Annotated in this window: 86 protein-coding genes and 2 pseudogenes (1 of these 88 running past the window's edge); 6 read left to right on the top strand and 82 right to left on the bottom strand. The window is 43.5% G+C overall.

Annotation, left to right across the window (positions count from 1 at the left end; translation table 11 throughout):
- Window positions 1-216 precede the first annotated feature (216 nt).
- The 4 genes and pseudogenes from AC58P7_RS18315 to AC58P7_RS18330 all read right to left on the bottom strand — a co-directional run bounded on the left by AC58P7_RS18315 (window position 217) and on the right by AC58P7_RS18330 (window position 5,966).
- Complete coding sequence (locus tag AC58P7_RS18315; protein ID WP_497345305.1) at window positions 217-1,860, bottom strand: ABC transporter substrate-binding protein; 1,644 nt, start codon at window positions 1,858-1,860, stop codon at window positions 217-219.
- A 201-nt stretch (window positions 1,861-2,061) separates the two neighbouring features.
- A pseudogene (locus tag AC58P7_RS18320) lies at window positions 2,062-2,893 on the bottom strand (alpha/beta fold hydrolase).
- A 4-nt stretch (window positions 2,894-2,897) separates the two neighbouring features.
- On the bottom strand, window positions 2,898-4,325 hold the full coding sequence (locus tag AC58P7_RS18325) for a M20 family metallopeptidase (RefSeq protein WP_497345307.1): 1,428 nt from the start codon (window positions 4,323-4,325) through the stop codon (window positions 2,898-2,900).
- A gap of 204 nt (window positions 4,326-4,529) precedes the next feature.
- On the bottom strand, window positions 4,530-5,966 hold the full coding sequence (locus AC58P7_RS18330) for an amidohydrolase (RefSeq protein ID WP_497345309.1): 1,437 nt from the start codon (window positions 5,964-5,966) through the stop codon (window positions 4,530-4,532).
- Window positions 5,967-6,306: 340 nt separating this feature from the next.
- Here AC58P7_RS18330 and AC58P7_RS18335 point away from each other — a divergent pair, with 340 nt between their 5' ends.
- Window positions 6,307-7,062, top strand: a complete 756-nt coding sequence (locus AC58P7_RS18335; RefSeq protein ID WP_497345311.1) for a response regulator transcription factor — start codon at window positions 6,307-6,309, stop codon at window positions 7,060-7,062.
- 12 nt (window positions 7,063-7,074) lie between these two features.
- Window positions 7,075-8,850 carry a cache domain-containing sensor histidine kinase gene (locus tag AC58P7_RS18340; protein WP_497345313.1) on the top strand — a complete coding sequence of 592 codons (1,776 nt, stop codon included), beginning with the start codon at window positions 7,075-7,077 and terminating at the stop codon, window positions 8,848-8,850.
- 99 nt (window positions 8,851-8,949) lie between these two features.
- Here AC58P7_RS18340 and AC58P7_RS18345 read toward each other — a convergent pair whose 3' ends face one another.
- The 27 genes from AC58P7_RS18345 to AC58P7_RS18475 all read right to left on the bottom strand — a co-directional run bounded on the left by AC58P7_RS18345 (window position 8,950) and on the right by AC58P7_RS18475 (window position 39,258).
- On the bottom strand, window positions 8,950-9,861 hold the full coding sequence (locus tag AC58P7_RS18345) for a DMT family transporter (RefSeq protein WP_497345315.1): 912 nt from the start codon (window positions 9,859-9,861) through the stop codon (window positions 8,950-8,952).
- Between the two features lie 33 nt (window positions 9,862-9,894).
- Entirely contained in the window at window positions 9,895-10,308 is a 414-nt protein-coding gene (locus AC58P7_RS18350) for a GNAT family N-acetyltransferase (RefSeq protein WP_497345317.1), read from the bottom strand.
- A 26-nt stretch (window positions 10,309-10,334) separates the two neighbouring features.
- A complete protein-coding gene (locus AC58P7_RS18355) occupies window positions 10,335-10,985 on the bottom strand; it encodes a nitroreductase family protein (RefSeq protein WP_497345319.1) in 651 nt (216 codons plus the stop codon).
- Between the two features lie 23 nt (window positions 10,986-11,008).
- Window positions 11,009-11,248 (bottom strand): hypothetical protein, encoded by a 240-nt coding sequence (locus AC58P7_RS18360; RefSeq protein WP_497345321.1) that lies wholly within the window; start codon window positions 11,246-11,248, stop codon window positions 11,009-11,011.
- A 37-nt stretch (window positions 11,249-11,285) separates the two neighbouring features.
- Window positions 11,286-11,447 carry a hypothetical protein gene (locus AC58P7_RS18365; protein WP_497345323.1) on the bottom strand — a complete coding sequence of 54 codons (162 nt, stop codon included), beginning with the start codon at window positions 11,445-11,447 and terminating at the stop codon, window positions 11,286-11,288.
- Between the two features lie 15 nt (window positions 11,448-11,462).
- Complete coding sequence (locus AC58P7_RS18370; RefSeq protein ID WP_497345325.1) at window positions 11,463-11,807, bottom strand: hypothetical protein; 345 nt, start codon at window positions 11,805-11,807, stop codon at window positions 11,463-11,465.
- A gap of 48 nt (window positions 11,808-11,855) precedes the next feature.
- A complete protein-coding gene (locus AC58P7_RS18375; RefSeq protein WP_497345327.1) occupies window positions 11,856-11,993 on the bottom strand; it encodes a hypothetical protein in 138 nt (45 codons plus the stop codon).
- A 536-nt stretch (window positions 11,994-12,529) separates the two neighbouring features.
- Window positions 12,530-13,720 (bottom strand): CaiB/BaiF CoA transferase family protein, encoded by a 1,191-nt coding sequence (locus AC58P7_RS18380; RefSeq protein WP_497345329.1) that lies wholly within the window; start codon window positions 13,718-13,720, stop codon window positions 12,530-12,532.
- Window positions 13,721-13,739: 19 nt separating this feature from the next.
- A complete protein-coding gene (locus AC58P7_RS18385; RefSeq protein ID WP_497345331.1) occupies window positions 13,740-15,068 on the bottom strand; it encodes a CaiB/BaiF CoA transferase family protein in 1,329 nt (442 codons plus the stop codon).
- Window positions 15,058-15,522, bottom strand: a complete 465-nt coding sequence (locus AC58P7_RS18390; protein ID WP_497345333.1) for a Zn-ribbon domain-containing OB-fold protein — start codon at window positions 15,520-15,522, stop codon at window positions 15,058-15,060. Before AC58P7_RS18390 ends, AC58P7_RS18385 begins: the two co-directional genes overlap by 11 nt.
- 21 nt (window positions 15,523-15,543) lie before the next feature.
- On the bottom strand, window positions 15,544-16,722 hold the full coding sequence (locus AC58P7_RS18395; RefSeq protein ID WP_497345335.1) for a thiolase family protein: 1,179 nt from the start codon (window positions 16,720-16,722) through the stop codon (window positions 15,544-15,546).
- Between the two features lie 170 nt (window positions 16,723-16,892).
- Entirely contained in the window at window positions 16,893-17,522 is a 630-nt protein-coding gene (locus AC58P7_RS18400) for a Crp/Fnr family transcriptional regulator (protein ID WP_497345337.1), read from the bottom strand.
- Window positions 17,523-17,643: 121 nt separating this feature from the next.
- On the bottom strand, window positions 17,644-18,207 hold the full coding sequence (locus AC58P7_RS18405; protein WP_497345338.1) for a hypothetical protein: 564 nt from the start codon (window positions 18,205-18,207) through the stop codon (window positions 17,644-17,646).
- Between the two features lie 243 nt (window positions 18,208-18,450).
- A complete protein-coding gene (locus AC58P7_RS18410; RefSeq protein WP_497345340.1) occupies window positions 18,451-19,551 on the bottom strand; it encodes a Gfo/Idh/MocA family protein in 1,101 nt (366 codons plus the stop codon).
- A 44-nt stretch (window positions 19,552-19,595) separates the two neighbouring features.
- Window positions 19,596-20,453: a sugar phosphate isomerase/epimerase family protein gene (locus tag AC58P7_RS18415; protein ID WP_497345342.1), complete on the bottom strand. Its 858-nt coding sequence runs from the start codon at window positions 20,451-20,453 to the stop codon at window positions 19,596-19,598.
- A complete protein-coding gene (locus AC58P7_RS18420; RefSeq protein ID WP_497345344.1) occupies window positions 20,450-21,955 on the bottom strand; it encodes an MDR family MFS transporter in 1,506 nt (501 codons plus the stop codon). The genes AC58P7_RS18415 and AC58P7_RS18420 overlap by 4 nt, the downstream gene beginning before the upstream one ends.
- 20 nt (window positions 21,956-21,975) lie before the next feature.
- The gene (locus tag AC58P7_RS18425) at window positions 21,976-23,520 is read right to left on the bottom strand and encodes an ABC transporter substrate-binding protein (protein WP_497345346.1); all 1,545 of its coding nucleotides are present in this window, start codon (window positions 23,518-23,520) and stop codon (window positions 21,976-21,978) included.
- A gap of 59 nt (window positions 23,521-23,579) precedes the next feature.
- Complete coding sequence (locus tag AC58P7_RS18430) at window positions 23,580-24,470, bottom strand: carbohydrate ABC transporter permease (protein ID WP_497345348.1); 891 nt, start codon at window positions 24,468-24,470, stop codon at window positions 23,580-23,582.
- A gap of 16 nt (window positions 24,471-24,486) precedes the next feature.
- Complete coding sequence (locus tag AC58P7_RS18435) at window positions 24,487-25,392, bottom strand: ABC transporter permease (RefSeq protein WP_497345501.1); 906 nt, start codon at window positions 25,390-25,392, stop codon at window positions 24,487-24,489.
- A gap of 248 nt (window positions 25,393-25,640) precedes the next feature.
- Entirely contained in the window at window positions 25,641-27,248 is a 1,608-nt protein-coding gene (locus AC58P7_RS18440) for a response regulator transcription factor (RefSeq protein ID WP_497345350.1), read from the bottom strand.
- A complete protein-coding gene (locus AC58P7_RS18445) occupies window positions 27,220-28,995 on the bottom strand; it encodes a sensor histidine kinase (protein ID WP_497345352.1) in 1,776 nt (591 codons plus the stop codon). The genes AC58P7_RS18440 and AC58P7_RS18445 overlap by 29 nt, the downstream gene beginning before the upstream one ends.
- Before the next feature lie 38 nt (window positions 28,996-29,033).
- Window positions 29,034-29,687, bottom strand: coding sequence for a TetR/AcrR family transcriptional regulator (locus AC58P7_RS18450; protein ID WP_497345354.1), 654 nt, complete (start codon window positions 29,685-29,687; stop codon window positions 29,034-29,036).
- Between the two features lie 229 nt (window positions 29,688-29,916).
- Window positions 29,917-31,977 carry an alpha-glucuronidase family glycosyl hydrolase gene (locus AC58P7_RS18455; protein ID WP_497345356.1) on the bottom strand — a complete coding sequence of 687 codons (2,061 nt, stop codon included), beginning with the start codon at window positions 31,975-31,977 and terminating at the stop codon, window positions 29,917-29,919.
- Between the two features lie 78 nt (window positions 31,978-32,055).
- Window positions 32,056-35,481, bottom strand: a complete 3,426-nt coding sequence (locus tag AC58P7_RS18460; RefSeq protein WP_497345358.1) for a glycoside hydrolase family 2 TIM barrel-domain containing protein — start codon at window positions 35,479-35,481, stop codon at window positions 32,056-32,058.
- A gap of 198 nt (window positions 35,482-35,679) precedes the next feature.
- A complete protein-coding gene (locus AC58P7_RS18465) occupies window positions 35,680-37,338 on the bottom strand; it encodes an ABC transporter substrate-binding protein (RefSeq protein ID WP_497345360.1) in 1,659 nt (552 codons plus the stop codon).
- A gap of 102 nt (window positions 37,339-37,440) precedes the next feature.
- The gene (locus AC58P7_RS18470) at window positions 37,441-38,313 is read right to left on the bottom strand and encodes a carbohydrate ABC transporter permease (protein ID WP_497345362.1); all 873 of its coding nucleotides are present in this window, start codon (window positions 38,311-38,313) and stop codon (window positions 37,441-37,443) included.
- Window positions 38,314-38,328: 15 nt separating this feature from the next.
- A complete protein-coding gene (locus AC58P7_RS18475; RefSeq protein WP_497345364.1) occupies window positions 38,329-39,258 on the bottom strand; it encodes an ABC transporter permease in 930 nt (309 codons plus the stop codon).
- Window positions 39,259-39,626: 368 nt separating this feature from the next.
- On the opposite strand from AC58P7_RS18475, the gene AC58P7_RS18480 reads away from it, so the two are divergent.
- On the top strand, window positions 39,627-40,448 hold the full coding sequence (locus tag AC58P7_RS18480) for a helix-turn-helix transcriptional regulator (protein ID WP_497345366.1): 822 nt from the start codon (window positions 39,627-39,629) through the stop codon (window positions 40,446-40,448).
- Window positions 40,449-40,602: 154 nt separating this feature from the next.
- Here the strand turns inward: AC58P7_RS18480 and AC58P7_RS18485 are convergent, their stop codons facing one another.
- From AC58P7_RS18485 to AC58P7_RS18535, 11 genes are all read right to left on the bottom strand, one after another.
- Window positions 40,603-42,144, bottom strand: coding sequence for a response regulator transcription factor (locus tag AC58P7_RS18485; RefSeq protein ID WP_497345368.1), 1,542 nt, complete (start codon window positions 42,142-42,144; stop codon window positions 40,603-40,605).
- On the bottom strand, window positions 42,137-43,960 hold the full coding sequence (locus AC58P7_RS18490; RefSeq protein WP_497345370.1) for a sensor histidine kinase: 1,824 nt from the start codon (window positions 43,958-43,960) through the stop codon (window positions 42,137-42,139). Before AC58P7_RS18490 ends, AC58P7_RS18485 begins: the two co-directional genes overlap by 8 nt.
- 25 nt (window positions 43,961-43,985) lie before the next feature.
- Window positions 43,986-45,506, bottom strand: coding sequence for a response regulator (locus AC58P7_RS18495; RefSeq protein ID WP_497345372.1), 1,521 nt, complete (start codon window positions 45,504-45,506; stop codon window positions 43,986-43,988).
- A 128-nt stretch (window positions 45,507-45,634) separates the two neighbouring features.
- Window positions 45,635-46,546: a carbohydrate ABC transporter permease gene (locus AC58P7_RS18500; protein WP_497345374.1), complete on the bottom strand. Its 912-nt coding sequence runs from the start codon at window positions 46,544-46,546 to the stop codon at window positions 45,635-45,637.
- Between the two features lie 13 nt (window positions 46,547-46,559).
- On the bottom strand, window positions 46,560-47,540 hold the full coding sequence (locus AC58P7_RS18505; protein ID WP_497345376.1) for an ABC transporter permease: 981 nt from the start codon (window positions 47,538-47,540) through the stop codon (window positions 46,560-46,562).
- A 66-nt stretch (window positions 47,541-47,606) separates the two neighbouring features.
- Window positions 47,607-49,298 (bottom strand): type 2 periplasmic-binding domain-containing protein, encoded by a 1,692-nt coding sequence (locus tag AC58P7_RS18510; RefSeq protein ID WP_497345378.1) that lies wholly within the window; start codon window positions 49,296-49,298, stop codon window positions 47,607-47,609.
- 397 nt (window positions 49,299-49,695) lie between these two features.
- Window positions 49,696-53,142, bottom strand: coding sequence for an endo-1,4-beta-xylanase (locus AC58P7_RS18515; protein ID WP_497345380.1), 3,447 nt, complete (start codon window positions 53,140-53,142; stop codon window positions 49,696-49,698).
- 388 nt (window positions 53,143-53,530) lie between these two features.
- Window positions 53,531-54,493: a galactofuranose ABC transporter, permease protein YjfF gene (yjfF, locus tag AC58P7_RS18520; protein ID WP_497345381.1), complete on the bottom strand. Its 963-nt coding sequence runs from the start codon at window positions 54,491-54,493 to the stop codon at window positions 53,531-53,533.
- A complete protein-coding gene (locus tag AC58P7_RS18525; RefSeq protein ID WP_497345383.1) occupies window positions 54,486-55,517 on the bottom strand; it encodes an ABC transporter permease in 1,032 nt (343 codons plus the stop codon). The genes yjfF and AC58P7_RS18525 overlap by 8 nt, the downstream gene beginning before the upstream one ends.
- Window positions 55,518-55,521: 4 nt before the next feature.
- The gene (locus AC58P7_RS18530; RefSeq protein ID WP_497345385.1) at window positions 55,522-57,030 is read right to left on the bottom strand and encodes a sugar ABC transporter ATP-binding protein; all 1,509 of its coding nucleotides are present in this window, start codon (window positions 57,028-57,030) and stop codon (window positions 55,522-55,524) included.
- Window positions 57,031-57,132: 102 nt separating this feature from the next.
- On the bottom strand, window positions 57,133-58,173 hold the full coding sequence (locus AC58P7_RS18535) for an ABC transporter substrate-binding protein (protein ID WP_497345387.1): 1,041 nt from the start codon (window positions 58,171-58,173) through the stop codon (window positions 57,133-57,135).
- 411 nt (window positions 58,174-58,584) lie between these two features.
- On the opposite strand from AC58P7_RS18535, the gene AC58P7_RS18540 reads away from it, so the two are divergent.
- The 3 genes from AC58P7_RS18540 to AC58P7_RS18550 are packed head-to-tail and all read left to right on the top strand — an operon-like array spanning window position 58,585 to window position 62,856.
- Window positions 58,585-60,237 carry a sensor histidine kinase gene (locus AC58P7_RS18540; protein ID WP_497345389.1) on the top strand — a complete coding sequence of 551 codons (1,653 nt, stop codon included), beginning with the start codon at window positions 58,585-58,587 and terminating at the stop codon, window positions 60,235-60,237.
- 5 nt (window positions 60,238-60,242) lie between these two features.
- A complete protein-coding gene (locus tag AC58P7_RS18545) occupies window positions 60,243-61,889 on the top strand; it encodes a helix-turn-helix domain-containing protein (RefSeq protein ID WP_497345391.1) in 1,647 nt (548 codons plus the stop codon).
- Window positions 61,890-61,944: 55 nt separating this feature from the next.
- Window positions 61,945-62,856, top strand: a complete 912-nt coding sequence (locus tag AC58P7_RS18550) for a sugar ABC transporter substrate-binding protein (protein ID WP_497345393.1) — start codon at window positions 61,945-61,947, stop codon at window positions 62,854-62,856.
- 146 nt (window positions 62,857-63,002) lie between these two features.
- Here AC58P7_RS18550 and AC58P7_RS18555 read toward each other — a convergent pair whose 3' ends face one another.
- The 40 genes and pseudogenes from AC58P7_RS18555 to AC58P7_RS18750 all read right to left on the bottom strand — a co-directional run.
- Window positions 63,003-64,220 (bottom strand): response regulator transcription factor, encoded by a 1,218-nt coding sequence (locus AC58P7_RS18555; protein ID WP_497345395.1) that lies wholly within the window; start codon window positions 64,218-64,220, stop codon window positions 63,003-63,005.
- The gene (locus AC58P7_RS18560) at window positions 64,217-66,079 is read right to left on the bottom strand and encodes a cache domain-containing sensor histidine kinase (RefSeq protein ID WP_497345397.1); all 1,863 of its coding nucleotides are present in this window, start codon (window positions 66,077-66,079) and stop codon (window positions 64,217-64,219) included. The genes AC58P7_RS18555 and AC58P7_RS18560 overlap by 4 nt, the downstream gene beginning before the upstream one ends.
- Window positions 66,080-66,110: 31 nt before the next feature.
- The gene (locus AC58P7_RS18565; RefSeq protein ID WP_497345399.1) at window positions 66,111-67,127 is read right to left on the bottom strand and encodes a substrate-binding domain-containing protein; all 1,017 of its coding nucleotides are present in this window, start codon (window positions 67,125-67,127) and stop codon (window positions 66,111-66,113) included.
- A gap of 38 nt (window positions 67,128-67,165) precedes the next feature.
- The gene (locus tag AC58P7_RS18570) at window positions 67,166-68,845 is read right to left on the bottom strand and encodes a methyl-accepting chemotaxis protein (protein ID WP_497345401.1); all 1,680 of its coding nucleotides are present in this window, start codon (window positions 68,843-68,845) and stop codon (window positions 67,166-67,168) included.
- A 90-nt stretch (window positions 68,846-68,935) separates the two neighbouring features.
- Window positions 68,936-70,099: a multiple monosaccharide ABC transporter permease gene (gene mmsB, locus AC58P7_RS18575; protein ID WP_497345403.1), complete on the bottom strand. Its 1,164-nt coding sequence runs from the start codon at window positions 70,097-70,099 to the stop codon at window positions 68,936-68,938.
- Window positions 70,083-71,633, bottom strand: coding sequence for a multiple monosaccharide ABC transporter ATP-binding protein (mmsA, locus tag AC58P7_RS18580; RefSeq protein WP_497345405.1), 1,551 nt, complete (start codon window positions 71,631-71,633; stop codon window positions 70,083-70,085). Before mmsA ends, mmsB begins: the two co-directional genes overlap by 17 nt.
- Window positions 71,634-71,723: 90 nt before the next feature.
- Entirely contained in the window at window positions 71,724-72,857 is a 1,134-nt protein-coding gene (chvE, locus tag AC58P7_RS18585) for a multiple monosaccharide ABC transporter substrate-binding protein (RefSeq protein WP_497345407.1), read from the bottom strand.
- A 201-nt stretch (window positions 72,858-73,058) separates the two neighbouring features.
- The gene (locus AC58P7_RS18590) at window positions 73,059-75,164 is read right to left on the bottom strand and encodes a glycoside hydrolase family 36 protein (protein ID WP_497345409.1); all 2,106 of its coding nucleotides are present in this window, start codon (window positions 75,162-75,164) and stop codon (window positions 73,059-73,061) included.
- A gap of 8 nt (window positions 75,165-75,172) precedes the next feature.
- Entirely contained in the window at window positions 75,173-76,018 is an 846-nt protein-coding gene (locus AC58P7_RS18595; protein WP_497345411.1) for a carbohydrate ABC transporter permease, read from the bottom strand.
- A gap of 26 nt (window positions 76,019-76,044) precedes the next feature.
- Window positions 76,045-76,980, bottom strand: a complete 936-nt coding sequence (locus tag AC58P7_RS18600) for a carbohydrate ABC transporter permease (protein WP_497345413.1) — start codon at window positions 76,978-76,980, stop codon at window positions 76,045-76,047.
- 99 nt (window positions 76,981-77,079) lie between these two features.
- The gene (locus tag AC58P7_RS18605; RefSeq protein ID WP_497345415.1) at window positions 77,080-78,450 is read right to left on the bottom strand and encodes an ABC transporter substrate-binding protein; all 1,371 of its coding nucleotides are present in this window, start codon (window positions 78,448-78,450) and stop codon (window positions 77,080-77,082) included.
- Window positions 78,451-78,523: 73 nt separating this feature from the next.
- Window positions 78,524-80,134 carry a response regulator gene (locus tag AC58P7_RS18610; RefSeq protein WP_497345417.1) on the bottom strand — a complete coding sequence of 537 codons (1,611 nt, stop codon included), beginning with the start codon at window positions 80,132-80,134 and terminating at the stop codon, window positions 78,524-78,526.
- Window positions 80,131-81,882, bottom strand: coding sequence for a sensor histidine kinase (locus AC58P7_RS18615; RefSeq protein WP_497345419.1), 1,752 nt, complete (start codon window positions 81,880-81,882; stop codon window positions 80,131-80,133). Before AC58P7_RS18615 ends, AC58P7_RS18610 begins: the two co-directional genes overlap by 4 nt.
- A 67-nt stretch (window positions 81,883-81,949) precedes the next feature.
- A complete protein-coding gene (locus AC58P7_RS18620; RefSeq protein WP_497345421.1) occupies window positions 81,950-82,240 on the bottom strand; it encodes a hypothetical protein in 291 nt (96 codons plus the stop codon).
- Between the two features lie 88 nt (window positions 82,241-82,328).
- On the bottom strand, window positions 82,329-84,509 hold the full coding sequence (locus tag AC58P7_RS18625) for a carbohydrate-binding protein (protein ID WP_497345423.1): 2,181 nt from the start codon (window positions 84,507-84,509) through the stop codon (window positions 82,329-82,331).
- A 219-nt stretch (window positions 84,510-84,728) separates the two neighbouring features.
- Window positions 84,729-86,747: a carbohydrate-binding protein gene (locus AC58P7_RS18630; RefSeq protein ID WP_497345425.1), complete on the bottom strand. Its 2,019-nt coding sequence runs from the start codon at window positions 86,745-86,747 to the stop codon at window positions 84,729-84,731.
- Window positions 86,748-87,089: 342 nt separating this feature from the next.
- Window positions 87,090-88,634, bottom strand: coding sequence for a response regulator (locus AC58P7_RS18635; RefSeq protein WP_497345427.1), 1,545 nt, complete (start codon window positions 88,632-88,634; stop codon window positions 87,090-87,092).
- Window positions 88,631-90,352: a sensor histidine kinase gene (locus AC58P7_RS18640; RefSeq protein WP_497345429.1), complete on the bottom strand. Its 1,722-nt coding sequence runs from the start codon at window positions 90,350-90,352 to the stop codon at window positions 88,631-88,633. Before AC58P7_RS18640 ends, AC58P7_RS18635 begins: the two co-directional genes overlap by 4 nt.
- A gap of 254 nt (window positions 90,353-90,606) precedes the next feature.
- A complete protein-coding gene (locus AC58P7_RS18645; RefSeq protein WP_497345430.1) occupies window positions 90,607-92,565 on the bottom strand; it encodes a glycoside hydrolase family 127 protein in 1,959 nt (652 codons plus the stop codon).
- A gap of 31 nt (window positions 92,566-92,596) precedes the next feature.
- The gene (locus tag AC58P7_RS18650) at window positions 92,597-93,445 is read right to left on the bottom strand and encodes a carbohydrate ABC transporter permease (RefSeq protein WP_497345432.1); all 849 of its coding nucleotides are present in this window, start codon (window positions 93,443-93,445) and stop codon (window positions 92,597-92,599) included.
- Between the two features lies 1 nt (window position 93,446).
- Window positions 93,447-94,328 carry a carbohydrate ABC transporter permease gene (locus AC58P7_RS18655; protein ID WP_497345434.1) on the bottom strand — a complete coding sequence of 294 codons (882 nt, stop codon included), beginning with the start codon at window positions 94,326-94,328 and terminating at the stop codon, window positions 93,447-93,449.
- A 74-nt stretch (window positions 94,329-94,402) separates the two neighbouring features.
- Window positions 94,403-95,689, bottom strand: coding sequence for an ABC transporter substrate-binding protein (locus tag AC58P7_RS18660; protein ID WP_497345435.1), 1,287 nt, complete (start codon window positions 95,687-95,689; stop codon window positions 94,403-94,405).
- Between the two features lie 217 nt (window positions 95,690-95,906).
- A pseudogene (locus tag AC58P7_RS18665) lies at window positions 95,907-96,023 on the bottom strand (sigma factor-like helix-turn-helix DNA-binding protein); the annotation flags it as partial.
- A gap of 227 nt (window positions 96,024-96,250) precedes the next feature.
- A complete protein-coding gene (locus AC58P7_RS18670) occupies window positions 96,251-97,729 on the bottom strand; it encodes a protein adenylyltransferase SelO (protein WP_497345437.1) in 1,479 nt (492 codons plus the stop codon).
- Window positions 97,730-97,761: 32 nt separating this feature from the next.
- On the bottom strand, window positions 97,762-99,789 hold the full coding sequence (locus AC58P7_RS18675) for an ABC transporter ATP-binding protein (protein WP_497345439.1): 2,028 nt from the start codon (window positions 99,787-99,789) through the stop codon (window positions 97,762-97,764).
- Window positions 99,790-99,806: 17 nt separating this feature from the next.
- Window positions 99,807-100,700 carry an ABC transporter permease gene (locus tag AC58P7_RS18680; RefSeq protein WP_497345441.1) on the bottom strand — a complete coding sequence of 298 codons (894 nt, stop codon included), beginning with the start codon at window positions 100,698-100,700 and terminating at the stop codon, window positions 99,807-99,809.
- 39 nt (window positions 100,701-100,739) lie between these two features.
- On the bottom strand, window positions 100,740-101,666 hold the full coding sequence (locus AC58P7_RS18685) for an ABC transporter permease (RefSeq protein ID WP_497345443.1): 927 nt from the start codon (window positions 101,664-101,666) through the stop codon (window positions 100,740-100,742).
- A gap of 21 nt (window positions 101,667-101,687) precedes the next feature.
- Window positions 101,688-103,340 (bottom strand): ABC transporter substrate-binding protein, encoded by a 1,653-nt coding sequence (locus tag AC58P7_RS18690; protein ID WP_497345445.1) that lies wholly within the window; start codon window positions 103,338-103,340, stop codon window positions 101,688-101,690.
- 33 nt (window positions 103,341-103,373) lie between these two features.
- Window positions 103,374-104,708 carry an LLM class flavin-dependent oxidoreductase gene (locus AC58P7_RS18695; protein WP_497345447.1) on the bottom strand — a complete coding sequence of 445 codons (1,335 nt, stop codon included), beginning with the start codon at window positions 104,706-104,708 and terminating at the stop codon, window positions 103,374-103,376.
- Between the two features lie 135 nt (window positions 104,709-104,843).
- On the bottom strand, window positions 104,844-105,737 hold the full coding sequence (locus AC58P7_RS18700; protein WP_497345449.1) for a LysR family transcriptional regulator: 894 nt from the start codon (window positions 105,735-105,737) through the stop codon (window positions 104,844-104,846).
- 33 nt (window positions 105,738-105,770) lie between these two features.
- A complete protein-coding gene (locus tag AC58P7_RS18705; RefSeq protein ID WP_497345451.1) occupies window positions 105,771-106,064 on the bottom strand; it encodes an HPr family phosphocarrier protein in 294 nt (97 codons plus the stop codon).
- Window positions 106,065-106,323: 259 nt separating this feature from the next.
- Window positions 106,324-106,944, bottom strand: coding sequence for a thioredoxin family protein (locus tag AC58P7_RS18710; protein WP_497345453.1), 621 nt, complete (start codon window positions 106,942-106,944; stop codon window positions 106,324-106,326).
- A 25-nt stretch (window positions 106,945-106,969) separates the two neighbouring features.
- Window positions 106,970-108,028 (bottom strand): LLM class flavin-dependent oxidoreductase, encoded by a 1,059-nt coding sequence (locus tag AC58P7_RS18715; RefSeq protein WP_497345455.1) that lies wholly within the window; start codon window positions 108,026-108,028, stop codon window positions 106,970-106,972.
- A 28-nt stretch (window positions 108,029-108,056) separates the two neighbouring features.
- Window positions 108,057-108,272 carry a hypothetical protein gene (locus AC58P7_RS18720; protein ID WP_497345457.1) on the bottom strand — a complete coding sequence of 72 codons (216 nt, stop codon included), beginning with the start codon at window positions 108,270-108,272 and terminating at the stop codon, window positions 108,057-108,059.
- A 19-nt stretch (window positions 108,273-108,291) separates the two neighbouring features.
- The gene (locus AC58P7_RS18725) at window positions 108,292-108,462 is read right to left on the bottom strand and encodes a hypothetical protein (protein ID WP_497345459.1); all 171 of its coding nucleotides are present in this window, start codon (window positions 108,460-108,462) and stop codon (window positions 108,292-108,294) included.
- A 351-nt stretch (window positions 108,463-108,813) separates the two neighbouring features.
- Window positions 108,814-109,704: a diguanylate cyclase gene (locus tag AC58P7_RS18730; protein ID WP_497345460.1), complete on the bottom strand. Its 891-nt coding sequence runs from the start codon at window positions 109,702-109,704 to the stop codon at window positions 108,814-108,816.
- 5 nt (window positions 109,705-109,709) lie between these two features.
- A complete protein-coding gene (locus tag AC58P7_RS18735; protein WP_497345462.1) occupies window positions 109,710-110,156 on the bottom strand; it encodes a response regulator in 447 nt (148 codons plus the stop codon).
- Window positions 110,153-111,961 carry a sensor histidine kinase gene (locus AC58P7_RS18740; RefSeq protein ID WP_497345464.1) on the bottom strand — a complete coding sequence of 603 codons (1,809 nt, stop codon included), beginning with the start codon at window positions 111,959-111,961 and terminating at the stop codon, window positions 110,153-110,155. The genes AC58P7_RS18735 and AC58P7_RS18740 overlap by 4 nt, the downstream gene beginning before the upstream one ends.
- Window positions 111,962-111,974: 13 nt before the next feature.
- Window positions 111,975-113,261, bottom strand: a complete 1,287-nt coding sequence (locus tag AC58P7_RS18745; protein WP_497345466.1) for an ABC transporter substrate-binding protein — start codon at window positions 113,259-113,261, stop codon at window positions 111,975-111,977.
- Between the two features lie 16 nt (window positions 113,262-113,277).
- Window positions 113,278-115,343, bottom strand: partial view of a galactose-binding domain-containing protein gene (locus tag AC58P7_RS18750; protein WP_497345468.1) — the 3' portion only. Its footprint extends 1,801 nt past the window's final position; the window shows 2,066 of its 3,867 coding nt (coding positions 1,802-3,867); its start codon lies off the right edge, out of view; it ends in the stop codon at window positions 113,278-113,280.

A 115,343-nucleotide genomic window follows, 5' to 3' on the forward strand; every position in this document is an offset into this window, starting at 1 on the left:
CTTTAACGAGCAAAGTAGACAACCCCTTTGGTGAAAATTAACCACATAATTAACTTCGCTAAAGGTGCAGGAAAATCCTGTTATATGATCTTGCCGTCGTAGAAAAAAAAGCCCGGTATCACAAATGGATAGCCCGGACTTTTTATCATTATTTGTGAAATTTCAGTGAATTCCATTCAACTCATGATGCCGCAAAGCGTGATGTATGTTTGAGTGTTAGTTCTCGATATCCCAATCCTGCACGTTTATTAACGTTCCGATATCCTTCGGTTCTCCTACCTTCACCTTTTTGGAGACAACTTTCAGACGAAAATCGGCATACAGTGTCATTTGAGGTAAATCTTTCTCCATCAACTCCTGCACCTTGTCGTAAATCTGGTGTCGCTTGGACGAATCCGTCTCTTTTATGCCCTGCTGTAAAAGTGTATCCATTTCCTGACTGCTATAAGCGGAGTAGTTGTTACCGGCGCCGGTTTTGAAAAAGAAAGATACGTCCGGATCCAGTCCAAAGGAATATCCTAGCATCAGAAGATCAAATTCCCCTTTCCTCCCCTTTTGACCTACTGTAGCGAGATCAAACTTGTTGACCTGCGCTTTGACGCCAACAGCCTTCAGATTTTCCGCAATGATGTCCGCACTTTGTTCTCGCGTTTTGTTGCCTATTGGAACAACCAGATTTAGCGTTTTATTGAAATCCCAACCTGCTTCCTGCAGCAGCTGCTGAGCTTTCTTCGAATCGTATGGATACGGCTTCAAGCTCTTGTTAAAGTAAGGGTGAACGGAAGTATAAGGAGTATCGACGATTTCAGCCTCGCCCTTCAGCAAGTTGGTCACTATCATTTCCCGGTTTATTGCATAGGCGATGGCTTGCCTCACTTTGGCATCAGGAATTGTTTTCGTATTAAAAGTCATTGTCTGATAGTCAAGAGGTTTGCCTTGAATCGTTCTAACACTAGACATGTTCTTCACTTTTTCAAAATCCTGCACGGCGATTGTGCCGATACCTGTGAAATTCATTTGAATCTCGCCACTTTGAAGTTGCGCAACAATGTTGGCCGATGGCATAATTTTGAAAAATAGCTTGCTGATCTTCGGCGCACCTTTGAAGTAATCTTTATTGGCTTCCAACTCGATGTACTGATTCTTCTCATATGAAGTAAATTTGAACGCTCCGTTCGACACGGACGGTTTTTGCACGAACGTATTCTCTCTGAATTTCTCAGGATCGACGTCTTTCAGCACGTGCTTTGGCATTGTCTTTAAGTTTTGTCCTATTTTATCTTTGAACAAATTTATGTCTATCGGCGACTTTGTGGTAAATTCGACAGTATAATCGTCGATTTTTTTGACTCCCTCCAGATCTTTCGCACCTTCTGGCAACTTGCCCCTATCGTCAAAGCCTTTGAGCATCGAGAAATAAGATGAAAAAGATGAAAGCACTTTCGGATTGCTCATCAATTGAATAGTGAACAATGTGTCGTCTGCCGTAACGGGCTGCCCGTCTGTCCATTTAGCCTTTGGATTCAGCTTGACTACGAAAGTCATATTATCTTTCGTTTCAATGCTGTCGGCCAGCATCGGCACAAAATTCATCGATTCATCAAGCATCACAAGCGGCGAGAACAAAACCTGGGTAATGAAATGCTCCGTATTGCCCGTCAGGTCGATCGGATTGAACATCAATGGAGCGTTCGTAATCCCGATATTGATCGATTTATTGTTTGCCACAGGAGCGGCGCTGCTTTTCTCGCTTTCCTTCGGTTTTTCACTCGTCTGGTTGCTGCTACAAGCTGCCAAGGTCATCATACTTATGATTAAAAGTAAAAATAATACATTTTTCCCCTTTTTTTGTGTCCCCATAACGATCCCCTTTTTTCATAATTTTTTGTTTACGATTTGGCACGCTCAAGGATCTATAAACCCTTTGCCACTTGCACCATCATCTGACCGACAGCCATAATAACGACAGATAAAATTTGATTGACAAAAATAATTCTGAAGGTGTTTCTATTCGGATTTGAAGTCTTCAGCCCCCTTCATACTTAAGATGGATTCAAGTATTCATGATTCAAATAATCTAGAAGGACTATGACACATATTTGTCAACGATCTGTCGAGCCAATTATTTACTAATGCCTCGAATATAACAGGTTGCTCAATCTGCAGGTTATGACCTGCCATGTCCAGTACGGAAAAGGTTCCCCTAGGAAAATTATTAATCAATCGCCAAGTATCCTTAAATCCAACAATGTGATCCTGCCGACCATTAATAACTAACGCCGGGTGCTCAAATGGCAGAGAGCCAGCATCGACATCGAATGTAAACCCATAACCGTTTTGGCGAATCCGACTCAAAAACTCACGATTAGCTTTTCTCGAAGGGATCAAAATATCTTCAAGAAACCTCTCCCACTCTCGTTCACCTTGTAAGACAGCCATTGAACCAAATTCAGCAGCGTCTTCTGATGACAACCGTGACGTTAGAGTAGGATCTTTCTTCAAAATTTGCTGCTCTGGGAGGCACCTTTCAGCGTAATTCGCTAACAACCATTGGAGCAAGCAACAACATACCACGAACAAGATTTCTACGAATATAAGCGATACCACGAGCAAGATATCCGCCATATGAATACCCACAAACCAAGTACGGTTCATTTGGAATAATCTGGCCCACACATTCAAGGACTGCATTTAATATATCATCCGAATTTTGGATCGTTTCCAACGGATTTGAATCACCCATCCCAGGCAAATCGATATATATCCTTTTCCATCCACTCCGTTTCTCAAATACTGGCTCTAGGCAGTTTAACATCACCTGATGATCCAATAACCAACCATGCAGTATAACAACCGGGTATCCTTCTCCGATCACCTTATAATTGATTGACATGGAATTACGATCTTCTTATCGGCCCGGGTTTCATACCGTCAGGGATCGGGCATTTATATACTCTGCCTTCCAGCCTCTCCCGATGCTCCGCTTTTGTACGTTCTAGCAATTCGGGCTGCAAAAGCAGTTCCAAGGCTGTCGCTCCAATCACTTTACCAGCATGCAGCATACCCTTGTGACCAATTGACATCCCCCCTTGGCTTACGACCTGCCAAGTATGAAATGGCGTCCCCAAAGCCACACAGGTCGTTTCGCACTGCACCGTCGGCACTTTCCAGCTGATATCACCCACATCCGTCGAACCCATCAGAATGTCATTCTTCAACTCATATCGTTCCAATCGGTCAGACAGGTTTTTACCCAACAATCCCCTCGGCACTTGGTAGCTTTTCTCCACCTCGGAAAGCGTAGAACGAATATCGCTAGCAAACTTGTCTTCCGCTTCATCAAATATAGGAATACCCACTTCGTTAAACTTGTCGTACATCAGTTGTTCCAGCGTTCTATTCACGATAAGTTCGGACGAGCCGGAATCAAACTGAATTTCCAGTTCGGTTTCTGTCATGAGCGCAGCGCCTCGTGCGACATTGCATACTCGCTCGTAGAAATCTGTGAGCTGCTCTGATTCGGGAACTCTCAGCTTGTACAACACCTCCGCTTCTGGCTGTACAACATTGGGTGAAATCCCTCCGGAATTTGTAATCGCATAATGAAGTCGAGCCTCCGGAACCAGATGTTCGCTCAAGTAATTAGAGCCAACGTTCATCAATTCAACCGCATCTAGCGCACTCCTTCCCAAATGCGGACTTGCCGCAGCATGAGAACTCCGACCTTTAAACTTAAAGTACACTTGACAAGTTGCCAAACAAGTGTGAGTGGAAATCTTGTTGGTTGCGCCGGGATGCCACGTTAATGCGGCGTCCACATCGTCGAAGAGACCGTTTTTCGCCATGAAGCCTTTACCGCCACCGCCTTCCTCCGCAGGACAACCATAGTAGCGAACCGTGCCGGGGAGTTTATGCTCCTCCATATATGACTTTACAGCGACAGCCGCCGCAAAAGCCCCAGTACCTAGTAAGTTATGGCCGCATCCGTGGCCGCTGCCACCTTCAACAACCGGATCTTTGCGTGATTCGGCTTTCTGTTGGCTGAGTCCAAATAATGCGTCATATTCGCCAAGAATCGCAATCACCGGCTTCCCTTCACCATAGCTCCCAACCACAGCCGTCGGGATGTCTCCCGCCTCACGTTGAACTGTAAAGCCTTCCTGCTCCAGCACAACACTCATCAATGCGGCTGATTTGTGCTCCTCATAGCGAGTTTCAGCGAATCCCCATATTTCGTCACTGACTTGGACGAACAAATCTCTCTTTTGATCGATCAGATCCGCAATGCTTCGCCCCGTTTGTGGCAAGTTCTGCAAATTCGCCATTTGAATCTCTCCCCCTCTTCGGCTCCGTGTATGACATGTAATATTTCATAACATACATAGTGATGTATTCTTACTTACATTTAACAACAAAGATGAATAGGTGAAAAGGCATCAAATTTCATTTTTCATCTCTTTTCTTAACCTTATTTATCAGCTTTCAGATATTGGTATCCTCATTTAATATTAAGAATCATTATTTAACTTTTATCTCCTAATAGGACGCGGAACTGCATCGTCAGGAATCGGGCTTTTGTAGGTACGCCCTTTAAGCGCATCCCGATGTTCAGCTTTCGCCTGTTCCAACAAATCGGGATTCAGCATCAACTCCAACGCCGACGCTCCCAACACTTTGCCTGCCTGCAGCATCCCCTTGTGAGCGAACGATGCCGCACCTTGACTCACTACTTGCCACGTGTGCAAAGTTGTGCCAAGCGCCATGCACGCCGTATACAGCTGTACAGTCGGCATTAGCCAACTGACATCCCCAAAGTCAGACGACCCCATCGCAATCCCGTTCTTCGGCACATATGGCTCTAGTTGAGCGGATAAATTGTGACCCATCAAGTTCTTTGGAGTCTCATTCGGCGCTCCCTGTTCTTTTTTCTCGACCTCGGTGAGCGTAGACCTGATCTCACTGGCAAACCGGTCCTCATCTGCGCTGTATTCGTGGGCACCTAGCTGCTCAAACTTTTCATGTACCATTTTTTCCATTACTCTATTCATAATCAGCTCGGACGAGCCGGAATCGAATTCAACTTCCAACTCCGTTTCCGTCATGAGAGCCGCACCTCGGGCAATATCATACACCCGATCATACATATCGGAAAGTTGTTCCGTTCGAGGAACTCTGAGTTTGTAAAGCACCTCGGCCTCTGACTGAACGACATTAGGCGAAATTCCCCCGGTGTTTGTAAACGCATAGTGTAGCCGCGCTTCGGGTATCAGATGCTCTCGCATGTAATTAGCTCCCACGTTCATTAGCTCAACCGCATCAAGCGCGCTGCTGCCGAGATGCGGACTTGCTGCGGCATGGGAGCTCCGTCCTTTGAATTTGAAATACACCTGACAAGTAGCAAGAAGCGTAACTGAGTTTACATAATTCGTAACCCCAGGATGCCAAGTCAAAGCAGCATCCACATCATCGAATAAACCGTTTTTAACCATAAACCCCTTGCCGCCTCCGCCTTCTTCCGCAGGGCAGCCGTAGTAACGAATCGTCCCAGGCAGGCCGTGCTCCTCCATGTAATGGCGAACGGCAACCGCAGCTGCCAGCGCTCCGCTGCCCAGAAGATTATGGCCGCAGCCGTGACCGTTTCCTCCCTCGATGACAGGCTCCTTACCCGTCTCACCTTTCATCTGGCTTAGTCCGGATAAAGCGTCATATTCACCAAGAATGGCTATTACTGGTTTTCCTTGACCGTAGCTGCCTACCACAGCCGTTGAAATTCCCCCAGCAGCCCTCTTCACCTCAAAACCTTCTTGTTCCAACACAACACTCATCAACTCAGCGGACTTACGCTCATCGTAGCGCGTTTCGGCAAATTCCCATATCTGATCGCTGATCTGGATGAACAGATCACGCTTCTGCTCGATCACTTCAGCTATTTTCTTTACCATTTTCGCCCCTCGTTCCCATGTCATACGATTATCCTCCTCAATGTTTCCTCACTTACTATTTAATAACATAAAGCCGACTATGAAAAAGGCGTTAAAATTCATTTTCCTCCTCTTTTCTTAACCTTCATTCCAACTTAAAAAAAACTTGGTGTCTTTACTTGCGAAAATAACTCTATATTTGTTATTTTTATGAAGACATCGAATTCAAGCTATAGGTTTTTATATTCCCTTGAAACGATACGTCAAAACCCTTTTTTTGCATGTCAGATTAATTCCCATCCCTTCTAGCGTAATGTTAGATTAAAGTGATATAATGTGAACCAAACTTTAGATAATCTAAAAATATAATACAGGGTGAGTGCACATGCATAAACTATTGATTGCGGATGACGAATATGAAATTCGGAATGGTCTAAGCAATTACATTCCATGGAACGAAATGGGCTTTGAAGTTGTGGGACAAGCTCAGAACGGTTTGGAAGCATTAGACTTTATCCGCAAGTCCCCCGTTGATGTATTGCTCTGCGATATTCGCATGCCGATCATGTCCGGAATCGATGTCGCTAGGGAGCTATACGAGCAAAAATCACCTATTCAAATTGTACTCATCAGCGGCCATCAAGAATTCAAATATGCGCAGCAGGCGCTTGAATTCGGCGTCCGCAGCTACCTGCTCAAACCTGCCAAATACTCTGAAATCGGCAACATCTTCAACCGGATCAAAGAAAGGTTGGATGAAATCACTCTTTCTTCCTCCTCCCCTGTCGAATCAAAGTCCGAGATGATCGAAGAAGAAAACGACGTCTCCTCCAAGGCAATACAAAAAATCAAAAATTATATCCATGAACATTACAAGGATGTATCTCTGGAGAATGCCGCCAAACTTGTATACATGAATCCCTACTATTTAAGCAAATATTTTAAGACGAAGACGGGGGAGAACTTCTCCGAATACGTCACACGCGTCCGAATGAATAAAGCCGCCGAACTGTTAAATGACATCAAGTATAAAACCTATGAAGTCAGCGAAATGGTTGGTTACAGCAATGCCAAAAATTTCACACGAACCTTTAAAAAACACTTCGGTCAATCACCCAGAGAATTCCGTAACATGGATTAAAAGGCGGTAACTATGAAAAAAACAACTCGTGCTTTCTTTATTCGCAACCTTTCTACCTTCTTAATTCCGATGTTAATTCCCATCCTTATCCTCGGTACCTTGTCAAGCGTGTTGATTCAACAATTCGTCAAAAAGGAAATTAATAATACCAGTGTGAATATTCTCAAACAAACGAAAGAGAATATCCAACTGCTCTTCGATGAACAGGAGTCGCTTTATTTGCACATTGTGGCAAGCGCTATCGAATTCAGCAATTTAAAAAGTATGTTGGAAAAGACTTTCCCTGAACCAGAGGATTATAAGAGGTTAGCCTCATTAAAAAACTTCATTGATTCTCCCGCAATTGGTAGACCATATATCGATTCAATCTACATTTATTTAAGCAACAGTAAGAACCGTTTCATTTCTTCTACAACCGGCGGACTAGTCGATCTCAATGACTACTATGACCGAAGCTGGTATACAAGCTTTAAGTCTCATTCTAAGGAAGAAGAAATGTGGACCGAGACCCGGGTGATCAAAAAATTAAATGTAAAAAATGTGCCTACCGATACGAGCTTGATTACACTCTACCGGCGAATTACAGTTTCGGACGAAAGCGACGGAATCATCGTTCTTAATATCAAACCTGAGTATATCCAACAGCGGCTAGATAGTCTTGCCACACAGAATGGTCAAATTCTACTGCTTATGAACCCCGAGAATAGTGTTTTGATCCAAAATGCTAATTCTCCTTATTTGAAAGATATCGACATGCCTTTCATTACAGATCAGCCGGAGTCCCTTTTCGAGATATCGGCGAAGAACCAAACTTTCGTCATCAACAAACTCTATTTAGAGAAGTATCATTGGACCTTGGTTTCCATCGTTCCCAAGTCATCATTGTATGAAGTGCCTAACCGATTAAATACCATAGCACTGACATTGCTAATTCTTTCTTTCCTTAGTGGAACGATACTTGCGTATTATTTGGCCAAAAATAACTACAGCGATTTGAAAACAATCGTCACTATACTTGATTCCGCGAAACACAGCCGACCTCTACCCCGATTGCCTAAAAAGGGTAAGAATGTATACAGTTATATCATGCACACCTTACTTCAAAATTTCATCGAACAAAATTATTTGCGCGTTCAACTTTCAGAACGTAAATACAAGGCACAAGCCATGGAATTTGCTGTACTTCATTCGCAGCTTAATCCCCATTTTTTATACAACACGCTCGACACACTCAATTGGAAAGCTGCGAGCTTGACAGGTAAGCCGAATGAAGTAAATATGATCGTGGAAAACTTATCAGATATATTGCGTTATTCACTGGAAGGAACGGACAAACTGGTCACCTTAAAAACGGAAATTGAAAATACACTGAGTTATATTAACATTCAGAAAGTACGTTATAAGGACAAGTTTGAAGTCATTTGGGAGTACGAACCTGAAGTAGAGAAATACAATGTGCTGAAATTGATCTTTCAGCCATTGATCGAGAACAGTCTCTACCACGGTATCAAAGAGAAAGAAGGAAACTGCAGCATCAAAATCCGAATTGATAAGAACGAATCACGACTCAATATTGCCGTAATTGACAACGGCATCGGTATCTTAGCGGATCGACTTGCCCAGCTGCGGACTCAGTTGGAATCCGCTCACTTGGAGCAGACACTCCGCATCGGCTTGTTCAATACGGAAAAACGTTTGAAGCTAACTTACGGAGAAAAATTTGGTATACACCTCCGAAGCAAGTTTGGCTGGGGCACGGCAATTTATATTACGATCCCAATTGATTGAAGATCATTTCCAACCCAATAATGAGAAAACAGCAGTCAAGAACATGCAAATAATGTTCTTGACTGCTGCTTGCTTTTTATGAAGAATTGAACCCATACTTTATACTGGCTTTATCGAATCTCTCCTATACGCCGCAGTTCCCAGAAACACTCCAGTTATTACAACTAATAAACCAAGAACATGATAGAGATACACATTTTCTCTTAAAATAACAGACGCACCAAAAATACCATAGAACGGGACTGTATTTAAAATGATCGAGGCTCTTCCTGGACCTAATTTCCTCACACTTTGATTCCAAACCACACTTCCCAATGCCGTTGCCAAAAATGAGGAGAATAAAAAGACGACAATTATCCCCCAATCCATTTTGACAAATACATCTACAATCGAGATCTTTTCCACAAACCATCCCAGCAATAGAAGCCATATCCCGCCGACGGTAAGCAAAAGACTGGTCATGTAGGCATCAGATAATGATCCATGGATTTTTTTAATAAGAACAAAGCTTAAGGATTGACAAAACATGGCCGCAAAAACAAGTAAGTCTCCCATATTAATTGAAAATACCGCCATATCATTCCATAGAATAAGGGAGATTCCTGCGATACCCAGAAAAATTCCCGCAATTTTCATAGATGTCAAACGATCGTTCAAAAGTAAAAAAGCCAAAACGGATGTCGTCAATGTCGTAAGAGCCATAATTAAGGAAGCATGTACAGCGCTTGTGTGAGTAAGTCCTATTGACAGTAAACTATGATGCAAGACCATACCAGTCAGGCAAATCAAGAATAAGTATAAGCCTTGGCGCAGATTGATAGGTTGAACTTGTCTTTTCCACAGCACATATAAAAATATCATGCAGCCAGCCGCAAAAAGTCTACAGCCTGTTATTTTAATTGGTTGGCTGTGTTCATTTATCAATTTAACTGCTATAGGATTCAACCCGAAAATGATGGTGATGATTACTAATAAAAAATATGTCTTGCCGTTTTTGTCAATCCCGTCCATGGTTCAACTCCATATCCCTTTATCTCAATACTTCTATACAGCGCTGAAAAACCGTTCCATCACGATAAATTCTTTCCCTCCCTTGGTAAAGATCGTCTCCGTTTCGATAAGTCCGAATTTTTGATAAAAAGAAACCTTATGGCTTCTGGCATTGCAAAAGATCCGCTTCATGCCCGCTTTTGCGGCTTCCGCGAACACATGAAACAGCAGACTGCTTCCATAACCTTTGCCCTGCTGTGATTCCAGTGTGGCAAATTTGCGGAACTGCGCTACCTCTCCCTGCATGAACAAGGACACCACCGAAATCAGCTGTTCCCCTTCAAATAGCCCGTAATGAACTCCCACATCGTCATCCTTCAGTTTGACGTAATCCACATGCCGATTTGGCCACATAACCTCATGTCTTAGCTGCCAGACTTGCTCTTTATTTATCGTTCTGATATCCACATCATCATCTCCGACATTGCATTATCTTACACCTTGGGCATTTCGTTAAAGAACGTCACGTTTTCAATTGACAGCCTTGTCGTCGGATGTCCGGGCTTCGCCGCCTTGCCGATAGCAATCAGCATAATCGGAACGTATTGGTCTGAAATACCGAAAGCTTGCATGAACTCTCCTTTGTCGTAGCCGCCTAACGGGACCGTATCGTAGCCTTTAGCACGGGCAATCAACATGAGCTGCATAGAGATCAATCCGCCATCGACGAGTGCGATCTGCTGGGATACTTCCGGCGGTCGGCTTTTGACTTTCCTAATGAAATTTTTCGCCGTCTCCTCAAGCATCAAGCCCTCTCTAACCGCCTGACCGTAAATTTCCTCCGCCTTCTTGTCGCTTTCCACGTCGCCAAGAACGGCGATGACGGCAGACGCTTCGACGACCTGCTGCTGATTGAAAGCGATCGGAAGAAGCTTTTGCTTCAACTCCGGCGAGTCAATAACGAGAAACCGCCACGGCTGCATGTTGGAGGATGAAGGAGCCCGGGTAGCTAATTCGAGCATTTGGGTCAACTCTTCACGCGGGATATTCACCGTAGGGTCGTAGCTTCGGACGGACCGGCGTTCCCAAATAACGTCGAAAAAATTTTGTTGTTCCAACTGTTGGGGCGCTTGCGAATGGGTCATTTTTCATTCTCCTCCTTAAGGATCTACAATCCCGCTGCGCATCTTGGAGTCTCTAATTTATCTACCATGAATTGAAAGTAACTCAACATGCCATCTCTTCTTCGGATAATATCGATATTTCCTTTATGGAAGAAAGCAATTTCAATAGTGTTAAATACGCCACGATTGATACCGAAGACCTTCTCACAATAATGTTGTAATAATAAATTGGGCAAATTACAGCAACTTGCTTCGGTGACTGTCGTCACTACGATCATTTCCATCATATCCCCCTCCATGTAAGTTAGGTATAAAAATAGGCTAGATTCCAATGAGCGTTAGGGTTGCCACCGGATAATGGACGTTGCCGCCCTCGAAAGCGGGAAACTTTTCTAAATCGGTGCGCATATCGTGTCTGACCGATGAATTGAGTGCTTCGGTCAGTGCCATAGGGCTGTCGAAGACCACTTTATTGCGCTGCATATAATTCACGCGCTGCTATGGCATTGCATCGATCCAGTCGATCCGCGTGTAAATTTCGATCTCTCGAATGCCGGGAAAGAGCTTCATGATCGGCGGATGGGAGGATATATAATAACCCAGCCATGCGTTGAGATCGCTCGTAGAACCCGGGTAATGTACAAGAAAGCTGCATGGCAATCCACCTGCCGGCACATTGAATGTCCCGTCCAACACCAGATAGGAACGCGTCAACATCACCTGTTGAGTAACGTTAGCGCTCGTAAGGCTCGGCCATGCGCCGGCCACTGCGAGCGCCTGCAGATGGCCCTCTTTCCCAATTGCTTCTTCAAGCAACGCAAGATCTTCGAAATAAAGCTGCATGGTGAATTGCGGTGAAGGACCGTCGTCATTGTAATAATCGCGAGCAGTTTATGGTGAGTACAGCTTTGCCTGCTTTAAGCCGGGTGTAGTTACAACGATGTTGGAAATCCCATTCAGATCCTTCTCGCTAATGCCGGATGCAGGATCGGACTCGTTCTGAAATGTTACGAAATAAGAGAAGTACATATGGTTTGCTCCTTGTCCTGCTTCTTGATAGTTGTATGATTGCCAATTTAAATTACTTCATTTAACCGTACTCATAAACTAACACGAGAAAAATAAAAAAACTGTTGCGACCGCTACAGTTTTTTTATTTTATTTGTCATTAAATTATGAACTCAACTTTCGCGCCTTAATAAAGCAGTCTGATCCCTTGCTGCTGTATGAGTACAGAAGAAAATTTTCCAATCTTGACAGAAAAACACCCTTTTTTGTTTGGTATCTTGGAAGTGTCGAGCAACCACGCGTCCTTCTAGTTTAGCTGTGTATCAGATTGCAATACATGCGAACGCAGAATCCTATGTAAGATACGCAACTTTATATTTGGTAACATTCGTTAACTACTTTCAGCGACTAATATATGCAATAGATGTCTTCTCTAAGGTTCGTATCTTTATTTAAGGATAAAAAATTTAGGTCTTGCACAGCCTAAATCATTTAACTTTCAATTGTCCGCTTACTCGTCCATTATATTTCGGAATTTCCAGACTTTTGTAAAGCATTTATCCTTTTTTCAGAATAAATTGATTATGTTCACCCAATAGTGGAGGCCGCATTTGAATTCCCCATGGCGTTTCATGGAAGATGTATGGCGCTCCAGGATAAATAAATGTTTCATTTAACTCGGGGTGCTCCACGGATACAAAAACCTTTCGGTCATCTCTAAGATGTTCGTCTTCCAGCATTTCTTCAGGCGCGCGAATTGGCGCCCATGGCAGGCCTATACTTTGCGCCTTGTGAAATATATAGTCGGAGTCAAATCGCAGACAAAACCGTTCCAGCACATCACAAACATGGCTCATTCTTGGGGCGCGGTAGTGATCTTCAATGTATTTGTCATCCCCTAGGTCTTCTTCCATCCCGTGGGACATCAGCCATGCCACCAGGGACCGCCATTTTTTTTCATTAATATAAGTATTTAAGCACAGTATATACTTGCCGTCTTTACACTTTAAGTTCCATCGAACGGAACGGTTCGGCAGCGCATGCCGCCCCGTTTGGCGATTCACATGAGCTTGTTGATAAATCCAATAAGGGATGGACATTTCGGTCGAGACCGTAACACAATCATGAACCGCAATATCCAAATATTGTCCTTCACCGTCCGACAATTCCTTATTTAACAGCGCACTGACAATCCCCATGGCTGCAAAGTAACCTGCCAAATGTGCCGATTGTCCTCCTGCAGGAGCAATCGGCGGTGCGTCGGGAATATCATCATATCCTGTTACAGCCATGATGCCTCCTAATGCCAATTGAATCAAATCGCTCGATTGATAATCTTTCCAAGGACCACTTTGACCGAACGGAGTGATCGAGCAGTAAACAAGTTGCGGAAAGCGCGTTGACAGCGAATGATAATCCAACCCCAACTCTTTCATTTGTCCGGGTTTGTAATCTTCGATGATAACATCGACATTTAGCAAGAGGTTAAACAAGTGCTGTTTTCCCTCATCTGTTTCAAGGTTCAGTGTAATGGATTTTTTCGAAGTGTTATAATGCCAAAAATAAAGGCTTCGATTGACATCGGGCTGATCCTGATAAAACGGACCCATTCGTCTAGAATTAGCTCCCTCCGATGGTTCAACCTTAATTACTTCCGCGCCCATATCGGCTAACAATTTCCCGGCATATTGCGTTAATTGGTCGCCGATTTCAAGTATAGTTATGCCTTCCAGAGCTCTGGCTATCATTTCGTCTCCCCCTTCCTATTCACCATAAAGGACGTACAGCTTTAAAGGATTCTTTTGGCATATCTGAAGGCCAAAGTGTACCGTCATCCATCATGTTTTTAATTTCCTCGTTCGAATATCCAAGGATACTTCCATACACATATTCGTTGTCTTCCCCCATTAATGGAGCCGCTTTGCTTATTTTGGACGAAGTTTCAGACATTTTGATAGGAATACCTTCTATTTTCCGGAGCCCTAACAAGGGATGTTCAATGAGTTCAAATAGCCCTCTATGTTGGAGTTGCTGATCTTTTTCCACAATATCTTCATTTTCCTGTAACGCTCCGCATGCGATGCCGTAGCTTTGCAAGCGGGACATTAATTCATATTTATTGAATTGCTGCGTATAGTTTTGAATGGCTTGATCCAGCTCTTCCTGATATTGAATGCGTCCGGACAAATGATCGAATCGTTCAGATTGTGCCCACTCCGGCCAGCCGATCACTTCCTTAAACCGCTCCCACTCCATATCCGAATAAATAGCGATCGCACACCAATCGTTATTTCCGCCTCCGGCACAGCGGTATAGATTGTGAGGACAAGCGACACCTCCCCTATAATCACTTCCATTTTTATTGGGGGATAGAACTGAACGGTTACCTGTCGGAAACCCCATTCGCTGGGATGAACGACCGTTGACTGTGAAATCCAAAAGGTTGGCGCCGGCCAAGTGCATCGCTGTTTCAACCTGGGAAATATCGATATACTGTCCTTTGCCGGTACGCTTTTTATGAAAAAGTGCCGTTAAAATGGAGTAAGCTCCCGTGTAACCTGCAATGATATCCAAATAGGAGTACCCCCAACCGCAAGGATGCTGATCCGGAAGACCCGAGATGTAGGTCATACCTGATAACGCAGCAGCAGTAGGTCCCCAAGTGCCGTACATCATCCGGCGTCCTGAATGGCCAAGTCCTGAAATGCTCATGTATATAATGCCTGGCGAAAGGATGGATAAATTTTCATAACTAAATCCCCATTTATCAAAGACTCCGGCGCTGAAATTCTCAGTAACAACATCGGACTTTCGTATAAGCTCCCTAATAATTGCCATGCCTTTTTCTGACTTCATATTAACGGTAATTCCTTTTTTCCCAGCATTTAAACTATTAAAAAAAGCGCCATTGTCTAGTCCAGGCTCATCATCCTTAGCATACATCGAAAAGCGCATGGCATCCGGCGACTTCGGCCACTCCACCTTAATCACTTCCGCGCCGAGTGCCGCAAGGATCCGGGTCGATGTCGAACCAGAAACGCTCCAAGTAAAATCAAGCACGCGAATTCCTTGCAGAATTCCTGGTTTACTCTCCATGGTGTCCCCCTCCATCTTCCGGCTTCCATTGAACTAGCGTGACTTGTTCGCTCACCTTCTCAAAAAACGCCTCCATCCGCATGCCTATTTGGATTTGCGTAGGATCCATGCCTACCGTGTTTCCAAGCATCCGGACACCATCCCCCAGATCAACGACAACCAATGCATAAGGAACTTTATCATTGAAATAAGGGTAAAAAGAACGATAAACAACATTAAACGTGTAGACAATACCTTTGGTTGGAACCGTTACCCAATTCAACTCCGTTCCAGGGGCGAAGGGCGAAAGAAACCGGGGCGGCCAAACTTTTTTTCCGGTTACCTGGCATTCTTGAACCATTAAAACCCCTTCTCTTGTCCCCTCCCAAAAAGGCTTGTATAAATTCCAATCACGAGACCAATCCGAATCACGATCTGGTAACGGTTTTAAAACTACGCTCTCACCATTCATCATTGAATACCTCCGCTCGCCAATTTAATTATGCAGGATAGCAATAGATCCATCTCCCATATCCCCATACCCCGTAACCAATCCAATCCGGGCATTAGACACTTGGGCAGCGCCTGATTCTCCCCGAAGCTGTTTCACTGCCTCAACTACATGATTGATTCCTACAACATGAGCTTGTGAAAGCAATCCTCCGTGTGTATTGATAGGCAGCTTACCGCCATAGGTAATTCTTCCGTTTTTTACAAACTCGGAAGCTTCGCCCCTTCCGCAAAAACCGATTTCTTCTAACTGGCGCAGGACGATAAATGTAAAGCAGTCATAAATCTCTGCGAAATCAATTTCATCCCGGGTTATTCCCGCCATTTCAAACGCTCTTGGTGCAGCGTAAGTAATCCCCATATCCAAAATATCCGGTCGGGTCGGCATATCATCCGGAACTTGTGAATGTCCTTCAGCAATGCCGGCAATATAAATGGGCTTCTTAAACCGATGGGCATTTTTCTTTGAAGTTACGATAACCGCTCCCGCCCCATCGACTTCCAAAGAACAATCTAAAAGCCGAAACGGCGATACTAACATGGGGGACTTTTGATAATCTTCTTCCGTCATCTCTCTGCCCCTCATATAGGCCTTTGGGTTATTGTGAGCATGCTTTCGGCAGGTCATAGCCACGATTTGCATCCCGATGGGATCGGGATTATATTCATAAAACCAACGATTGGCATGCAGTGAAAAATATTGCATCGGCACCATCAGTCCGTACGGGTATTCCATGTTATCTCGGTATTCTGCATTGGGCATGATCGTGTTATTATAATCTAGAATTCTAGGATCCGTTCCCCCTAGCCGAGGACCCGAAAACCCCCTTTGGCCTGTAGCAACGATGACATATTCGGCAACGCCATGATCTACTGCAAGCGCTGCGGCTTGAATAGCTGCAATACTGCTTGCTCCGCCCATTTCACTACGTCCGCTAAAATTTAATTGTTTCACGCCTAGGCCTGCGACCATATCCTCGCACCTGACATTATATCTCCACGGAGACATAATGCCATCAATTTCGGATGGGTGAATACCTGCATCTGTACACGCATTAACGGATGCCTCAATCAGCAATTGGGTCAATGACTTATTCGTCCCTCTTACAAAATCTGTTTCACCGACTCCGACAATACACACTCTGTCACTTAATGAACGGTTCATGAAGCCCCTCCTCTTATCCATTTATGTTTTTACTTCATCTGCCTATTTTCAAGTATAAGGAAACCCCTTTAACAAAAAGTAAAAAAATTAACATTATAAAAAACCGTTCTTAAATCGTAAAAAAACCTTCTTAAATCGTAATCACGACTTAAGAAGGCTTGAAGGTGGTTTTATTCTATAATTTGCTTTGCAAAGGAAGTCAGTACCTCTTTATTTTTAAGATGAATCAACTTATTTTGCGAGTCAATGATACCGTTCTCTTTCCATGTTTTTAGTACCTTGTTCACTGTGATTCTGGTAAGCCCCGATAATTCAGCCAAATCTTTTTGTTTCACGTATATTTTTTCGTTTTTGGATGATTCACTCATATGAAGCAATGCATGGGCAATTTGCTGTTCAGCCGTGGAGAGGGCGGTTTGTTCCACAAGATCACATAGCTTTTTTAGAATGGAATTGAAAATGAACATTAGTGGTTCACCCGATTGATGGAGCAATTTTTTGAACCACTCAACCGAGTAAAAATAAATCACCGAATCCTCAACCGTAATGGTAGTTGAGATCGAAGGTTCCTGAATCAGCGATAGCTCCCCAAACATTTGGCCAGGTCCGATAAAATTGATATTCTTCTCATCCCCAAGAATGGTACTGGATTTGGCTTTGATTAATCCCTTCTCTACGAAATAAATCCCTTGGGCGACTTCTCCCTGATAATAAATGACCGTATTTTTGGGGACAGATTTGCGTTCACCAAACTGTACAAAAGCATCCCAAGGACTATTCCTAGTCGTCGTATCACTCATAAGAAACCTCCCGCTTGGATGCAAAATGCTCACTAATATACGGATGTATATTCCTCGAAATGTCTTCGAGCAGAAGCTTATCTTATTATTATAAAAACTCCAAGCGGGATTTACAAGAATATTAATTCACTTGAAAAATAAGTGTACCCAGCGGCTCCAGCAAGTCCGCTCCTGTCGAACGTATCTCTCTAGCGGCCAGTAAATAAGGATGCGCGGCATCGGGCTCTACCCACACATTGGCACCCTTCGCTTGCCTCGCTTTGATGATAACCTCTTCCTTCTTGCTTTCCTCCGGTATCTGCGCACTCTGGCCAACCATCAAATCGTAACCGGAATCATTTAAAAAACGGATAGAGGAAATATTTTTTTCGGTCAGGATATAGACGAAAATTTTATTTTTGAAATCCGTTAACGCTTGTGCCCGATCATATTCGTTGGTCATTTCCTTTACTTTTTTAAGCTGTCCTTGAATTCGGGCATCCGTAGCGATCTTCAGCGATAGCTTTTCAATATTGCTGATTTCGTTCTCTATATCACCGATCGAATTATTGATGGTTCGAGCCGACTGTACATATAGCATTTCATCATAAGCATGAAAGACATATTGCAAGCAAGCGATGACAACTAGGCTAAAAAATACGATTAATAGCATCATGACGACCATTAACTTATGGTTAATCTTCATATCCTTGAAGGATATGCGACGAAATCGGTCAGTAAACAGAGTTTCCTGCTCCTTCACGGTTAATATAAAGAGACACTGACCGCAACATCTTCAGTGTCGCATCTTAGATTATCCCATTATGAAACGAATTCCTATACAAAAATTCGTGCTTTGTTATGTAATTTTCAGACTCAAAAAAATCGCCCCTCAGTGAAGTTACATGAGGGGCGAATCTTTATTCAACACAAAGACAATCAACAGCTATTAAAATTCAATCGTTTTTCCTGTTCTTGCCGATTCATAGATGGCTTCTAAAATCTGGGTAACAACAAAAGCTTGCTCAGGTTTGACAAGAGGCTCCTTGTCATGGAGAATGCTTTCCAACCATTGTCTAGCCTCTTTCACGCCTGGATCTTCGGCACCTGCGTCGAAATAAGCGATGCCTCCGCCTGTCGTAGCCTTGGTTTCGACCAGCTTTCCATACTTAGCGCTGTTGAAAACCAATTCACCTTTGCCGATAGCAGGACTGCCTTTCATTTCTGCTCCGCCCTCTGTTCCACACAGGGTCGTCATGGCTTCTCTCGTATCCGTTATATTAAGCGCCCAAGCACATTCCAGGAATATCGTTGCACCATTTTCCATCTTAATAAATCCGAAGGCCGAATCTTCTACTTCATAGGTTTTCGGATCCCATGGACCGAACATGTTACCTTCAAACTTATCCCCTAATTTATGGAATACAGATCCTGATACCGATTTCGGCTTGTAGTTGTCCATAAACCAGAGAGATAAATCCAGCGCATGCGTACCAATGTCGATCAACGGTCCGCCACCTTGCTGCTCTTTGTCAGTAAAAACGCCCCAGGTCGGAACTCCGCGTCTGCGAAGGGCATGGGCTTTGGCAAGATAAATATCGCCGAACTCACCTTGGCGGCATGCTTTGTACAATACCTGTGAATCGTCTCTGAACCTATTTTGGTAACCGATAGTCAATTTTCTTCCTGTCTTCTTGCTTGCCTCTAACATCTTTTTAGCTTCAATAGAGTTGATAGCCATTGGCTTTTCGCACATGACATGCTTACCTGCCTCCAGCGCAGCCACCGTTATGAAGGAATGCTGAAGATTAGGGGTCAACACATGAACAACATCAATAGACTCATCTCGCAATAAATCCCAATAGTCAACATAAACTCTCGCCTGCTCCGTTCCAAATTCCTTAGCAGCTTTCACAGCCCGCTCTTCAACGACGTCACAGAAAGCGACCATTTCGCCTAGATGGCTGAGCTTCGCTAATGAAGGCATATGCTTCTGGTTGGCAATGCCACCGCAGCCTATAATTCCGATTTTCAATTTAGCTGTTGACATGATCGAACAACACTCCTTATAAGCTAATTTGTCATTTGTCGGCACTAAACATATTTTTGCAAAACTTTTAAATCATTCGCTATACTTGTAAATTTATCGTCGCTTATACCTTCATTTTCAATAAAGGCATACGTGATGGTACCCATTTCTTTTAATTGATCATAGGTGCCTTTAAAATCGATTATACCGGTTCCAAGATCCACAAAGTCACCTGCTTGTATGTATCCCTTCCCGCGATATAGCTGCATCATATCCAAATCTTCGTCACCTGGCTGAAGAGCGTCAAATACATTTAGATGGAGGACCTCTTTATTTAAATCTTTCTGATGGACGATATCGCATCGGCTGCCTAATTTCTCAAGAACGTTGATGGGATCAAGGCCCGCGCGCATAACCCAGACCAAATCCAATTCAAATTTGACAAAGGCCGGGTCCGTATTTTCAACTAAAATATCGTATAAGGTCGTATCTCCCCATCTTTTGAATTCATGGAAGTGATTATGAAAGTAAAATTGCAAACCGTTTTCTTTGCATTTTTTTCCGATCGCATTCAACTGCTCTGCGGTTTTGAGTGTGTCTTCACGATTTTTGATCCATGCGGAAGGCAATACAATCGCTTTACATCCAAGTTCAGCATTTTCTTGAATTAACTGATCCCAATTCTGGGCATCTTGATCCAATCGTTCATGGGCAGCTATAGGCTTAAGCCCTAATTCTTCCAGCTTATTTTTAATGGCTTGCAAAGGAAACGAATTACTGTAACGGGTACCTGTCATAAAATTAGTTGTGATTAATTCCACGTTTGTATAGCCTGCTGCAGCTACCTTTTCAAGGGTGCCAAAATAATCGTTGTTTAGCGCTTGAAAGACCGAAAATAAATTTACGCCAATTGAAATGCTCATTTTAAATGCTCCTTTTGTGTAAAATTTTTGAAGTGCCGAAGCTTACTGTTGGCAAGATTTGCTTTCCGAGGTCTGCCTTTGTAAAGCATCCAAACGAGAGGAAAGCCGACTAACACGATCATCGTCGCCACAATGTACACGTCATTAGAACTCATCGTGAAGGCTTCTGCCTTCAGCAGCTTCTTCTTGGCTTCCGCAGCCCCATCTAAACCAAGTGCCTGATTATGTACGGTCAATCGTGATGCGATAAGTGAAGTAAACAAGGCGATTGAGAAGGAACCGAAGACTTGGCGGATCCAGTTATTCACCGATGAAGCGTGACCGGACAGTTCACGCGGGATGGCCTCCATACCGACATTCGTAAGCGGCATGATCGTTAACGAAAGCCCAATATAGCGAATAGTTAGCCACATAACGATGTACCCGTGCGATACGTTCACATCCAGCCGTCCTATCGATAGCGTCCCGACTGCGATCAAGAGAAGCCCGGAAACAATCAGCCACTGCGGAGCAACCTTCATATACAGCTTGCCGACGAGCGGCATCACGCCTGCCATCGCAAGTGTGGCCGGAAGCAAGATCAACCCAGCCTCCAGTGCGGATGCTCCCTGAATGTTCTGCAGGAAGACCGGTATCAAATAGGCACCTGAATACAAGTTGAGCGTAATTACGGCCAGCACGGCAAGGCTAACCGTATATTTCACATTAACAAATACCTTCAAATTCAAGAGCGGTTCAGGGATCATCCATTCTCTCCGAATAAAGCACCCGAGCATTAGGAGGCCGAAAGCGAGCAGCGACAGCGTTCTCCACGAGCCCCATCCCCATGTATGCGCTTCACTGAAGGCGATCAGGATTGAGCCGCTGCTCAAAATGACGGTAACCAAGCCGGGCAAATCGAATGTTTTCGGTGCATTCAGTTTGTAATAGGGAATAAGCCGCCAAGCAACTGCAACTGCCGCAATACCGAATGGAATGTCCATGAGAAACAGCCATTTCCATTTGAACATGCCAATCAGCCAGCCCGCCAATAGAGGTCCGAACGCAGGCGAAAGCATCGTTGACAAGGTCCACATGCTGAGCGCAAACGCCTGCTTAGCTCGGGGAATCACCTGATAAAGGATCGTCATCGTAGCTGGCAAGATCATCCCGCCAAATATACCCTGTACAATTCGAAACGCAATTAACGATTCAATATTCCATGCGAAAGCACAAAGCCCTGAAATCAGCGTATAGCCAATAAGCGCAGCGATATAAAGGTACTTGGTGCTGATCTTTTCCCCAAGATAGCCGGTGACGGGAGCTACCACTCCGGTTGCCAGTAAGTAACCCGTCATCGTCCACTGCATGGTTGGCAAATCGGTATGAAATTGCTCCATCAAAACGGGGAATGCTACACTTATCGAACTCATTCCAAGTGTCGCCAGTACGGACCCGAAAAAAATCGCGATCATTACAGGCACAAAAGGTATGTTTCTCTCCTGTATCTCTGTAGGGGACATGCAGCTACTCCTCGCACAAACTACTTATTGGTTTTCGCCCATTCATCAAGCTGTTTTTGCTTCTCAGCTATTATTTTGTCCATCCCTGAAGCCTTCATTTTGCTTATAAATTCCGGCAAGTTTTTATCTGGATCCAGCGTACCGGTTTCCAAACCCAATTTAAACTGGTCCTTCACGCTTTGAACAGCGGCCACTTCCGTTTTAACCGGATCGACTGTGAAGCTGAAACCGAGCGCTTTTGATTTTTTGGACGATTTATTGAAATCAGCCTGATCTTTCCAAAGACTAACAGGATCAGTTTCCCATATGTAGGAAAGGAATTGATTGCCCCACTCCCATCCATGATTCGGGCTATAGGTGGCATTCTGCGTATCGACGCCATTCGGGAAGCCGATCAAGTCACCCTTCTTGACGTAGTGCTTTCCTTCAATGCCATAGTCGATCAAGTTGATCAACTCTTTGTCGGAGTAAAGCAAGTTGAGGAACATCATGGCTCTCTCCGGATCCTTTGAGTTTTTGGCGATACTGAACATCACGTTTGCAATCGACGACGTAGAAGTGACAGGTGAGATAATGCGAGCTGCAACCATCGGTGTGCCTGTCGAGATGGCTTCCTTCGTTTCATAGCCAGGCTTCATATGCGCCATAAAGGCAAAAGCTTTCCCAGCCTTGACTAGGTCTTCCGGGCGGATTTTGTTTGTAGCGATATCCTTAGGAATATAGCCGTCCAAATACCATCTTCTGACCATTTTCAATAAATCCGCATATTGCTTCGATTCAAACCAATTGATTGCCTTCAGGTTATTATCATGGTCCGGCAGCACGCCGTTATCATCATTCAAAGGGTCCATAAAGCCAGGTGCAATGGACGCGATAAAGGACGTACCCCCACCTTCCGGAACAATAGCCGCCATATTCGGCTCGTTATCTTTGACGACCTTGAATACGGCATCCAAATCATCAAAGGTCTTGATCTTGCTCAGATCAATCTTGTATTTATCAACAATATCTTTGCGCATCAGGATGCCGTAGTCGGCTGCCCAGTCGCGTACGCTAGGTATGCCATAAAGTTTACCGCTGGCCATCGTCGCTTTTTGAATCTCTGGTGTGACGACCTTGGCAATATCCTGTCCATATTTCTTAAGCAGATCCTCTAATGGAACAAGCTGTCCTTTTGCCGCTTGCGTACCGTAGCCGAGTGCTGTCAAAGTGACCAGCAAGTCCAAATTTTCATTGCTCGCAAGCATCAGATTGATTTGTTGCTGATACGCAGCAGGGTCAATCGGCACAAATTTAACCGTTGCATTAATTTTCTCTCTGGTCAGTTTGTTAACGGCATCCTGGACCTCCTGCAGATCCTTGTTGCTACCAATTTTATAGTAGGCCACTGTTAGCTCATATGGTTTTAAATCCGACTTCGCTTTTGCTGTTTCCCCTGACGCGGTTGGCGCATTTGTCGCCGTAGAGCTGGAGCTGCTGTTACCGCTGCTGCATGCTGTTAGTAGAAGAGAAACCATCATCATTCCCGCTAACATGGTTTGAACGCGCTTTCGATTACCTTTCATTTCGTAGCCTCCCTAGTTTTATCTAGCATATATGCTAACCGGCTGATGCCGAGTATAGCCTAGCCTTTGACTGCTCCAATGACGAGACCCTTGACGAAATATTTTTGAAAAAAAGGATACGCGATCAGCAAGGGAATAGTCCCAATAACCGCCATAGCCATCCGGACCGATTCCATCGGAATGTTGCTGCTTGCAGCAAGTTCCGTTGTATTGCTGCTCACATTGCTTGACAAAAATTGCGCGTTTAACAAAATCCGGTTTAACAAATTCTGCAAACTGAACAGCTTGCTGTCGGTCACATAGATTAATCCGTTGAACCAGTCGTTCCAATAGCCGATCGTTTGCATCAATCCAACCGTAGCCAGAATGGGAAGAGAAAGCGGAAGCACGATCTGGAAAAAGATTTTAAATTCCCCCGCCCCGTCAATGGATGCTGATTCAATAACCGGGGTTGGGATTGAAGTCATAAAAAAGGTTCGCATAATGAGCACATAAAATCCGTTCGATAACAAACCGGGAATGATTAAGGCCAGCAGTGTGTTTTTCATATCGAACACTTGTGTATATACCAGGTAGGTGGGGACCAGGCCTCCGTTAAACAGCAGTGTAAAAAACACGATAAACGAGAGCGGCTTGCGAATCAGCATATCCTTTCTGGATAATGGATAGGCGCATAGGGCAGTAATCGACAGCCCCACAAACGTACCAACTAAAGTTACCAGAATGGTAATACCGTAAGCCCGAAATATGTTGGAGGAATCGTTCCACAAAAATTCGTACGCTGCCAAGCTGAATTTACTCGGTAGGAAGGAATACCCTTCTGATACAATGGTCATTTCATCGGTAAAAGAAGTAATCACGAGCAGAAAAAACGGAAGAAGACAAAGACAAACAATGCCAATAAAGAAAACATGAATGATCGCTTGGTACAGTTGACTTTTTACTTTCAATTGGATTCCCTCCTTATTAAAACAAAGCGTTATCGCTGTTTCGCTTGCTCACCACATAATTCGAGATGAGTACGAGAATGAATCCTACAACGGATTGGTATAGGCCCGCCGCCGAAGACATGCCGATGTCGCCCAATCTAAGTAAAGCCCTGTAGACATACGTATCGATAACGTTGGTTGTCGGGAAGAGCGCGCCCGTATCAAGAGGTACTTGATAAAACAATCCGAAATCCGAGTAAAAAATACGGCCAATTTGCAGCAGCGTCATAATCACGATAACCGGAGTGATTAAAGGGATTGTAATGTTCGTGATCTGCTGCCATTTACTAGCTCCGTCAATCCTGGCCGCCTCGTAATATTCCGGGTCGATTCCGATAATCGCCGCTAAATAGATGACGCATAAGTATCCAACATGCTTCCAAATGTTCACAAAGGTTAGAATATACGGCCAATATTTGGCTTCGCTATACCATGAGATCGGATCCATTCCAAGCATAGGCAGGATCTGCTTATTAATGTAACCGTTTTCTCCACTTAACATGGCAAGCACCAAATAACCGACAATAACCATGGAAATCAAGTAAGGGATGAGAATGACGCTTTGGTAAAACCGGGCAAATAGCTTCTTTTTCACTTCATTCAGCAAAATAGCTACGCCAACGGCAATAATCAAATTAATGATAATAAAAGCTGTATTATATAGAATCGTATTTCGGGTAATCAGCATGGCGTCGGAGGTTTTGAAGAGGTACTCGAAATTTTTAAATCCGACCCAATCGCTGGCCCAAATTCCTTTCGTAAAGTTGACGTCTTTGAATGCGATGACCAAGCCAAACATCGGCAAATAGTTGTTGATGATTAGATAAATGATTTCGGGTATGACCATTACAAACAGTGGGGCATACCTCCATAACTTTCTCATTTTTTTTCTGGTTATTGATTTCGCTGCCGTTATCCCAGCAGCTGTCGTGGTCGCTGAATTTGTCCTCGTTGTTGTCGTTGTCCCCACATCGTTCCCTCCTCATCTGTTATACTCTCATCATATATAAATGCCACTATGCACTCTACCTGTTTCCCGACTTCCTGTTATAGCATTTCCGACTTCTTTTTGAACAAAAAAGACCGAACCCGAGAAGGGAACGATCTCATGTATCTGATTCCTTATGTTGTTTACTTTTCAAATAATTTGCGGTAATCCTGTGGATTAATGGCTGTTGCTTTCTTGAACATTTTTGAGAAATGGGAAAAATTATTGTAGCCCACCGAAGCGGCGATGCTGCCAATCGGAAGATCTGTCTTTACCAGCATCTCTTTGGCCAATTCTACCCGTTCCTGAAGAACATAATCAGAAATCGTCAAGCCGATTTCTTTCTTAAAGATTCTTGTCAGGTAGTCTGGATTCATATTCACATGGCTGGCGATATCCTCCCGCGAAACATCTTCGTTGATGCGCTGAGTGATATATTGTTTCGCTTTTTCAATAACGGTTTGGCTTTCATCCACAAAATGAATTCGACCTGCAGCTTCTTCGATCATCGTGATTATCCATTGTCTAAGATCCGCTATGGAACGGGAAACGGACGATGCTTGCATAGACAGGAGTTCTTCCGAAAAAACCTGATGCGCTCTCAGACCTTTATAATGCAATACGTGATGAATCATTTGGAGAAAGTCCTCATAAAATCCGCGCAGCATTTTGGCATCGAGTCTTTCCATTTGCTTCATCGCTTCCAAACTATAATCAATCTCTTTCAGCAGTTTCGCTTTGCATCCACACTTGAGCATTTCCGCCCAACCGTTCATTTTAGGCAACGGAAAGGTATCGCAGCTGCATTGTTGTTCACTTAAGAAGAAAATTTTATTCGTTTTGGTAACATTGCGGGATTCCATCGTGACTAAGGATTCGAACATCTCCAGCATTCCTTCCATAAATACGGGAGCGCCGATATAACAACAAAGATCACAGAAAAAGTAATGGTTACAGGCATCGATATAACCCTGCAATTCACTGGTTAGCTTCTCTTTATCGATCTTGCTATCCGGGTCGACCGAGAGGATGATCAGCAACCCTCCGCTTTTGATCTGAACGATTTGGCCTTTGACCTCTCTCCGTACAGCCAATTCTTCCAACGAGTTGCGCAAGGCATATTCCATTATTTTTTCTTCACGAAGAGTCAGTTTTTTATGCCAACGCTGTACACTGACCCATATCGGCACAAATAAGGCTGCGTCGCTATAAGGTATATTTTGCTTCACCATAATCTCTTTGATTTGAACCTTATTCGAAGGGATCGATCTATGAATTAAATCCTGCCAAAAGCGCTCAACAACCATAGGTTGGTACGATTCCCATAACTGATAGTAATGCTTATATGTTTCATTAAATTGGACTAATCCTCGTTTCTTTTCCAATTGTTCGATGGCTTTTCGAACGGCTTTCTCCAATTCCGGAAAACGGACAGGTTTGAGCATATAATCCAGACTTCCCAATTGAATCGCTTTTTGCGCGAATTCGAAATCCGCATGACAAGTTAAGAAGAGGGACTCGGTATTTGGAGAGTGTTCTTTGACCCAAGATAACAGTTGAAATCCGTCACCTTCCGGCATTTCAATGTCGCAAAGCAGAATATCAATTTTTTGGGTTAAAAAGATTTCCTTCGCTTGCCGTATGTTAAAAGCTTCATGAACCTTTGAAAATCCAAGTTGGTCCCACTCTACCCCCGCTTTTATCCCACGTACGGCATGAATTTCATCGTCCACGACCAGCAATTGAAGCATAGTCTTCTCCGCCTTCCTTCTCATGAAATGGGATGATAATGTCAATCACTGCGCCATGGCCAGCACCATTTGAAAACGTGATCTGGGCTTGCTCTTGATACAGTAGACGCAATCGACGCTGCATATTCCATATCCCGATATGATGACCTTCTCCGTTACCGATATCCATTTCCATCTGCAGCCGAGCCAGAACATCTTCAGGAAATCCTTTTCCAGTGTCCTGCACCCGTATACGGATTCTATTAACTTCTATGGCTTCGATGGTTATACCAATATGAACCTGTTTATCCATGCTAACTGCGTGTTTGATCGTATTTTCCACAAAGGTTTGAATAACAAGCGGAGGAACCAATTCGTCCATCAGGTTGTCTGGAACGGATAGATCATAGGTCAAATTTTTGGGAAACCGCATCTCCTGGATACGAAAGTAATTAAGCGTATGCTGGACCTCATCCCTTAAAGCGACGAATGCCATGTTGCTCCGAAACATAAAGCGAAAATATTCTACGAGACTAAGAGCCATTTCCTGAATCAATGCAAAATCTTTCACCTGCGCCAAATTATAAATAATGTTCAAAGCATTTAAAAAGAAGTGTGGATTTATTTGAAGCTGCAAATGTTTGAGCTCGGCCTTCTGATGATTTAATTTTTCTTTCAAGACATTAATTTTCAATTCCTGAATCTGCGATATCATTCGATTAAAGGATTGGTTCATCTTGTCAAATTCCAGAACGGAAGGACGGTAAGTGATACGGACGTCCAAATTCCCGTCCTCGATTCTTCTCATGGCCATCATGATCCGGTTAATCGGAACCAAGATGATTTTCCTTAAAAGAAATAAAATGAAAGGAAACAGAATAAGTGATCCCATCAGAATGAAAGATACGATTCGGCGAAGGAACGGAAGATTCTCCAGAATGATGCTGTCTGGTATGGCAGCGATTAAGCGGAAACGGCCTTTCGCGGATTTTTCCCCAACGACCAGAAATTTTTCATCTTTCCCAGTGAGTTTGTAATCGGTTCCAACATTGTTCAAATTAATTTGATTTTCTTGAACAAAAGCTTGGTTAGACATGGTCTCGAACAGGTCCGTAACCAGCAGCGCCCTACCATTGTTGCCCAGATCAACCAGGTTGAGCGGCACCATTAAATTACTTGCATCCGCCCATGCCCCGATATAGACATTCCCATATTTGATCACACGGGTCAAAAAGTATTGATCTTCGAGCTTTAGCATGAACCATTCTTTAAGACTTGTCTGATTTGAACTATCGCGTTGGTCTTTAAAAATGGTCTTAATGCTATTTTCAACTGCTTCCTGTCTGGTGTAAGTGACCTGATCACTCATAACTGTCAATAAATCTTGATTCGGCTCCGAATAAACGAAGAACATATCCATTGGTTTATAATTAGGCAGGTCTTTTAATAGCTTATTATTCAATTGAATTTTCGTATAAGAGTACCGATCAGCATTTTGATCTCGCTGCACATCAAGTACCAGCAGCCCCGTGTCTTGCGCAGCGAAGTTGAATAAATACTTGTCTACCTCATCCAAATTACGGTCGATCTGCCCCATATATAAGCTAATTAAATTTTTATTCGATTGAGCGACTTGATTTCGAACAACTTTGATGGCATACAAATTGTTATAGATCATGAAAATCACTATGGGTACGACAATAATGAACAACCCAAATATCAATTTAAAGCGCAGTGACTTGAACAGAGGCAACGTACGAATTTGCACGGCTGATACACTTCCCCTCTCATGAAAGCTGGGCGAGTTCAGATAGAAGACGCTTCGGGTTTCAGATAGGCCATGATCATGTCAATTAACTGCAACATCATCTCGCCTGGATCCATTTCTTGTTCGACACGAAGGATGTTTCCCCTTGATGCCATCCGCTGCGTCATGCTCATCATGGTGTTTGCAATCATAGCTGAAGTCTTGGCTGGATCAAGATCGGGACGGATCGAGCCATCTTGAATGCCTTCCAGAATAAGTAAAACAGGCGATGGAAAAACATTCGCGATGAATTTTCTGTACTTTTCCTCCAATTCGCGGGTTGGATACTTCTCACGGTAATAGTGATCAAAAAGTCCAATAAATCGCAATTGGCTAGGTACAGCCATCGTAAAATCCTTCCAGGCTAAAAACAAGCTCCGGATTTTTTCTTCGGCTCGTTCGCCTTTCATGTGCGAATCTACAAACCCAAATAAATCTTCTAAAACCTTCATCTGAACCTCAAACGCTAGCTCATCAATCGAATTATAATATTTATAAAGCGTAACACGGCTGATCCCCAGTTTTTGCCCGATGTCTTTCATGGTTACACCTGACAAATCTTTTTCCAAAAAAAGCCCCTGAGCTGCCTGAATAATTTCCTGCCGCCGTTTATTTCTTTGTTCCTCTAATTCCTGTTTCCATCTGCTTGTCATGCAAACACTCCTCGATACCGAAACTACCCACCAAATCATTTCTATTTACACAGTGTAAATACCTTTTTTACACCAATTATTTCGAACTGTCCTTTACCTAAATGAAAAAAGCAGGTAGCCGTGGCACCTGCTTGCTTCTTTTGTCTGTCCTTATTCAGCTAAAGTTCTTCGTTACGTTTCAATAAAATTTATACGCCTTCGTCTGCTTGTTTGTCCCGTCTTCCATATTTTAATGTATGATGCGGCCATACTCGTCAGGAATGCCCGATTTGCGGTAGAAGTATGTATTGATCTGATCGCGCCACTCCTTCGAATGTGCCGTTTGCTCTCGCAATTGGCTCCTCACATCTTCGAAGCGCTCTGCATCTATTTTTCCCTCTATCGAATGCCAGATCTGGGCCAATTCCTCCGCCTGAAGAACGCCGTCGAAGTGGGTATCGTAGATGTGCTGGATGACCGTCTTACCCGTCTTCAGTTTGTGCATATACGGCACATGATGGAAAAAGAGAAGCAGTTCATCCGGACATAACTCCCTCGACTCGTACGTTTCCGAATGCGGTACAAAGTATTGGGCTGTGTACCCGGTTCCCGACTTGATGGTTCGATCTACGCCGATGCCGTGGCAGTCGGCAAAATGGTACGTCCCCCATCTCGAATATTCGTATCCGTCTACGTTCGGACCGTAATGGTGACCCGGATTGACCATCCATCCTACGCCAAGAGGAGCTGTGTAATTTTCATAGATTCTCCACGAATCGAGGAGCATCTTCGACACACTGCTTACTACATCGGGGTCAGAACCGAATGTCAGGTGGATCCATTCCTGCGCGATTTGCTTAGGAGTTAGCTGCGGATTCCAAGCAAGCCTTCCAAAGCCATATAAATTGGCTTGTGCAAGCGTGTGGCCGGTCCAATTCGGATTATCTCCGATATTGGATACCGCCGCAATGCCTCCGAGCCGTCTCCCGAACAACTTGCCGCTTGCTGCTTTCGCAACCGTGCTTCCGCTCCCATGGGCAAATGTATCGAAATCGAGGACCTCTTTCCACTGAGGGATCAGGTAGCACAGATGTCTCTGCTGGCCGGTGTACTCTTGCGTAATCTGCAACTCCAGCATTTGATTCGTCGCGGACAGCGCTCCGAAAAGCGGAGAGAAAGGCTCACGGACCTGGAAATCCATGGGTCCGTTCTTAATCTGTAGAATGACGTTATCTCGAAACTTTCCATCAAGCGGTGTAAAATGATCGAACGCTGCTCTCGCCCGGTCGGTCTTGCGATCACGCCAATCCTGTTGACAATTGTAAACAAAGCAGCGCCAAATGACGATCCCGCCGAAGGGCTGAAGCGCTTCCGCTAACATATTCGCACCATCGGCATGGTCACGCCCATAGGTAAACGGGCCGGGTCGCCCCTCGGAATCTGCCTTTACCAAGAAGCCGCCAAAGTCCGGTATATGCCGGTAAATCTCCTCAGCTTTCTCCTTCCACCACTGTCTGACGCTTTCGTCAAGCGGATCTGCGCTGGTTAGGCCTCCAATCTGCAACGGACTGGCGTAGTTGACGCTTAGGAACGTTGAGATTCCATAGCGACGGAATACGCCAGCGACCCGAGCGACATCCGGTAGCAGCTTATCCGTAATCAGCAAGGTTTCTACGGAGTGAACGTTCACGTTGTTGATCGAAATGGCATTGATCCCCACCGATGCCAGCAAGCGGGCATAATCACGGATTCGGGACATGTCTTGAACAATCTCGTTATTTTGGTAAAATATGGATTCCCCTGCATAGCCGCGTTCTATCGAACCGTCCATATTATCCCATTGGTTTAGCATCCTCAATCCGTTCGCGGGAGTTTCCGTTATCTCAAGATCAACCAAACTCTCGCCGCATTGCATCAGCCGCAGAAGATGGAAAACCGCGTACAGGGAACCTGTGGCCGAATGGCCGGCAACTACAACTCTAGATTGTCCATCAATCGATACGTCTCTGATCACATAACTGTCTTCGGATCCATCCTGCCAGCCTAGCTCCGCATCAAGATCCTGTAACTGCCCGCGAACGCCGATCAGGATGCAGGCGCTCCCATAGGAAGCGGTGGAACGAAGGGGCCGCACGCCAAGCATAGCCTCGAGACCATCCATCAACTCGGCGACCGCAGTCTGAAGCACCTCTGATAAAGGATCAGGCACGACGAGCTCCCGTGCCCACTCCTGATATTCCTCTACCCTCTTATCATCGTTAATCGGCGCATTGCGCAACCAGCAGGCATATGCGTTCGTGATGTGACTCATCGTGTTACCTCCGCTAGTATACGTTAAAATATCTTTACAAATCAGATCCTTCACCATTTTCGTCCGAATAAAGGTAAACTACCTCTCAAATTGAACCCAACCTAAATCGAAATGGCTTCCCGGTAAGAATATGAAGGTAACTTTTTGGAGACCTCTTATTTTTTCCAATTCAAATACTCGCTCTTCGTAACCATCCGACTGTGTAAACTCGATGAGTTGATTTCCCTCACCTTCCGGATTAGTGAAACGTATATGAATGGTATTTTTATCAAGAAGCGATCGGCCATAGACGACAAGTTTCGTTGCCCCTTCGCTCGTAAAATCCATTTGGTCGTATTCCAAGGAAACATTATTTCCTATCCCATCAACGCTGGCTTCCGAGATTGTAAACGTATCGCCATAAATACGGTCGCATTCCGTGGCGTAATTTTTCTCGAAAGCTCTGTTCTGCTCTTGAAACGAAAAACCCTTGATGTGCACCTTCTTCTGTAGGACGAAGCAAATGGAAGTAATCCCGCAAAGACGCTTGGATAACCGATAGGTCTCTTCTTGATACACATTCCATCTGGGCGGTTTCTGATAGATGACATCCGCTAGGCGTACACTGCCCGCTTCATCCGGCATACCTTCCCAAATTTGCAGGGAATACGCTTCACTGGACAAAGCGAAAATCGGAATTGTAATCAGATCGGACCCGTGCATTCCGAAATCAATATCGTGGAACCCGACTTCAGTTTCACCGTCGCGGCTTGTAGCGACGCCTCTCTCGTTCCCGTTTCCAACCTCCCCTTTACTGAAATCAAAAAGGCCGGCAGAGATAAATCCATAAGGATCTTTGTAAGCTGCACCGATTCCCGCTGCTTTAAATTCCAGCTGGGAGATAAGCTTCGTCTTGTTCGTACCGTTCTTACTCATACAGCGCAGCATGAAGTCGCCATCCCCCAACGAGGTGATTCTCGCTTCATGACCGAATGCTTCCACTTTCGCTAGGTTGGAGGCAATTCCCGCATCATTCACTACACGCCACTCGACTTCTTGATAGGAAGTATCAGCGGGATACAAGTAGGCTTGCACCGTCATCTCTTTTCTCGATTGGTTGAACATTTGACCGGACGGGCTTACGATTTCAATCTTACGTAAAGGAATTTCGTCTACAGTTCCCATGATCGGCGGCAGCTCTTGATTCTTGGTATGGGCCGAAACCCCTGCTAAGGATGTTTCATCCCTTACGGGAAGAGCATCAAATTCCACCGTCTGACTCTCCAAACTGACGGAAGAAACCTCAACCCGAATCTTGCCGGGCTCCAAGGTAGCTCCGATGATCGCCATAAGTTTGCCGCTGAATAGTCTTCTGCTGATTCCTTTATACGGATCATAGTCCGTGCTGTCGCCGTTATCCAAACCAAGCAAACGGCCTGCCCCCGTCACCTCGACATGAACCCGATTGCTTGCATTCTCCACCGGATTGCCATCTGAATCTTCCATGTAGATTTCCAGGAAGATCAAGTCCGTACCATCAGCCATCAGGCTCTCTTTATCCGGCAGCAGACCAATCTTCTTCGCATCCCCAAAAGACCTTTTTATATCCGTCGCAATTACACGGCCCGTTTCATCATAGGCTATTGCTTTCAATTCCCCTGCTTCATAAGGAAGCTTCCACCAGCCGACCAGCTGGGTTCCATCCTCATGATTGATATCCAAAGTTCCCACGATAGCGCCATCCAATTGCAATTCGATTTTCGGCGCATTCGAGCACACTCGAACATCGATCAATTGGCCCGGATTAAAGTCCCAATAGGGAAAAATATGAACCATCGGATTCGTCCTGTAGTCGGTCCATGCCGATTGGTAGATGTAATACGAATCTTTCTTGAATGTAGCCGTATCAATCTGTCCGAGATAGGAGTTCTTGGTATGATAAGGCGTCGGTTCCCCAATATAGTCGAAGCCGGTCCATATGAATTGCCCTAGAGAGAAAGGCGCATCTCTTTCCGCGATAATACAGGCCTCGACTGACTTGGCCCCCCAGCTCGTCGCACTATTTCCCAAAGCCGAGCACTGCTCGTCGTCATCGGCAAGAATGGACTTCTCAAACGGGAATCGATAAATACCTCTGCTTGAAACGAGAGAGGCCGTCTCGCTGCCATAAATGATCCAATCGGGATGCTCCTCATGGTGCTTATGGTAATACTTTTCCGCGTAATTATAGCCGGCCACCTTCACGATATCCGCACATTTTTGCGCGTTCTCCCACGGCATATAATTGGAACCGATGGTCACTCGGCCGTTCTGCTTCGGATCGTATTTCAGCACTTCATCACGAAGCATTCGAGTGATTTCTTGTCCTCTTACATCTGCATGAGTGTCGTAAATCTCATTCCCTATGCTCCACATCATTAGGCTCGGATGATTCCGATCACGTTTGACCCAGCTTTTCACATCGGTCATAACCCAATCATTAAAAAATCTCGCATAATCGTATGGGGTTTTGGATCTTTCCCACATATCGAACGCTTCCGAGACGACCAAGACCCCCATCTCATCCGCTAGATCCATAAGTTCTACCGCAGGCATATTATGAGCGGTTCGAATGGCGTTAACGCCCATTTCTTTCAATATCTGAAGCCTTCTTCTCAGAGCTTCTTTATGGAAAGCCGCTCCAAGCGCTCCTAAGTCGTGATGCTCGCAAACCCCGTTCAATTTCATTCTTGTGCCGTTCAAATAAAAACCCAGCTGAGGGTCAAGTCTGATCTCACGAAACCCGATATTCTGTGTGATGCTCTCTACGACTATAACTTCCCGTTCATCTACAGCACGCTCCAATTGGGTGACAAGCTGATACAGGTGCGGCTCTGCCGTGCTCCATAAGAGAGGGCGATCTATCGATAGCGTCTGTCGATGAAGAAAGCTGCCTGCAACAATCTTGTCTGTCACTGTCGCAGCAATTTCACCCTTGTGCAAGATCGTATGCGAAATTTGGACGTCCTCATGGAGGCTCAATTCCGTCTCGACTTCTACCTCCCAGCTATGGTTGACCCTTTTCGCAGCAGCATAAATGCCATCCGTTACAATGTGATTGTGCGCTCTCTCCTTTAGCCACACATTGCGATAAATGCCAGCTCCCGAATACCACCGGCTATTCGGACTTTGGTGGACGACCTTCACCACGATTTCATTGTCCCCGTCCACGATCGCATCCGTGATCTCGTGTTCGAAGGAAGAATATCCGTACTTCCATTCTCCTATAAACCGCTGATTCACATAAACCGATGAGTCCATATAGACCCCATCGAAGCATATTAGAATTTGCCGGGCCGCTTCTTTGGCATATGTAAATCTCTTCCTGTACCAACCGATACTATTTTCATACAGATTTAAAGTATTGTTGATCAGCCAATCATGAGGGAGATCCACCGGCTCAAATGTCAAATCGGCGCCATCCGTCACATCCAGGCTGCTCTTGGCAAATTCCCATCCACTATTAAACAGTGTCTTCTTATTCATAGTTTATTCCGCACTCCAATATATACTATAATATGTAAATAAAATACATTTAATCATGAAAAGAGTCTTGATCCTACCACTTGTTCATTTATAGATGACTCGGGCTAACGCCAGAGTAATTTTCATATTTTATTATTCAGGATCTGAGACAATGGACATTGTCTCAGATCCTATTAAGAAACTACTTGAACGGATAGATCAATACCCAAGCATGCTTTTCGTTTTGTTGAAGATATCATTTGCACTTTTGACATAACGGGAAGCGCCTAGCGTTTCAACTTGAGCTACATAGGCATTCCAATCGGTTCCAATGTTAGCTTGCCCTGTGATGAACTTTAATGTCATCGTATCCACATAATCCATGAGCGGCTTCGAGATCAGGTTCATTTGTTCACTTTCGTCCGGGTTACCCATGATTGGTGGTGGGAGCGTTCTTGTCTTCCGCAACGTCTGAATGCGATTGTTGAAGTCTTTCTCGCCATCCGTCATCTTGCTCATCTTTAGTTTAGCAGTACCGCCGTAGGCGAAATTGCCGCCGCCAAATCCGAAATCGACATTAAGTTTTTTAGTTGCTTGCGGATTCATGCCGTTAAACGAAACATCCGGTTTGAGCGTGATGTTCCCGTTTGCATCCTTCGTGTAGGTCTCACCTTCGACACCCCACAGACTGAGTGTTTGACCTTCGTCGGAATACCACAGCCAATCGACGAAACGAAGCATTTCGATAAACTTGTCTTTGCCGAGCTTCTTGAGCGCGTTCTGGCTGATCATGACGCCGTTCTCGAGACGGGACGTTTCGATTTGAAGCATCCCTTTCGGACCGCCTGGTTGAACAATCATATACAAGTCGGCGTTCGGCACCTGCATCTTAGTCTTAGAATCCGCCAGGATCTGATAATTGACGTTCATGACGTAGCTATCGCCTTTATAGAACTTGGCTTGTGCGGCTTTATCGTCCTGGGTAAAGGACTCCGGATCAAGCAGGCCCTCTTTGACTAGTTTATTCAAATAGGTCACATACTCTTTGAAGTCATTGGTCGAATCCGCAAATTCGAACTGCTTCGACTGTTCGTTGAAGCGTGTGCCGTTGGCAATGCCCCAACCGCCCGTTACGCCATATGCAACAGCGGTAATATTCAACGTCGATTTTCCAGTGAATTCGTCGGACATTACATACTTCGCACCGGTATACGCTTTCACTTTCTTAAGGGCTTCGTAAAAGTCTTCATAGGTCCATTTACCTTCCAGAGCTTTTACGTCGACCCCCGCTTTTTCAAAAATGTCTTTTCGAATCATATAGGAGTAGCCTCCGCCCGCCACTTCCCACATACCGGGAAGCACATAATATTTGCCGTCCGATTTCAGCTTGGCCTTCAGGTCCTTATCCATTCCCCAAGCTTTTATTGCTTTCTGAAAGTTCGGCATGTACTGCACCCATTCGCTGATCGGTACGATTTGTCCGCCAGCCACGTAAGCAGATTCGTCATATGTCTTCGGAATAATGAAGGGAGCGTCGCCGCTATTGACCAAGAGCGATTTCTTGTTTTCGTATTCGGTAGCTGGGATAACGTTTACGTCTAACGATACGTTCGCTTTCTCCGTGATCGCGCTCCAGAGTCTCCAATCCTTCTTATAAGGATAGGTCGCTTGATCGCTGAACATCATCGAGTAGGTCACAGGCTCTTTCGAATGAAACGTTTGGCCTTCGCCAAAGGTGTAACCCTGTGGTGCTGCGGAACTCACGTCAGGAGATGCGCTGCTTGAGGATTCTTGCGAATCGTTCTTGGAACAGGCTGCCGTAGCTACAGCCATCGTTACTGCCAATACGAACCCTAGTACTTTATTGTATCTTTTCATAATGCCACCCTTCCATTTATCGTATTTTTTATAAAACAGGAAACCTGCGACGTTCATGTCCGACAAATATGAAATGGGATCGCATCTTCCTGAATATAACGATTATCCCTTTACGGAGCCTATCATCATGCCTTGCACAAAGTACTTCTGGACGAACGGATAGAGGCAAATAATTGGCAAGGAGGTCAATACCATGGCGGAAGACTTAACGGTTGCAGCAATTTGATTGGCTGTATCGTTGCTGGCTCCCGCTTCTGTCACGCTAATCGAGCTGTCAATGATTTGCCTCAGGTAGAGCGCCACCGGCCATTTTTCCTTCGTCTGGAGGAAGAGGGCGGGTCCGAACCAGTTATTCCAGATGGCAACTACGCTGAATAACACCATCGTGGCCAGAATTGGTTTGGATAAAGGAATCGTAATCCGCATGAAAATTCCGTAGACCCCAAGACCGTCTACCGTAGCTGCTTCCTCCACTTCATTCGGTAAGCTGGCAAAGAAGGTTTTCATAAGGATTACATTGAACGCGCTGATGGCACCAGGAATGATGATGGCCCAAATGGTGTCCCTCATATGCAAAGTCTTCGCGATCAAGATGTAATTGGGAATCAGACCACCGCCGAAATACATCGTGAAGAGTACGAACGGGATGAAAAATTTATTCATCCGCAACTTTTCCTTCGCTAGCGGATAAGACATTACCGCCGTTGCTGCTACCGAAATGACCGTTCCGACCACGGCATACAGGATGGTATTACCGTAATAACGGAAGAAATCCGACTTGCTCAGAATGACCCGATACGTCTTGTAGGTAAACTCCACTGGGAAGATGGTGACCTTCCCCGCATAAACCGCAGCTTCCGAACTAAAGGACTGCGCTACAAGATAGAGAAAAGGATATAGCGTCATGATAACGACAAGAGCCATAATGAAGCCGTTCATGACTTGAAACACACGATAGGACGTGGACTCCTTCACCTGAAATGCTCCCTTCTACCACAAGCTCGATTTCGTTGTTTTCTTTGAAATATAGTTCGCCGTCGTGACCAAAATAAGTCCAATGACTCCTTCAAACAAACCGACTGCGGTAGCAAAGCTGAAGTTGCCACCAGTGATCCCCATCCGATAGACGTAAGTGGAGATGACATCTGCCGTTTCATAGGTTAACGGGTTGTACAAAAGTAAGATTTTCTCGAAGTTCGAACCCATGATTCCGCCGATATCCAATATGAGCAGAGTCATGATCGTCGGCAAAATGCCTGGAATTGTAACATGCCAAGCAAGCCGTAGCCGATCCGCTCCATCCACTTTGGCCGCTTCGTATAAGTCCGTGTTAATGCCGGTCATCGCCGCCAGGTAAAGAATGGTCCCCCAACCAAGCCCTTGCCATATGCCAGATGCCGTATAAATGGACGGGAACCATTGCGGCAAGGAGATGAACGAAATTTTCGTAATTCCCATAGATTCAAGCAGCGCGTTAATCGGCCCCGTTAAAGAGAGCAATTCCTTTGTCATGCCCGCTACAATGATCATGGAGATAAAGTGAGGAAGATATGAAATGGTTTGGATGAATTTCTTCATTTGAACCCGCCTCAACTCATTTAGCAACAGGGCAAAAATCAAGGTGAGCGGAAACCGAACGACTAAATACAAGACACTTAATGAAAGGTTGTTTCGGAAAGCTCTCCAGAAGGAGGGATCCTTCATAAACATACGAAAGTAGGATAAGCCGACCCATTCCGTACCGAACAAGTTGGTTCCGCCTCTATACTTACGGAAAGCGATTACATTACCAAGCATGGGCACATACTTGAAAATGATAAAATAGATTACTGGAATTATCAGAAAGGAATACAACTTCCACTCCTTCCTGACATGTTTCAAAAGAGGGATTTTTAAAACTGCCTTATTTTCAACTGACATACTCCCACCACTTTCTCCTGGAAAATTGCCCCTAAGTCACACACTCATTACAGATGCGCTTTTTCTGAAGACAATACGAATTATAGGGAGTCCGAAAGTTTAAATACAAGTTGCACCTCCATTGCCGTCTCCCGCGTTATTCGAGTCATACAGCCTGTAATTATTAAATATTTCCATCGCAAATTGGTGCGGTTTCATTTGTAGCACATGCACCATTTATCTAGTATTATTTTACAAAACAGCCTATTTTTTTACCATAGAAGAATACAAGAAAACTTGTAATTATTAAATATCTTTTAGCGCGCCGTATCAGCATGTTATGATGGACATAGTGCCTCCTTTTCCCGAGAAAGGAAGCGATCCTGAATATGCCGGAGCTGATCTTTGCCATGGACTTCGAACAGTTCGAATCAATTGTCCCTGAGGTTTTCTTATTCGTCGACCGTCGCTGTTTCCCCGAATGGGAAATCATCCGACAGGAAATAGATTTTCACGACCTGACTTTCATCATCGAAGGAAAATCGAATTATTATGTTAACGGCGAGAAAATCACGGTGGAAGCGGGGGACATGCTTTACATTCCTCAAGGAAGCATCCGTGAGGCGCATACCTTCAAAGACGATCCCATGTATTCTTATGCCTTTAACTTTACTCTGATGCAGCCCCTCGGTAAAATCCGATTTCCGTTCGAAACCGTAACCAAAAATCGAATCTCAAGCGAAATCTTAAACTACATCCTTGAATTTAATCGCGTTTGGAGTGGCATGCAGCCCGGATATCGGATGTTTGCGAGGGGCATTTTCCATTTGATTCTCCACCGATTGTTGTCGATTTCCTTTCACCATTCCCCGAAATCCCATTCCGATATCCGGATCGAGAAGGTTAAGGAGTTCATCATCGACCACTACTCGAATGAGCTAGATTTAGCAACCGTCGCCAAGGTGGTCAATCTGCATCCAGTGTATCTCGGCAAGCTCTTCAAAACCTACACGAGCTTCAGCGTCAAGCATTTCATCAACATCATTCGGGTCAACAACGCGGAAATGATGCTAACCGGCGGCGGGTTTTCGGTCTCGGAAGTGGCGGAACGCTGCGGGTACAAAGACATCAGCTATTTCAGCAATGTATTCAGATCCATTAAAGGCTATCCTCCGTCAAAGACTAGCATGCAAAAAAGAACCTTAGAATGAACCAGGGTTGTGGAATAGTACAAAACAACATCAAGCGGTATGCGTTCGATTGGGCACATTCTCTTCCATCTAGACCCTAATCATGTTGACGAGCCACTTGAGAAATTAAATAGCCCTACGATTTCTCGTAGGGCTATTATCAATTACTGTAATTTCAATCCCAGACTATAGCTTCTTCTCCCCCATTCTTTAAGTTTTTGCTTTGCTGTCTATACACGGCAGGTTTGTCGGAAACGCGTTTCTCAAATTCCCTGAGGAAATGATGATAGTAGGCGTACCCAATCTGTTCTGCAATGACACGAATCGATTCTTCCGACTCACACAGCATACGCTTCGCTTCATTAATGCGCAGATCGTGAATATACTCGATGACGCCAACCCCTGTCCATTTCATAAACGCCTGACCCAAGTAAACTGAGTTCATGAAGAAGCGTTCTCCGATAACTTTAATCGTTAGCGCTTCACGAAAATGCTCCTGAATATAACGCTCAATGACCCGAAGCGGATGGCCTGAGAATTTGTCTTTGTGCTGCTTCAATTGATTCAAATACTGCTGCATATAGCGCTGCAAGGATTCCTCCACTTCACTTAGGGAACGATGCTCCCTTCTAGTAAAATCACGAAACCGAGGCAGCGCCTCCGAATCGATGCCCATCTCCCGCATGACGGCAGCGCTTTTCAGAACAATTCGAATAACCAGCATATGGACAACTTCTGGAGCCGTTTTATGAACAGCAAACATCAGAAACATATGTATGATCAGCTCTTCAACCCTTTTCTCCTGAAGCATCTCGAGAGCACTAAGTAGTTCATCTACGATGGCTACCTCTCTGAGATCATAGCTGATTTCCTTGTGACGGACCGCCTCGTAATCCAGTGGGCCACTTAATGAATGAAAGAAACCATATACCGAAGCCTCTAGCGCACCCGCATAGGAATCTGCTATATCACACAGAGCTTCAACTCGTGGACCAATAGACAGACAGCATTCGCTACCCTGTTGGTGAAGGTCATCATATACCTTTTGAGACCATTCCTTGATATCCGAGAACGACTCCACGACAAGTCCATTCTGACTTTCGGACAAGTCGATGAGCATTGCTTTTTGTGAATGTAAATTGTGGGTATTCAATTCCTGATTAGATCCACTCAGCCATTCGATATGGATATACCTCCAGCCCAGACCTTCCTGTTCCAAGGGCATCAGCGATTCCCTAATCATCTCGTCTTCTGCCGATATTTCCCCCCGAAGAATCTGAGCAAGTACGGTCGATATTAGCAGACTAGAAACGAGGTCATGCTGTACCTTTTGCCGTTCCCGCTGCTGCAGCTCCTGAATAACGAGCCCTAGGATGGCATCCCATTCACTATCTAAGGCCGGTTTAAGCAAATAATGCTTAACTCCAAACCTCAGAGCTGATCTTGCGTACTCAAAATCGTTGTAGCCGCTTAAAATGATGAATACGGGATCACTGCCTGCCTTTTGCACTTTATCGATCAATTCTAATCCGTCGATCACCGGCATCCGAATATCGGTCACCACAAGATCGGGTTTGTAGGTTTCTATACAAGCGAACGCTTCTTCGCCATTCTCACACATACCCACGATCTCAAAGCCAAGCTCTTCCCACTCGGCCATGAGCCTTACTCCTTCCAAAGCGAAGGGCTCGTCATCAGCAAACATAACCTTATACATGTCCTCGTACCTCCTCCTGCTTTTGGATAAGACTCAGAGGAATTTGAATCGTAACGCTCGTCTTCTCATAGGGAATACTTTCAATTTGGAACAGAGAACGCTCCGCGTAAAACAGATTTAGACGGCGGTACACATTGCGAAGTCCAATGTTTTTGCCATTGTCCTCACCTTTGAACAGGCTCCCAACAATCTCATCCAGCTTCGCATCGTTCATTCCGATCCCGTTATCTTCAACCCTCATGAGCATTTTCGTCCCTGCAATCTCTACGGATATCCGTATTCGGCGGTTTCCTTTTACCGATTGGAGCCCATGCTTGCAAGAATTCTCTACGAGAGACTGAATACTCATTTTCGGGATTCGATAGGGTAGAACGGATTCGTCGACAGACAATTCATAGTGAAACCGGTCTTGAAAACGAAATTTCTCGATCTGAAGATACATTTCGGTGAAACTCAACTCTTCTTCAACCGTCACCAAATCCTCTTTCCAGCTGAGTAGCCTTCTCAAAATTTGAGACAAATTTTGAATGATTTCGGTCACATGTTCATATCGATATTTCTTGCACACGACCAGAATCGCGTTCAATGTATTAAACAGGAAATGTGGATCGACCTGGCTTTGCAAATAATTCAGCTCAGCCTGTACGCGTTCGAGCTCCAAATCTTTTTTTTGAATTTCTAACTTGTAAACATCATGGATTAAATTGCGGATTTTCTCCGTCATGAGATTGAAGCTGCGAAGAAGTCCGCCAATCTCATCTTTGCCCTCGTACATGGTGATCGGCTCAAATCTCTCGTTTTTAACCAACTGCATATGCTTAGAAAGCTTTCTGACCCGGAAATTAAAGGAATGCATAATAATATAGATCAATATCGTCGGAATAATCGTGCTGGTTAGCGTCAACCATGTGAAAAAATGGATAACCGCTCTCCTATCCTCAGCTGTCCGACTTCCCTCTGGAATCCCGATAAGCCGCCAGTTTAGCACGTAGCTAGCCGTGCCAAGCGGACTTACGAAGCTCTTCGCTGGCAAGCCCGTCAGCTTATTCTCGCTATTTACAGGTAGAATCGGCAGCAGATCATCTACGCCTTTAAATGCACCGGATGATTCCAGAACAAGTCGGTTCTCCTCATCTACAAGTTTGATTAGCAAGTAATTGCGCTCTTTGTCAAACAACTCCAGCAACTTATCCATGCGAATATCTATGCGCAAATATTTTGGGAATTTCATGAGGTCTGGGAAATTGTCCAGCTTCCGAATGATGCTGACATACACCATCTTCTCCTCGGGATTCATAGGATTGATATCGAGATAAGATGTCACCGTCACCTTATCTTTCTTTTCGTTCATCTTTTGGTACCATTCACTCTGCAAATCATTGGGCTTCAGCATAAAGTAGCTACCACCGTTGGATAGCGTTGGATTCGTGGTATAAACCCCAATCCAGTATATGTATGGATAAATGTTTGGATACTGCCCCAATTTATCTCGGAGGTAACTATCATATTCTTCGTAATAGGCGACATTATCAGAATACGAATATTCGAGCATTTCGTTAAAGACACGATCAGCGGATACGGCGTTGCCAATCACAACACCTTCGTTTACCATTTGCATGATTTCATTCCCTGCTCGATCCAAAGAAATCCGCAAGTTGTCCATCTCTCTACGTTCCGTATTTTTACTATCCTGCATGTAAAATAAGCTGTTAGTACACAAAATTGGAAGCAGCACACACATCAAATAGATGATCAGAAACTTGAATTTTAGCGGAATGTCATTAACTGTACCCAACAACTTCCATCTCCGGCTCATTTTCGTTCTCCTTGTTAGTCATAGGTTAGCCCTTCTTGAAGGCGGAGGGTAGCTTGCCAGTAAGCGATTTGAACTTGGAAACGAACTGCTCCGAATCCGAGTACCCAACACGGCCGGCAATATCGGATATTTTCAGTTCTTCACGTCGAAGTAATTTTTTGGCTTCGTCAATTCGTACGACATGCAAAAATTCATTAAATGTAAGGCCGACTTGTTTCTTAAACCTCTGGCCAAAATATGCCGAATTCATCCGAAAATACTCTGCGACATGCTGTAGTTGCAGCTTTTCGCTGTAATGTGATTTGATGTAGTCTTCCGCAGCGGATATGACTGCATCTAACTTTATACTCTTTTCTTGGCCAATCCACTCTGCTGCTTGCAGGAACTCTTGCGTTATTCTTCGTTCCAAGATACCAAGATCCGTAGTAAGTGTGGGGGCAAACCATTTTTTGACCCATTGATCAGGATCCCCGCCGCAATGGATGATGACGCGGAGGATGTCAAACTTGATGTTAGATAGATAAGCACTCGCCCACGATACGGAGACGGACTGCCTCGAAAGTGCTACGAATAAATGGTGAACATGGTCACCCACTGATTCCCGATTTCCATTACTGACCGCATCCAGAATGGACTCCGTCATTCCAACAGGCACAACCGTAGTCTCCTCTAAGCTCTCACTTTGGTAGAAGTAAACCCCTTCAAGTTCAGATGGGTACCTGCAAATTTCAGCCATAAGCCCTTCACAGAATGCTTCTTTTAACGAGTGAGGGCCCTTGTGTTCGCTGCTGACAGCAAACGAAACAGATCTGCTCCAACAGTTTCGGATTCTGTAAATAATCTCAGTTGTCACTGCAGGGGAAAGTGATCGACTCTCAGGTCCCGAGATCAGTAGAAATCCATGGCGTTCTTTGCCTACTCCAAATGGTAGCAGACTAACTTGAGAGAGATTGAGCGTTTCCAGGATAGCTTGAATAAGTTCCGGCTTGAAAATTCCTTGAACATCCGGCTCAAGTAGGAGGCAACGAAATCTGGCATGCTCATCCAGATCCAGCAAGGCATGCGCTTGCTCGATCCAGATCTGCCTTCTTTCACCTCTCAACAGTCTTGAAATCGTTTCCAATCTTATGCGATCCAAAGCTGAGCTTTCGTACTGACGACGAGTTTCATTTTCACGGATTGTAACGGCTACCGCTTCAACTGCTTTTTCAAGCTCAGTTTCAATCAGGGGTTTCATCAAATAATTGGCTACGCCATGTCGCATAGCTTTCTTCGCATATTCAAAATCCGCATAGCCACTCAAAATAATAAACTTTGTTTCCGGATAGAGGCATGAAGCTTGTTCAATCAATTCTAATCCGTCTATGACGGGCATTCGAACATCCGTCAGCACCAAATGAGGTTCGGTCGACGTTATGAGCGCTAAAGCATCTTCGCCATCCAACGCTTCACCGCACACAACAAAACCCAGCTTATTCCAATCAATCATAGACCGCAGTCCCTCTAGCATGTAGGGCTCATCGTCGGCAAACAATACCCTTAACACGGGAATCACCTCAATTCAGGGGATGTATATGGCTATTATAAAGGAAAAGCTTAGCTTGAATCAAAATAAAACCGCTCAGCACCAGGCTAAAACGGTTAGTAATGATTAATCATTGTTTATTTATCTCTCTACTCCTTAACGCTTCCTAGATTCATACCCACGATAAAGTACCTTTGCAGGAAAGGATAAACAAACAGGATCGGAACCGCAGCCACAATCGTGATAGCTGCACGTATAGAAGAAGGCGTCACCATGGCCTTCGTTTGATTCGTGTTTGCCCCTGCCAACAGGCCGGGATCGTTGTTGCTGTTCATCGTTGACCCAAGCAGTTTCATCATTTCGTACTGAAGTGTACTCAGTTTCAAATTGGACGAAGCATACAAGAACGTATCAAACCAGGAATTCCAGGATCCGACCGCTATAAACAAGGCAATGGTGGCTAGTACAGGCGTACAAAGCGGGAAGATGATCCGTATAAATATGGTGAAATCGCCGGCTCCATCCATTTTCGCTGACTCAACCAAACCTGATGGAAGGGTTCGCATATACGTCCGAATCACAATGAGATTAAACGCATTCACCATCCCTGGTAAAACATACACCCAGAAGTTATTCAGAAGCCCCAGGCTTTTGATCAGAAAATAATTAGGAATAAGTCCCGCATTAAAATACATCGTCAACACAAAAATTAAACCGATTATTTTGCGAAAAATATATTGGGGCTGCGCCAGCGTGTACGCAAGCATCGTAGTGAGAAACACACCTAGCAAGGTAGTTGTAACCGTACGAGCCACAGAAATCCATGCCGCATGATAAATCGTACCTGAAATGAAAATCGCCTTATAATTTTGCAACGACCACGAACGTGGCCATAAGTAGATGCCTCCCCGAAGCGCATCATTACCCTCATTTAATGAAATCGTTAAGGTGTGAAGGAACGGATATAGCGTTACTATTACAAGAACGAGCATGAAGATGCCGTTTAGCGTATGGAACAGAATCGGCTCCATCCGGGTTCTGCGCACTGTCGTTGTTCCCATCGTCATCTCTCCTTTATATCAACCGCTCTTCGCCAAGACGCTTGGCAGTAGAATTTGCAATCAGAATAAGGATTATGCTTACAACTGTTTTGAAAATACCTGCGGCAGTTGCCAGCGAATAGTTGCCCAAAGCAATACCGTACTTTAGAACGAAAATATCAATCGTTTGCGACCAATCGACGACCAATCCGTTGCCGAGCAGATACTGAATTTCAAAGCCTGCATCTAGGATATGTCCGATGTTCATGATTAATAGAATGATAAATGTCGACTTGATTCCGGGCAGTGTGACGTATAGGATCTTCTGGTAACGGTTTGCCCCGTCGATCCCAGCAGACTCATACAGCGACGGATCAATCGAGGTGATAGCTGCAAGGTAAATGATGGTATTCCATCCCACCTCTTTCCACACATTAGACAAGCCCACAATACCCCAGAAATACTTACCTTGACTAAGCCACATCACGGGTTCCTTAATGAAGTGCAGCTTCATCAACAACTGATTAATGATACCATCATCGACTGATAGCGAAGTCGCTACAATACCCGCAGCAATAATCCATGAAAGAAAATGAGGCAGATAAGAAATCGTTTGGATGGACCGTTTCCAAAAACGGACTTTAATTTCATTCAGTAATAGAGCTAATATAATAGCTGTTGCAAAGCTTAGAACCAAATTGATCATACTCATTGCAAGCGTGTTGCGAAGCACCGTCAAGAACGTATCATCTTGAAATAAAAATTTAAACTGCGTCAGCCCCACCCACTGCTGTTTAGTAAATTTCAAAGCCGGACGATAATTCTGGAATGCCATCAACCAGCCCCAAATCGGTACATAATTAAAAATAAGAATATAAATCACGATGGGAAACGACATCAGTATTAACTGCTTCTGATTTTTTATCGTCTTCCAACTTAAACCGACGCCGATTTCCGGATCAATTTTTTGCTTTTTCTTTGGTTTTTTGGACAGTACGGTCTCGGCCACTGACATCCCCTCCTAGGAAGTAAAGCGGAGAAGACCTGAGTCTCCCCCCACTCTACTGCTTGTTCTATCCACTTATTTACTGCTCCAATTCTGAATACGCCAGTTAATCTGATCATTGATGCGATCTTCGTAGGCTTTGATGTTGGATTTGGAAATCTGATCGACATATTCCTTCCATACACCTTCAAAGTCATCCGGCTTGGCCAAAATCGCTTTCGGTAAATACTTCACAGAAAGGTCATTCAACTTCGTATAGGCCACCTTGGCCGGCGAACCATCAACTAGGTCGATGCTCCAGGCTGGATAGAACACAGGGTTATCCGCTGGCATTTTGAAGAACTCTGCCCATGTCTTATGATTGTAAGCCTTCAGCACTTCCTGATCCTGCGGCTTTAGGCTGTCGAAGAATTCCTGCGGCTGCGATCCCGGATCCGTTGCATTCCCGTCCGTATACGTCCCTTGCATCTTAGGCAGATTAGAGAAGAACGCTTCCGCTTTATTCGCTAGCTTCCATGTATTATCGTCCGCTTTGGTCCGCTCTTCAGGTGTACGGTAGAACTTACCATCCTTCACCTCGTAATCCTCGCCTTGAACGCCCCATTGGAGCGTCTTCTGCCAATCTTCCGTCATCAGTGAATCGAGGAACTTGATGATTTGTACAGGATCCTTGGCTTTCGTCGAAATCCCATACCCACGGTTAATGTTTAATGCAGGACGGTCACGATAGTACTCTTTGGCTCCCGGATATAGTAACGGGAACCCGACGTATGTGCTTCCGATCTTATTTTGTGATTTCAGCGATTGCTCGCCAGTGCCGAAGTTCCAGTGCTGGTCGAACATCCCAATGACACGGCCGCTCGCGATTTTGGCCAAGTACTGATCATAGTTCTGTACCAGAGCTTCCCTGTCCATCAAGCCTTGCGCATTGATCTCATTCAGCTTTTTGTAGTACGTCTTGGCAATGTCTTTATCCGCAAAAACTTGCGCTTTTCCGTTTTCGACGATCACACCGCCGTCATTCGGGTGACCGGATAAATGTTCCGGCGGATTCTGCAGCGGGAAGGTTCTCCAGTCGAAGTTCAGCGTCTCGAACCCGATCATATCTGGATGTTTGGCTTTGTATTTAGCAATGATATCGAAATAATCATCTAACGTTTTGGGCGTTGGATAACCCAATTCCTTCAAGACATCCTTTTGAAGATAAAATCCAGGGCCTTCATACGTGGTTTCGTTAAATTGACCACTGAACACACTGTAATTTGGCAGAACATAAATGTGACCGCTTGCAGGATCCTTGATCTGATTCCATACAGCTGCATAGTGCTTCTTCAGATTCGGCGCATACTTGTCAATCAGATCCTCAAGAGGAACAAAAGCCCCCGCCGCAATCAGTTTATCGTTTCCAGTCATAATATCCGAATAATCGCCGCCTGCAATCATGACGCCCAGCTTCTGCTGCAGGTCACCGACCAGAAACTCCATCTTTAGGCTAACGCCTGTTTTATCTTTTATCATCTTGTAGATCTTGTTGTCAGGAGTAGGCTGTTGAAAGGGGCTGTCAATGAACAAAGACAATGTAACTGGTTTAATTGCGTCGTTTTTCGTTGCCGCAGGAGTAGTTGTTTGACTACCGCTAGGTGAAGCGGAGCTATTTACAACATCAGCATCCTTCGAGTTCGTGTTGCTGCAGGCTGAGAGCGTCAGTCCTAACGCTAGAACGGGTACCATTACAGCTAAAGCTTGTCGTTTTACTTGCATAACCATTTTTCTAATCCTCCCTTATTGTCTCCATGAAGATTCATTATGGTATAGGTCAATCACTTATTTGCTTACACTATTAATTATACTTTTCAAGAATACGCTTACAATTCACAAACTAAAGGTCTTACCCCTACGAATTGCAGTCATGTAAACCAATTCCATCTATTTTATCAGGAGTGGCGAGATAAATATATGGTGATATAGTTCTATCCTCGTGATGAGAATTCAGACAATCTTTCGCCACGCACTGGCTTAATCTCACAACTTAAATACCCGCAGAAACAGCCTCGTCGCATCAATAGACTGTTTCTGCGGTTGTTGATTTCCTGCTAAAAGTGCGTGCTATAGCAACTCGCTGCCTGTCCATAAGACAGCTTTGTGCAGCCCGTAGCAGGACTGCTTATAAGCCAGCCAGGGACTGAAGGATTCTCTGCACCAATGCCGCGTAATCGGCATCCAATCCTTTGCCCGTCTGGGCTTTCACTTCATTGCCAAGAGCGTTCAGGGCATTGCCTGCCTTCTTGGCGTCGCTGCCGGCCGCTTGCACCTGCTTCACCTTAGCCAACAAGCTGTTCAATAGCTCTGGTTTGCTAATGAAGCCGTTGTCGCTGCCTGCTTGGAACAAAACGTCCAGATGGTCCGCATCCATATAAACAGTAATTTGGCGCGTGACCGAAACAGAATTCCCCGCTTTGTCGGTCGCCGTTACGACTATAGGATGTGCTCCGATGGATAGACTAAAGGGTTTTGATTCAACTGGGTTGGAAGCAGGCTTGCCGTCCAGCGTGACGGAAACCGTGTCCAATCCGCTAGTTGCATCCGATACCCGTATTGGATATGTAAAAGCATCACTAATCAGAATCTTCGTGATGTCCAGCGTCTTGACAGTAGGTGCATTCAGATCGATCTGAATGACCTTCTCCTTCGCCGCTTCCTTGTTACCTGCCAGGTCCATGCTGTAGTAACGAAGCGTGTGAATACCCTCCGAAGAGATCGAAAGGGAATTGCCGGAGGTATATGCTGCTCCGTCCAAGCTGTAATACGTGGAGGCACCCCCGTTGCCTTCATCGTTCGCTTGGAGGCTCACGTCCACGGGGTGGGTCTGCCATCCGGTCGGGGCGTTGTCCGTAGTTACCGGGGGTACCGTGTCAACCGGGGGCTTCCCGGTGAGAATCAGCACACCATAAATGGATGTGTCCATATATCCGGTTCCGGTCGTATCGTTCCAGGCAGCAACGCTTTGACGGGAACCGTCTTTGGCGTCGTTAATCTGTACATCAAAGCCTATTTTCTTGTCGTTATCCGGCATGACCTTATTCAATGGAATCTTCATTTCAACTGTATAGTTCGTACCGGAAACCTGGGTTGCCGATGCGAAACCATTAGCAATGCTTGACGGACTGAAGGAGGCTTCGTTGGTATAGTTCACACGGTACTGACCATCATCGTCTTGATAGTAGGAAGTTTTCGCATTGTTTTGGTCCACGAACACTTCAACGGAATCTTGTTCCCATGCGTTTACGTTGGTCTTGTTCAGCTGCGAGTCCGTAACCTGGATCAGGACATACAGGTTTTGGTCATCCCATAGGGCCTTAGCCACTCCGGCAGCACCTTGCCAAGCCATCTGATACCGGTTAACCGGCAAGGAAGAAGCTTGATTCCAAACGGCGTCAACGGTTCCGTCGATAGCAGGTGTGCCAAAAACGGCGTTCGATACGTTTGCGTTTGCTGATTGAGGCACATGCTCCGCCATAAACTTATCCGGATCAATGACTCCGTAGTAAGCCGGTTTGGCTTGTAGGTTCTTATCAAACAAACACGGGTTGGCGGAAGCTCTCCAGCTCGTGTTGTCATCCATACCCCAGAAGGTCACACGCTCGATATTGGCGGCATGACTCTTAAAGAGCTTAAACAACTGTGCATACAGATAACCTTGAGCCGTTGCTTGTTTGTCGGTAAGCGTATAGTTGCTGCCGGCTTGAATATCAAGCTCGGTAATGCTTACGGTTACACCCAAGGAAATGAACTTCTCCAAGGACAGCTTCACATTGTCCGGATTCGTACTTACGGAGTAATGCGCTTGCATGCCGATGCCGTCAATGAGGAGTTTTCCGGAGTGTGTCAGTGCATATCGATCATTGATATCTTTCACCATATTGTAGATGGCTGCAGCTTTATTCTGATTGTCATCGTTGTAATCGTTGTAGTACAGCTTGAGGCTCCAATCCGGATGCGCGTCCAGCACGGCTCTTGCAGCCAGGAATGCCTGCTCTATGTAATCGGACCCGATTGCTTGATACCAGGGGGTTTTACGCAGCGAAGCTTTATAATCCGCCGGGTTGGACGGGTTATCGTTCATGGCTTCATTAACAACGTCCCAAGAAATCACCTTGCTGCCGAAATGCTCCATGACCGTTTGGATATGGGTCTGCAAGTTCGTAAGAGCTTCATCTCGGCTCAATGGGATCGTGTTCCCCTGTGCATCTGTAGTGGTGTTCAACCAAGCGGGAGACTGCTGATGCCATACCAGGACGTGTCCGTGCATCTTCAACCCCGCAGCGAGAACCTGATTCACCATCGCATCAGCGGCGGTGAAGGTAAAGTTGCCCTTCGTAGGCTGCAGCGCATCCGGCTTCATTGCATTGCCTGCGGTAGCAATGCTGTTGTGGAGCTTCAGCAGGTCCAGCCTGACTCCTTGCAGATCCTCCGCTGTAATGGCGTTGCCGATCAAGAAGTCGTTCTTATAAACCTCCTTGATCGGGGTCAGATCCTTTTGAATCGAGACAGGGCCGGAGCCTGATCTTTCGAAGGTGACATCATCGACATAAAAAGAAGCGGTCGCATTGTTGGAACTCTCTACATAGATCGTCAGATATTCGCTGCTTACGTTGTTGTAGCGGTAGGTTCCTTGAAGCTGCACCCAGCCGTCGTTCTTGCTAACGGTCTTCCCAGAAAGTGTAACGTAGTTCGCGCTGCTGCCCTGATCAATCTGGGTGGACAGCTGGAGTTGAGAGTTATCCGGCGAGATCAATTTGACCCAAGCCGTAATCTTGTATTCGTAGCCCTTGTCTACATACTTCTCTACGTGCAAGGACGGACCGTTCCAGGACTGGGTTCTTCCCTCGACCTTCAGAGCGTAAGAACCAATAGGGGTATGATTGGCTTCGTTGGTTACCGTGAGCTGTTCGCTGCTTCCACGTGCTGCGAAACCGCCTGAGGTCTGATCCTCAAAGGTTATGGGGTTGAAGGGAATGGCGGGAGGTCTTACCGGGTCCGTAGAGGTCGTATCCACCTTCTTCGTGATCAACACATCCCCGATGTAGTAGGGAACGGTTGCGCCCTCACTGTTAGATTGAACACGCAGAGCGGTATCCTTGCTGGTATCCACGGTAAATTCTTTCGTCAAAGTTAACGCGGAACCGGCTGCATAATTCGCACCCGCCAGCCAACCGTAGCTGTTAATGGTTTGAAGGAAAGCCTGTGCTCCAGTCGGTACCGTCGCATCAGGGTCAACAAAAACGGACACGGTGACTGTGTAGGTTTGCCCGTTCTGCATACCCAAGTCGGCGAATTTGAAATCGGCCGCGTCCCAGTTGTTATAGCGGTTGCTAACATACAGTGCTGCGCCGTCATCGTTGCCGGTGAAGGTCTTGCCGGTAACAGGAGTCAAAGTAGCGCCACCCGCCTGAGTTGCAGTGCCCTTACCATTCGCGAAGGTTTCGTGATAAATCGTAACGTTATCGGAAGTCGTCGTTGCAGCATGAGCAACGGGAGCCAGCCACCCTGACGGAATAAGTAAACCTACTGTGAGTGAGACCGATAAGACTTGCTTGAGCCATCTACCCATTCGTTGCATTCCCCCTACAGTATTTTGGTAAAGCGATATAAGCGATCTCCTTTTGCCACATAAGACCTCCTTCTCCAGATTTCATTCCGATCGTAATTGAAAAGAAAGCGCTTTACAACTACATGAATTAAAGAAGAATACTCCATATTTTATAGAACTATTTGGAAAGCGCGCAGTGTTACATATTCTTCTGATTACTTTATCCTTTTATTCGACAGGAACTGATGTTGGAGAGCCAAGTGGGTATACCATAAGTCCTACCCAACCAATTTCCAAAGTATTTTAAGGTGATAACATTACTAACATACTGGAAATCAAATAGCCCTACGATTTCTCGTAAGGCTAGCATCAAATTTCGTCCCGCCCTGCTCATGTTCTTTCTCATCTTCTACCTTCGCTGCAACCAACTTCGTTCACTTAAGACGCGCTGCAAAAGAATAAACATAAATAATAAAATACCTATGACAATCTTCGTCCACCATGAGCTTAGCGTGCCTTCAAAACTAATAATCGTTTGAATAACCCCTTGAATCATGACACCGAAGAAGGTCCCAACGATATACCCCACCCCACCGGTTAGCAATGTGCCTCCGATAACGACGGCCGCGATGGTGTCTAATTCCATACCCATGGCATGCAATCCATAACCAGAAAGCATATAGAAGGTAAAGACAACACCTGCTAATGATGAGCAAAATCCGCTAAATGCGTAAACCAGCATTTTGGTTCGCCCAACTGGCAGCCCCATTAATAAGGACGATTGTTCACTCCCACCTAATGCATACGTATTTCTGCCAAATCGGGTATAATGTGCGATATAAAACCCTAAAAAGATAACCAACATGGCAATGATGACACTAATGGAAATAAAGTTACCGCCTGGCAAGCTCACTTTCGTCTGTGCAACACTCGTATAGAACGCATTATCTATGGTTATGGTATCCGTGCTAATGATGTAGCAAAGCCCCCGAGCCAGAAACATGCCCGATAAGGTTACAATAAATGGCTCAATCTTGAAGTAATGAATAATCGCGCCCATTCCCCAGCCAAATAACGATCCGATCACCAAGACGAATGGAATGACAATTCCTGGAGACCATCCAGCCTGAACTAAACTTGCCGAGATCATGGTCGTTAATGCAATCATGGAACCGACAGACAAGTCAATACCGCCTGATATGATGACAAACGTCATACCAACTGCCGTAATTAAAAGGAAGGCATTATCGACCAATAGGTTCATTAGTACCTGCAAGGAAAAGAAACCTGTATATCGGAAAGAGCCGATAGCAAACATGATGGCAAATAGTCCGATGGTGACTAAAATTGGGATATGTTGTCGTTTAAGCATGCTGTTTGACCTCCCGTTCAGCAGGATAATGACGCGTTTTCCATCGAGCTACGATGGCTTTGCGGAATGCTTCCGATTGAATTAAGCAAACAATGAGAACAACAAATGCTTTTACAACTAAAGTAATTTCCGGTGGAACACCAATCATATAAATCGTCGTCGTCAGCGTTTGAATAATAAGTGCCCCAATCAAAGTTCCGATGAGGTAAAAGCGTCCCCCATTTAGAGACGTTCCGCCAATGACAACCGCTAGTATTGCGTCCAGCTCATACCAAAGTCCTGCGTTATTCCCATCCGCGCTAGCTACGTTGGAGCTGAGAATCAAACCTGCAATACCAGCACATAAGCTGCAAAACATATAAACGACAAGCATAACCGTTTTGGATCTAATACCAGCAAGGTTACTGGCAATCGGTTTACAACCAACGGATTCAATGAATAGGCCGAGTGCTGTCTTTCTCGTTAATACAAAGGCAACTACACACACAGCTGCGACGATAAAAATGGAAAACGGAAGAGTAGCCAGCGAACCTGTCCCGATATACTTATAAGGCTGACTGTTAATCGTAATAATTTGACCGCTCGTAATGAGTTGTGCAACACCACGGCCTGATACCATGAGGATCAGCGTAGCAATAATCGGTTGAATACCAATTTTCGCGACCAAGAAGCCGTTCCATAAGCCTAAAATAATCGCAATGACTAGCGATATGCCTATAGCAATAAACATACTGTTCAGATCATTTCCGCCAATGTCCTTGCTAATGCTCAAACAAGATATCGCCCCTGAGATGGCAACAACTGAACCGACTGAAAGGTCAACACCCTTCGTAGCAGCAATGACGAGTGTCATCCCGATGGCTACAATAATTAAAGGAGAACCGAAATTCAAAATATCAATCAGGCTGCCATATAAATGACCGTCCCTCATTTTTATCGCGAAGAAATCAGGTGAATAGATGAAATTAAACAGTAACAGCGCACCCAAGAATGCTAATGGCCAAAATAAATGATGTTTCAACATATACTTACCCTCCCGCTATGGCCTTCATGACATGGCTCTGGCTGATCACGCCGCCGCTCATTTCTTGTATCTTATGCCGATCTCGCAGAACAACAATCTTATGGCTAATCCTGACTACTTCCTCAAGCTCTGAAGAAATAAATAGGACGGACATGCCCTGGCGGGCAAGTGACATAACAAGCTTCTGAATTTCAGCTTTAGCCCCGATATCAATGCCTCTTGTAGGTTCATCAAGAATCAACAGCTTCGGATCTGTCAGCAGCCAACGTGCCAGCAGCACCTTCTGCTGATTGCCGCCACTTAAATTTTTGATCAGATGATCAGGGTTGGGTGGATTAATATTTAGAGCACGGATATATTCTGCCGCAATCTCATCTTGACGTTTACGTGGTATCGCCTTAAACCATCCCTTAGATGCCTGAAGAGCCAAAATGATATTTTCTCGAACGGTTAATTCGTCTATAATCCCTTCCAATTTGCGATTCTCAGAGCAAAATGCGATCCCTTGGTCAATGGCTTGCCTCGGCGTGTGAATCGCCGCCTTTGCCCCCGCAACCATCAAATCGCCGGAATCAGCTCGATCTGCTGCGAAGAGTAATCTCGCTAACTCTGTTCGACCGGAGCCTAACAAACCCGCCAGACCGACGATCTCTCCTTTATGAATAGATAAGTCTAGCGGTTCTATCGAACCCTTTTTCCCTAAATTCGCTGCCTGAACCAATACTTCATCCTGAGTTCTAAACTGCGTCGTCGCGTGTGGAATTGCCTCAAGAAGCTCAAGCTCTTTCCCGATCATCTTCGATACAAGCTCTATACGAGGAAGTTCTTTCGCTAGATGCTCCCCAATAAACTCTCCGTTTCGGAGAATGGTTATTCGATCAGAAATATCATAGACTTGATCCAAGAAATGCGTGACGAAAAGAATCGCTAAGCCTTCACTCTTCAATCTTGTCATGACAGAAAACAATTGAATCACCTCGCCTCTATCTAAGCTGGAGGTTGGTTCATCCAAAATAAGAATTTTAGCAGAGATGCTTAAAGCTCTAGCTATCGCAATCAACTGCTGCACAGCAACCGAATAGGCGTTTAGGGGTTGTGTGACATCAATATCAAGATTCATTCTTTTTTTTAGAAGCTGTGCAGCATTATGGTTCATTTCTTTCCACAATATACGACCGAAACGACGGGGTTCACGCCCGATATAGATATTTTCCGCAACCGAAAGATTCAAACATAGATTGACCTCTTGATACACCGTGCTGATTCCCGCATTCTGGGCATCCTGCGGGCTATTAATTTTGATGTGTTTATGATCCAGTTCAACATGACCTTGATCAATGGCGTACACACCTGTAAGTACTTTAATCAGCGTCGATTTCCCTGCACCATTTTCACCCATCAAGGCATGAACTTCACCAGGAAATAATCTGAAATTCACGTTGGTTAGTGCTTTTACACCTGGGAATTGCTTATGAATCCCTGTCATTTGCAATACTGGCACTCGGTTATTCATTCCGCCACTCCTCTCTTTTATATAGAGAGAGCTACTCCTATCTAGTATCAGATGGAGTAGCTCCTCCCATTTGTTTATCAGTCCAAACGATAAATTCAAGTATTAATATTGACGATTAGGCAGCTCACGCTTCGCATCTACAGATGTAAACACGCCTTCTTTCGTTACAATACGCTTAGGAATTTCTTTTCCATCAAGAACATCACGAACAGCTTGCATTAATTGTGGCCCGAGCAATGGATTACACTCGACGATAAAGTTAATTTTTCCTTCACTTGCTGCAACGAAGCCATCTTTCACGCCATCAATGGAGATAATAATGATATCTTTGCCTGGTTTAAGTCCCGCCTCTTCGATGGCTTGGATGGCACCAAGAGCCATATCGTCGTTATGTGCATACAACACATTGATATTTTTATTTGCTTTTAGAAACGCTTGCATGACTTCCTTACCTTTGGCACGCGTAAAGTCACCAGTTTGAGAAGCGATGATTTTCAAATTCGGATTGGACTTAATGATTTCACCAAATCCTGCTTTGCGATCATTGGCTGGTGCTGAGCCTGTCGTACCTTGAAGCTCAACGATATTTACTGGATCTTTCGCATCCTTGTAGTAATCAACCAACCATTTGCCTGCACTGCGTCCTTCTTCGACGAAATCAGAACCAATAAATGTTTTATATAGTGATGTATCTTTGGAATCTACAGCACGGTCCGTTAGAATGACAGGAATTCCTGCATCCTTCGCTTCTTTCAGGACGGTATCCCAACCGGATTCAACGACAGGAGAAAAGCTAATGACATCAACCTTTTGTTGAATGTATGTACGGATTGCTTTAATTTGGTTTTCTTGTTTTTGTTGGGCATCCGAGAACTTCAGATCAAACCCGGCTTCTTTAGAAGAATCTTGAACTGATTTCGTATTCGCTGAACGCCAGCCACTCTCTGCACCTACTTGAGCGAAACCTAGTGTAATTTTTTTATTAGCAGGTACAGGTACTGTTGTAGCACTTGCACTAGCTGCAGGCGTTGCCTGTGGTTTACTAGTATCTGTCTTCCCGCTACTTGCTGTAGTACCACAACCAGCTAAAATCATAATCATTACGGATGAGAGTAGAACCCCAATTGTCTTCTTCGATTTCATTTTCTTATTCCTCCCTTTTTTCACCAGTTCCCTTTGGTGTACTTAAATTATAGAATGTGAGCAGTTCGTAGGTATACGGAGTTTCCTTTTCGCTTTTTATAAATTTTTATGATTGGGAACATATTTATTCAACAAACCATTGTTTTTTTGTTTATAACTTGTAGTTTATTGTCCAATGATTGCGTTTTCATACCTATTGATTCATAATTTAGATAAAACTCCTCTCAACACTTTATGGGATGAAAGGTGCTCCTTATTATGCTTCTCTTTCGAAAAATAACATCAAGCCTACGAGCGAAATTACTAACCATGTTCATCATTTTAACTTGTATACCATTAATAACTGTTGGTCTAATCTCTTACCATAAATCATACAACACCGTCTTCTCGAACAGTAAATCTTCCACTACCATGCTCGCTCAACAATTATCTCAAGATATTGATACCTTATTTACAGACACAAAAAAGTTGCTTGAGCTAGGAAAGAATCCAAAAGTCCTTCATTTTCTATTCTCTCAAAACAATACGTATGAAGATGCCAAGGACATTCTAAAAACAATGTCATCGTATCGACAAACCTACCAATACAATGATGTACTCAACATCACAATGATTAATTTATATGGTCGAGGGATCAGTGAAAGGAAGGGTGTATTTCAGCTAGCAAGCAACCCCTTACGCAACGTGCATTTGGAGTACCTGATTCAACATCCGGATGCCGTATTGAACATTCCTCCTTCTGATGAGTCTGCGTTAGAACGATTGGACGGCTTTCAATATAAGCAGCATAACATTATCTCTATCATTTCAACCGTTAAACAACCGATAACACATGAAGTCATTGGCTTTATCATTATTGATGTAGACGATCGTATTGTCAAACAATTCTGCGATACGCTTACAATAGGAAATAGCGGTTTTTTCTTCGTCGCTGACTCTACCGGGAAACCCATTTTCAAACCATCGGTGGCTACTAATCCGTTAAGCTGGCCCAAAATAAAAGATTTATCTACAATCTTCGCTGGCCAAGAAACAAATTATATGGATCAATCTGAAGGGAAGCCTAAATTTGTCTTCTACTCAGCCTCTAAGTCCACCGGTTGGAATATTGTTGGTGTTGTACCTCTCCAAGAAATTGTGATGGAAGCTAATTCGATTAGGCAACTCATCATCGTAAGTGTAGCACTAAGTATTATTTTCGCAATTACCTTACACTATTTCGTTTCCAATCGTCTTACACACCCCATTCGTATACTCAAAAATAAAATGCAACTCGCCGCATCCGGGTTCCTAGAGGCGAAAGTCACACTGACAGGCACTGATGAAATTGCCGATTTAGGAAACAGTTTCAATACGATGCTTGGAAAAATTCGAACGTTGCTAGACCAAAGTATTAAAGAACAGCAAGATATGAAGAAATCTGAACTACGTGCACTGCAAGCGCAAATCAATCCTCATTTCCTATATAACACGTTAGATTCTATTCTTTGGCTCGCTGAGTCTGGCAAAAAAGAGCAAGTCATTCAAATTGTCATGTCCTTATCCAAGCTATTTCGCATTAGCTTAAGTAAAGGCAAAGACTGGATCACAATAGAGAAGGAAATTGAGCATTTAGACAGCTATTTGACCATTCAACAGATGCGCTATCGTGATATTATGGAATATGAAATTACAATGGATGCATCTCTTTACACATTACCTATTCTCAAAATGACACTGCAACCCATTGTCGAGAATGCTCTTTATCATGGGCTTAAGAACAAACGAGGAAAAGGTATGATCCACATTAGTGGTTCTATAGATGAGAGAACCAATCTAATTGCCATTACAGTGAAAGATAGCGGGAAAGGCATGTCAGAAGCAAGACTCGCACAATTACACCTTGATTTGATGGATCCAAATCCACCCGAGACCACTGGTAATGAAGTCTCCGGTGGATTCGGGCTTCATAACGTTCATAGAAGAATTCGCCTGTACTCCGGAGAATCTTACGGTGTTCATGTGCACAGTACAGAGCAAGAAGGTACGACAGTTACAATTCGTATACCACGTGAATGGGGTTGAGATCCATGAAGAAAATCATGCTAATCGATGATGAAATTTTAATAAGAGAAACAATTCGTGATTGCATCCACTGGGAGCAAGAAGGCTTTATCTACTGCGGGGACGCTCCCGATGGCGAAGTCGCTCTGCCGCTCATTGAGCAAGTTCAACCGGATATCTTAATTACGGATATATTAATGCCCTTCATGAACGGTCTAGAGCTCAGCAGCATTGTCCGCAAAAAATTTCCTGACATGAAAATTGTCATTCTGAGTGGTCATGGCGAATTCGAGTACGCCAGAACTGCGATGCAGATAGGTGTCCAGCAATATTGCCTTAAACCAATTAGCCCCACCGAGTTAGTCAGTCTGCTTCAACAAGTAAGCACCGAAATTGACAAAGAACGGGAAGTAAAAGCACACTTTCAAATGCTAGAAGACAAGGAACATGAACAAGCGACAATCTCACAAAACAAGTTATTGAACGATCTATGCAGTGGGTTCATGACGACCTCTGAAGTTATACATAACGCATCTTCTCTCCAGTTGAATGTAGTAGCTCCTTACTATGTAGTCGCCATTTTAGATAGTCGTCTAACAGAGCAGTCGCATTCAATTGACGTTGGCTCTATGCAAGAAAGTGAACATGTCATGTTGGAAGCTTGTCAAAAACTGCAAGAAAATCACCAGCACTTCATGTTCCAACGCAGCCGTTCAGAAACGGTCTGGATCATAAAAGGTGATTCGCTGGAGCATCTACATATCGAGTTACACGTCTTTAAGGAGCTGCAACGACTTATACATGAGGAAGTCTCAACGTTTCATGTCTCCATAGGAATAGGCGGTGTTCAAGATCGTCTGCACAATGTCCATTTATCCTTTCTAGAGGCTGCTGAGGATGTCCATTGGAGAAGACTTTCCCGTCAAAACCGACATGCTTTCCGAGAAATCAGTAAAGAAACATTGGATCCAATCCTTTATTTGGATCGAGGAAAATTCATCGATTTCTTAAAAATCGGTACACAAAGCAAGCTTGCTTCCTTTATGACAGAGTTCGCTGCAGGGCTAATCGGTATTAATTGGTATTCTTCCTCCATAGGCTATTATATTCTCAACGATTTAACGATTGAAACTTTTCGTTCCGCCAAAGACATGTATCGCCATCTAGCCGAACCAGAAGAGACGCTACGCGAGCTTCAAGCTGTGATTGGTAACATCCGCTCATGGGAAGATACTTGTTCCTATTTGATCAAGTTAACGGAGCAATTCTGGAATTGGCGTTCCCGTATTTATGATAAATATAGCGACATGCTCGTCAAAGTGAAAGCATACATTCAAAAGAACTACGATAAAGATTCCATCTCCTTACAAGACGCAGCCGAATACGTACAATTGAGCCCAAGCCATTTGAGCCGCGTATTTAGTCAAGAAACCGGTCAAACCTTTATCGAATATTTAACACAAATCCGTATGCACAAAGCAATGGAGCTGCTTATAGGCTCAACTGCCAAATCCTATGAGATTGCCTTTCAAGTTGGATATAATGATCCACACTACTTTTCAAATTTATTTAAACGTGTCACTGGCATGACACCGAAGGAATTTAGGAAAAGCGGCATTCCCGATGAAGCTATGGATAGCTTGAAGGGAGATTCGCATCATGAAGTTCAATAAATATCTAACCGCTATATGTCTACTAATTGTAATTCTGACTGGATGTCAGGGAACAATGTTTTCTACTCAAGAAAAGGTGGATTCTGCGACAAATACCTCAACCTCAAATCCGCTTAATAAGGAAACTACTGTTAGTCGTACATTCGGTATCATTTATCCCATGGCAAATCCCTTTTATGAAATGATTACTGAATCTATTGAACAAGCTGCCAAGCCATTTTCAATTCAATTAGTGGTGAAAGCTCCGGATGAAATTAATTTGGAACAGCAAATGCGCATGATGGAATCGATGATTAAGCAAAAAGTCGCTGGCATTGCGATTAGTCCCATCGACCCCGTTGCGATGGCACCACTTATCGATAAAGCGGTGCAGCAGGGTATACCCGTTATTTGCTTCGAAACCGATGTACCTGAAAGTAAGAGAGCCGCTTATATCGGGACAGATCCCTACAAAGAAGGAACATTGATGGGGGAAATCATCCATCGGAACCAAGATGGAAGTGGCATGATTATGGTCGAGGGTGGTTTATCCAAGTCACCTCAACAAATGGGGCGACTGGATGGGATGCTGCAATATTTAAAACAAAACTCAGATATCCGGATTTTGGATATTCGTTTCAATGAAGGCAAAAGTGATAAAGCTGTGAGTGATCTTCAAATCATGATTGATGATCATCCTCACTTTGATACATTAGTATCATTAGATATTATCTCGAGCTCATCTTCTATTCTTGTTTGGAAATCACAGGGATTAAAACGAAGTGCGATTGCCTTTGGTATGACCCCTGAGGTTAAAGAAGCCTTGTTTAACGGTCAAATGAATGATGTCATCTCTGAGAATGAGCACCTATGGGGGCGTGCAATTATCGAACAGCTGAATCGTGCATCTGAGGGTTCCCCTGCTGTTAATTGGGTTGACACAGGCTTCCAGGAAGTCAGACTGAATGATTTACCTCATGCTTATTAATTATCAGATACATTTACATGGCATTTTCTTTAGAAAAAGGAGACATTTAAAAGGTTGATAACCCCATTCTCAAATAGAGAATGGGGTTATTAGTCTGCTTGGAGAAACGATATAGTTAAGCTTTCTCGTACTTCTCAACATCAATTTCACCCTTGAGGCGCGCTTTCTTTCCGATATTGAATCGGCGCAATGCCTACTACTTTTTTAAACGCTGTGCTAAAGTAATGTTGAGAATCATAGCCTACTTTTTCCGAAATCTCAATAATCGTCATATCCGTTGTATTCAGATAATGCGTAGCGTGTTTGATACGCGTATGGGTGAGTACATTCACAAAAGGGATACCTACTTCCTGTTTAAATATACGTCCCAAATAAACAGGAGATACCTTCATTTCATTCGCTATCTGTTCTAATGTGATATCAGGGTCACGATATCTTTGAGCAATTGCTTCCTTGGCCAAACGAACAAAAGGGGATAAATGGACTTCTTTATACAAAGATGCTCTCCCTTGCTGATACACATCTGCAACGCCTGTAACCCCTTCCGTGACGGACAGGAATTGAGAGGCGATCGTGATTTTCAAATAAGTCTGCACGGCTTCGTCCAATTTCTGAAGCTGTTCCACAGGGACTGATTCCCATAGCAATACAACCAGCATGCCCAAATGGTCTCGAAATTTAATAAGCGTGTAAGGTGTTAGCAGCTCTTCAACAATATTCTCAATCGCAAATAAGTAAAGCTGTCGATCCCTTTCCGATAAAAGCTCTTTGCCCCTAGAATTGCCTGACCATTGAATGACGCCCAGCATGCTCGGTGCCCTTACAGGCATTTTGAGAAACATCAGCTGCTCCTTGATCTCAACCTCGCTAAGTCCTCCATCCATCCACTCTAAACAAAAACGCTCTCGCAACAGCGAAAAGTTCCTTTCGATCTGTTTGGAAGCCATCTGCAAATGTTCGTCTTTTTCCATAGAAATCGTCATTTGTTTCGTGATTTTTGTTAAAACCTCCGTAAGCTGAACAGGATTCACTGGTTTAAGGATATAATCATCCACATCCAGACGAATTGCTGCTTGTGCATAAGCGAATTCATCATGTCCGGTTATGATGATGATTTTGCAATCGGGCAGTTCCTCACGCATATGCTTAATTAATGTCATACCGCTCATAATTGGCATATTCAGATCAACAAGCAGGATATGAATGTTATGTTTATGCGCCAGCTCCAAGGCTTCTTCACCGTCTTCCGCTTCCGCCACAACCTCCAAGCCCAGCTGCTGCCAATCGATGGCGCTTCGTATGCCTTCACGAATAATCGATTCATCATCAGCGATTAATACTCGCCAGAACGGATTTGCATTCACATGGGCACCTCTCTCTTTAGCACTGGATGTGTAATTGTCACCGTTGTCCCTTCTCCCCTTATACTATCAATGGTTACCCCATATACCTCTCCGAAGCTGATCACAATTCGTTCTTGAACATTCGTTAGGCCATAACCTCCTCCTGATTGAGGCGAAGCTATGTGATAAGACAATTCCTGCTTGTTATCCGTTGCCTTTTCTTGTTCATCTTCACTTGGGAGGGGATTCGATTTCGAAGCTGCCGCTTCTAAGATTCGTCTTAATTGCGCAAGCTTCTCCTCTGACATGCCCGCTCCATTATCACGAATGGTAATCACAACTCGTTCGTTCTCATGACGCGCTTGTATATCAATGATACCCGGACCCCGGCGTTCTTTAATGCCATGATAGATCGCATTTTCAACTATCGGTTGAAGAATCAGCTTCAGTACATAGAACTGATGAAGCGATGGTTCAATCGTAATCGTGTAATTCAGCTTTTCTTTATACCTTGTTTTTTGAATGATTAGATAGCTCTTTACATGCTCGAATTCTTCCATGAGTGAAATCACTTCATTGCCTTTGCTAAGACCTATGCGAAACAGCCGGGAAAGCGACTCAACGACCTCTGTCACTTCATGAGCCCCGCTCTTACGAGCTAACCATCCAATCGTATCTAACGTGTTATACAAGAAATGCGGTTTAATTTGAGCCTGTAAACTCCTTAACTCCGCTTCCCTCTTCTGTCTCTGTTCCTTTTCAACCAATCCGATCAGCTTCGTAATTTGCATCAGCATATTGTTGAAACTTCGCCCCAGCATGCCTACTTCGTCGGTTCGCTTATCCTTAAAGCGAATGGATAGATTGCCATCTTCTGCCCGTCTCATGAAAGACGTTAACTGCCAAATAGGCAAGGAAATCGTATAAGATAAATAATAAGAAGCTGCAATACCGAGCAAACATACGACGAAAACAAAACTGACTAAATATAATCGGATTTCTCGGACCTCTCTAACCGACTCCTGCGTTGAAAAAACACCTACGGTCGTCCAATTTGTAAAGGATGATTTTCGATATATAAATTGCATATTTCTCCCGTCGATCTTTTTGGAAAAAGTACCCGATGGGTTCTCATCCATCCATTCCCGCTGAAACTTACCTACTAAAGGATGCTGCGGCGTGTAGATACTCTCTCCTTTATTATCAAGAACCATTAAGTAACCGGATTTCCCTAAATTCACATCCTGGACCGTTTCCGCGATAACTCTAAGCTTTAAATCAATGAGAATAACGCCTTTAACCGCTTGGGTTTCTGGATCCAGAATGGCCCTCACCACAGACACGATATCTTCATCCTTATAGTCAACATGCGTAGTGACATTCCGGCCAGAAGGGTGTCCCACAATACTGAATATTCCCTTCTCATTGATAGCTTCCTTATACCAACTTTCTTCAGTAAGGCTGCGGCTTGTTCGGGCATACATTTCGTTACTTACGTAATCGCCTTGGGCATTCACCACCAAAATACCTGCCACTTCTGGATATAAGGTTGTAAAGCCTTTCAGGAAAATCCGCATATCATAAGCTTCCGATGCCTGAATAGCCGACTCACCGCTTAGAAATCGCTTCACACCCGGATTGAAGGAAGTAAAATACGTGATATTTTGTAAATTTCCCGCGTAGGCCTCGAGTGATTTATTGACATTCCCGATTAATTGCGAGGTGTGTTCATTCACTTGTTTTTCGATAATGCGATCTGTTGCTAAGCCAATAAGTATCCCCAGACAAATGGCAGGCAAGATGCTGATTAATAAGAAGTGCATGATCAGTTTATAACGGATCGGCCAGTTATTTAGTGTAATCCATTTGAACATTTTCATGCGCTTCACCTCATCCTTAACCTCTACGCTGTCATTTGGCATAATAGATATCGACATTTTCCTTGGTTACAATCGTGATCCCGGTATCCACATAGGTAGGTACAAGCGCCTCTTTGCTATTCTGCAAAGGTAAATGGGATTGCTGTGCCTCCTTCTGCAAATGAAGCAGGTGCATCAGCGACCAATATCCCATGTTCCAGGTTCCTTGCGCTAGCGTTGCCGAAATCGTTTCGTTCTTCACCATATCCAGCGTCCCTTTATCCGTATCAAATCCGATGATTTTCACCTGCGATAGCCGATCCAAGCTTTTCACGGCATTACCTACCCCCACGCCGCCATTCGCCTCAGTCGCAAATATCCCCTTCAAGTCAGGATGGTCCTTAAGTACCTTAGCTGCAATCCGTTCGGATGCCAATTGATCTCCCTTGCCGTCTTCGATGGCTATAATTTGTAGATTGGGATATGTGCTTCTGATCGTATCTTGAAAGCCCGCCATCCGATCCTGATGGTTTAATTGATTAGGCAGTGTAATGATAGCTAGCTTGCCGCTGCTCCCCGTCAATTCAGCCATTTTGTGAGCTGCGCTGACACCTGCGTTATAATTATTCGTTCCAAGAAACGAATACGCCTTGCTTTTCGGTGCACCGGAATCGAATAACACAACAGGAATGCCCGCTTCGACGGCTTTATTAATCGTCACAACCAAAGCATCGGGATTGATAGCCGAAACGGCAATCCCTGCCGGCTTTCTCGCAATGACCTGCTCCAACACCGTTACTTCTTCATTCACATCGTACTGTGTGGCACCTCGATACTCGACAGACACATTCAGCGTCTTCGCGGCGTCCTCAAACCCCTTCAAACAGCTTTTCCAGTAATCAATGCCCGACTGAAAGTTAACCATCACATATTTCTCTTCTATGTTTCCCTTTAAACCGCCATTCATTTGCTTGAGCGAATTATCCGTAGACTCGCTGTACTGATACACATACAGGAAAAGCAAAAAAGTTGCGATCAGTATCGCATACACGATCAACAGCTTTTTCATTTTATCCCCCCCTCATGCACGATCTGATCTTTGTCTGTCTACATTAACGATTTGAATTGGAATTTACTAATTAACTCATCTAATTCTTCCGCCATCCCACTTAGCACATTTGATGAGGATACGATTTCTTCCATACTGGCGTATTGCTCTTCCGTGTGCGCATACACATCATTCGTACCTGAAGCCGTTTGTTTCGCTACCAGCTCTATGGAACGAAGGACTTCTAATGCCGTTTGCGATTTACGAGAAATGTCTGATGATTGAAGGGATACACGGTCAATTTGGGAACCAACTTGTTCCATTTCTAGTTTAATGCTTTCAAATGCGGCGTTCGCCTCGTTCACAACTGAAATCCCTAAATTTACTTCCTGTGTACCAGCCTCGCTTGATTGTACAACTTCAATTATTTCCTCTTGAATCGCGTTCACCAATCGTCCAACTTCCTCAGCCGCGTCCGATGTCATCTTGGATAAATGCCGCACTTCTTGCGCAACAACCGCAAATCCCTTTCCCGCTTCACCGGCTCTGGCTGCTTCAATCGAAGCATTAAGAGCTAGTAGATTGGTTTGTCTGGAAATCGTAGCAATCAGTCCGTTCGCTGTGAGGACATGCATGGCGCGTGTTTCTAAACGCTGAACAGATTCCGAAAGCACTTTCATTTTATAATAAATGGCATTCATTTGGCTAATAGATAATTCGATAGAGGCTCTCCCCTTACTGACAGCTACTAAGGTCTGAGACGCTTTCTCCTTCGTTACTCCTGTAATTGCGGCGATTTGCTGCACAGCATGATCCATTTGCTCCAAAAATGTAACGCCTACCTCCATCTGTTGCACTTGAGACTCCGAGCCTTCCGAGATCGCTTGTACAACCATTGTAATCTGCTCCGACGACCGGCTCAAATGCTCCGAGTTGCCGCTAAGCTCCTCCGCTGCCGCGGATACATGCTTCGCATGATAATCAACTTGGCTAAGGATTTGAGACAAGCTGCCTTTCATTTGATTGAAAGCGATTGCCAAATCTTGCAGCTCATCACGGCTTCGTACGCTTATATCAGGGCCTGTTAAGTCACAAGCAGCAATACCTCTAGCAGCTTTGACAATCGCTTTAAGAGGATTGATGATCATTCTTGATACCACCCATCCTATGAGCAGCGCAAGGACGATGGTAAGAATGCTGATCCAGATGAGGTTCCGAATGGTTTGATCCGTCATGCTTCCATTTTCTACTTTCTTTAACTCCATCATACTCTTCTGCTTTTTCTGAATTTTCTCAGCGAGCTTCGTTAAATTTTGTGTAAGGGGAACCGTTCGTTGGAAACTGGCTTTCGAGTGTTCAAGCTCATTCACCAATCCGGCAATCGTCTCAATCGACTCACTCATCACCTTATAATAAGTTTGATCTTCTGAACTCTCATCTATCCCTTTGATTTCTTGTACCAGCGTTGCTAGCCCTGTATTCGTTTCGATCATCGCTTGAATCTTCTCAACGGATGGTTCAATAACGTAGCTCGACATCAGACTGTATTGCACTTGCGTTTGATACTGGATATCGGAAGCAAGTCCTAGGATTACGGCATGATGGTTCAATACTTGCATATACGATACATTAATTTTCTTTAGATAATAGTAGGATAAACCGCTTGTAGCTGTCACTAATAACGCAATTGTAACGAAGGCTATCATGAGTTTCGAACGCAAGGATAAAGAAAGCGCCATTGTGGATTCCCTCCGTATCTGTAGGAACAAATAAGACCCTTCCCTTCAGGAAAAGTCTCATTTGGTCTATACAGCCCTAATAAAATTTAACTAAGCTGTTTTCGATTTATTGTAGATATCAAATCCGACTGCAAGTAACAGCACAAGACCTTTAATCCCTTGCTGCCAGTCGATACCTAGGCCTACAAGCGACATTCCATTGTTCATCACACCCATGACAAGTCCGCCAATAATTGCCCCGATAACCGTTCCGATCCCGCCAGTTGCGGAAGCGCCACCGATAAAGCAAGCCGCAATGGCATCTAATTCAAAGTTCACACCGGCTTTCGGTGTAGCAGCATTTAATCTTGCAGCAAATACCAGACCGGATAGCGCGGCTAGCACGCCCATGTTAACAAAAACCCAGAAGGTGACATGCTTCGTTTTAATGCCTGATAATTTAGCGGCCTTTTCGCTTCCGCCCAGCGCGTAAATATGGCGCCCCATAACTGTTTTATTCATAACAAAGGTGTAAATCACCACGAGGACAAATAACAGAATCAGAATGTTTGGAATACCTTCGTACGTAGCCAAAACAAAGGTGAATACATTTATGATCGCAACCATAACCGCAATTTTGGCTATCAACAAACCGAGTGGCATCACTTCAAACTCGTATTTCAATTGATTCTTTCTCTTCTTCAACTCACTCCAAATCAAGATGAGCGATAACACAGCTCCGATTATGATCGTCGTATTGTGCAGCGTGCCGCCGCCAATGACATCAGGAATAAATCCTGAGCTAATTTTCTGAAAAGTTTTCGGGAACGGTGCAATCGACATCCCTTTCAGCACAATCATGGTTAGTCCGCGGAAGATCAGCATCCCTGCTAATGTCACGATAAACGATGGAATTCGCACATAAGCAACCCAGAAGCCTTGCCAAGCTCCGACAAGTGCCCCGATCACCAAAGAAATAATAACAGCCGCGACAAACGGAACCTTCATATCGACCATCAGCACGGCAGACAGAGCCCCTACAAATGCCGCCACAGAACCTACTGACAAGTCGATATTACCGGTGATAATAACCAATAACATCCCTATCGCCAATACCAGAATATAGCTGTTTTGCAAAATCAAATTCGTCACATTCAGTGATTTTAACAGAACACCGTCTGTCATGATTTGAAAAAATATCGTAATTAAAACGAGTGCAATAATCATGCCATATTGCCGGATGTTGCTCTTAAACATCTTAATCAGTGTTTCCATGCATGTGCCCTCCTGCTCTCGTAATACATTTCATAATGGCTTCCTGTGAAGCAGCTTCTTTACTTAATTCGCCAACCATTTTCCCTTCATTCATGACATAAACACGATCACACATGCCTAGAATTTCAGGAAGCTCAGAGGAAATAAGGAGAATGCCTTTCCCCTCCATCGCCAGTTGGTTAATAATCGTATAGATTTCATATTTGGCTCCGACATCAATCCCCCGAGTAGGCTCATCCAGAATCAGAACATGCGGCTCAGAGAAAATCCATTTGCTTAATACAACCTTCTGTTGATTGCCTCCGCTTAAATTCCCAGTTTTCTGTAAAACACTCGGTGTTTTGATATTCATTTTTTGGCGGAAGCTCTCCGCATGTTTAATTTCTTGATATTCGTTAACGACCTTATTCTTCGAAATCTTATTAAGCCGCGCTAAGGTTATGTTCCTCTTAATATCATCCATCAGAATCAATCCATAGTTCTTGCGGTCTTCGGTCACATATGCGATACCTTGATTAATTGCTTTATCAATCGTTGGAAGGTGGATTTCCTTGCCCTCTTTATATAAATGACCGCTAATTTTCTTCCCATAGGATTTGCCGAAAATGCTCATCGCCAGCTCTGTTCTACCTGCGCCCATCAGACCGGCAATCCCGACAATTTCACCTTTACGTATGTTTAAGTTCACTTGATCAATGACTTTACGATTGTCCTGCAGTGGATGAAAGACGTTCCAATCCTTGACTTCAAACAACATATCGCCGATTTGCGGCTCTCGGGTTGGATAGCGATGCGTTAAATCTCGCCCAACCATCCCCTTAATAATGCGGTCTTCCGTGATTTGATCTTTTCTCATATCCAACGTTTCAATGGTTTGACCATCTCTGAGTATGGTTATGGAATCGGCCACTTTCGAAATTTCGTTTAGCTTGTGAGAAATGAGAATGGAGGAGATCCCCTGTTTCTTGAATTCCAGCAGCAGCTTCAGCAAGTTATCACTATCTTCTTCATTCAAAGCAGCCGTAGGTTCATCCAAGATGAGCAGCTTCACTTTCTTGGATAACGCTTTGGCAATTTCGACTAACTGCTGCTTACCGACGCCAATATTAAGCGTTAATGTCGTAGGCTGCTCGTTTAATCCAACCTTTTGAAGTAGCTCCCTCGTTTTGACAATGGTATCGTTCCAATTGATGATTCCTCGTGTCGCTTGTTCATTGCCTAAGAAGATATTTTCTGCAATCGATAAATAAGGAATAAGCGCCAGCTCTTGATGAATAATAACAATGCCCAAATTCTCGCTTTGCTTAATATCCTTGAACTCACACACTTGACCTTTAAAAAGGATATCCCCTTCGTAGGAGCCGTGTGGATATACACCACTCAATACTTTCATAAGTGTTGATTTGCCTGCTCCGTTCTCGCCAAGCAAAGCGTGAATCTCACCTTCGTGAACTTTGAGGTTTACATTACTGAGTGCTTTCACACCCGGAAATGTCTTCGTAATTTGTTTCATTTCTAATATGGCATCCGACATGCGATCACCAAGCCTTCCATGTAATAAATGATCTAGCGATAGTCATACTCAGCTATCACTAGATCATTTAGGCAGTTCCTAGAGCGACAATTATTTACCTAATTTATCTTTTGTGTAATAACCGCTGGTAACCAAGGCTGCTTCATAATTGCTTGCATCGACGGATACAGGCTCAAGCAAGTAGGCAGGAACGACTTTAATCCCATTGTTATAGGTTTTCGTATCATTTACTTCCGCTTTACTTCCTTTGAGAATGCTGTCTGCCATGGCTACCGCTTTTTTCGCAAGCTCGCGGGTATCTTTAAATACGGTTTGTGTTTGCTCCCCAGCAATGATGGATTTCACAGATGCCAACTCAGCATCTTGCCCTGTAATCACCGGCAGCGCTTTGCCAGCTGTTCCATAACCAACACCTTTTAAGGAAGAAAGGATTCCGATACTAATGCCATCATAAGGAGACAACACCGCATCAACTTTCTCAGAGGCATAGTTTTTGCTGAGCAGATTGTCCATTCTGGATTGAGCAACTGAACCATCCCAACGCAATGTAGCTACTTGATCGAATTGCGTTTGTTTACTTTTTACAACTAATTTACCTGAATCCAAGTAAGGCTTAAGTACCGACAGCGCTCCGTCAAAGAAGAAATGCGCATTGTTATCATCAGGCGATCCCGCGAAAAGCTCAATGTTGAAAGGACCTTTGCCGTCTTTCAAGCCTAGCTTCTTCTCAATGTAGGAAGCTTGTAGTACGCCTACTTTGAAATTATCGAAAGTCGCATAGTAGCTGACAAACTCGCTCTTTTTAATTAAACGGTCGTAAGCGATAACCTCAACTTTCGCATCGTGGGCTTTCTTTAGAACGTCCGTCAAAGACTCACCGTCAATAGGAGCAATAACAAGAATGCTAACGCCTTTTGTAAGCATATTTTCAATTTGAGATACTTGGTTCTCAACAACGTCTTCCGCATATTGCAAATCCGTTTTATAACCTAATTTCTCGAATTCTTTCACCATGTTAGCCCCGTCGCTCACCCATCTTTCGGATGATTTCGTCGGCATCGAGATTCCTACTTTACCGCCAGCTTTTGCATCCGTTTTGGCTGCTGCGGATGGCGCCGCTGTGCCTACTGCATCCTTTTGATCCGTTGTCACGGTTTTGGCTCCGCATGCGGCAAGCATTAGAATCAGGGACATTAAAACAAATACAGATAACATCTTTTTCAACTGAACTACCCCTCTCGTTTACATCAGGTTTATGTTTCATAACCTAAGTATAGGCCCGGAGGCAGACAGCGTCTTTTCGAAAAAACAACTTGTTTTTATAAATTCTATACTTTTCTTAAACGCTTTCACGAGCTTAAGACAAAAAAATAACAACCTATTGGTTGTTATTTTTTGTGTCTACGATCCACATTTATATTTCATTTAGTTCGCCAAATGTATTTCAAATAATCTTGCAGTATACGTATTATTCAATTCAACTTGCAAACTGCTTGTTTCTGCCTGCCATTCCCATGTACAAGCTCCACCGATAGGATAGGCAAGTCTTACCTCAACGTCTCTTCCAGCTACCTCTGGAATGGGGAGTAATCTAGTATCCTGATCGCTGTCCATACGCCAAACAGCAAGTAAAATAAGATCCTTACTCTGTAGACCGTAACTCATCCAAAGATGTGCAAATCTAGGTAAGCCCAAAGGCCAGAAAGGAAGAGATTCAGGAATTAGTTGCCTTATCGACTTATAATACTGAATGCCTTCCTTCACCAAGGCGAGTCGCTCAGCACTAATTTCAGCTAGGTGGCCACTCTGATGAATGCGCAAAAGCAAGGAGTTAACCATATTGAATACAACTTCCTCTAGATCTCCTTCACGCAGGGGATATGACCAGACTGCACATTGCTCTGGAGTCACCAGAGATGCGGAAGCTGCTGCAATGACCCCAGTTTTACGGTAGTCTGTCTGATCACTACTTGACTGAATACTATGTCGACTTAATAACGCATAGTCAAGTCTCATACCACCACTTCCGCAGTTCTCAATAACCAGATCAGGGTAGCGTTCGAAAACCCGATCTATCCAAGCTAAATATGCCCGGTTATGCTCAAGTAACCCATCTCCGAAGCTATCTGCGCCAACTTCCGTACCAACTCCAGCATTGATATTGTAATCCATTTTAATGTAACCAACACCATACTCTTGTACTAAGCGATCCATAGTTAAGTCAGCAAAACCACACACTTCGGGATTGCGAAAATCCAGTTGATAACGTGAATGATCTATGACTCTGTGACCATGACGTGTAAAAAACCATTCATCCGGGAGTTGGTCCGCAATCTCGCATTTAATTCCCATGACCTCTATTTCTAGCCACAATCCAGGAATCATGCCTTTACTTCGAATATAGCTCAAAACCTCTTCAATGCCTGTCGGAAATCTCTTTTGAGAAGGTAACCATTGGCCAACACCATCCCACCACTCACCATCGGAATACCAGCCACAATCAATACAATAATATTCACATCCTGCTTCTGCCGCAGCGTCTACTAATGGTATTAATTTCTCAGTTGTAGGATCACCGAATAAGCAATTCATATAGTCATTAAATATAACTGGCAGCTGAGCATTATCCTTGCTTTCTCTTATAATCTTTCTTCGGTATTTGGTCATGGCAGCTATAGAGCTCTGTAATCCACCTTGTACGGCACCTACTGATGCCGTCACTGAGGTAAATATGTGGCCTGGTTTCAATTCCTTCCACCACTGATGTTCGGCATCCGTAGGTCCACTAACCTGAACGTATAGCAGATCACGTATATCACTTATCTCCCATTGCCAAGATCCGTTATTCTCAATCTGCCAGATTAGAGAGGTGTCTGATTCTTTGTTTTCTATCACACCTACTGGTGCATATTGAGAAGTTGACCAAGTCCCCGTGCTGCTGTAAGAAAGCCGTTTCATGGAAAATTCATTCACGGTATGAAGGCCTAATTCGGGTAGTGTATACGCTTGCCACTGAGCCTCGCCATACCACGTGTTGTGTGGAATGTGAAGTCGTATTTTCTCTTCTCGCGGGCTGCTGCCTTCCTTATCAACACCTGTCAGGGCAAAAGAAGATATGTACTCAAGCCCTACTGCCTTCATTCCCCTATTCTCTACATCTGACCAAACACGAACGACAGGAATGCCATCATAAAATTGGAAATAGGTTTTCACATATAAACCAGAAATCGAATCTGATTGCTTAATCGTTAACCTTCGTCCAGTCTCGTTTCGATTGTCTTGCCACTCTGTAAGCTGTAACCGCCCGCCTGGCATAGAGCCTGTATGTTTAGATCCGTGGTGGTCGTTTTGGTTTTCTCCTGATACATGCAGCTCTACTAAACGGAATTTGCTTTTCTTCTTCTCATCCCAAGTAGTTGCTTCCTCACAGAGAGGTAAGGACGAGAAGTGTAGTAACCTGACATCTTTGCTTTCAGTAATTTCAAATGTTACATAAAGTCCATTTTCTATTATTTCAATCCATTGTGTCATTTTAATATCTACCCTTTCACGGCCCCTGCTGTCATCCCATCCATGAGATACCGCTGCATAAAGAGGAACAAAATAACAACCGGAATCACTGAAAGTACAGAAGCTGCCATAATACTTCCCCAATCTGTTGTATAGAGACCTTTAAATAAAGTAATTCCCGGAGTAAGTGTCCGGTGTGCTTCATCATTAATAAATACAAAGCCAAACATGAACTCGTTCCAAGCATTTACGAATGCAAACAATGCCGTTGCAATTAAACTCGGGATAGAAACCGGTAATATGATCCGGAAGATAATCCCCACACGCGAGCAACCATCAATTTCAGCTGATTCTTCCATCTCATAAGGCAGCGTATCGAAGTAACCTTTTAACATAAATGTGCATAGTGGAACCATAAATGTCGTATACGCTAATATCATTGAATAGTACGTATTTAACAAATGATAATTTTTCATAAGCAAGTATAAAGGTATTAATAACAGCACGCCCGGGACCATTTGTGAAAGTAACATGGTTAGACTTGCAGTCTTTACCCCCCTGTAAGTTCCAAATCTGCTCAGCGCATAACCGGCAAAAATGGAGATAATTAAAGATAGAATTGTTGTTGTAATGGCGACATACATGCTATTACCAAAAAAAGTTACAAATTTGGATTCCAACAACACTCTCGAAAAATTATCAAAAGTTAACTTATTAATAAGAAATGTGGGATGACTGGTTCGAACTTCATTCAAAGGCTTTAATGCCGTGTCGATCATCCACATAAAAGGAAATAAACAGTATACAGCTAGTATGACTAGCACCGTATAGGTAAGAATTTGTAACCATAATTTCTGCTTCTTGCTCATGAGCATAACACTACACTCCTAATCTTTAATGCTTACGACTTATTTGTCTTAGAAGATCTCATATAGAACAAAAGAAATGCCACCATCATAAATCCTAGCATCATTGAAGCAAGCGCAGATGCTGAACCAATATCATATTCTTTAAGCGCATAACGATAAATCATGATCGGAAGCGTTTCGGTTGAGTTAAATGGCCCTCCCTCTGTCATCACCCATATAAAATCAAAATTAATCGCCGTCCATATCAGGTGAATGAAGATCAAGGTTAACGAAACTGATCTTAACTGGGGCAATACGATTTTAAAAAATCGCGTCATAACGCCAGCCCCATCAATGGCTGCAGCTTCAATCATCTCTTTGGATACAGACTGCAAGCCAGCCAATAAGCTAATTGTATAGAAAGGAAAACTTCTCCAAATGTTAACGAACGTAACTGCGAATAAAGCCGTATCCACTTCTCCAAGCCAGTAGTACGGCTTATCCAATATACCCAATTTCACTAAAGCAATGTTGATAATGCCATAATCAGGGGCTAACATCCATTGCCAAGTAAGTCCTGCCACAACGATTGGAACAACCCATGGGATAATAATAATTCCCCTAAAAATACCTCTACCTTTTAAGGGTTGATTGAGTGCAATAGCTGATATGATCCCGAGAAAATACTCGCCTGTTACAGACAATACTGTCCAGACAACCGTTTGTCGAAGTGCACTTACAAAGTTCTCATTCTGTAAGACGGTCTTATAATTCTCCAGTGCTGCAAAACCAGTAAACGATTTATTTACTAAGTTCTTGAACTGAAAACTATCCCAAACCACACTCAATAATGGATAGGCAATAAGGAACAAAAAGAATAATAACGCGGGTAAAACAAACAAGTTCGCCAGAATCTTAGTTTTGCTTTCTCTACCAAAATAAAGTTTACGTTTCCAGTACGTAGTCTCTTGAATCAATTTTTTCTCCATGTTCTCCACCACAATCACCTTTTTTAGGTTAAGATCAACAGGCATCGTCAAGTTATTTAGTAAACCAAACAACGGACAATGCCTGCTCAGACCATCTCTTTACTTCGTGCTTAATTCGCCGGACTTTTTCAAATCGTTATTGACTGCATCAGATAACCACTTTGCCACTGCTTCAACAGAATCATTTTTAATTAATGCACGTGCTATAGAATCTTCCAAGTCTTTGGTAATTCCACCAAGTGAAACACTTGGGAATACAACTCCAGAAGCCGCTAAATCCGTGAATCCTTTCCCCCAAGGGCTGTCACTAACGACGTCAGAGCGTGGAGAGTTCGTCGGACGTATCGTAGACTGCCATTCTTTCCCCATAATGTAGGAAGCGAATTCGAATGTTTCTTTTTCATGCTTCGTTTTGTAAATATACAATGGGCTAACTTCTAGGAATGTTGCTGCTTTCTTTTTAAACGGCGGTGCAGCTACTTTGACATCCTTCATTTCTTCCGGATTCTCTTTGCTGCGTCCTTCGATCCAAGGACCGTTCACGACCATCGCATACTGACCTTGTGCAAAGTTTGTATCTTCTTCCTGCCAGCCCCATGTTTTCGCTTCTGATTTAACTACACCTTTTGCAACTAGATCCTTGTAAAATTGGAATACTTCACCGACACGTTTTAACTCTTCCGGATTATCTTGCCATGTATTTTTAAACTTTCCATCTGTCTGTTTCTTAGCAATTTCCAGATCGTTTTGAGCTAGCAAAGATAGTAGTTCTTGAGGGGAACGAACACCTGCCGCCGCGATACCGAAAGCTTCTTTGCCATTTGAACTTTTCACTTTATCCGACATGGCAAGGAGTTCGTCCCATGTTTTAGGCGGTGCATCGTATCCAGCCTTTTTCAACATATTTTCATGATAAAGAAGGGCACGAATTCCGAGATATTGTGGTAACGCTTTAATTTTTCCATCTACAGATAAGGAATCGATGACGTTCTTGTATATCTTATCTTTATCGCTCCAAGCATTAAAGGATGCGCTTAGATCAGCTAAAGCATCCATTTTATTAAACTCACCAAACCATTCACTAAGGCCCCAGCTAAGATCAGGAGCATTGCCAGCATTGATGGCTGCAATTAATTTATCGTGCATGACATCAAAAGTAATCAGTTGAACATCGATTTTGATATTTGGATGTGTTTCCTCAAATTTCTTGATTTGTGCTTTTGTTTTAACTTCTTCATCAGAGTTTGGTGACCAGGCAGCCCAGAATTGCAACGTTACTGGCTTTTGAGTTGCTGCAGTGGTAGCTGCTGCCTCACTCTTCGGAGCTGTTGTAGCGCTCTCCTCCACTTTCGTCTTTGCGCAACCTGAGAGTAATGAGAGTGCTACGATACTGGACAGTACAACTGGAACCACTTTTTTATTTACCATTTTGATGTCCCCTGCTTTCTTCTCTTGTTTGTTTTGTTTCATGTTTACATCCTAAGTGTACTAAGAAGCAGCGATTACGGACATGAGACAAATCTCAGAGAATAGTGGAATATATTCAGATATCTGATTGGTGTTGGACCCGAAATTGTTTGGGCAGCATGCCTGTCGTCTTACGAAATACTTTACTAAAGTATCTTTGATCTTGATATCCTACTTTCTCGGCAATTTCATACGTTGTCAGTCCACTATTGGCTAACAATAACTTCGCTTGATCCATTCGAACACGTGTTAAATATTCTGAGAAGTTCTCACCTGTCACGCTTTTGAAGATGGAACAAAAATAATTTTTATTCAAATAGAACTGTTGTGAAACACTTTCCAAGCTTATATCCTGATAATTCACTTCCACATATTGTTTGACACTATAAATAAGTTGCTTTCCTGTTTTCGTCTTTTGATTCTTTGTTAAACTCTTTAAAAGCTGGTCCATAATATTGCGAAGAAGTAACTGTACTTGTTTGACATTCCACTCTTGCACGCTAGACCTTGCTTCCTGGAGCCAATAGAGAATATTCTCGGATTGATGCGCCGCCTGCTCAAGTGTATCAATGAGAATATTTACAGCTTGCTTAAAATCCTGTCGACTCATTTTCACAATACTATGATGATGCATAGCCTCTTCGAACTTCATCATTAATGAAGTTTCGCTTTCTATCGAGCCCATCTTCACTAAGAATTCAAGAAGAATCTGAAGATCTTTCCATTCTTTCTGGTCACTCGAACTTCCTAGGTGCGACCTCTCTTCACCAAATCTAACAATGGTCTCTTGTTCACCAAAACGAACGGTTTCAATCGCATGAACGCCCTCGAAATACGCTGCTGCCAATGCACTTAATGATTGTTTGACCGAACTGATACCGATAAGTGCTTTCACACGTAAACATGTTGTTAACGATAGATGCATGCTTCTGGCCCGTTTTATGGGGTCAAATAACGCCCCTTTCGATTCGATAACAACGACATATTCGCCAGACTTCTGTAAATTTCTAAACACAATGCCACCATATTCTAGCATTATTTCCTCTAAAATATTTCTTGCTGCGAAGTAAAAAATAGACCGATCTCCGCGATACCGGTCTTGAATATGTTCATCTAAATCAACTAAATGAATGGCCATAACCATGTACTTTGATTCTGGCATTGCTATAAAAAGCTGTTCCGCTCGAACAAAGATATCAATTTCATCTTTTAATTTTCCACCCACGATTTGAGTCATTAACTCATCTCGCATGAGAACAATCCCTTGGTTCAGAACTGCCTTTTCATTAATCTGCTCAACGATACGATTTGAATCTCTCGCAAGTTCTTCTACCGCCTTCACTAGCGTTCGCAGTAATTCAGCTTCCTGTAAAGGCTTGAGTAAATAGTCAAACGCATCCAATAGGAAGGCTGGTCGTGAATACGAAAAATCTCCATAACCGCTAAGTACGATAATCTTACCGGCAAAATGATTTTTTTTTAGCCACTCCATAAAGCTTAGCCCGTCCAGCAAGGGCATTTTTATATCTGTGATAATAATATCAGGTTGATATTTTTCGACTAAACGACATGCTTCTTCGCCATCAAGCGCATCTCCTACAATTGTCCATCCAAGTTCAGCTGTAGGTATGCACATTTTCAGTTGTTCATGAATCGCTATTTCGTCATCGACAATAAGAATCTTCATACTTTCACCTCATGGTTGTTAGGTAATGGGAGCTCGATGACGACCATCGTCCCTCCATCTGGTTTGGAGAGTATACGTAATCCATATTCCTTGCCGCATAAAAGTTGGAGTCTTGAATGTACATTCTGTAGACCTATAGAATGCCGCTCCTCGAGAGACTTCATATCTGCTTGTACATTAGCTTCAAGTCTATGTGATAGATGATCCAGAGCATTGTTCGTCATTCCCTTACCATTATCGACAATATAGATTTGCAACTTGTTCTCAGACACATCCTGCCGAACGTAAAGCTTTAATAATTTCTTCTCTCTTCTTGATGGGATTAATCCGTGGTCAATCGAATTTTCAATAATAGGTTGAAGAATTAATCTCGGCACATACACATGTTGCAGTTCCTCACTTACCCTAATTTTAATCGTTAACATGTCTGGATATCTTTTTCTAATAATAAACAAATAATTTCGAATATGCTTAATTTCATCTTTCAAAGTAGCCCATTCATCTTCAATATTCATGTTATACCGATACATATTGCTCAAGCATTGGCATATCAATTTAATTTCAGGCGCATTTTCAACGGTAGCAATATTAGAAATTGTCTGTAGCGTATTGTGTAAAAAGTGAGGCGATATTTGCGCTTGTAATGCTTTTATTTGTGTTTCCTTGTTTAATAACTGAAGTTTAAAATCATGATCGATTAGCTGTTGAATTTGCTCAGCCATTTGATTGAATTGATTCCCCAGGAAACCGATTTCATCCTTCGTGAATACTTCCGTTCTAGCTGAGAAATCTCCCAACTGTAAACGCAACATGTTTCTATGTAATCTAATTATCGGTTTTGTGATGCCATAACTAAGGGTTAGAGAGAATACAATCATCAACGAAATTGCCACAACAATGACAACAAAAGCTAAATTTTTCAAGAAAATCAGATTTGGATTTACTTTATATAAGTAAAGAAGCTCCCAACCAAATTTACTAAGCTCCGTTTTGACTACCTTGCTGTCAGAAGAAATACGGTCTGTTTCCAACTGGGTAAGAATCTGATTAGGATCCGTATGATAAACAATACTTTTTTGAGGGTTAGAGATGATGATTTGTCCCTTATAAAGCGTATTGTATTTTTCAATCGATTGTTGAAAGGATGTCACCTTAACATCAATGACAAGTGCACCCACCTGCTCGCCACGGAAATTTAATGGAACTAGGTACTGATAAATAGGCTGATCATAGAAACTTGTCTTTCTGTAAAGTAACATAGGCCCTTGAGAAGCGTTTGCTTGCGTTTCTTCGATTAAGCCCTTCAAATAGGTCTGACTCAGACCAGAATAAGAAACACCAACATAAGAGAAAAAACTACCTTTGGATTCACCAACTGAATTAATTAAATAAATGCCTAGTATATCCTTGATCTTAGCGTTATTATACATCCCCAATAATAATGCTTTCGTATCCCGAAACGAATCATAATTATGACTGTTATCGGGCTGATAATCAGAAAAACTACGCAGGCTTTCTAATAAGTCAAAGTTATAATAAATTTGGTACGCGGTATCGTATAGATTTTGGCTAAAATCCTCAATACCGCTGAACATGTCTCGCTCAACAAGTGTTTTTGCTTGCTCAGCATCACTTTTTATCGATTGAGATACCTGAAAAACAATAATTCCTGCTAAAATGGATATTGGTATCCCTGTTGTTAAAAGCATGGCAATTAAAATCTTTATCCGAATCCGTTTAAATTTCATGCTATCACGACCTTTATGTTGTAAGAGATTCTTGTTATTTAATTCGTGATCTAAAATATCAACTCCTTTAAAGAAAGTGTTTACCCATATGCTGTTCTAGTATCTCTAAATCAATTGGGGATTCGCAATTCACTAATAACCATCCTTCAGAATGTGTCATGGTTTCGTTATGATTAATTCTACACAGCTTACTTAGTGACTCCAATTCCAAGAACTTTTCATTCGTGTATAATTCGAACGAAGAGCCTTGATTGGGATAATGACCTGCGAGATTGTGATCGTACTCTTTTATAAAAATCTGATTACTCAGTTGATATGCGGCAATCCCACTTTCAAGCTTAATTTGAATGTTTGACATCGTATCCTCACCTTTCCGTTTTCATGATTCATTATGAAAAGACAGTGGGTTTGTGAAAATCACAACCCTACTGCCTCATTCTTATCAATTAATTAGTAGGAGCAGCAATGGAGATTTTATCTATGTCAGGTGCGTATGCCGTACTGTTAGAGAAAGTAATCGTGTTATTTCCAGCCACAAGAGTCACATCCACTACTGTAGTCTTGTAGTTCGACCAACCTAACGTATTACGGAAAAATACCTTTTGACTAGTGCCGCTATTGACCCGAATATCCGCTGATCGATCAATAATATTAGAGTTATAATTACTTGCACCGCTTCCCAATTCACCATTGGCATAGGTAATAACCATTCGGTAAGTACCCGATGTTGGAGCAGATACATTATTAATTGTTAATGTATTTCCTGAACCTAAACCGATATATCCCACAAATTTACCACCTGAAGCCGCAGTATTTGAAGTGATTACTGCTGTACCACCCAATGTATTACCCGTGGCTTCAGCTTCATAACTGGTTATTACACCAGTAGTAGGTACAACATCGATATAATCAAAATTAGCTGCATCGGAATCATCTGTCGTATAAGCCTGTAAGGATATGCGATTTATTCCAGCCGTTAAGAACGTTTTTACTGTTACGCTGTTCCATGTGTTCCAATTTGCGGTTCCCGGTAAGGTTACATTTTGCAGCACATTTCCATTAAGCTTCATCTGAATAGATCGATTTATAGGAGCTCCTGAAAATGGCCCAGCGGAGTAACGAATGGTCACATTATAGAAATCATTCGTTGCCGCTGTAACAACGAAATCAGTTGAAGCATTTGAAGTACCGCCATAACCTTCGACAAAATAGGTGCCTGAGTAACCCGTATTTGTTGAATATGTTAGATTAGCTGTACCGCTAAAGCTAGCATACTCAGCTTCATAACGGGATGCATTATTGGTTAAGCTTAAATCTTTGTTCGGTGCAACAATAAGCTGGTAGGCGGATAGTGCTTTCATGTTTGCGACTGGAACGGTTATTTGTCCGTTAACAATCGTATAATCGCCTTCTTGTACGTAATAAGGGCCTGCAGATGGATTTAACCCCGTATTATCTACACCCCATAAAGTAGCATGAACAGAAGTACCGAAGTACGAAGTTGATCCCAATCCTTTTACAACGACATCTGTACTAAACACATCCGTGCTATTTAACGAGCCGCCGAATACGACTCTTGCTTGTTTTTTGTTACTATCCAAAGTTGCTATGCCTTGCAGTGAGCCATTTTGCGTTGGGGGTGTCACTTGTACGGTATTACCGGTCATTTCGCCGTACCATTTATATAACCACCAACCACCAGTTGCTTTATTGTTCTCTGTCACAAGATCATTGAGCGCGCCAGCCGTAGTCCAATAGGCAAGATAACCGTCTACTTTTGTATTTTCAAGACGTGTAAGCCATTGCACCAAGTTACCTGGAACTCCAAGATCTCCTGAAAACCTTCCATATTCATTAATGACAATTGGATGCGTACTCAAGCTTAATGTTGATTCAACACTTCTGAAATGATTAAAGTGGTTGTAATAATCGGTAAAGAAATCATTTCCAAGTTCATGCCAGGTCACAACATCAGGTAATACATTATTCGCTTTCGCATATGTCATAAAATCCGAATAAAACTGTGAATCATATCTGCTGATATTAGGACCTGCAATACGCGTTGTCGGATCAAGGGATCTAATTTGTTGGTAAACGGCTTTCCAATCGGCAAAAAAATTCTGACGAACGGTAGCACCATTACTAGATGCAGAATAGTTCAAAATATTTGTGTACCAATTTCCATCAGGCTCATTAAAAGGAACATAAACATACATCTCGTGATTCGGATCAATCTTAACTTTATTCACCATGACATCCACTTTATTCAGGTAATCACTAATACCCAAGTTATCATAAGGCCAATTCGTGTAAATATCTTGCATGTAAATTTGAATATCCTTGCCACCAACCCGTTTGAACTGAGGTGCAATTTTCAGAGCATCCCCATTCGGATGCTGGAGCCCATCAGGTGCTTTTTGAGCTGTTCCCTGTGGATTTAAAGGAGAAAGAACGTTATCTGTCGGTATCCCTTCGTCACCTAACCCATATAAAAATCCTGTTCCTCCGTGCTTAATTGCACCTGTGCTCGTAGAAACATCAACAACAAGTTGTTGATTCGCTGCGAAACTACTACTTGGTTGGATCAGTCCCCCAACTACCAAAGATGTCAAGAACGCACTAATCATTAGCTTTTTTCTCAAAAAAGCCACCTCCCGTTTCTTTTAATAATCATCTTCCCTACTAGATCAATTAAACTCCCCTCTCGATAATCTTCTATTTCAAACTAAGTATAGAACAATGTAAGCGTTGACAGAATGAGATGAAATTCAGATGTATGTGGAATATATTAAGTTTTTCTCGAAAGAAAAAAAGGCTCCAGAGGGAGCCTACTTTGCTAATTACCACTAGTTTATTGTAATATTATCGATCTCGGCATATCCGGTACTTCCTTTAGTCAACCTGATAATGTTATCTCCGGCCGTTAGGTTAACATTCACATTCACGGTACCAAATTGTCCCCATCCTGCTGTAGCAGGATAAGTTACCGTAGAGAACGCTCCACCGTTATATGCTAAGTTTTGTGTCGAATTGGCGCCTGTGCCGTTAGCATAACGGATCGTCATTGTGTAAGTCTTTGCAGTAGGTACTTTCACATAGAAATCAACATAACTATCACTATAATCAATTTGTGCAACATATTTGCTACCCGAAGCATTGGAACCAGTTGCTATATTAGCGTGGTTTACAGCTGCATTTTCAGCTTCGTACACATTGGTCGCTTGACCATATGGCGTGATGTAAATTCGATAACCATCATTATTATATAATCCAGTCATCGGCACAGTAATCTGATTATTTGCAATTGTGTAATCCCCTTCAAGCAATGTATTTGTCGTGTTAACAGCGGTACCCCTATTTACAAACGGAGTCCAGTCTACACGTACATGTACTTTGCTGCCATTTGTTCCGAAAAACGAAGGGAAATTCTTTATAGTCGCATTGACTGAACCGTCCGTTACACCACCAAATAGAACGCTTGCATATTGCCTAGTTGAATCTACATTCGCGAAACCATCAAGTGCAAGCATATCATTAACGTTCGGAGGTGTGGTGTTTACCATGTTTCCTGTCATGTCGCCATACCATTTGAAGAACCACCATCCCCCGTTCCTTTGGGTAGAACTTGAAAGCAGACTGCCTAATCTTCCAGGGTTTGGGACATCCCAATAGCTCTGCATTGCGGTATCGACTTTTAGTCTTTCAAACTTTGCGATCAATGGTGCAGTTGCACCAGGTTTACCTTCATCTTGGTGAGCAGCAGCGCTGTATTCGTTAATAGAAATCGGTCGAGCCGTTACTCCTAAGAGCGTTTCGATAGCCCTGTAGTCATTATGAACCGCAGTGAAATTCTCATTATCAAGCTGATGCCAGGATGTGATATCTGGAACTGTATTCTTGGACTTCTGGTATGTCATAAAGTCCAACATAGCATTATGTCCGTACCAAGCGTACGAAGGACCAATGAGTTTGGCTGTAGGATCAAGCTGTTTAAGTTTCGTATAGGTTTGACTAAAGAATTCACGAAATGTCAGGTTTCCGGATGCATCTGACGAAGTGTGGCCACTACTATAGATATTGCTTCCGCTTATCACTGCATTTTCCGCTTCATATCTTACAGGGCTTCCACCTGAGATATCTATATAGTCGATTTCGGCATATCCTGTAGCACCTTTAGCTAATCGAATCGTATTGCTTCCTGCGTTTAAATTAACAGTAGATGTCACCGAGCCTGGGCTGCCGGTCCAGAATTCAAACCAACCACCAGTATTCGGGTATGTTATTGGTGAAGAGCTACCTCTATTGACACTCATATTATGCGTTGAAGCAGCTCCCGTACCATTGGCATACCGAATTGTCATCGTATAAGCCTTAGTTGTAGGTACGTTTACAGTGAATTCCACATAGCTATTGCTATTATTAATTCCACCAACATATTTCCCTTTCCATGTTCCGTCTGGTTCATTCCATAATTCATATCCATACACATTAGTAAGCCCCGCCGCTTTAACGCTATTTACAGTCGTGGTTAACTTATTAAACCAGTCCGTTAAATTTGTATAATCATACCAACCGGTGAACCAATCAGCAAGACGAATAGATACTTGGCTGCCAAAAGGGGCGATTCTTTGTGCAACCGGAATAGCAGCTCCCCATGGCTGTTGATACCCTGAGACTGCAGGGTTGTTATATGCCTTAGCGTGAAGCGGAATGATTAGATTATTATCTGGTTGATTTTCTATGACGCCGTATAAAGAACCTGCCGCCCCATGAGTTACGGGCCCGATAACACTCGATAAATCGACTGTTAAATCACTTGCTGCATATGCCGGAACTACTGCAGATAAACTAAGAAGTACCATCATTGAACTTAAGATTGCCGCTTTTTTCACATTAAATCCTCCCATTTGTTTGGTGTTTGCTGCCTGCAACTTGATTTCGAGTTGGAAAACAACTGTAATAGTAAACTCTTTAACAACCTTTTACCTAGCTTGGCATGATTCATTACACCTCCTTAAATAACTCAGGAAAATGAAAACGCTTGCAATTATTAATACTCTTTCATATTAAAGGTATAAGCTATACAAAAGTAATTCCAATATCCTAAGATTAGTCGAGGAATTTAATGTAATTTAACCCAAATAAATAAAAAAGACTCCGATAGGAGCCTTTCCATTATACATTCTATTATTTAGCAGGTTACTCTTTCAGACTCGTAGCTTTTGAAACTCCCCTGGAGTTAGGCCCGTTGCTTCTTTAAACACTTTAGAAAAATACTTTGCATCTGGATAACCTACTTGTTCCGCAACTTCATAAGATTTCAATGATGTGTTGATCAAAAGTCCCTTGGCTTTTTTCATTCGAATATCTTTCATATACGCAGTGAAGGACATGCCCAATTCTTTCTGAAAAAGTGAGCTTAGATACTCTGGTGTAATATTAAAATGGCTAGCCAGTTCATCTAATGAAATTCCCGTTTGGTAACGCTCCTGTATGAGTTTCGAAGCTTTATGAATGATCAAACCTAAGGACTTATCATTCTGTCCGAAATGTTTACATGCATTGTCAGCTGCTAGTCTCATAGCTTGTTTTAACTCCATCGGTGTTTGAGCCGCTGATAACAAATTGAATAGCTCATTGCGATCTTTCGTCATGCTCACATTGCCACTAAATACTTCTGCTAAGTGAAGCATATTGGAGGCGAATCGGACACAAGCTCCGGTCACTTCTTGTGGATGTACAGCCTGATTACGACATGCAGCGATCATTGGCTCTATATAGGAATAGATCTTCTCTTTATCACGATTAGAGACAGCTTCTTTCATTTTCAATTCCAAATCGGTAGGATACTGAAATTTACTTCCTGCCTTGTGAATGAACTCATCTTTTAGGAATGTTCGCTGATTTTCATACGTAAGTGACCACTTGTGTATTTCTCTTAAGCTTAAGATTTCGACTTTCAAATCTCTAATATGAGGAAGCGAAGTCCAGCTTATAACAAAGTCTGACTCTTGAAGGGTGATTAATTGAGCTATCACCGATTTCCAAAACTCTTCTATTTCGAGCAAATCTGTCTTTTGCAGTAAAATAACAATTTCCTGGCGCTCTTGAAGCTCTGTGAGACAAAAGTTAGGTATCTGTTTTTCATTTTCAATATGAAGTCGAATTTTTTCTTTCAATAGTGATACGCTTTCATAAACAGAAGCCCCTAAATAAACAGATGCTGCCTGAAATTCCATACCAGCATTGAATCCAAGGAATTCATGGATATGTAATTGGAATAGTTCATGATCGATATCCGATTGTTCCAGATATCGCCCTAGTAATTGCTCAGGGCTTGCAATAGGCGCTTTCTCTTCTATGCCATTTAGTAGATTAGATATCAGAGTTCTTTCTGCATCTTGAAGTACACGAGACAAATCATCTGCCGTAATAGGCTTTAATAAATATTCACTGACGATCCCTGTCTGCAAGGCCCTACGGGCAAAATCGAACTCGGAATGACCGCTAAGAATCACTGATTTGGAAGTAATACCTTTCTTTTTTAGGTTCTCTAGCATTTCTAAACCATCCGTACCAGGCATTCGTATATCGGTGATAACTAAGTCCGGTCTCAATTCCTCAATGAGTGCTGCACCTTCTAACCCATTATCACTCTCACCAACAACCTGATACGTATCGCTGAACTTTTTGATCAATCGAATAATGCCTTTTCGCGTTTTCTCTTCATCCTCAACGACAACGATTCTCATCGAACTTCCCCCTTCAACACACCGCTTTCATTCACACTCGGTAAGACGAGACTTACCTCCGTTCCTTCTCCAACCACGCTCTTCATGAAGAATTTTGCTTTGTCACCATAATACAAAGACAATCGGTCGATGACATTGCGCACCCCTATACCAGAACCAGTTGACTGAATACGTTCATAGTGGCCTTCCATGATATGCTTAACAATGGCTTCATCCATCCCACAGCCATTATCTTCAAGTTTTACACAAAGTGAATTTTTAAATCCTGTATAGAAATGAATTTTTATTAAGCCTCCACTTTTCTTTCCCGAAAAGGCATGAAGAATAACGTTCTCTACAAAGGGCTGTAGTAATAATTTATAGATACGGGCCTTCTTAACGCCGGATTCCATGGTGATCTCGTACTGGAACGAGTTATTAAATCGATTTTGCTGCAGAAACAAATAATACTCCAACCATTCAATCTCCTCGGCAAGCGAGACTAATTTATTACTTTGGCTAATGCTGTACCGAAGAATATGGGCAAGTCCTTTCAGCATGCGACTGATTTCGTGTTCATCTTTTTCAATCGCCATCCAGTTAATGGAATCCAACGTATTATAGAGGAAATGCGGGTTGATTTGCGCTTCTAAAGACCGAATTTCCGACTCTTTCTGTTTCTGAACAGCCTGCCGCGTCTCTTCCATCAGCTCATTGATGGTTATCATCATTTTGTTATAGTTGGAAACGATCACAGAAAACTCATCTCTGGAATCATTTGCGATTTGAACATTGAAATTACCCCGTTGGGACAACTTCATCGCATTCACAATTTTGCGCACTGATTTTGTCAAAAAACCTGAGAAATAAATAATAAGGAACGTTGTCAGCGCCATCATCGCTGCACCAGCAAGTATGTTTATTTTTTGCATACCATACATTTCTGAGAATAAATCGGACTCGTTGGTCACGTTAACAATCGTCCAACCTGTCTTTTCGTTTGAAAAATAGTTAAGGATCGAAGCATTTTTTAATACACTCGCATGTGTGGGAAGCTCACGACTCAGTGGTTTCTTCTCGTTAATAATGTCGGACAGGTTCATGCCGATTTTTTCTTTGTCTGAGAAGGAAATGAGATTATGTTTCTCATCCATCAAAAAGTTAGATGAGTTGATTTTACCTACTTGAGCATCATTCGTTGTGAAATTCACCGCATTGGAGAGCACAGATTCATCCAAACTAACAATGATATAACCCATATCTTCCGGCGTTCCATTCGAAAGTCCTGTTAATTTACGAGCAATATGGAAGACGAACTGTCCTTCATCCGTCGCTCCACTGACTTTCTCCGTAACCGTAACAATAGAGCCTTGTTGATTATTCTTGAGATTTTGCAGCAAATTCAGACGCGAATCTTCCTTAATATGATTCCATAACGTATCAATGGAAGAACCTGTCGCGCGATCAAACGAAAGGATGCTCCCATTTTTATTAAAAAAAGAAAGACTCCTAATACCTTCCTTAGAGTACGTATAGCTAGCTAATAATGTACGAAGCCTGCTTGCATAGAGCAAACTTTCTGAATCATTGCCATGAAGGATGTTGTGCACAGAGTTGATGATGTCCTCATCTGAAAATACTTGATACAAAATATCGGCATAAGCAGATAAAGCCGTATTGAGATTCTTATTGGTTTGAATCAAATTATAATTAACAAGTTCGTTAATTTTCGTTGTCATTGTATGCGTAGAATTATAATAGGTAAAATACTGCATGATAATGGCCGGGAGAAATGTTACCATAAAAAAGGTAATAATCAGTTTATTTTTAAAACTAATCTCGGATTTAAAGAAATTGAGAAACGCCATAGAACCACCTTTCATGTAGGGTTTCTACTCATAATAAGATTTTTATTTAAATAATGCTATAGCTACAATAGGAAAAAAGGACAGATAGGCTGTTTTGCTCCTATCTATCCATCCTTCCTCCCTCATCAATCTCTGACCCAAACCACCATCTCACCAGCACCACGGTTCGCCCAAGCATAATAAGGAATATATTCAACTGTTATTGGCTCTTGTTGTAAAGTCTCATCGGACTTATAAAGCTCTGCGCCCCACGTATCATCCTTTTCACGATAGGCTGGAATTTGTATAACCTGAATTCCCCCAAGAAGATCGGGAACCATTTTCGTTGTTACTTCGGCTTGTCTTCGCAAGCGAATCTGATGCAAGTGCTTGCCATTATCCGCTTCCTCCAAACAGTAAACCAAGGGTCCGCGCTGCAGAGCAACCTTCCCAATCGTTTCCCGGAGCAATGGATGACCTTTCATCCGAAGAAGCGGCATCGATAGCTTCCATTCAACTCGATCATCTGTTGTCCATACACGCTCAATCATAACATAGCCATTTACTAGGGAGCTTTGCCATTCAACAGCTTGGCCGTTGATAACTAATTCAGCCCCATCAGTCCAACTCGGCACTCTCAATGCTAAAGTGAAAGCAATATCCTGCTCGGATTCGATGGAGAAATGGACGTTCCCTTCCCATGGGAAGTTGGAACGTTGTTTCAAAGTCAATGACTTGCCGCCTACTTCAAGTTCTGTATCGCCGCCAACATATAAGTGTGTATAGACGCAGTCGTTCTTAACCGTATACACGTATTGTCCAAGAGAAGCCAATAACCTAGCGATGTTAGGCGGGCAGCAAGCACAGCCGAACCAACCTTGTCTAACAGGCTTTACATGGTCATAGATGTGATTAACGCCGCAGGCTTCTGGCCATACTTCAAGTGGATTCACATAGAAGAAATGCTTCCCGTCCTTCGACATTCCGGCAACAACCGTGTTATACAGCGCTCGTTCCATGATGTCCGCGTATTCACTCTTTGCTTCGATTTGCAGCATTCGCTGTGCGAAAAAAATCAAACCGATGGATGCACAAGTCTCTGCATAGACCGTATCATTGGGAAGGTCATAATCTACGGTGAATGCCTCACCGAATGCCATAGAACCAATGCCGCCGGTGATATACATGCGCTTATTGACAATATTGTTCCACAATTTACGGCAAGCATCCAGCATGCCTTGATCGCCGGTTTCAACTGCCACATCGGCAATACCAGCAGCCATATACACAGCGCGTACTGCATGTCCTTCTGCCGAATTCTGATCGCGGATTGGCAAATGCGTCTGGCTGTATTTTTTATCATTAATCATATCCGCATTGTACCAATGTCTCGTTTTACCGCGTTTCTCATACTCCTCTAAATAAAAATCATCTTGCCCACGTTCCTCTAGGAAGAATTTACTTAAGTTTAAATAAGTCTCGTTCCCTGTCGTACGGTAAAGCTTCACAAGGGCCAATTCAATTTCCTGATGACCATCATAACCCTTAATTTGCGCGGGTCCATGTCCAAATACGGTATCAATATAATCTGCGAATCGACATACAATGTCGAGAATTTTCTTTTTCCCTGTGGCGTTGTAATAAGAAACCGCCGCTTCGATAAAATGCCCGGCCGTATATAACTCGTGACACTCACACAAATTCGTCCATTCTTGACCAGGCTCTTTGAGCGTGTAATAGGTATTTAAATACCCGTCTTCCCGCTGCGCTCTGCCAATCAAGTCAATGACATCATCGGCAAGCTTTTCTAACTCGGGATCCTCACCCGTTTCCAACAAATAGCCTACGGCTTCGAGCCATTTTGCGACATCGCTGTCTTGGAACACCATACCGTAAAATTCGCCCTGCTCATCTCCTGCAGCAATTTTCAAATTAAGGATGGCGTGACTCGGTTCTGCTTCCGGAATCCGATCATTTAACGCTTCCCATTGATAGGGCATCACAACTTCTCGAACCAACTTCACATAGGGACTCCAGAAAGCATCCTGGATACGAACATCTTTTAAAGGTAATGCTTTCGCAACTTGCCATTTGAGTGATTGCATCTATCTCTCTACTCCTTTTATCCGTCTCTCTCTAGCCTTTTACAGCACCATTCGTTAAGCCGCTCACAATATACTTTTGTATAAAGATGAAAATCAAGATGACAGGTAGAACGGAAACGACACCGAATGCCATAATGTTATTCCATGAAATCCCTTGATAGCCAAGGAAGTTGTAGATACCTGCTGTTACAGGTCTCATTTCTGGATTACCCGTAAACGTAAGTGCATAGATGAGATCTCCCCATGCATATAAAAACGAAAATACGGCAGCAACAACAACACCAGGAATCGCAATTGGGAGCATGATACGTAAGAAGGTCGTGAATGTGTTACATCCATCAATCTTGGCAGAGTCCTCTAATTCCTTCGGTAAGGATATAAAGTATGTGCGAAGTATCATGACGGAGAAAGGAATCCCAATTGTCGCATCGGCAAGAATCGGTGCCCAAAATGTATTCAAAATGTGTAAATTTTTAAATTGAATAAATAGAGGCGTTAAAATTAAGGATGATGGCAACATTTGTGTAACAAGAAACAAGAGAATAAAGACTTTTTTCCAGGGTGTCTTAAATCTCGCCAAACCATAGGCTGCAGGAATCGCTAGCACAGTAGATATGATCATCGTTGAGACCGAAATAATGGCGCTATTCATGAAAGATCGTAAGATATTATTATCTGCTCCGAAAAGCTGTTTAACATACGATCCCCATTGAAGATGCACAGGTAAAAATGTGGGATGCGCTAAAAAGATATCTGATTCAGGCTTCAGTGAAGTCACGATCATCCAATAGAGTGGAAATAGGAATACACAGGTAAAAAGCAGTGCAACCAGATTGAGGGTTCGATTCGTTCTTCGCTCCGCTTTGGTATGAAATTGCACGCTACATCACCTCTTCCTTGCTGACCAATCTCAAATAACCTAGACTTACAATAAATAAAATGACGAACAATACATTGGCAACCGTAGCGCCTTGACTGAACTTATACTCAACAAATGAGAGCTTATAAGAGAATGTCGACAGCATTTCCGTCGCATTGATCGGACCACCATTCGTCATAATCACAATAAGATCAAATACCTTGAACGTATAGATAAAACCTAGAATGAGTAATGAGGTAATGGCTGGTTTCAATAAAGGCAATGTAATTTTGAAAAACTTATTAAAAGCATTAGCACCATCAATCGAAGCACTTTCATAAATATCCTTTGGAATTGTCGTCAAACCCGTGGTAATCAATATCATATTAAAAGGAACACCGATCCAGGTGTTAGCAATAATGACAGCCCATAAAGAATTTGAAGGGTTTACAAGCCACTCAACCGGTTGGTTAATCACATGCATATTCATCAAAATTTCATTTAGGATTCCGCCGTTCAAGGCGAAAATGAATTTAAACATCAAACCTGTTACCGTGATCGGCATCAGCCAACTAATCATAACTAACCCTCGAAGACGTTCGGCCATTGAAAATTTCTGACTGAACAAAAGCGCCAACGCAAAACCGATAATGAACTGAAAAACAATACATAGCACGGTATAAATCAGTGTATTGTACGTGGATTTCAGAAATATTGGATCTTTAAAAATTAGCTTATAGTTTGCAAATCCAATAAATGAAGGCGTACTCGCTATATTCATAACGTTAACATCATAAAAGCTTAACCGAATATTTTCGAACATCGGATACCCAACCATCACTAACAAGTAAATGAGCGCCGGTAAAATAAATGCGTTGCTGTAAAACCGATCTGTTAATCGCACTGTTGTGGTCCACCGCCTTTCTAAAAATTGTTGGAGTACAAATTCACTTTGTACTCCAACAATGAAAAGTTAACCTATTTTAATGCTGCACTGATTTTTTCTTGCGCTTCTTTCGCAGCTACTTCTGGCGTTTTGTTCAAAGTCAACGTCTGCTGAAGAGCTGAAGAAATCGCATTGGAGATTTCTGGCCATTTCGGGTGTGGTCCACGAGGCTGAGCATACTGCATTTCTTCGTTAAATACTTTAAGTACAGGATCTTCTGTCCAGTACTTGTCCGTTGCTACATCTTTACGTGATGGGAAATAACCGAAGCTTTGAGCAAATGGCTTAATGACTTCTGGGCTTGCTACATACTTAATGAATTTAACAGCGTCATCCACATTCTTGCCATTGACGACACCCAAATTCTCACCACCAAGTACGGATGCGTTCTTTTCGCCTTTCGGAAGAAGGACTACACCATACTTCAGATCTGGCGCACTTGATTTCAACTCAGGAATTTGCCAAGGTCCGTTCACCATCATTGCGACTTTACCAGCTGCGAATTGCTTCATAACATCTGCTTGTGTCCAGTTGAGCACTTCTTTACTGACCGATTGATCTTTGACTAAGTCTGCTAAGAAACTGTAAGCTTTAACGCCTTGTGGGCTATCTACTTTATCAAAGGAAGCGCCTGCAGCAAGTAACCATGGAAGGAATTGGAAAGTCCCCTCTTCATTACCTAACCCGCTGAATCCTAAACCTTTCACGTCGCCTTTCGTCAGCTTTTTGGAAGCATCACGCAGCTCATCCCACGTTTTTGGCGGCTGAATGCCTGCACCATCTAGCATCGTTTTGTTATAGTACAAAGCCAGGTTGTTACTGCCTAACGGGATTCCGTAAACTTTGCCGTTCAGCGTAGCTGATTTCCATGGTCCTTCATAAAATTGGTCTTTATCCGGCCAATCTTTAATCTTGTCTGTAATGTCAGCGAACAATCCCATTGCAGCGTATGCCGCATGATCTGGATTATCAATCACCACGATATCTGGGAGATCCTGTGCTGCTAATCCAACAGACAGACGTTTTTTAAATTCAGCGAATGGGATGAACTCAGGCACAACTTCCACATTCGGATCTACCTTCGCATAGCCTTGTGTCAGCGTTGAAATTTTGTCGAAACGATCTTTCCCTTCAAAATAGAACCAAAGTTTTAGCTTTTTCTTCGCAGCTGCAGGAGCCGTTGTTGCTGTATTTTTTTCAGATGCTGCAGGTGTTGTCGTTCCTGTAGTGCTTTTAGTGTCACTGCTTGTTGATGAGCAGCCTACTGCAGTTGCAAGAAAAACTGATGCCATGACTAGCGATGTTAACGCTTTCTTCATTGTACAAGACCTCCATTGTAATGTGCTGTTTCTTTACATCCTTATCATAAAACAATGAAAGCGTTATGATAATTCCAATAATCTAAGAAAAGTAGACGAATATAAGGTGATTTTTCTTGATCGTTTAATCTTGATTGAATTACCCCATTATCATTTCCATCATATATAATTCTATAAATGTACATTGTACTTGGGAATTCTTATGGATACAAATTAATTAATAACTTTTTAATTTGGATATTGCCCAGGAGGCTCTACTTAGGACCCGCTTTTCGATCTGCGAAACATAGGAGCGGCTAATCCCCATCTCCTTAGCAATCTCTCGCTGCGTCCTACTACAATTACAAACGCATCAAGAAAGAGCTAAAAGGCATGAGCCCGGTATAGTACCGAACTCATGCCTTACAGGATACATAACAGTAATATCTAACTTTTTAGGGTTACTTCTTTTCACCGGACAATTACGGATAAGTAATATGGCTGGTCATCTCTGTTTTCCCGAGCAGGTAGAGTTCCACTATAATTCACTTCATCCCAGCGTCCCTTCACCGTTATTCTTTATCAAGTACCGCAAAAGGTACGGTAACAACTTGTCGACAATTCAGGAAGAGTTGCGTAATCAACCTGTTCAGCGGAATACGCAAAGGGGCTTGAAAGAACAGCAATCAGCCGCTCCATCACACGATAGTCTCCATGTTTTACCGCAGATTCTAGCGCTTCTTCTACCCGATGGTTACGTGGGATTATCGCAGGATTGCTATTGCGCATCAATAGATGTGAGAAAGCTTTCGGTTCCTGCTGTCTCCCTAATCGCTCCTGCCACAGTCCATGCCATTGTCTAAATTTAGGCTTGTCAAACAGTTCCGTATCTTTAGTCTCATCCAAAGTTAAAGCACGAAAAGTATGGTTATAATCCGCACGATACTCCTGCATAAGACTGAGCAGCCCTTCAATCAGAGATTCATCCCCTGGTTCTTCATTAAATATCCCCAGTTTAGACCTCATGCCTGAGAGCCAATTACGGTGATACTGCTCTGAAAATTCTAAAATCGCATCCTCGACCAACTTGGCACCCTGCTTCTCATCGTCATGCAGCAGAGGTATAAGGGTTTCAGCAAATCTCGTGAGATTCCATGCAGCAATCTCAGGCTGTTTGCCATAAGCATAGCGGCCCTCCGTGTCTCTGGAACTGAATACCGTTGCTGGTTCATAAACATCCAAGAAGGCACAAGGCCCATAATCAATGGTTTCTCCACTAATGGTTATGTTGTCCGTGTTCATCACCCCGTGAATAAAGCCAACGAGCTGCCATTTGGCAATCAGCACCGCCTGACGCTTGATCACCTCTTGAAGCAGCGCTAGATAGCGGTTCTCATCGCCATCAGCCTCTGGAAAATGTCTTTGAATTGTGTAATCAGCTAGCGCTCGGAGCTCTTCCACCGTGCCAAATTCCGAAGCATATTGAAAGGTAGCAATGCGAAGATGACTGGCGGCGACACGGGTTAGAATCGCCCCTGGTTGTTCGGTTTCGCGAAGGAAGGTTTCCCCTGTTGAAACAACGGCTAGACTTCGGGTTGTTGGAATCCCAAGCGCAAACATAGCCTCGCTCATGATGTATTCCCGCAGCATCGGTCCAAGTCCAGCTCGACCATCCAAAAAGCGGGAGTATGGCGTTTTACCTGATCCCTTCAACTGAATATCAACCCGTTCTCCTTGGGGAGTTATCTGTTCACCTAGCAGATGAGCCCTCCCATCCCCTAACATGTTAAATTTTCCAAATTGATGCCCTGCATAGGCCTGAGCAAAGGGCAGCGCTCCTTCTGGAATCTGGTTGCCAGCAAATATGGCTAGGATCTCACTGCTTCGCAGTGCCTCTTCATCTAACCCTAGGGTTGCTGCCAACGGAGTATTTAAAATAACTAGCTTCGGTGAGCTCACTGGAGTTGGATTGAGCTTCGTATAAAAGGAATTCGGCAAACGAGTATAGCTGTTATCGAAGTTCCATCCCGTATCTATCCTTACTTGTTTCTCTGACATCATGTCTCCTTTTCATATAGCTTTACTATGATGATTTACAAAGGGCAGTGGCAGGCGGCCCAGTGCCCTTCCCGAATTTGCAGCAATTCTGGCTGTTCTTCTTTGCACCTTGCTGTTGCAGCAGGACACCGCGTGTGGAATCGGCAGCCAGAAGGCGGATTCGCAGGAGAAGGGATTTCCCCTTCGATCTCTATCCACGCTCTTTTTTGAGTTGGATCCGTCGATGGAATGGAAGAAAGCAGACCCTTCGTGTAGGGATGGGAAGGGTGAAGAAACAAACCATCGGTTGGTGCAATCTCGACGAGTTTCCCTAAATACATGACACCGATCCGATCTGATAAATGGCGAACAATGTTTAAGCCATGGGCAATAAATAAGTAGGTTAACCCCAGCTTTTTCTGCAGTTCCTGCATTAAATTTACAATTTGAGCCTGTACGGATACATCCAACGCAGATACGGCCTCATCAGCAAGGATAAACTTTGGATTGAGAGCGATGGCTCTAGCGATGCCAATTCGCTGTCGCTGACCTCCCGAAAACTCATGAGGGAAACGATCATACATAGAGCCATTTAAGCCTACTAACTCCAACAATTCTTCCACTTTTGCCCGTTTCTCTGCCTTGCTGAAAGATTCATGGATGTCGAAGGGTTCGCCAATAATATCGCCTACCTTCCAACGCGGGTTCACAGAACCGTATGGATCTTGGAAAATGACCTGCATATCTCGGCGCGCTCCCTGCAGTTCTTTGGTCGAAAGCTTGGATAATTCCTGTCCTTCGAAAAGAACCTCTCCCTCTGTTGCTCTCTCCAGCTGAAGCAGAACTCGGCCTAAGGTAGACTTACCGCTGCCGGATTCACCGACTAAACCAAAGGTTTCACCTTTCTTAATCGAAAAGGAAACATCATCAACAGCCCTTATATAGGACTTCGATCGTCTGAATGTTCCTTTCCCTAAGGGGTAAAATTTACTTAAACCTTTAACCTCGAAGAGCGTCTCGCTAGTTAGCTCCTTTTCCTCTACTTCATCTGAAGGTCTTTGATCTATATTTGTATCTACAATCGCTGTATGTTGCTGCCAATCTTCAAGCTGTACTAATTCTTCCGAATACCAACATGCAGTAAGACGTTCATTCACAAAGCGTAATGGTGGACTGTCTTTCACACAGCGTTCGGTCGCAAAAGGACACCTGGGATGAAATCGACAACCAGAAGGCATATCCGTTACATGGGGAATCGCACCTTCAATTGAGAACAATTGGGATGTACGATTACTATCCATCGTCGTAATCGATCGAAGTAACCCTCTCGTATACGGATGATGTGGTTTATCGAACAATTGTTCAACACTTGCTTGTTCAACAATTTGTCCTGCGTACATCACAATGATTTTATCTGCCATCTCAGCAGCAATTCCCAAATCATGAGTGATGAGAAGTATGGACATATTGAACTCTTCTTTAAGCTCCTGCAGCAGCTGAAGAATCTGCGCTTGAATCGTTACATCAAGTGCTGTTGTTGGTTCATCCGCAATAAGCAACTGCGGACTGCATGTAAGTGCCATAGCAATCATCGCCCGCTGCAGCATCCCGCCTGATAGCTCGCCAGGGTATTGGTTCATCCGGATTTCTGGCTCTGGAATGCCAACACGCTTTAATAAATACACAGCTCGCTCCCAAGCTTGTTCACGATTTCCCTGGTTATGCTGGATGATCACTTCGGTAATTTGACTACCAATGGTGAAAACCGGATCGAAAGCAGCCATGGGCTCTTGGAACACCATAGCCATTTTTTTCCCTCGTAATGCCCGAAGTTCTTTCTGTGACAACGTCGTTAAATCATCGCCATCGAGTACGATTTGACCGCCAGAAATACGACCATTTTCATAATCGATTAAGCGCATGACTGATTTGGAAGTAACCGATTTACCACTGCCTGATTCTCCAACGAGACAGATGGTTTCACCTACGCCAATTTTCAAAGAAACATCTTGAATAGCCGTGAACGATCCCTTATTCGTTGTAAATTCTACACTTAGATTGTCAATCTCAAGCAGTTGCTTCAACTTGCGCCGCCTCCTAGCTATGCTCTTCTCTGCTTTGGATCCAAGGAGTCACGTAGTTTATCTCCAATTAAATTAACAGATATGACGAATAACGTGATCGCGAGGCCTGGAAACGTACATATCCACCAAGCCACTGTGAGGTAACCTCGTCCTTGCGAGAGGAGCGTCCCCCAATCTGGAATCTCTTTGAGCACACCCAAACCTAGGAAACTAAGTCCAGCACCGACCAAAATAGATGCACCTAAACCGATTGTGGACATCACTAGGAGCGGCGACCAGGCATTCGTTAGGACATGACGAAAAAATATGCGTACTTTAGAAGCGCCTATAGACCGAGAGGCTGTAATGAAGGAGCGATTCTTAATGCTCAGGATCTGACCTCGCATGACCCTCGCATATTGCGGAATGGACGCTGCTGCAACGGCAAAGATCAGATTAAATAAATGAGGGCCAAGAGCGGCAGCTATGGCTAACGCTAATAGAATGCCAGGAATCGTCATTAGCACATCGATAATCCTCATGAAGATGGTGTCAATAACTCCACCGATGTACCCAGATAGCGCACCGATACTTCCTCCAATGATTCCCCCTGCGAGAACAGAAGAGAATCCAATAATGAGGGAATCACGACTGCCATACACGACAACACTGAATACATCTCTGCCAAAATAGTCCGTTCCGAACAAATGCGACTTGCTTGGCGCATGCATGATTTGATCAGCGAGCATCGCAGTCGGTGCATAAGGAGCAATCCATTGCGGAAAAAGCGCACATCCGATAATAAACAAGGCCACGATCGCTGCTAAATAAACCAATATTTCTGACGCGTTAATGGTTGCGGGTATCTTCGTAATTCGAAGAGGCCACTTATACCTCTGCCAAATAGCTCTTGCGGAAAGAACATCTTTCATAGCCACCCATCTCCTCTCCAATATGCTTTCATATCCGAATTATTGTGTACGGCGAACCCGTGGATCTATGAATACATAAGAAATATCGACTAGCAAATTTACGATGACGTAAATGATTGCTGAGAAAAAGACCACACCTTGAACAACAGGCAAGTCTTTGGACATGATGGCATCCGCGAGGATCCTGCCAATCCCTTGTCTTGAAAAAACAGTTTCGATCACAACCGTACCAGCCATCAGATCTCCGATATGAATGCCAATGATGGTGACCGCGGGTATCAATGCATTACGAAGCGCATGTCGGTACATTACTAGCCGTTCCGATAGACCTTTGGCACGCAGTGTCACGATGAAATGCTCATTGATGACTTCCAACATCGAGTTACGTACCATCCGAACGATAAATCCAGCTCCCACAAATCCAAGTGTGAGTGAAGGAAGGACAAGTGTAATGAATCCTTTTGACCCCATTGCTGGAAACCAACCTAAAGATATGGAGAAGATGAGGATCAATAGGATTCCGGACCAGAACGTCGGCATTGAAATACCGAACAACCCGACTATTCGAGCTAGAACATCGATCCATCGATTGCGGTGTACGGCGGAAAGAACACCGAGCCCTACACCAATGATCGTGGAAATGAGCGTACTTGCTAAAGTGAGTGCCAAAGTAGCAGGGAGATGTTTAAGAATCTTGGGTAATACAGGTTCACTGTTCAATAAAGACTTTCCGAAATCCCCATGGATCATGGCAATGAAATAGTGCCCAAATTGGACATAGAAGGGTTCATTCAGTCCGAGCTGAAGTCTTAAATTTGCAATCGCCTCCGGTGACATAGATGAAGGATCAACCATGGAAAGCACGGGATCTCCCGGAAGCACATACAGAATGCAGAAAACAAGGATTAAGGAACCAAGGATGACCAGCAAGGAAACTACAAGCCGCTCCGTTAATAACCTGCTCATATCGATTAGCTCCTTATTTCGTTATTTTTGAATAAAGGTATCATTAAAGAGCGGGTAACCTAGCGAATCGAATTTCAAACCTTTTACGGACTGGGATGCAGCTACTGTATAAGGGAACACATAGACAGGAATGATGACAGCATTCTCGATAATGGATTTCTGTACTTGTTTGTACAGTTCCGCACGTTTCTTATCATCAGGCTCGATAGCCCCTTGTTCCAGCCATTTATCTATTTGTGGATCTGCAAGTCCTGGAAGACTTGGTCGAGCTTTCGGATCGCTTGTATGGTAGAAGGAGTAGAGTGCATTGGGATCCGAGTTCACCTGGCTGTTTCCATAGATGTCATATTCACCTTTGGTAAACACAACATTGGCGACATCTTTTGTAATCTCAACTTCAACAACAATACCCACTTTTTTCAACTGTTGCTGAATAATAACCGCAATATCATTCCGTTTCTCACGATTCGGAGAGCCATCCACATAATGCAAAGTCAGTTTTTTCCCATCTTTCACACGAATGCCATCCGTGCCTGTCACCCAACCTAGTTCATCCAGTAGTTTGTTCGCTTTATCAATATCGGGCTTAATCCCATTTTCTAAGGATGCATCATAACCGAAAACACCAGGAGATAAAGGTGACCAGGCTCGTGGGTAAGTCCCTAAATATAACGTTTTGACAATCGCATCAACATCAATCGCTGCTTGAAGCGCTTGTCTGGCCTTCAATTCACCCCAAGGCGCTTTTCGTTGATTAATAAATAACGTATAGGGCAATCCATTGGTATTGACTTGGTGGACTTGGATATTGGTATCTGACTTCAAGGAAACAATATTTTGCGGGGGTATCGTTTCACCAGCAAGTACTTGTTTACTCTGAACACTACCGATCCGAGTCGCTTCTTCCGGAACAATACGAAATGTGATTTGATCCAAATAAGCTTTCCCTTTATTCTCAACAATCTCAGGTGCCCAGTTATAGTCAGGACTACGTTTTACTTGAATGGATGCATTCTCTTCCCATTTCACAAAGGAAAAAGGACCTGATCCTACCGGATTTTTACCAAATTGATCCCCATATTTCTTGGCTGCTGTTGGTGATACAATCCCAAGCAATGCTTGACTCAGGTTACCTAAGAACGCTCTGGAAGGTGTTTCGAGATTAATTTTTATCGTGAACTCGTCAATCACTTCCGACGATTTATAAGGCTTAAGTAAAGCTACCGAATTGGCCGCCTTCGTTGCTGGATCGAGAATACGATCATAATTGTATTTCACGGCTTCTGCATTAAATGGCGTACCGTCGTGGAACTTTACGTCTTTACGCAGCTTAAACGTGTAACTTAGACCATCTGGAGAAACTGTCCAATCTGTTGCTAACCACGGTTTAATCGAGCCATCAGGCAATTGAACAACCAAGCTATCATAGAGGGTACGAAGCACCCTTACTGCTACGGCAAGCCCACTGCGATGTGGATCTAGCGAGTCAGGCGAAGTTGCAAGCGCATAAGTAAGCTCTCCTCCGACCACCGCCGTTTGTTTGGCCTCTTCTTTAGGGCTTGATGATTGTGATGCATCCGAGCTTCCACTGTTTGTTGAACCGCACCCCGTTAGAACGAGTACGATGGCTAACGATAATGCACTAAATTTGATCCAACCTTGTGATCTATTCATTTTCTCAACTCTCCCCCATGACTAGAAATTCTATTAGTTACTTACAGTCTCTTTCGCGTAGCGATTTGTTGGAAAAGGAAGACCCAAATTACCGCGAAGCGTATCCGCCTCATATTCGGTCCGATAAATCCCTCGTTCCTGTAGAATAGGAATGACCAAATCTACAAAGTCGCTCAACCCATTAGGAACACCTGAACCCACGATGAATCCGTCTGCTGCTCCGCTTTCGAACCATTCCTGAATACGATCCGCAACTTGTGTTGGCGTCCCAATGAAAAGCGGACGCGGTGTGGCTGATTCCAGCGCGACTTGACGAAGGGTCAAGCCCTGCTCCTTCGCGTTCTGTTTAATCCGATCCGTTGTGCTTTGGAAGCTATTTTTACCCAACTCACCTAAGTCTGGGAACGGGGCATCCAAATCATATTGCGTAAAATCATGATGTTCAAAGAAACGTCCTAGATACGCAAGTGCTTCCCCAATTGTCACCAAGTTGGCTACTTCCTGGTATTTACGCTCTGCCTCTTCTTCCGTTAGGCCAATGATCGGACCAATACCAGGCATAACGACAATCTCCTCGGGATTTCTTCCGAAGCCCGCTGCTCTGCCCTTCACATCATCATAAAAGCGTTTAGCATCTTCCACGGTTGGTTGACCTGTAAAGATCGCATCAGCCTCTTTGGCGGCTAAATCCTTACCATCCTCGGATGAACCTGCCTGGAAAATCACAGGTCTGCCTTGCTTGGATCTCCCAATATTAAGCGGTCCTTGTACAGAGAAGAACTCGCCCTTATGATCTAAACGGTGCAGCTTTTCCGGATCGAAGAATACCCCCGATTGTTTATCCCTAATAAAAGCATCATCTTCCCATGAATCCCATAATCCTTTGGATACCTGTAAATATTCAGAAGCAATCCGATAGCGTTTGGGATGATCCGGATGTTCCTCCAACTTCTTATTGTAGTTCAGCGCCGAGCCCTCGAGCGGGGAGGTGACAACATTCCAACCTGCTCTGCCATCGCTGATATGATCGAGTGAGGAGAATTGTCTCGACACCGTGAATGGTTCACTGTATGACGTAGATAGTGTACCAACCAGACCAATCTTGGAAGTTACGGAAGCTAATGCGGATAATATCGTGATCGGCTCAAAGCGATTCAAGAAATGGGGAATCGATTTCTCATTGATGAACAGTCCGTCCGCGATAAATAGTAAGTCAAATTTACCAGCTTCCGCTTTTTGTGCTTGCTGTTTGTAATACTTGAAATTCACACTCGCATCAACAAGAGCATCCGGATGTTTCCAAGATGACATATTGCCGCCAACTCCATGAATAATAGCCCCGAGTTTCAGTTGTTTTTGTCTTGGCATTGTAATTCCTCCTCATTTTCAATAAACAATAATCCCTATTGGTTTTCTTGGTATTAATCTCTGTTTTTACTGTATCACCGGCTTATAGGACGGTCAATCGTAGATAAAGATGTTCTATTGATGAATAGAATTGTTCTATGTAGTTATTTTTTTCCAATCGAATTCTTTCAATACTTCCAGAAACAAGTCTGTAAAATGGAGACTGGATTCTTTCAGTGTAATAAGAATTGTTCGTAAAGAAAGCCCACTCAATGCCTGAATATCAATGGGTACAAGAAGTCCCTCTTTCACTTCTTGACGCACACAAAGTTCCGGCAGAAAGGAAACACCCATCCCTTTGGCTACAAGCTTCTTTGCTGTTTCCAGATTATCGATTTGGTATTCGATTTGGGGTGGATGGTCCAGCGTCGCAAAAAGTCGATGAATCTTCACCCAATCGAGTGACCCACACTCAAAGAAGACAAGAGATTCGCGACTTACATCTTTTATTGTCAAAGGTTTCTTTTTCACAAAAGGATGGCCAGGATGGACGAAAAGACGAATAGGATCCTCGTAATGTCCCAAACTTTCTACATGAGGATGAGTCACATTTCGGACAAAACCTATATCGATTTCTTTATTCAGTAACATTTCCAAAATTACTTCTGTTGGTGCCGTCGTTAATTTTATTTGTAGATGAGAATGTATTTTTTTAATAAATGGTAGAATTTCTGGGATGACATAATTGGAAACAGATACTGTGCAACCGACTCTGAGTTCACTAAAAGCCTTGTTTACATATTGAAGCTGTTGCTTACCCTTCTTATAGGTTTGAAGTATTTGTTGAGCAAAGGGGAGAAACTGCTTCCCTTTATCTGTCAAAGTGAAATTTCTGCCTTCTCTCTCGAATAGCAGTGTATTCAGATCACGTTCCAACGATTGAATACGGGCTGTAACGGAAGGCTGAGATAAGAACAATGCATCCGCTGCCTTGTTGAAACTGTTATAATGAATGACATAGACGAAAGCTTCGATGTTTTCAATGTTCATTTGCCCAGTACTTCCTCTCTTGCTTACACAAAATCAAGAACTTCGAGAGTACGCCGTAAGAAACGCATCGTCCTGATTTTGTAAATAGAAAGATACTCCTTCGAACGCTTCCTGCGCATCGATACCGTCCAGTTGAAGAGCGACTGTTGATTGATCTCCAAGTGAAATACTCCATGATACGATGCCTAATAGACCTTTTGCATTCAACATTTTTCCTTGTATGCCCACATAAATATTACAGGTATATTGATTGGCAATGGTCACAAAATCCAACACTCGATCAAGGGTCCAAGGTTGTTTCAACGTAAATGTCCAATCTATTTTCATAAGAACTCCTCCTCAACTTTTTCTTTGCATACCGCTTAGTAAACACATGCCCCTTAGGCTTTAATCATTAAAAAAGGAGACACATTCATCCCAATAAGGGATGAAGCATCTCCAGTCATCTGGTCGATTCCGACAAATCCTATAAATTTACTTGCATTTAAATTATAGTAATTCTGACCACCTTTTGTCAACGGTCGAAACATAAAAAGAACCTCACAGCCACAAGCTGCAAGGGTATTTGGAGTCTTTGATCATCTCACTAGCCGAGAATGGACCGGATGATTTGTAAGATTGCGGTCTTTTCCAGATCACGCGCTTGTGGGCGCTGTTCTTTTAAATAATCAAACAACGCTTTCCTCACATCCTCATCTACCGCGGAGAGCGCTTTACCTCTACCATCCCATTCTGGGTGAAGATTCCAAAACTCGTCTATCCAACCGCCGCTTAGATTCGTTATTTGGTCGGGTCGTTCTGAGAAAAACCCTAATTCCTCTCCCACTCCATTGAAAAACACATAGGTTGGAATATGATTACGTCCATCTGCGTGTAAGTAAGCGGCAGCAATATCTTGATTGTCTGGGTCTCGAAGTAAAATGTGCAGCTTTAATTTACCCGTCACCTGCTCAATTTTGCCGAATAACGGTAAATTCGCAACAACATCTCCACACCAGTCATGAGCCAGTACCAAAACATCCACTCGCTCGGAAAGCCCTTCGAAATAAGCCAATTCCTGCTCAGTCAATAGATAACGCTCGAAATTCTCCTGAAGCCTCTCCACGTTTACTTTAGCGCTGCTAACAAATTGCTCGTAAGTCAAGGCTTCCTGAAAAGCTCTCTGTCTTCTTTCCGTCGAAATCCCTTCTGCTTTCTGAATGCTCATCGTGACATCCCTCCAGAAATGTTATTCATACTTTCAGAGCCACCGGCTTACTGTTCCAAACGATACTGGGAATCTCCCGTCGCAACACGGGCATAACTTCTGTGGCAAATCGTTCTACCTGCTCACGCTGCTCCGTTTCGGTCAAGCCATCTACGCTGATGCTGACCACTTGGTGCCCGTAGGCTTCATGGTAGTTTAAGATCTTCTCGATCACGTTATCAGGGCTGCCGATCAGGACAGGCCCATTCTTCACATTGTCCTCAAGATCTTTGAAAGGTGAGTTGTTGTGCTGAGATGCAGCCGTTGCATGGAAAGCATCGTAATAGGGTCGATAGCGTTGGATTGCCTCCTCCGTGGTGTTGGCCACATACAAACTTCCAAAACCTGAGCCAACAATTGCGTTCTGAGGATCATGGCCATAATAGGCCAATCGCTCGCGATAATGATCGATTAACGCTTTGTACTTGGCCTGTGGGTGAAACGTATTCGAGGAAAAAATCGGTTCGCCATATTTCGCAGCCAATTCGGTGGACAGCGTACTAGATGCGCTTCCATGCCATACTGGGATTGGATTCTGAAAGGGTCTTGGCTGTGTAGTCACATGATCCAACGGGGAACGGTAGCGTCCCTGCCAGGTGACGTTCTCTTCATTCCACAAGCGCTTGAGGAGTGCATATCGCTCCGCAAGGGATTCCCACTGTTCCTCTTCAGTAATTCCGAAAAGTGGATAGTGGCGAGGATCGTTGCCTTTGCCGATGATCAACTCGATTCGCCCGCCCGAAAGATGATCGAGTGTCGCATAGTCCTCAGCAACTCGTACTGGGTCGAGCACGCTTAGGACGGTGACCGTTGTTAGCAAGCGAATGCGCGAAGTTCTGGCAGCTATCGCGGTCAGAACTACGGGTGGCGAAGAAGAGATAAACGGTGCTCCATGCCGCTCCCCCACACCATATGCATCAAAGCCGAGTTCTTCCGCAAGGACGGCCTGTTTCAGCACGTTCTCAAATTTCTGATGGGTAGTCAAGGTTTCCCCGCTTACAGCATTCGGTATATTCATCATTAGGCTAAATAAAGCAAATTTCAAGGTATACAATCCCCTCTCTACACCAGGCTCAAAATAATGGAACCCTGTATTTATCCCCTTGTTCTGAATACAGAATGGCTTCCGAGTTGTATAAATCGACTTGCACAAGGGGTGTTTGAATGTTCCCTAACGTTAGCTTATTGGTCTTTAATGCATGGAGCAAAGAAGGTATGTGTTTATGATCAGTACCGATTAAATTCACGTGAACGGTTTCGTGATTAAACAGGATATTGGTTTGGATCATAGCCTTTTCCTCCTCCTTATTATTGTTGACCGCTTTGTTTGGAGCTATAGGTAGAATTCCCCTCATTGTCGTGACGGAATCCTTGATTCTCCCGTTTCGTATACGATTCGTCCAACAGCCTTTTAAAATCAATCCAACGATCCACTTTATTTAAGCTTGCAAGCTTTAAAGAGTCCAATAATACGCCCATTTCATACCCACTCCTTTTTGAAAATAAAAATAGCATGGATTCAATGATCCATGCTTCCGGTTTACCAGTCAGCTTTTTAATTCCGATTAATTCAATGTGTTTTATAAGTTTAAAAATATCACTGTTGTACGCTATTGTCAACTAAGGCTTTTAGCTTCCTTTATAGAACTATTCTATCCATGAATAGATAATATCGATTAGAAGAATAGCACCCTTACCCAGGTAGAAAGCTTTTCCGGACCATGTAAGTTTTAACTTACGGCAATTAAAAGAATAGTCTCTATATGGCTCAACGTCTTTCGCTGAGAATGGCTTTCTGATGTGGTGAGAAAAAGTCCTATGATTCGCTTATCATAGGACTTTTTCTTTTTTATTGATATACATTCGATGATCCGCTTGGATAATTAATTCGCCTAAGGTTACGGGCATAGCCGGATTGTAATGAAATAATCCAAGACTAATCGAAAGGCGATAGATTCGGCCAGCGCTCAAATTAAAGCTGTATAACCTTTGCTGGATTTTCAAGATGATTTCCTGTTCAAATGCATCTAAACTCCATGAATGTCCCTGAGCCTCCGGTAAAACCACGGTGAACTCATCTCCACCCATACGAGATATAATATCAGAATCGCGGAAAACTTCTTTCAAAATATTCGCCGTATCCATTAAGGCCAAGTCCCCCATATGATGACCATAGGAATCATTGATTTGTTTCATGCCATCCAAATCGGCAACAACCACATAAAAGCCTTTGCCTTCCTGAACATTCGCATTCATAAACTGCTGAGCCTGATTAAAAAATCCTCGACGATTATAGAGTCTCGTCAGCTCATCAATAATAGATAAGTTATAAAGCTCGTCCTGAAGACGATGACGTTCTATAGCATAACGCATTGAACGCATAATCACTGAACTGTTGACTTGACCTTTAATCAAATAATCCTGAGCCCCATGCTGCACCGCGTTTAACGCAACCTGCTCATCGTCAAGTCCGGTCAGTACGACGATTGGGATTGCGGGAGCTTGCTCCCGAAAGTCGATGATCGTTTCCATACCATGACTATCTGGAAGAGAGAGATCGAGCAAAACAACATCAAATGCATCCTTAGTAATCAGTTCAATGCCTGTTTCCAACTGATCGACCCATTTCAACTCAACATTCAAATGATCTGTATCCGATAAAACTTCTCGAATCAAACGAGCATCTCCCGGATTATCTTCAATTAATAAAACCTTAATCAATAGTTTTACCTCCTATGCAGCTTCACAATCGTAAGCCAAAAATTTTCAATTGATCGCACGACTGTTAGAAACTGCTCTAGGTTGACAGGCTTTGTGATATAACAATTCGCATGTAGATCATACGCTCTTAAGATGTCTTGTTCGGCTTCGGAAGTTGTCAAAATAATGACTGGAATATATTTCAACGATGGATCCTTTTTGATTTCGGCAAGAACTTCGGTGCCATTGATTTTAGGAAGATTTAAATCTAATAATATAATGTCCGGCACAATCGCATCTCGATAGCTGCCTTCGCGCCTGAGATAAGCTAAAGCCTCTTCGCCATCTTCAACAACACTTAAATTATTGTGTATTTTCCCTTCCTTCAACACTTCGACAATCAAACGAATATCTCCGGGGTTATCTTCCACTAAAAGAATTTCTACATTTTGACTCATCTTATTATCGATCATGTTACATATTCTCCTCTGTCTTGTAGCGTGAAGTAGAAGGTTGTTGAATGACCCGCTTCCGACTCAACCCATATTTTCCCGCCATGGCGTTCAACAATTTTTTTACAAATAGATAACCCTATACCCGTACCCTGGTATTTTGTTTTATTATGGAGCCTTTGAAAAATGAGGAAAATTCGGTCCCGATACTTTGGGTCAAAACCGATCCCATTATCACGAACTGAAAATAACCACTCTTTGCCCTGTTGTTTAATCCCGATATGAATGACGGGCGCGCGGTTGGCATCACGAAACTTAATAGCATTACCAACTAAGTTTTGTAATAATTGCACCATTTGCGTAGAATCGGCAAACAAAGTAGGCATAGGATCATGAGTGACCAACGCATCACTTTCTTGAATTGCGTGCTGTAGATTCGTCAATACATGTTGCAGAACCAATTCAAAATCAACAGACTTAAGCTCCTTCCCCTTCGTACCTACTCTGGAAAAAGCCAATAAATCGTTGATCAAATTCTGCATGCGCTGCGCACCATCCACTGCGTAATGAATAAAATCATCCGCATCCTGATCTAATTTACCTTGGTAACGCTTCGACAATAGCTGCACATAACTGGCTACCATTCGTAAAGGCTCTTGTAAATCATGCGAAGCGACATAAGCAAATTGCTCCAATTCCGCATTGGAACCAGCCAAGTCTTCCTTTTGCTTCTTTAGCTCAAGCTCATTGTCTTGAATATTTTGTGACATTTGGTTAAATGCCTCACATAACTGCAACAACTCGACGGGTGCGGACTTCATACTGGTGTAATCGATTTTATACTGATAATCTCCTTGCTTCAGTCGCTGAACCCCTTTCAATAAATGCTGAACGGGATGTTCAATGTGATGTGATATTCGCAACATCGCGATAAACCCAAATGTAAGCACGATACAAATGATTATTATCATAACAATTAATTGCCTGTTAAAGGTTCGATACACTTCATCTCGCTCAATTTCGTTAACGGCAATCCATTTTCCGTTATTCACCAATTGATACGTACCGAAAACCTGCTTGTCACGGTAATTCTCATAAGTCGATGTTGCTTCTGTCCCCTGCTTCGTGCGTTCCATAATATCGCTATTCAATTGAAATTCCAATGGTTTCCAATTCCCTTGGAACCGCGATTCAGTGATTAAATAGCCGTTTCGATCAATTAAATACGATTCACCGCTGTCTCCATAGCGAAATTGCGCCATAAGCTGCTCGATTGTCTTTAGCGTAACCGTTCCATAGATGACTCCCACATATTGGTTCTTTTTATTTATAACAGGAGCAGAAAATAAAATCATGGGTTGGTTGGTAACCTTGCCCATAAGCACATCTGAGATATATTCGTGCCCTTTTGCGGCTTCATCCAAATAGGTTCGTTCGGTGATATAGGCGCCAATTTGGTTCATTGTGCTAAATTCCACAATACCTTCTTTATTAGCGAAAGAAACCGCTTCAAACTCCTGTTGATGTGAAGCAAAAAATTTAAGGTTATTTTGAATATGATCGAAATCAAGCTCTGTGGTCGATTGCAAATTAGCTAAATTTCGAATTTCAGAAGCTCTGGTAGCTACCCAGCTGTCTATGGCTGTTTGCTGGATCGCACTATCCTTTCGCATTGAATTCATCTGACTGTTCTCAGTTTGGCGATACTGTAGAAAGGAATACGATGAAATCGTTAGCAGTCCAACCATAAGCACCAAGGATATTCCAAAAAAACGCAATCGTGTTTTTAAGCTTTGGAGTCGAAGTAATCGCAATAAGGAGTTCATTGGTCCTTCACCATCAATCCAGAATAAGGGTCGCCTTATCCTTTATATAATTCACATCGGCATCTTTCAATTCATTTTGTAGCTCTTTTCCTGACAAAATATGAGTTAAAGCTTCATTAATGGCATTATTCGCTGAATCGGTAAATAAATGTCCCGGGTTGATCGAAGTTGGATACAGCTGCAGTGCTTTCTGAACATCCTTCATCGCCGGATTAGAGTAATCAGCAATTACATCTTTAAAAGCAGATAAAGCAACATTTTTGCTGTAAATCGCCAGCATGTCTTTATCGAGCAGCAGGGACAATAAATATTTAGCTTTTACAGGGTATAATGTCTTCGCATTGATTGATACTTGCTTGTCTGGCGCCGCTGGCATAACTGTTTTTCCATTCTGATCCGGCAGGGCGAAAAAACCCAATTTGAAATCAGTCGTCTTACCATCTACTACCCCAGGCGTCCAACTACCCATCAACTGCATGGCGCCTTTTCCATCAATAAATTGCTGAGTAGATTCCTCATAGCCTATTTGTAAAGCATCCGTATTAAAAAAGCCTTTGTGTGCAAGATCAGAAAATTTCTGCATCGCGTTATTGACTTCAGGACCGTCAATTTTGACTTTCCCCGCATATAAATCCAATTCAAAATTAGGGTTTTGGAGAAACTCTGACGTTGCGGCAATGGGCAGGTAAACGCCCTGAATCGTCCATCCATCTTTAAATCCGCCTACGATCGGCGATACCCCGGCCTGCTTGATCTTGGTGTTCAACGTTATAAATTCATCCCATGTTTTGGGCGTCTGCAATTGCAGACGCTCAAAAATAGTTTTATTGTAATAAACGCCAAAGGTACTTACATCCAGCGCTGCGCCGTAGGTTTTCCCTTTGTAGGCTACAGTTTGCTTCGCAGAATCAATCATACGCTGGGTCCATGGTTGATCCGATAAATCCAGCAGGTAGCCGGCTTTGGCATAATCTTTAATTTTCTGATTAAATAGGATATCGGCGGCTTGACCTGATTTTAACTGGTTATCCGTCACCTCGGCAAACGTTTTCTCATCCAATTTGTCCCATTTGATTGAACCGTTTGGATATTTCGTTTTAAACTTCTTCTCAACCGCTTCAAAGTATCCGTTTTTATCTTGAGCCCAATAGGAGACGCGCAATGTAAACACTTCATCTGTCCGATCTTCCTTCGCCTGAGCTTGTCCATTCGATGAACTTGGTTGCTTCGCTGCCTTGCTGCACCCTGCTGTCGCGATAACAGAGCATACGACAGTCAGAACAATGATCCATTTACGCATCCGTTCACCCTCCTAATTAGTTATAAACTTCAAACTCATAAATTCTGGCATAGCCGTCAAATCCCGTCTGAGTGCCTTGCGTTACGTACAATCTGACGTATCTTCCTGTTGCGTTCACATTGCGGTCCGTTGAATTGGCTGTGTTCCCCGTCACCGTATCGACATCGGTGAAATTCGTACCGTCATTGCTCACTTGCAATTTGTAATCCTTCGTATTAAAATTGGCGGATTCTCCATTCACAGCAGCATGCTTGACGACCCAGCGGCTAATGTTAGTCACATAACCAAGGTCAACCTTTAACCAATTCGGCGATGCCGCGATCGATGCCCATTTGGTGCCCGTTGAACCGTCAACCGCATATTGCGGCGCTTCACTCGGCAAATTATAAGCATTTGCCGTGGCTGTCTTGTTTAGCGATGTATTACCACTAGCTGTGCCGTATACTTCAAATTCGTAAATCCTTGCATATCCATCATAACCAAGTTGAGTGCCTTGTGTTATATATAGTCTAACATATCTTGCGTTCGTATTGATGCTACGATCTGTCACATTTGTCGAATTCCCTGTTACCGTGTCGACATCGGTAAAATTAGTGCCATCGTTGCTTACCTGCAGCTTAAAATCCCTTGTGTTATAAATCGATGATTCTCCGCCCGCTCCCGCGTGCTTAACAACCCAACGCTTCACGTGGTAGGATTGACCCAAATCGATTTTCAGCCAATTGGGTGATGCTGCAATAGATGCCCATTTCGCGCCTAACGAACCATCGGCAGCATATTGCGGCGCTTCACTCGGCAAATTATAAGCATTCGCTGTAGCTGTTCGATTCAGTGCAACGTTAGTTAACCCATAGACTTCGAAATCGACAATCCGTGTTGTGCTAGCCCCATCCTGCTGACCAGCTGTTACATAAAGACGAACATATCTGCCGTTCGAGGAAACATTGCGATCCGTGAGATTGGCCGTATTCCCCGTTACAGCATCAACGTCGTTAAAATTCGTACCGTCACTGCTAATTTGCAGCTTGTAATCCTTTGTATTGTAAGCAGTGGAGTCTCCGTTATAACCTGCATGTTTGACCACCCAACGGCTTATATCATAGGTGGCTCCCAAATCGACCTGCAGCCAATTGGGCGCTGCCGCAGTCGAAACCCATCTCGATGTGCTCATGCCATCTACAGCGCGATCCGGCGTATCTCCACCCGAAGAGCTATTGCTGGTTGCCGTTTTATTTTGCGAAATAGGGAGGGAATAAACGCTCAAATCCTTGTCGTACACATTGACGCTGCCTCCGCCATTACTGACGCTTTTGACAATATTCCCCCAAAGTAAAGAATCATAGATGTTTAATGTGCCGCTAAAAGCTGATGTCGTTCGTGCATAGTTTTGCATTGTGCTGCTTCCGGCCTGCAGCCCAATCATCTGGATCGTTCCGCCGCCTTCCACGGAAACGTTTGGACCGGAAGCGGTGTCGACGGAAGGTAAATAAAGCGTTAAATTTTGCGGTCCGGTACCTGCCCCTTCTTTAATCGTGCGTATCCCTGATTTCACACCGAAGGAATCAACCGCGAATGTTTTCAGATCATTGCCGTTGCCGACAGTCAGAGTATCCGTGTTAGCCAGCGTGTAGTTCATAGCATATGTAAAGCCATACGTATGCGGACTATTATTATGTTTCGATTGAAAATGAATTCCGAACGTGGACACCGTCTGCTCCACCCAGCCGCGCTGCGTTCCGCCGCCCACATAAACCGCTTTTTGGGCCGCATTGATCCAATTGCCAGAAACGACAAAATCATTCGATGCTGTTGTGGCGAAATCGGCACCGTTATAGCTATTTTCAAGCTCGACATATTTCATCCAGGTACCTGAGCCTGCACTGCGTACAGCATACGGATACGTATGAATCGGATACAATGTTCTTAAATCAGAAGGAACATTCGTGTCACTGCCATTCACAAAGCCTTGCTCTGGATGAAAGACGGTTAAACCCCGAACACCCGCATTCGCATTCAACGTAATGAAAGCCGTCGCCGTATCAGGCGTAGCTGTATCCTTGCCGTCATATGCAAGAAGAACCG

This window comes from Paenibacillus sp. J22FR5, assembly GCF_059691975.1.

Bases quoted from the DNA above. Each gene is read 5' to 3' on its own strand.
- AC58P7_RS18315 (WP_497345305.1), bottom strand. From the start codon at position 1,860: ATGGGGACACAAAAAAAGGGGAAAAATGTATTATTTTTACTTTTAATC.
- AC58P7_RS18325 (WP_497345307.1), bottom strand. From the start codon at position 4,325: ATGGCGAATTTGCAGAACTTGCCACAAACGGGGCGAAGCATTGCGGAT.
- AC58P7_RS18330 (WP_497345309.1), bottom strand. From the start codon at position 5,966: ATGACATGGGAACGAGGGGCGAAAATGGTAAAGAAAATAGCTGAAGTG.
- AC58P7_RS18335 (WP_497345311.1), top strand. From the start codon at position 6,307: ATGCATAAACTATTGATTGCGGATGACGAATATGAAATTCGGAATGGT.
- AC58P7_RS18340 (WP_497345313.1), top strand. From the start codon at position 7,075: ATGAAAAAAACAACTCGTGCTTTCTTTATTCGCAACCTTTCTACCTTC.
- AC58P7_RS18345 (WP_497345315.1), bottom strand. From the start codon at position 9,861: ATGGACGGGATTGACAAAAACGGCAAGACATATTTTTTATTAGTAATC.
- AC58P7_RS18355 (WP_497345319.1), bottom strand. From the start codon at position 10,985: ATGACCCATTCGCAAGCGCCCCAACAGTTGGAACAACAAAATTTTTTC.
- AC58P7_RS18360 (WP_497345321.1), bottom strand. From the start codon at position 11,248: ATGGAAATGATCGTAGTGACGACAGTCACCGAAGCAAGTTGCTGTAAT.
- AC58P7_RS18365 (WP_497345323.1), bottom strand. From the start codon at position 11,447: ATGCAGCGCAATAAAGTGGTCTTCGACAGCCCTATGGCACTGACCGAA.
- AC58P7_RS18370 (WP_497345325.1), bottom strand. From the start codon at position 11,807: ATGCAGCTTTATTTCGAAGATCTTGCGTTGCTTGAAGAAGCAATTGGG.
- AC58P7_RS18375 (WP_497345327.1), bottom strand. From the start codon at position 11,993: ATGTACTTCTCTTATTTCGTAACATTTCAGAACGAGTCCGATCCTGCA.
- AC58P7_RS18380 (WP_497345329.1), bottom strand. From the start codon at position 13,720: ATGATAGCCAGAGCTCTGGAAGGCATAACTATACTTGAAATCGGCGAC.
- AC58P7_RS18385 (WP_497345331.1), bottom strand. From the start codon at position 15,068: ATGGAGAGTAAACCAGGAATTCTGCAAGGAATTCGCGTGCTTGATTTT.
- AC58P7_RS18390 (WP_497345333.1), bottom strand. From the start codon at position 15,522: ATGATGAATGGTGAGAGCGTAGTTTTAAAACCGTTACCAGATCGTGAT.
- AC58P7_RS18395 (WP_497345335.1), bottom strand. From the start codon at position 16,722: ATGAACCGTTCATTAAGTGACAGAGTGTGTATTGTCGGAGTCGGTGAA.
- AC58P7_RS18400 (WP_497345337.1), bottom strand. From the start codon at position 17,522: ATGAGTGATACGACGACTAGGAATAGTCCTTGGGATGCTTTTGTACAG.
- AC58P7_RS18405 (WP_497345338.1), bottom strand. From the start codon at position 18,207: ATGAAGATTAACCATAAGTTAATGGTCGTCATGATGCTATTAATCGTA.
- AC58P7_RS18410 (WP_497345340.1), bottom strand. From the start codon at position 19,551: ATGTCAACAGCTAAATTGAAAATCGGAATTATAGGCTGCGGTGGCATT.
- AC58P7_RS18415 (WP_497345342.1), bottom strand. From the start codon at position 20,453: ATGAGCATTTCAATTGGCGTAAATTTATTTTCGGTCTTTCAAGCGCTA.
- AC58P7_RS18420 (WP_497345344.1), bottom strand. From the start codon at position 21,955: ATGTCCCCTACAGAGATACAGGAGAGAAACATACCTTTTGTGCCTGTA.
- AC58P7_RS18425 (WP_497345346.1), bottom strand. From the start codon at position 23,520: ATGAAAGGTAATCGAAAGCGCGTTCAAACCATGTTAGCGGGAATGATG.
- AC58P7_RS18435 (WP_497345501.1), bottom strand. From the start codon at position 25,392: ATGAGAAAGTTATGGAGGTATGCCCCACTGTTTGTAATGGTCATACCC.
- AC58P7_RS18440 (WP_497345350.1), bottom strand. From the start codon at position 27,248: ATGCTTCAATTGCTGGTCGTGGACGATGAAATTCATGCCGTACGTGGG.
- AC58P7_RS18450 (WP_497345354.1), bottom strand. From the start codon at position 29,687: ATGACAAGCAGATGGAAACAGGAATTAGAGGAACAAAGAAATAAACGG.
- AC58P7_RS18455 (WP_497345356.1), bottom strand. From the start codon at position 31,977: ATGAGTCACATCACGAACGCATATGCCTGCTGGTTGCGCAATGCGCCG.
- AC58P7_RS18460 (WP_497345358.1), bottom strand. From the start codon at position 35,481: ATGAATAAGAAGACACTGTTTAATAGTGGATGGGAATTTGCCAAGAGC.
- AC58P7_RS18465 (WP_497345360.1), bottom strand. From the start codon at position 37,338: ATGAAAAGATACAATAAAGTACTAGGGTTCGTATTGGCAGTAACGATG.
- AC58P7_RS18475 (WP_497345364.1), bottom strand. From the start codon at position 39,258: ATGTCAGTTGAAAATAAGGCAGTTTTAAAAATCCCTCTTTTGAAACAT.
- AC58P7_RS18480 (WP_497345366.1), top strand. From the start codon at position 39,627: ATGCCGGAGCTGATCTTTGCCATGGACTTCGAACAGTTCGAATCAATT.
- AC58P7_RS18485 (WP_497345368.1), bottom strand. From the start codon at position 42,144: ATGTATAAGGTTATGTTTGCTGATGACGAGCCCTTCGCTTTGGAAGGA.
- AC58P7_RS18490 (WP_497345370.1), bottom strand. From the start codon at position 43,960: ATGAGCCGGAGATGGAAGTTGTTGGGTACAGTTAATGACATTCCGCTA.
- AC58P7_RS18500 (WP_497345374.1), bottom strand. From the start codon at position 46,546: ATGGGAACAACGACAGTGCGCAGAACCCGGATGGAGCCGATTCTGTTC.
- AC58P7_RS18505 (WP_497345376.1), bottom strand. From the start codon at position 47,540: ATGTCAGTGGCCGAGACCGTACTGTCCAAAAAACCAAAGAAAAAGCAA.
- AC58P7_RS18510 (WP_497345378.1), bottom strand. From the start codon at position 49,298: ATGGTTATGCAAGTAAAACGACAAGCTTTAGCTGTAATGGTACCCGTT.
- AC58P7_RS18515 (WP_497345380.1), bottom strand. From the start codon at position 53,142: ATGGGTAGATGGCTCAAGCAAGTCTTATCGGTCTCACTCACAGTAGGT.
- yjfF (WP_497345381.1), bottom strand. From the start codon at position 54,493: ATGCTTAAACGACAACATATCCCAATTTTAGTCACCATCGGACTATTT.
- AC58P7_RS18525 (WP_497345383.1), bottom strand. From the start codon at position 55,517: ATGTTGAAACATCATTTATTTTGGCCATTAGCATTCTTGGGTGCGCTG.
- AC58P7_RS18530 (WP_497345385.1), bottom strand. From the start codon at position 57,030: ATGAATAACCGAGTGCCAGTATTGCAAATGACAGGGATTCATAAGCAA.
- AC58P7_RS18535 (WP_497345387.1), bottom strand. From the start codon at position 58,173: ATGAAATCGAAGAAGACAATTGGGGTTCTACTCTCATCCGTAATGATT.
- AC58P7_RS18540 (WP_497345389.1), top strand. From the start codon at position 58,585: ATGCTCGCTCAACAATTATCTCAAGATATTGATACCTTATTTACAGAC.
- AC58P7_RS18545 (WP_497345391.1), top strand. From the start codon at position 60,243: ATGAAGAAAATCATGCTAATCGATGATGAAATTTTAATAAGAGAAACA.
- AC58P7_RS18550 (WP_497345393.1), top strand. From the start codon at position 61,945: ATGTTTTCTACTCAAGAAAAGGTGGATTCTGCGACAAATACCTCAACC.
- AC58P7_RS18560 (WP_497345397.1), bottom strand. From the start codon at position 66,079: ATGAAAATGTTCAAATGGATTACACTAAATAACTGGCCGATCCGTTAT.
- AC58P7_RS18565 (WP_497345399.1), bottom strand. From the start codon at position 67,127: ATGAAAAAGCTGTTGATCGTGTATGCGATACTGATCGCAACTTTTTTG.
- AC58P7_RS18570 (WP_497345401.1), bottom strand. From the start codon at position 68,845: ATGGCGCTTTCTTTATCCTTGCGTTCGAAACTCATGATAGCCTTCGTT.
- mmsB (WP_497345403.1), bottom strand. From the start codon at position 70,099: ATGGAAACACTGATTAAGATGTTTAAGAGCAACATCCGGCAATATGGC.
- mmsA (WP_497345405.1), bottom strand. From the start codon at position 71,633: ATGTCGGATGCCATATTAGAAATGAAACAAATTACGAAGACATTTCCG.
- AC58P7_RS18590 (WP_497345409.1), bottom strand. From the start codon at position 75,164: ATGACACAATGGATTGAAATAATAGAAAATGGACTTTATGTAACATTT.
- AC58P7_RS18595 (WP_497345411.1), bottom strand. From the start codon at position 76,018: ATGCTCATGAGCAAGAAGCAGAAATTATGGTTACAAATTCTTACCTAT.
- AC58P7_RS18600 (WP_497345413.1), bottom strand. From the start codon at position 76,980: ATGGAGAAAAAATTGATTCAAGAGACTACGTACTGGAAACGTAAACTT.
- AC58P7_RS18605 (WP_497345415.1), bottom strand. From the start codon at position 78,450: ATGAAACAAAACAAACAAGAGAAGAAAGCAGGGGACATCAAAATGGTA.
- AC58P7_RS18610 (WP_497345417.1), bottom strand. From the start codon at position 80,134: ATGAAGATTCTTATTGTCGATGACGAAATAGCGATTCATGAACAACTG.
- AC58P7_RS18615 (WP_497345419.1), bottom strand. From the start codon at position 81,882: ATGAAATTTAAACGGATTCGGATAAAGATTTTAATTGCCATGCTTTTA.
- AC58P7_RS18620 (WP_497345421.1), bottom strand. From the start codon at position 82,240: ATGTCAAACATTCAAATTAAGCTTGAAAGTGGGATTGCCGCATATCAA.
- AC58P7_RS18625 (WP_497345423.1), bottom strand. From the start codon at position 84,509: ATGATTAGTGCGTTCTTGACATCTTTGGTAGTTGGGGGACTGATCCAA.
- AC58P7_RS18630 (WP_497345425.1), bottom strand. From the start codon at position 86,747: ATGATGGTACTTCTTAGTTTATCTGCAGTAGTTCCGGCATATGCAGCA.
- AC58P7_RS18635 (WP_497345427.1), bottom strand. From the start codon at position 88,634: ATGAGAATCGTTGTCGTTGAGGATGAAGAGAAAACGCGAAAAGGCATT.
- AC58P7_RS18640 (WP_497345429.1), bottom strand. From the start codon at position 90,352: ATGACAACGAAAATTAACGAACTTGTTAATTATAATTTGATTCAAACC.
- AC58P7_RS18645 (WP_497345430.1), bottom strand. From the start codon at position 92,565: ATGCAATCACTCAAATGGCAAGTTGCGAAAGCATTACCTTTAAAAGAT.
- AC58P7_RS18660 (WP_497345435.1), bottom strand. From the start codon at position 95,689: ATGAAGAAAGCGTTAACATCGCTAGTCATGGCATCAGTTTTTCTTGCA.
- AC58P7_RS18670 (WP_497345437.1), bottom strand. From the start codon at position 97,729: ATGATGTCAGAGAAACAAGTAAGGATAGATACGGGATGGAACTTCGAT.
- AC58P7_RS18680 (WP_497345441.1), bottom strand. From the start codon at position 100,700: ATGAAAGATGTTCTTTCCGCAAGAGCTATTTGGCAGAGGTATAAGTGG.
- AC58P7_RS18685 (WP_497345443.1), bottom strand. From the start codon at position 101,666: ATGAGCAGGTTATTAACGGAGCGGCTTGTAGTTTCCTTGCTGGTCATC.
- AC58P7_RS18690 (WP_497345445.1), bottom strand. From the start codon at position 103,340: ATGAATAGATCACAAGGTTGGATCAAATTTAGTGCATTATCGTTAGCC.
- AC58P7_RS18695 (WP_497345447.1), bottom strand. From the start codon at position 104,708: ATGCCAAGACAAAAACAACTGAAACTCGGGGCTATTATTCATGGAGTT.
- AC58P7_RS18700 (WP_497345449.1), bottom strand. From the start codon at position 105,737: ATGAACATTGAAAACATCGAAGCTTTCGTCTATGTCATTCATTATAAC.
- AC58P7_RS18705 (WP_497345451.1), bottom strand. From the start codon at position 106,064: ATGAAAATAGATTGGACATTTACGTTGAAACAACCTTGGACCCTTGAT.
- AC58P7_RS18710 (WP_497345453.1), bottom strand. From the start codon at position 106,944: ATGAGCATTCAGAAAGCAGAAGGGATTTCGACGGAAAGAAGACAGAGA.
- AC58P7_RS18720 (WP_497345457.1), bottom strand. From the start codon at position 108,272: ATGATCCAAACCAATATCCTGTTTAATCACGAAACCGTTCACGTGAAT.
- AC58P7_RS18725 (WP_497345459.1), bottom strand. From the start codon at position 108,462: ATGGGCGTATTATTGGACTCTTTAAAGCTTGCAAGCTTAAATAAAGTG.
- AC58P7_RS18735 (WP_497345462.1), bottom strand. From the start codon at position 110,156: ATGATCGATAATAAGATGAGTCAAAATGTAGAAATTCTTTTAGTGGAA.
- AC58P7_RS18740 (WP_497345464.1), bottom strand. From the start codon at position 111,961: ATGAACTCCTTATTGCGATTACTTCGACTCCAAAGCTTAAAAACACGA.
- AC58P7_RS18745 (WP_497345466.1), bottom strand. From the start codon at position 113,261: ATGCGTAAATGGATCATTGTTCTGACTGTCGTATGCTCTGTTATCGCG.